Source organism: Pantoea sp. SM3 (assembly GCF_000963995.1).
Classification (GTDB): domain Bacteria; phylum Pseudomonadota; class Gammaproteobacteria; order Enterobacterales; family Enterobacteriaceae; genus Pantoea; species Pantoea rwandensis_B.
Genome location: NZ_JZRD01000012.1, coordinates 1 through 115,343, shown reverse-complemented (window position 1 = coordinate 115,343; position 115,343 = coordinate 1). Strand labels below are relative to the sequence as shown.

115 protein-coding genes and 1 pseudogene (1 of these 116 running past the window's edge) are annotated in these 115,343 nt (G+C 51.8%); 53 read left to right on the top strand and 63 right to left on the bottom strand.

Annotated features, from left to right (window positions below; translation table 11 throughout):
- Both VI01_RS07380 and VI01_RS07375 read right to left on the bottom strand, forming a co-directional pair.
- Nucleotides 1-150, bottom strand: the 5' end (the start) of a protein-coding gene (locus tag VI01_RS07380) for an SDR family NAD(P)-dependent oxidoreductase (protein WP_045814612.1). It extends 615 nt beyond the left edge of the window; the window shows 150 of its 765 coding nt (coding positions 1-150); it begins with the start codon at nt 148-150; its stop codon lies off the left edge, out of view.
- Between the two features lie 158 nt (nt 151-308).
- On the bottom strand, nt 309-1,442 hold the full coding sequence (locus VI01_RS07375; RefSeq protein WP_045814611.1) for a glutathione-independent formaldehyde dehydrogenase: 1,134 nt from the start codon (nt 1,440-1,442) through the stop codon (nt 309-311).
- 210 nt (nt 1,443-1,652) lie between these two features.
- Between VI01_RS07375 and VI01_RS24775 the strand changes: the two genes are divergently transcribed.
- The gene (locus VI01_RS24775) at nt 1,653-1,823 is read left to right on the top strand and encodes a general stress protein (RefSeq protein WP_075564085.1); all 171 of its coding nucleotides are present in this window, start codon (nt 1,653-1,655) and stop codon (nt 1,821-1,823) included.
- A gap of 335 nt (nt 1,824-2,158) precedes the next feature.
- The gene (locus tag VI01_RS07370) at nt 2,159-2,356 is read left to right on the top strand and encodes a hypothetical protein (RefSeq protein WP_045814610.1); all 198 of its coding nucleotides are present in this window, start codon (nt 2,159-2,161) and stop codon (nt 2,354-2,356) included.
- A gap of 487 nt (nt 2,357-2,843) precedes the next feature.
- Here VI01_RS07370 and VI01_RS07365 read toward each other — a convergent pair whose 3' ends face one another.
- The 3 genes from VI01_RS07365 to VI01_RS07355 all read right to left on the bottom strand — a co-directional run bounded on the left by VI01_RS07365 (nt 2,844) and on the right by VI01_RS07355 (nt 7,632).
- A complete protein-coding gene (locus VI01_RS07365) occupies nt 2,844-4,628 on the bottom strand; it encodes a thiamine pyrophosphate-requiring protein (RefSeq protein WP_045814609.1) in 1,785 nt (594 codons plus the stop codon).
- A 61-nt stretch (nt 4,629-4,689) separates the two neighbouring features.
- Nucleotides 4,690-7,056: a phosphoketolase gene (locus VI01_RS07360; RefSeq protein WP_045814608.1), complete on the bottom strand. Its 2,367-nt coding sequence runs from the start codon at nt 7,054-7,056 to the stop codon at nt 4,690-4,692.
- Nucleotides 7,057-7,227: 171 nt separating this feature from the next.
- The gene (locus VI01_RS07355) at nt 7,228-7,632 is read right to left on the bottom strand and encodes a cupin domain-containing protein (RefSeq protein ID WP_045814607.1); all 405 of its coding nucleotides are present in this window, start codon (nt 7,630-7,632) and stop codon (nt 7,228-7,230) included.
- A 504-nt stretch (nt 7,633-8,136) separates the two neighbouring features.
- On the opposite strand from VI01_RS07355, the gene VI01_RS25905 reads away from it, so the two are divergent.
- Nucleotides 8,137-8,349: a biofilm development regulator YmgB/AriR family protein gene (locus VI01_RS25905; RefSeq protein WP_045814606.1), complete on the top strand. Its 213-nt coding sequence runs from the start codon at nt 8,137-8,139 to the stop codon at nt 8,347-8,349.
- A 369-nt stretch (nt 8,350-8,718) separates the two neighbouring features.
- On the opposite strand, the gene VI01_RS07345 is transcribed toward VI01_RS25905, so the two are convergent.
- Nucleotides 8,719-9,240: a type 1 glutamine amidotransferase domain-containing protein gene (locus tag VI01_RS07345; RefSeq protein WP_045814605.1), complete on the bottom strand. Its 522-nt coding sequence runs from the start codon at nt 9,238-9,240 to the stop codon at nt 8,719-8,721.
- A gap of 341 nt (nt 9,241-9,581) precedes the next feature.
- On the opposite strand from VI01_RS07345, the gene chaB reads away from it, so the two are divergent.
- Complete coding sequence (gene chaB, locus VI01_RS07340) at nt 9,582-9,821, top strand: putative cation transport regulator ChaB (protein WP_045814604.1); 240 nt, start codon at nt 9,582-9,584, stop codon at nt 9,819-9,821.
- Between the two features lie 145 nt (nt 9,822-9,966).
- Entirely contained in the window at nt 9,967-10,350 is a 384-nt protein-coding gene (locus VI01_RS07335) for a VOC family protein (RefSeq protein ID WP_045814603.1), read from the top strand.
- 37 nt (nt 10,351-10,387) lie between these two features.
- Here VI01_RS07335 and VI01_RS07330 read toward each other — a convergent pair whose 3' ends face one another.
- The 5 genes from VI01_RS07330 to VI01_RS07310 all read right to left on the bottom strand — a co-directional run bounded on the left by VI01_RS07330 (nt 10,388) and on the right by VI01_RS07310 (nt 16,801).
- Nucleotides 10,388-12,676 carry a molybdopterin-dependent oxidoreductase gene (locus tag VI01_RS07330; RefSeq protein WP_045814602.1) on the bottom strand — a complete coding sequence of 763 codons (2,289 nt, stop codon included), beginning with the start codon at nt 12,674-12,676 and terminating at the stop codon, nt 10,388-10,390.
- Between the two features lie 35 nt (nt 12,677-12,711).
- Entirely contained in the window at nt 12,712-13,473 is a 762-nt protein-coding gene (locus VI01_RS07325) for an amino acid ABC transporter ATP-binding protein (protein ID WP_045814601.1), read from the bottom strand.
- Nucleotides 13,466-14,389, bottom strand: coding sequence for an amino acid ABC transporter permease (locus VI01_RS07320; RefSeq protein ID WP_045814600.1), 924 nt, complete (start codon nt 14,387-14,389; stop codon nt 13,466-13,468). The genes VI01_RS07325 and VI01_RS07320 overlap by 8 nt, the downstream gene beginning before the upstream one ends.
- Complete coding sequence (locus VI01_RS07315) at nt 14,386-15,282, bottom strand: ABC transporter substrate-binding protein (RefSeq protein WP_045814599.1); 897 nt, start codon at nt 15,280-15,282, stop codon at nt 14,386-14,388. Before VI01_RS07315 ends, VI01_RS07320 begins: the two co-directional genes overlap by 4 nt.
- Before the next feature lie 328 nt (nt 15,283-15,610).
- A complete protein-coding gene (locus VI01_RS07310) occupies nt 15,611-16,801 on the bottom strand; it encodes a glycoside hydrolase family 5 protein (protein WP_045814598.1) in 1,191 nt (396 codons plus the stop codon).
- 371 nt (nt 16,802-17,172) lie between these two features.
- Between VI01_RS07310 and VI01_RS07300 the strand changes: the two genes are divergently transcribed.
- The 3 genes from VI01_RS07300 (at nt 17,173) to VI01_RS07290 (ending at nt 21,633) form a co-directional block, all read left to right on the top strand.
- Nucleotides 17,173-19,311 carry a TonB-dependent siderophore receptor gene (locus tag VI01_RS07300; RefSeq protein WP_197079574.1) on the top strand — a complete coding sequence of 713 codons (2,139 nt, stop codon included), beginning with the start codon at nt 17,173-17,175 and terminating at the stop codon, nt 19,309-19,311.
- Between the two features lie 206 nt (nt 19,312-19,517).
- Nucleotides 19,518-20,441, top strand: a complete 924-nt coding sequence (gene iolE, locus VI01_RS07295; RefSeq protein ID WP_045814595.1) for a myo-inosose-2 dehydratase — start codon at nt 19,518-19,520, stop codon at nt 20,439-20,441.
- Between the two features lie 10 nt (nt 20,442-20,451).
- A complete protein-coding gene (locus tag VI01_RS07290; RefSeq protein WP_045814594.1) occupies nt 20,452-21,633 on the top strand; it encodes a Gfo/Idh/MocA family protein in 1,182 nt (393 codons plus the stop codon).
- Here VI01_RS07290 and VI01_RS07285 read toward each other — a convergent pair.
- From VI01_RS07285 to VI01_RS07275, 3 genes are all read right to left on the bottom strand, one after another.
- Nucleotides 21,630-22,544: an alpha/beta fold hydrolase gene (locus VI01_RS07285; protein WP_045814593.1), complete on the bottom strand. Its 915-nt coding sequence runs from the start codon at nt 22,542-22,544 to the stop codon at nt 21,630-21,632. The two genes, VI01_RS07290 and VI01_RS07285, sit on opposite strands and share 4 nt — an antisense overlap.
- A gap of 216 nt (nt 22,545-22,760) precedes the next feature.
- Complete coding sequence (locus tag VI01_RS07280) at nt 22,761-23,204, bottom strand: GNAT family N-acetyltransferase (RefSeq protein WP_231638477.1); 444 nt, start codon at nt 23,202-23,204, stop codon at nt 22,761-22,763.
- Nucleotides 23,188-23,733 (bottom strand): GNAT family N-acetyltransferase, encoded by a 546-nt coding sequence (locus VI01_RS07275; RefSeq protein WP_045814592.1) that lies wholly within the window; start codon nt 23,731-23,733, stop codon nt 23,188-23,190. Before VI01_RS07275 ends, VI01_RS07280 begins: the two co-directional genes overlap by 17 nt.
- Nucleotides 23,734-23,852: 119 nt before the next feature.
- Here VI01_RS07275 and VI01_RS07270 point away from each other — a divergent pair, with 119 nt between their 5' ends.
- A complete protein-coding gene (locus tag VI01_RS07270) occupies nt 23,853-24,767 on the top strand; it encodes a DMT family transporter (protein WP_045814591.1) in 915 nt (304 codons plus the stop codon).
- A 5-nt stretch (nt 24,768-24,772) separates the two neighbouring features.
- Here the strand turns inward: VI01_RS07270 and VI01_RS07265 are convergent, their stop codons facing one another.
- Complete coding sequence (locus VI01_RS07265; protein ID WP_045814590.1) at nt 24,773-25,660, bottom strand: MurR/RpiR family transcriptional regulator; 888 nt, start codon at nt 25,658-25,660, stop codon at nt 24,773-24,775.
- A gap of 417 nt (nt 25,661-26,077) precedes the next feature.
- Between VI01_RS07265 and VI01_RS07260 the strand changes: the two genes are divergently transcribed.
- The 4 genes from VI01_RS07260 (at nt 26,078) to VI01_RS07250 (ending at nt 30,928) form a co-directional block, all read left to right on the top strand.
- Nucleotides 26,078-28,207, top strand: a complete 2,130-nt coding sequence (locus tag VI01_RS07260; protein WP_045814589.1) for a TonB-dependent siderophore receptor — start codon at nt 26,078-26,080, stop codon at nt 28,205-28,207.
- Nucleotides 28,208-28,256: 49 nt separating this feature from the next.
- Entirely contained in the window at nt 28,257-29,357 is a 1,101-nt protein-coding gene (locus VI01_RS07255) for an ABC transporter substrate-binding protein (RefSeq protein ID WP_045814588.1), read from the top strand.
- 237 nt (nt 29,358-29,594) lie between these two features.
- Nucleotides 29,595-29,765, top strand: coding sequence for a general stress protein (locus VI01_RS24770; protein ID WP_072050596.1), 171 nt, complete (start codon nt 29,595-29,597; stop codon nt 29,763-29,765).
- A 269-nt stretch (nt 29,766-30,034) separates the two neighbouring features.
- Nucleotides 30,035-30,928: an SDR family oxidoreductase gene (locus VI01_RS07250; protein ID WP_045814587.1), complete on the top strand. Its 894-nt coding sequence runs from the start codon at nt 30,035-30,037 to the stop codon at nt 30,926-30,928.
- A gap of 43 nt (nt 30,929-30,971) precedes the next feature.
- On the opposite strand, the gene VI01_RS07245 is transcribed toward VI01_RS07250, so the two are convergent.
- Complete coding sequence (locus VI01_RS07245) at nt 30,972-31,838, bottom strand: DMT family transporter (protein WP_369801867.1); 867 nt, start codon at nt 31,836-31,838, stop codon at nt 30,972-30,974.
- A gap of 215 nt (nt 31,839-32,053) precedes the next feature.
- Nucleotides 32,054-32,959, bottom strand: a complete 906-nt coding sequence (locus VI01_RS07240; RefSeq protein WP_045814585.1) for a LysR family transcriptional regulator — start codon at nt 32,957-32,959, stop codon at nt 32,054-32,056.
- A 131-nt stretch (nt 32,960-33,090) separates the two neighbouring features.
- On the opposite strand from VI01_RS07240, the gene VI01_RS07235 reads away from it, so the two are divergent.
- Both VI01_RS07235 and VI01_RS07230 read left to right on the top strand, forming a co-directional pair.
- A complete protein-coding gene (locus tag VI01_RS07235) occupies nt 33,091-33,840 on the top strand; it encodes an SDR family oxidoreductase (protein ID WP_045814584.1) in 750 nt (249 codons plus the stop codon).
- 270 nt (nt 33,841-34,110) lie between these two features.
- Entirely contained in the window at nt 34,111-34,653 is a 543-nt protein-coding gene (locus VI01_RS07230; RefSeq protein ID WP_052696977.1) for a hypothetical protein, read from the top strand.
- A 29-nt stretch (nt 34,654-34,682) separates the two neighbouring features.
- Here VI01_RS07230 and VI01_RS07225 read toward each other — a convergent pair whose 3' ends face one another.
- The 8 genes from VI01_RS07225 to VI01_RS07190 all read right to left on the bottom strand — a co-directional run bounded on the left by VI01_RS07225 (nt 34,683) and on the right by VI01_RS07190 (nt 40,876).
- Nucleotides 34,683-35,315, bottom strand: coding sequence for a serine-tRNA(Ala) deacylase AlaX (locus VI01_RS07225; RefSeq protein WP_045814583.1), 633 nt, complete (start codon nt 35,313-35,315; stop codon nt 34,683-34,685).
- A gap of 14 nt (nt 35,316-35,329) precedes the next feature.
- The gene (locus VI01_RS07220) at nt 35,330-36,250 is read right to left on the bottom strand and encodes a pyridoxal-phosphate dependent enzyme (protein ID WP_045814582.1); all 921 of its coding nucleotides are present in this window, start codon (nt 36,248-36,250) and stop codon (nt 35,330-35,332) included.
- Nucleotides 36,237-36,935, bottom strand: coding sequence for a transcriptional regulator (locus VI01_RS07215; protein WP_045814581.1), 699 nt, complete (start codon nt 36,933-36,935; stop codon nt 36,237-36,239). The genes VI01_RS07220 and VI01_RS07215 overlap by 14 nt, the downstream gene beginning before the upstream one ends.
- A 91-nt stretch (nt 36,936-37,026) precedes the next feature.
- Nucleotides 37,027-37,806, bottom strand: coding sequence for a MipA/OmpV family protein (locus VI01_RS07210; protein ID WP_045814580.1), 780 nt, complete (start codon nt 37,804-37,806; stop codon nt 37,027-37,029).
- Nucleotides 37,807-37,895: 89 nt separating this feature from the next.
- Nucleotides 37,896-39,164, bottom strand: a complete 1,269-nt coding sequence (locus VI01_RS07205; RefSeq protein WP_052696976.1) for a HAMP domain-containing sensor histidine kinase — start codon at nt 39,162-39,164, stop codon at nt 37,896-37,898.
- On the bottom strand, nt 39,161-39,862 hold the full coding sequence (locus tag VI01_RS07200; protein ID WP_045814579.1) for a winged helix-turn-helix domain-containing protein: 702 nt from the start codon (nt 39,860-39,862) through the stop codon (nt 39,161-39,163). The genes VI01_RS07205 and VI01_RS07200 overlap by 4 nt, the downstream gene beginning before the upstream one ends.
- 67 nt (nt 39,863-39,929) lie before the next feature.
- Nucleotides 39,930-40,289 carry an NUDIX hydrolase gene (locus VI01_RS07195; protein ID WP_045814578.1) on the bottom strand — a complete coding sequence of 120 codons (360 nt, stop codon included), beginning with the start codon at nt 40,287-40,289 and terminating at the stop codon, nt 39,930-39,932.
- Entirely contained in the window at nt 40,286-40,876 is a 591-nt protein-coding gene (locus VI01_RS07190; RefSeq protein WP_045814577.1) for an NUDIX domain-containing protein, read from the bottom strand. The genes VI01_RS07195 and VI01_RS07190 overlap by 4 nt, the downstream gene beginning before the upstream one ends.
- A gap of 82 nt (nt 40,877-40,958) precedes the next feature.
- Between VI01_RS07190 and VI01_RS07185 the strand changes: the two genes are divergently transcribed.
- From VI01_RS07185 to VI01_RS07165, 5 genes are all read left to right on the top strand, one after another.
- The gene (locus tag VI01_RS07185; protein WP_045814648.1) at nt 40,959-41,708 is read left to right on the top strand and encodes a DeoR/GlpR family DNA-binding transcription regulator; all 750 of its coding nucleotides are present in this window, start codon (nt 40,959-40,961) and stop codon (nt 41,706-41,708) included.
- A 154-nt stretch (nt 41,709-41,862) separates the two neighbouring features.
- The gene (locus tag VI01_RS07180) at nt 41,863-42,753 is read left to right on the top strand and encodes an oxidoreductase (RefSeq protein ID WP_045814576.1); all 891 of its coding nucleotides are present in this window, start codon (nt 41,863-41,865) and stop codon (nt 42,751-42,753) included.
- A 169-nt stretch (nt 42,754-42,922) separates the two neighbouring features.
- Complete coding sequence (locus VI01_RS07175) at nt 42,923-43,894, top strand: ABC transporter substrate-binding protein (protein WP_231638476.1); 972 nt, start codon at nt 42,923-42,925, stop codon at nt 43,892-43,894.
- Nucleotide 43,895: 1 nt separating this feature from the next.
- Nucleotides 43,896-44,918: an iron ABC transporter permease gene (locus VI01_RS07170; RefSeq protein WP_045814574.1), complete on the top strand. Its 1,023-nt coding sequence runs from the start codon at nt 43,896-43,898 to the stop codon at nt 44,916-44,918.
- A gap of 3 nt (nt 44,919-44,921) precedes the next feature.
- Nucleotides 44,922-45,677 carry an ABC transporter ATP-binding protein gene (locus VI01_RS07165; RefSeq protein WP_045814573.1) on the top strand — a complete coding sequence of 252 codons (756 nt, stop codon included), beginning with the start codon at nt 44,922-44,924 and terminating at the stop codon, nt 45,675-45,677.
- A 253-nt stretch (nt 45,678-45,930) separates the two neighbouring features.
- Here VI01_RS07165 and VI01_RS07160 read toward each other — a convergent pair whose 3' ends face one another.
- From VI01_RS07160 to VI01_RS07145, 4 genes are read right to left on the bottom strand one after another with little or no spacing between them, the layout of a single operon-like run.
- Nucleotides 45,931-47,100, bottom strand: coding sequence for a dihydrodipicolinate synthase family protein (locus VI01_RS07160; RefSeq protein WP_045814572.1), 1,170 nt, complete (start codon nt 47,098-47,100; stop codon nt 45,931-45,933).
- A 16-nt stretch (nt 47,101-47,116) separates the two neighbouring features.
- The gene (locus VI01_RS07155; protein WP_045814571.1) at nt 47,117-48,358 is read right to left on the bottom strand and encodes an MFS transporter; all 1,242 of its coding nucleotides are present in this window, start codon (nt 48,356-48,358) and stop codon (nt 47,117-47,119) included.
- 59 nt (nt 48,359-48,417) lie between these two features.
- On the bottom strand, nt 48,418-49,251 hold the full coding sequence (locus tag VI01_RS07150; protein ID WP_045814570.1) for a sugar phosphate isomerase/epimerase: 834 nt from the start codon (nt 49,249-49,251) through the stop codon (nt 48,418-48,420).
- A 10-nt stretch (nt 49,252-49,261) separates the two neighbouring features.
- Nucleotides 49,262-50,413 (bottom strand): Gfo/Idh/MocA family protein, encoded by a 1,152-nt coding sequence (locus VI01_RS07145; protein WP_045814569.1) that lies wholly within the window; start codon nt 50,411-50,413, stop codon nt 49,262-49,264.
- A gap of 247 nt (nt 50,414-50,660) precedes the next feature.
- Between VI01_RS07145 and VI01_RS07140 the strand changes: the two genes are divergently transcribed.
- On the top strand, nt 50,661-51,299 hold the full coding sequence (locus VI01_RS07140; RefSeq protein ID WP_045814647.1) for a TetR/AcrR family transcriptional regulator: 639 nt from the start codon (nt 50,661-50,663) through the stop codon (nt 51,297-51,299).
- A 489-nt stretch (nt 51,300-51,788) separates the two neighbouring features.
- Here the strand turns inward: VI01_RS07140 and VI01_RS07135 are convergent, their stop codons facing one another.
- The 8 genes from VI01_RS07135 to VI01_RS07105 all read right to left on the bottom strand — a co-directional run bounded on the left by VI01_RS07135 (nt 51,789) and on the right by VI01_RS07105 (nt 58,835).
- Nucleotides 51,789-52,751: a DUF6402 family protein gene (locus VI01_RS07135; protein WP_045814568.1), complete on the bottom strand. Its 963-nt coding sequence runs from the start codon at nt 52,749-52,751 to the stop codon at nt 51,789-51,791.
- A gap of 13 nt (nt 52,752-52,764) precedes the next feature.
- Nucleotides 52,765-53,313 (bottom strand): PAAR domain-containing protein, encoded by a 549-nt coding sequence (locus tag VI01_RS24765; protein ID WP_075564084.1) that lies wholly within the window; start codon nt 53,311-53,313, stop codon nt 52,765-52,767.
- Nucleotides 53,310-53,696: a hypothetical protein gene (locus tag VI01_RS07130; protein WP_045814567.1), complete on the bottom strand. Its 387-nt coding sequence runs from the start codon at nt 53,694-53,696 to the stop codon at nt 53,310-53,312. The genes VI01_RS24765 and VI01_RS07130 overlap by 4 nt, the downstream gene beginning before the upstream one ends.
- Nucleotides 53,697-54,036: 340 nt before the next feature.
- Nucleotides 54,037-54,807: a 3-hydroxybutyrate dehydrogenase gene (locus VI01_RS07125; RefSeq protein WP_045814566.1), complete on the bottom strand. Its 771-nt coding sequence runs from the start codon at nt 54,805-54,807 to the stop codon at nt 54,037-54,039.
- A gap of 14 nt (nt 54,808-54,821) precedes the next feature.
- Nucleotides 54,822-56,213: a GntP family permease gene (locus tag VI01_RS07120; protein WP_045814565.1), complete on the bottom strand. Its 1,392-nt coding sequence runs from the start codon at nt 56,211-56,213 to the stop codon at nt 54,822-54,824.
- Nucleotides 56,214-56,279: 66 nt separating this feature from the next.
- Nucleotides 56,280-57,464, bottom strand: a complete 1,185-nt coding sequence (locus tag VI01_RS07115; RefSeq protein WP_045814564.1) for an acetyl-CoA C-acetyltransferase — start codon at nt 57,462-57,464, stop codon at nt 56,280-56,282.
- Complete coding sequence (locus VI01_RS07110; RefSeq protein ID WP_045814563.1) at nt 57,461-58,129, bottom strand: CoA transferase subunit B; 669 nt, start codon at nt 58,127-58,129, stop codon at nt 57,461-57,463. Before VI01_RS07110 ends, VI01_RS07115 begins: the two co-directional genes overlap by 4 nt.
- Complete coding sequence (locus VI01_RS07105; RefSeq protein ID WP_045814562.1) at nt 58,116-58,835, bottom strand: CoA transferase subunit A; 720 nt, start codon at nt 58,833-58,835, stop codon at nt 58,116-58,118. Before VI01_RS07105 ends, VI01_RS07110 begins: the two co-directional genes overlap by 14 nt.
- A 146-nt stretch (nt 58,836-58,981) precedes the next feature.
- Between VI01_RS07105 and VI01_RS07100 the strand changes: the two genes are divergently transcribed.
- From VI01_RS07100 to VI01_RS07070, 7 genes are all read left to right on the top strand, one after another.
- Nucleotides 58,982-59,881, top strand: a complete 900-nt coding sequence (locus tag VI01_RS07100) for a LysR family transcriptional regulator (protein WP_045814561.1) — start codon at nt 58,982-58,984, stop codon at nt 59,879-59,881.
- Nucleotides 59,882-60,530: 649 nt separating this feature from the next.
- A complete protein-coding gene (locus VI01_RS25710; protein ID WP_231638474.1) occupies nt 60,531-61,229 on the top strand; it encodes a LuxR family transcriptional regulator in 699 nt (232 codons plus the stop codon).
- A gap of 18 nt (nt 61,230-61,247) precedes the next feature.
- Nucleotides 61,248-61,790: a fimbrial protein gene (locus VI01_RS07090; protein ID WP_045814560.1), complete on the top strand. Its 543-nt coding sequence runs from the start codon at nt 61,248-61,250 to the stop codon at nt 61,788-61,790.
- A gap of 60 nt (nt 61,791-61,850) precedes the next feature.
- A complete protein-coding gene (locus VI01_RS07085) occupies nt 61,851-62,588 on the top strand; it encodes a fimbria/pilus periplasmic chaperone (protein WP_045814559.1) in 738 nt (245 codons plus the stop codon).
- Nucleotides 62,560-65,121: a fimbrial outer membrane usher protein gene (locus VI01_RS07080; protein WP_052696973.1), complete on the top strand. Its 2,562-nt coding sequence runs from the start codon at nt 62,560-62,562 to the stop codon at nt 65,119-65,121. The genes VI01_RS07085 and VI01_RS07080 overlap by 29 nt, the downstream gene beginning before the upstream one ends.
- A gap of 36 nt (nt 65,122-65,157) precedes the next feature.
- On the top strand, nt 65,158-66,444 hold the full coding sequence (stbD, locus tag VI01_RS07075) for a fimbrial usher protein StbD (RefSeq protein ID WP_045814645.1): 1,287 nt from the start codon (nt 65,158-65,160) through the stop codon (nt 66,442-66,444).
- The gene (locus VI01_RS07070) at nt 66,410-67,138 is read left to right on the top strand and encodes a fimbrial assembly chaperone (protein WP_045814557.1); all 729 of its coding nucleotides are present in this window, start codon (nt 66,410-66,412) and stop codon (nt 67,136-67,138) included. The genes stbD and VI01_RS07070 overlap by 35 nt, the downstream gene beginning before the upstream one ends.
- Nucleotides 67,139-67,821: 683 nt before the next feature.
- Here the strand turns inward: VI01_RS07070 and VI01_RS07065 are convergent.
- On the bottom strand, nt 67,822-68,295 hold the full coding sequence (locus tag VI01_RS07065; RefSeq protein ID WP_045814556.1) for a DUF1203 domain-containing protein: 474 nt from the start codon (nt 68,293-68,295) through the stop codon (nt 67,822-67,824).
- Between the two features lie 199 nt (nt 68,296-68,494).
- Between VI01_RS07065 and VI01_RS07060 the strand changes: the two genes are divergently transcribed.
- The 7 genes from VI01_RS07060 (at nt 68,495) to VI01_RS07030 (ending at nt 80,331) form a co-directional block, all read left to right on the top strand.
- Nucleotides 68,495-68,737 (top strand): hypothetical protein, encoded by a 243-nt coding sequence (locus VI01_RS07060; protein ID WP_045814555.1) that lies wholly within the window; start codon nt 68,495-68,497, stop codon nt 68,735-68,737.
- A 334-nt stretch (nt 68,738-69,071) separates the two neighbouring features.
- Nucleotides 69,072-70,511, top strand: a complete 1,440-nt coding sequence (proP, locus tag VI01_RS07055) for a glycine betaine/L-proline transporter ProP (RefSeq protein ID WP_045814554.1) — start codon at nt 69,072-69,074, stop codon at nt 70,509-70,511.
- 248 nt (nt 70,512-70,759) lie between these two features.
- The gene (treZ, locus tag VI01_RS07050) at nt 70,760-72,544 is read left to right on the top strand and encodes a malto-oligosyltrehalose trehalohydrolase (protein ID WP_045814553.1); all 1,785 of its coding nucleotides are present in this window, start codon (nt 70,760-70,762) and stop codon (nt 72,542-72,544) included.
- On the top strand, nt 72,541-75,036 hold the full coding sequence (treY, locus tag VI01_RS07045) for a malto-oligosyltrehalose synthase (RefSeq protein WP_045814552.1): 2,496 nt from the start codon (nt 72,541-72,543) through the stop codon (nt 75,034-75,036). Before treZ ends, treY begins: the two co-directional genes overlap by 4 nt.
- A 41-nt stretch (nt 75,037-75,077) precedes the next feature.
- The gene (gene glgX, locus VI01_RS07040; RefSeq protein ID WP_045814551.1) at nt 75,078-77,153 is read left to right on the top strand and encodes a glycogen debranching protein GlgX; all 2,076 of its coding nucleotides are present in this window, start codon (nt 75,078-75,080) and stop codon (nt 77,151-77,153) included.
- Between the two features lie 255 nt (nt 77,154-77,408).
- The gene (locus VI01_RS07035) at nt 77,409-79,046 is read left to right on the top strand and encodes a methyl-accepting chemotaxis protein (RefSeq protein ID WP_045814550.1); all 1,638 of its coding nucleotides are present in this window, start codon (nt 77,409-77,411) and stop codon (nt 79,044-79,046) included.
- 88 nt (nt 79,047-79,134) lie between these two features.
- Nucleotides 79,135-80,331 (top strand): MFS transporter, encoded by a 1,197-nt coding sequence (locus tag VI01_RS07030; protein WP_045814549.1) that lies wholly within the window; start codon nt 79,135-79,137, stop codon nt 80,329-80,331.
- A 155-nt stretch (nt 80,332-80,486) separates the two neighbouring features.
- On the opposite strand, the gene VI01_RS07025 is transcribed toward VI01_RS07030, so the two are convergent.
- From VI01_RS07025 to fliD, 4 genes are all read right to left on the bottom strand, one after another.
- Nucleotides 80,487-80,822, bottom strand: coding sequence for an SRPBCC domain-containing protein (locus tag VI01_RS07025; RefSeq protein ID WP_045814548.1), 336 nt, complete (start codon nt 80,820-80,822; stop codon nt 80,487-80,489).
- On the bottom strand, nt 80,819-81,133 hold the full coding sequence (locus VI01_RS07020) for a helix-turn-helix transcriptional regulator (protein ID WP_045814547.1): 315 nt from the start codon (nt 81,131-81,133) through the stop codon (nt 80,819-80,821). Before VI01_RS07020 ends, VI01_RS07025 begins: the two co-directional genes overlap by 4 nt.
- A gap of 25 nt (nt 81,134-81,158) precedes the next feature.
- Nucleotides 81,159-81,767: an ATP-dependent Clp protease proteolytic subunit gene (locus VI01_RS07015; RefSeq protein ID WP_045814546.1), complete on the bottom strand. Its 609-nt coding sequence runs from the start codon at nt 81,765-81,767 to the stop codon at nt 81,159-81,161.
- Nucleotides 81,768-81,911: 144 nt separating this feature from the next.
- Nucleotides 81,912-83,330, bottom strand: coding sequence for a flagellar filament capping protein FliD (fliD, locus tag VI01_RS07010; protein WP_045814545.1), 1,419 nt, complete (start codon nt 83,328-83,330; stop codon nt 81,912-81,914).
- Nucleotides 83,331-83,777: 447 nt separating this feature from the next.
- Here fliD and licT point away from each other — a divergent pair, with 447 nt between their 5' ends.
- Nucleotides 83,778-84,641, top strand: a complete 864-nt coding sequence (licT, locus tag VI01_RS07005) for a BglG family transcription antiterminator LicT (RefSeq protein WP_045814544.1) — start codon at nt 83,778-83,780, stop codon at nt 84,639-84,641.
- 30 nt (nt 84,642-84,671) lie between these two features.
- Here the strand turns inward: licT and VI01_RS07000 are convergent, their stop codons facing one another.
- The 4 genes from VI01_RS07000 to VI01_RS06985 form a co-directional block, all read right to left on the bottom strand.
- On the bottom strand, nt 84,672-86,066 hold the full coding sequence (locus VI01_RS07000; RefSeq protein WP_045814543.1) for a glycoside hydrolase family 1 protein: 1,395 nt from the start codon (nt 86,064-86,066) through the stop codon (nt 84,672-84,674).
- A 15-nt stretch (nt 86,067-86,081) separates the two neighbouring features.
- A complete protein-coding gene (bglF, locus tag VI01_RS06995; protein WP_045814542.1) occupies nt 86,082-87,944 on the bottom strand; it encodes a PTS beta-glucoside transporter subunit IIABC in 1,863 nt (620 codons plus the stop codon).
- Between the two features lie 205 nt (nt 87,945-88,149).
- A complete protein-coding gene (locus VI01_RS06990; protein WP_045814541.1) occupies nt 88,150-88,872 on the bottom strand; it encodes a YoaK family protein in 723 nt (240 codons plus the stop codon).
- A gap of 133 nt (nt 88,873-89,005) precedes the next feature.
- Nucleotides 89,006-89,608, bottom strand: coding sequence for a LuxR C-terminal-related transcriptional regulator (locus VI01_RS06985; RefSeq protein WP_045814540.1), 603 nt, complete (start codon nt 89,606-89,608; stop codon nt 89,006-89,008).
- 199 nt (nt 89,609-89,807) lie between these two features.
- Here VI01_RS06985 and VI01_RS24755 point away from each other — a divergent pair, with 199 nt between their 5' ends.
- Nucleotides 89,808-89,993 carry a general stress protein gene (locus VI01_RS24755; RefSeq protein ID WP_072016973.1) on the top strand — a complete coding sequence of 62 codons (186 nt, stop codon included), beginning with the start codon at nt 89,808-89,810 and terminating at the stop codon, nt 89,991-89,993.
- A gap of 41 nt (nt 89,994-90,034) precedes the next feature.
- On the opposite strand, the gene lepB is transcribed toward VI01_RS24755, so the two are convergent.
- Complete coding sequence (gene lepB / locus VI01_RS06980) at nt 90,035-90,970, bottom strand: signal peptidase I (protein WP_045814539.1); 936 nt, start codon at nt 90,968-90,970, stop codon at nt 90,035-90,037.
- Between the two features lie 211 nt (nt 90,971-91,181).
- On the opposite strand from lepB, the gene VI01_RS06975 reads away from it, so the two are divergent.
- Nucleotides 91,182-91,433, top strand: coding sequence for a hypothetical protein (locus VI01_RS06975; protein ID WP_045814538.1), 252 nt, complete (start codon nt 91,182-91,184; stop codon nt 91,431-91,433).
- A gap of 71 nt (nt 91,434-91,504) precedes the next feature.
- Here VI01_RS06975 and VI01_RS25820 read toward each other — a convergent pair whose 3' ends face one another.
- On the bottom strand, nt 91,505-91,630 hold the full coding sequence (locus VI01_RS25820) for a hypothetical protein (protein WP_255352476.1): 126 nt from the start codon (nt 91,628-91,630) through the stop codon (nt 91,505-91,507).
- A 388-nt stretch (nt 91,631-92,018) separates the two neighbouring features.
- On the opposite strand from VI01_RS25820, the gene VI01_RS06970 reads away from it, so the two are divergent.
- Nucleotides 92,019-92,411: a YgiW/YdeI family stress tolerance OB fold protein gene (locus VI01_RS06970; RefSeq protein WP_045814537.1), complete on the top strand. Its 393-nt coding sequence runs from the start codon at nt 92,019-92,021 to the stop codon at nt 92,409-92,411.
- 116 nt (nt 92,412-92,527) lie between these two features.
- Here the strand turns inward: VI01_RS06970 and VI01_RS06965 are convergent, their stop codons facing one another.
- Nucleotides 92,528-92,728: a hypothetical protein gene (locus VI01_RS06965; protein WP_045814536.1), complete on the bottom strand. Its 201-nt coding sequence runs from the start codon at nt 92,726-92,728 to the stop codon at nt 92,528-92,530.
- 240 nt (nt 92,729-92,968) lie between these two features.
- Here VI01_RS06965 and VI01_RS06960 point away from each other — a divergent pair, with 240 nt between their 5' ends.
- Nucleotides 92,969-93,166 carry a hypothetical protein gene (locus VI01_RS06960; RefSeq protein WP_045814535.1) on the top strand — a complete coding sequence of 66 codons (198 nt, stop codon included), beginning with the start codon at nt 92,969-92,971 and terminating at the stop codon, nt 93,164-93,166.
- Nucleotides 93,167-93,955 (top strand): hypothetical protein, encoded by a 789-nt coding sequence (locus VI01_RS06955; RefSeq protein WP_045814534.1) that lies wholly within the window; start codon nt 93,167-93,169, stop codon nt 93,953-93,955.
- Here VI01_RS06955 and VI01_RS06950 read toward each other — a convergent pair.
- A complete protein-coding gene (locus tag VI01_RS06950) occupies nt 93,947-95,713 on the bottom strand; it encodes a sensor domain-containing phosphodiesterase (RefSeq protein WP_156149341.1) in 1,767 nt (588 codons plus the stop codon). The two genes, VI01_RS06955 and VI01_RS06950, sit on opposite strands and share 9 nt — an antisense overlap.
- A gap of 770 nt (nt 95,714-96,483) precedes the next feature.
- Between VI01_RS06950 and VI01_RS06945 the strand changes: the two genes are divergently transcribed.
- The 3 genes from VI01_RS06945 to msrA all read left to right on the top strand — a co-directional run bounded on the left by VI01_RS06945 (nt 96,484) and on the right by msrA (nt 98,154).
- On the top strand, nt 96,484-96,729 hold the full coding sequence (locus tag VI01_RS06945) for a ParD-like family protein (protein WP_045814532.1): 246 nt from the start codon (nt 96,484-96,486) through the stop codon (nt 96,727-96,729).
- Nucleotides 96,726-97,514, top strand: a complete 789-nt coding sequence (gene map, locus VI01_RS06940) for a type I methionyl aminopeptidase (protein WP_045814531.1) — start codon at nt 96,726-96,728, stop codon at nt 97,512-97,514. The genes VI01_RS06945 and map overlap by 4 nt, the downstream gene beginning before the upstream one ends.
- 103 nt (nt 97,515-97,617) lie before the next feature.
- The gene (gene msrA / locus VI01_RS06935) at nt 97,618-98,154 is read left to right on the top strand and encodes a peptide-methionine (S)-S-oxide reductase MsrA (RefSeq protein WP_082082041.1); all 537 of its coding nucleotides are present in this window, start codon (nt 97,618-97,620) and stop codon (nt 98,152-98,154) included.
- Here the strand turns inward: msrA and VI01_RS25705 are convergent.
- The 3 genes and pseudogenes from VI01_RS25705 to VI01_RS06925 form a co-directional block, all read right to left on the bottom strand.
- A pseudogene (locus tag VI01_RS25705) lies at nt 98,151-98,294 on the bottom strand (LysR family transcriptional regulator); the annotation flags it as partial. The gene msrA and the pseudogene VI01_RS25705 overlap by 4 nt on opposite strands.
- Nucleotides 98,295-98,365: 71 nt before the next feature.
- Complete coding sequence (locus VI01_RS06930) at nt 98,366-98,773, bottom strand: hypothetical protein (RefSeq protein WP_045814529.1); 408 nt, start codon at nt 98,771-98,773, stop codon at nt 98,366-98,368.
- A 78-nt stretch (nt 98,774-98,851) separates the two neighbouring features.
- Complete coding sequence (locus VI01_RS06925) at nt 98,852-99,460, bottom strand: LysE family translocator (protein ID WP_045814644.1); 609 nt, start codon at nt 99,458-99,460, stop codon at nt 98,852-98,854.
- 114 nt (nt 99,461-99,574) lie between these two features.
- Here VI01_RS06925 and VI01_RS06920 point away from each other — a divergent pair, with 114 nt between their 5' ends.
- Complete coding sequence (locus tag VI01_RS06920) at nt 99,575-100,471, top strand: LysR substrate-binding domain-containing protein (RefSeq protein WP_045814528.1); 897 nt, start codon at nt 99,575-99,577, stop codon at nt 100,469-100,471.
- A 31-nt stretch (nt 100,472-100,502) separates the two neighbouring features.
- On the opposite strand, the gene VI01_RS06915 is transcribed toward VI01_RS06920, so the two are convergent.
- Complete coding sequence (locus tag VI01_RS06915) at nt 100,503-102,068, bottom strand: methyl-accepting chemotaxis protein (protein ID WP_045814527.1); 1,566 nt, start codon at nt 102,066-102,068, stop codon at nt 100,503-100,505.
- Nucleotides 102,069-102,478: 410 nt separating this feature from the next.
- Nucleotides 102,479-102,985, bottom strand: coding sequence for a DUF892 family protein (locus VI01_RS06910; protein WP_045814526.1), 507 nt, complete (start codon nt 102,983-102,985; stop codon nt 102,479-102,481).
- A 453-nt stretch (nt 102,986-103,438) separates the two neighbouring features.
- On the opposite strand from VI01_RS06910, the gene VI01_RS06905 reads away from it, so the two are divergent.
- Entirely contained in the window at nt 103,439-103,642 is a 204-nt protein-coding gene (locus tag VI01_RS06905) for a general stress protein (RefSeq protein ID WP_034822638.1), read from the top strand.
- A gap of 449 nt (nt 103,643-104,091) precedes the next feature.
- Here VI01_RS06905 and VI01_RS06900 read toward each other — a convergent pair whose 3' ends face one another.
- Genes VI01_RS06900 through VI01_RS06890 form a run of 3 tightly spaced genes read right to left on the bottom strand, consistent with a single transcriptional unit; the run spans nt 104,092 to nt 107,918 of the window.
- Nucleotides 104,092-105,402, bottom strand: coding sequence for a c-type cytochrome (locus VI01_RS06900; RefSeq protein ID WP_045814525.1), 1,311 nt, complete (start codon nt 105,400-105,402; stop codon nt 104,092-104,094).
- A gap of 1 nt (nt 105,403) precedes the next feature.
- Complete coding sequence (locus VI01_RS06895; RefSeq protein ID WP_045814524.1) at nt 105,404-107,176, bottom strand: GMC family oxidoreductase; 1,773 nt, start codon at nt 107,174-107,176, stop codon at nt 105,404-105,406.
- A 22-nt stretch (nt 107,177-107,198) separates the two neighbouring features.
- Nucleotides 107,199-107,918 carry a gluconate 2-dehydrogenase subunit 3 family protein gene (locus VI01_RS06890; protein ID WP_045814523.1) on the bottom strand — a complete coding sequence of 240 codons (720 nt, stop codon included), beginning with the start codon at nt 107,916-107,918 and terminating at the stop codon, nt 107,199-107,201.
- 424 nt (nt 107,919-108,342) lie between these two features.
- On the opposite strand from VI01_RS06890, the gene VI01_RS06885 reads away from it, so the two are divergent.
- From VI01_RS06885 to VI01_RS06865, 5 genes are all read left to right on the top strand, one after another.
- Nucleotides 108,343-109,362: a LacI family DNA-binding transcriptional regulator gene (locus tag VI01_RS06885; RefSeq protein WP_045814522.1), complete on the top strand. Its 1,020-nt coding sequence runs from the start codon at nt 108,343-108,345 to the stop codon at nt 109,360-109,362.
- A gap of 145 nt (nt 109,363-109,507) precedes the next feature.
- On the top strand, nt 109,508-109,891 hold the full coding sequence (locus VI01_RS06880; protein ID WP_045814521.1) for a hypothetical protein: 384 nt from the start codon (nt 109,508-109,510) through the stop codon (nt 109,889-109,891).
- Nucleotides 109,892-109,990: 99 nt separating this feature from the next.
- Nucleotides 109,991-110,248: a hypothetical protein gene (locus VI01_RS25700; protein ID WP_045814520.1), complete on the top strand. Its 258-nt coding sequence runs from the start codon at nt 109,991-109,993 to the stop codon at nt 110,246-110,248.
- On the top strand, nt 110,245-110,610 hold the full coding sequence (locus VI01_RS25695; RefSeq protein WP_231638473.1) for an inorganic phosphate transporter: 366 nt from the start codon (nt 110,245-110,247) through the stop codon (nt 110,608-110,610). Before VI01_RS25700 ends, VI01_RS25695 begins: the two co-directional genes overlap by 4 nt.
- Nucleotides 110,611-110,648: 38 nt before the next feature.
- Nucleotides 110,649-110,915: a DksA/TraR family C4-type zinc finger protein gene (locus VI01_RS06865; RefSeq protein WP_045814518.1), complete on the top strand. Its 267-nt coding sequence runs from the start codon at nt 110,649-110,651 to the stop codon at nt 110,913-110,915.
- Here the strand turns inward: VI01_RS06865 and VI01_RS06860 are convergent.
- From VI01_RS06860 to VI01_RS06845, 5 genes are all read right to left on the bottom strand, one after another.
- On the bottom strand, nt 110,912-111,403 hold the full coding sequence (locus tag VI01_RS06860) for a hypothetical protein (protein ID WP_045814517.1): 492 nt from the start codon (nt 111,401-111,403) through the stop codon (nt 110,912-110,914). The genes VI01_RS06865 and VI01_RS06860 overlap by 4 nt on opposite strands.
- Before the next feature lie 520 nt (nt 111,404-111,923).
- Nucleotides 111,924-112,145 carry a hypothetical protein gene (locus VI01_RS06855; protein ID WP_052696972.1) on the bottom strand — a complete coding sequence of 74 codons (222 nt, stop codon included), beginning with the start codon at nt 112,143-112,145 and terminating at the stop codon, nt 111,924-111,926.
- Entirely contained in the window at nt 112,145-112,438 is a 294-nt protein-coding gene (locus tag VI01_RS25900; RefSeq protein WP_369801868.1) for a tlde1 domain-containing protein, read from the bottom strand. Before VI01_RS25900 ends, VI01_RS06855 begins: the two co-directional genes overlap by 1 nt.
- Nucleotides 112,330-112,629: a hypothetical protein gene (locus tag VI01_RS25895; protein ID WP_369801866.1), complete on the bottom strand. Its 300-nt coding sequence runs from the start codon at nt 112,627-112,629 to the stop codon at nt 112,330-112,332. Before VI01_RS25895 ends, VI01_RS25900 begins: the two co-directional genes overlap by 109 nt.
- A 376-nt stretch (nt 112,630-113,005) precedes the next feature.
- Nucleotides 113,006-113,443, bottom strand: a complete 438-nt coding sequence (locus tag VI01_RS06845) for a VOC family protein (protein ID WP_045814516.1) — start codon at nt 113,441-113,443, stop codon at nt 113,006-113,008.
- A gap of 1,178 nt (nt 113,444-114,621) precedes the next feature.
- Between VI01_RS06845 and VI01_RS06840 the strand changes: the two genes are divergently transcribed.
- Together VI01_RS06840 and VI01_RS06835 are read left to right on the top strand one after the other, a co-directional pair.
- Entirely contained in the window at nt 114,622-114,930 is a 309-nt protein-coding gene (locus VI01_RS06840) for a hypothetical protein (protein WP_045814515.1), read from the top strand.
- A gap of 231 nt (nt 114,931-115,161) precedes the next feature.
- On the top strand, nt 115,162-115,343 hold a 182-nt coding region (locus VI01_RS06835; RefSeq protein ID WP_045814514.1), incomplete at its 3' end, for a biofilm development regulator YmgB/AriR family protein.

Below are 115,343 nucleotides of genomic sequence, written 5' to 3'. Positions count from 1 at the left end.
TAGTGTATTGAGTACGTTATCGAGTTTTTCACGGGTTCTCCCCACCAGCACCACTGAAGCCCCTTCACCGGCAAAACGCTTTGCGGCAGCAGCACCAATGCCGGAACCTGCGCCGGTAATCACGACAACTTTTTCTGAAAATCTCGACATACTCAGTCCTCACTTTTTTAAATATGTGGAGACTAAGCCTGGCAGCCATGAACGGGAGTTCAAGCGAAGCAGCGCCAGTGAGAGGGTTGGTAGGCGAAAAGAAGCATGTCAGCCCTGCGGTTCATTGGCAAGGCTGACATGTTTTGGCTGACAACCTCTTAAGGCTTCAGGATGACCTTAGTCCATCCCGGCTCCCTTTTATCAAAGTTGCTGTAGCCTTCAGGCGCTTCAGCCAGACTTAACCGGTGGGAGACGATTTGTCCCGGGCTGGCTTTTCCCTGATGAATCAGGCGCGCAAGCTGGCGGTTATAGGCTTTAACGTTGGCCTGGCCCGTTCTTATAGACTGCCCCTTGAACCAGAAGCTGCCAAAATCGAAAGGCATTTTTCCTTCCTGCGCCAGAGCACTTTTTGCCCCCGGATCCTGAGGAACAAACACCCCGACGACACCGATGCCCCCTGTTGCCTTGGTGGAGGCCACAAGACTGTTCATGGTGGCGCTGTTGTCTTCATGACCATGCTTGTTACAGCACTGATACCCTACACATTCACAGCCGCAGTCCGTGCCTCTGCCGTCCGTCATTTCAAGAATCCTCTGCACCGCTTCATCACCGGCGGCATTCACAGGCGTTGCACCGAGCTGTTCAGCCAGCGCCAGACGATCGCTGTGGGTGTCAATAACGAAGACCTGAGAGGCCCCCTTTATGACTGCGGAGTGGGCAGCCATTAACCCCACAGGTCCCGCGCCGTATATGGCGACGGATTCCCCTGCCCGCAGTCCTGCCAGTTCCGTTGCGTGCCATCCTGTCGGAAAAATATCAGAGAGCATGACGTAGTCTTCCTCTTTATCAAATGCGTCCTCAGGCAGTACCAGACAGTTGAAGTCTGCAAACGGCACCCGTAATAACTCCGCCTGACCACCGTCCCAGGGCCCCATTTCTGCAAAGCCATACGCGGCACCCGCACTGCCGGGGTTTGCCGTCAGACAGAACCCCGTCAGGCCCCTCTCACAATTTTCACAAAACCCACAACCCACATTGAAGGGCATACAGACACGATCCCCTACCTTGATGCGCTCAACGCCATTCCCCACCTCAATCACTTCGCCCAGATTTTCATGACCGAAAATACGGCCCTGTTCAAAGCTGGTCCGCCCTTCATACATATGTAAATCAGAGCCGCAGATATTGGTGGTTGTGATGCGAATAAGCGCATCCGTGGCACGTTCAATTTTCGCATCAGGCACATTTTTAACGGAGACATCAAAAGGCCCATTATAAACAATCGCTTTCATCTTTAGGTTCCTGTAAATAACCGAAGCACACTGACGCTTCGTTTTAATTTGGATGACCAGAGAATTAAATATGGCACATTAAAGTACAGCGCACAGAAATATAACCGTCGCGCTTGCATGTCCGCGAGGATATATTAATATTAATAACGCAACACGCACATGACGTGTATATGCCGTCATGTTATTTATTACTCATGAAGAGGCAGTATTATGACTCAACATAGAGGCGGTTCAGGCAACTTTGCAGAAGATAAAGAAAGAGCTTCTGAAGCAGGAAAAAAAGGCGGACAGCATAGTGGCGGTAATTTTAAAAATGACCGTAACAAAGCGTCCGAAGCCGGTAAAAAAGGTGGTCAAAACAGCCACCGCGGTTCTTCCTGAGTTGCAGTGAAGATAATCCTCAGGGGGGCACTATACCCCTTAGTGTGAATGTACAGCAGGGAGTATCCCTCCCTGCTTGCTCTGACTGAAGTTTCATAATGAATATCAATGTTCTGTATTCCTCGCGTATAATTTGGTCGGTTGACTAAGCGGTGCGACTGCTGAAATCGCACCGTTTTTTTATTTCTAAACGCAGTGATAATCTTGATTAACGGTTTCGCTTGTAGTGTGGATTACTTTGAAAGAACGCGTTTTTTAATTTTTATCTTTCCCAGAAAGATCTACAGCTTCATTTATCTGCCATTATCCCCCTCTTCCCTCCGCGGAGTCTGATTATGTTTCGATTTTTATCTTCTTTGTTCAGCAGTCCGGAATCCCTTTTACAGGTTATGAGTCAACAGGATATGCGAGAGTCTTTTGAAGAGGGAGTTCGAATAATTATTGATGAAGATGGCAACGCGTCAGTTAATCCTTTAAGTCCAAAAGTGCAAAGAGATTTTAAAGAGCACGTTGAAAATTTAAAGGATATTTAAAGTAAACTGTACTCTTTGATGTATAGATGACCTGCGGATACTGATATATCTGACAGGACATAACGCACCATTTAAAAGTAGAGCCCACGACCGACAGGGATGTTTGTTTTCCGTATCTCAATTCAAAGCCGAAATTTCCCCTCGCAGTTTCGCAAACTCATCATGGTGGACCAAATTGAAAGTCTGTGTTGTTTGATTTGGCCAATAACAGCGCACTGACGATGTATGTCAGGAGCTCTTAATCTGTCTGACCGCTTGGCTCCTCAGTGAGCACTTAACTACACTCAGTACTCATCAAGTTAAAACGAGGAGAGCAATATGACCGACCGTCCCGTTAAAGGTGATAATCCCGATTACAATCCGCGAAAAACACCCGAAAAACAGCCCAAAGATGACGAAAGAAATGCGCCAGAGTCAGGCGATAAACAGCCTGATTGATGACGCACTCAGGGTGTTCAGAAAACAATTTTCTGAACACCTTTTTTTGTTAATTATGCTTTTTACTGAATAACTGGCTGGCCTTATCCCGGATAACCTGTGATGTCCCCCGATCGCCTTTCACCATTGATGACATGAATGCCTTAGCCTGCTTAAGCGTGATATGTGGCGGTAAGGGTGCGACTTCAGGATCCGTTTTCACTTCAAGTAGCACCGGCCGGTCAGCGCTCAGCGCACGCTGCCATGCACTTGCCAGTTGCTCAGGGTTATCAACATAAATCCCCACCAGCCCAAGCGATTCGGCAAACGCCGCATATTTCACGTCGGGCAGTTGCTGCGTGGCTTCAAAACGCGGATTGCCTTCCATCACGCGCTGCTCCCATGTCACCTGATTCAAATCCTGATTATTGAAAACGCAGACGATCAGCCGGCCATCAGTCCACTGCTGCCAGTACTTCTGAATGGTGATCAGTTCCGCCATATTATTCATCTGCATTGCGCCGTCACCGACCAGCGCGACAACCGGACGTTCAGGATGAGCAAACTTGGCCGCAATCGCATAAGGCACTGCCGCCCCCATACAGGCCAGCCCGCCGGAGAGCGTCGCCCGTTGTCCCTGCTTAACGCGGTAATCTCGCGCAAACCAGTTAGCGCAGGAACCGGAATCCGACGTGACGATGGCGTTGTCAGGCAGCTGCGGAGACATTTCCCAGACCACGCGCTGAGGGTTAACTGGGCTAGCAGGCGCCAGCGCACGCTCCTCCATCTGCTTCCACCAGTCCTGCACCTGCACAGCAATCTGTTCCTGCCAGCTGCGATCCTGTTTTTGTTCGATCAGTGGAAGCAGCGCACGCAGGGTTTCAGCGGCATCACCGTGCAGATTGACCTCACAGGGGTAACGCAGGCCGAGCATAGCGGGATCGATATCTATCTGCACGGCACGCGCCTGCCCCTCTTCAGGCAGAAACTCTGTCCACGGGAAACCACTGCCAATCATCAGCAACGTATCGCAGTTCTGCATCATTTCCCAGGAAGGTTTGGTGCCCAGAAGACCAATGGAGCCCGTCACAAACGGGGCATCGTCCGGGAGTACGTCTTTCCCCAGCAGGGCCTTAGCCACACCCGCGCCCAGCTGATTCGCCGCCTGCACCACCTCTACCGCAGCACCACGTGCACCCGAACCGATGAGGATCGCCACTTTTTTTCCGGCGTTCAGGACGTCTGCCGCACGCTGCAGGTCGGCCTCATAAGGGATAATTTTAGGACGCTGGTAGCCAGTGCCAGAATGGGTGAACCCGTGCAAATGAGGAGGCGCCTGCCACTCCTCATCCTGGATATCTTTGGGGATAATCAGCACAGCGACCCCGTTTTGTGCCTGAGCGATGCGCACGCCGCGATCGACAAGATGCCGGACCTGAGCCGGTGCGGCAGCTTCCTGTACAAAACTGGCCACATCCGCAAACACGCAATCGAGATTCATCTCCTGCTGATAACTGGCGCCTCGCGCGGTCGACTCAGCCTGACCAGCAATCGCCAGCACAGGCGCATGGTCCATTTTGGCATCATAGAGCCCGGTCAGAAGATGTGTCGCGCCCGGCCCTCCGGTTGATAAGCACACGCCAAGTTCGCCCGTAAATTTGGCATGACCTGCCGCCATAAAGGCCGCCATCTCTTCGTGACGAACCTGAATAAATTCGATTCCGTCGCCTTTCTCGGTAGCACGCTGTATTGCGCCCAGAACGCCATTGATGCCATCACCCGGATAGCCATAGATGCGGGTTACGCCCCACTCTTTCAGACGCTGGACAAAGAAATCACTGGTTTTTATGCTCATGGTTTCGTTTCCTTTCTGGGGTCAGGGGGTAAAAAGACGTATTGCCGGCTTCGCAGCGCTCTCAGTTGTTGCTGCCTTTGCCTGACCATGTCCATTCCCTGACTTCGGGCACGTCTTCTCCATGTTCGCGCACGTAGCGATGGTGTTCCGCAATCCGTTCCTGTAAGTCATCCAGCAACTCAGGGTGCCGTTCGGCCAGCCCCGGGACGTGAAGAATGGCCGACTGTGCCAGATGATAGCGGTCAAGCTCGTTCAGCACGGTCATGTCAAATGGTGTCGTGGTCGTGCCTTCCTCATTGAAGCCATGCACGTGGAAGTTACTGTGATTGTTTCGCTGGTAGGTCAGACGATGAATGAGGCTGGGATAACCGTGGAAGGCAAAGATGACTGGTTTATCACGCGTGAAGAGCGCATCAAACGCGGCTTCAGACTTACCGTGAGGATGCTGCTCCTGCGTCTGCAGGGCGAGCAAATCGACCACATTGACGACACGGATGCGCAAATCCGGCAAATAGCCGCGCAGCAGATCCACCGCTGCCATCGTCTCCATGGTGGGCACATCCCCGGCACAAGCCATTACCACGTCTGGTTCCCCTGCGTCACTCGCCCAGCCCCACTCACCCATCCCGGCTTCACAGTGGGCAATAGCGGCAGGCATATCGAGCCACTGCGGTGAGGGCTGTTTGCCGGCCACAATGACATTGATACGGTCCCAGGTATTCAGGCAATGGTCGCCGACCCACAACAGCGTGTTGGCATCAGGCGGCAGATAGATACGCACGATGTCAGCTTTTTTGTTGGCAACGTGATCGATAAATCCAGGATCCTGATGGCTGTAACCGTTATGGTCCTGGCGCCAGACGTGGGATGAGAGCAGGTAGTTCAGCGATGAAACGGGCTTTCGCCATCCCAGCTTACGGGTGACCTTGAGCCATTTGGCGTGCTGATTGAACATCGAGTCGACGATATGGATAAACGCTTCATAGCAGCTAAACAGCCCATGCCGCCCCGTCAGCAGATAGCCCTCCAGCCAGCCCTGACACTGATGCTCACTGAGAATTTCCATTACGCGCCCGTCTCGCGCCAGTTGCTCATCATAATCTTTGAGCGGCGCCATCCAGGTGCGGCTGGTGACATCAAATACCGGGGATAACCGGTTTGATGCCGTTTCGTCCGGGCCGAATAACCGGAAGTTATCCTGATTCTGCTTAAATATTTCACTGAGATAGCGGGCAAACTGGGCGGTGGCTTCCCCGGCCCTGCTGCCGGGGGATCCCGTATCAAAGGCAAATTCGCGAATATCCGGGGTGACCAGTTCTCGTCGGAGTCGGCCACCGTTGGCGTAAGGTGTCGCACCCATTCGTTTGCTGCCCTCAGGTGCCAGCGCCCGCAGTTCAGGCATCAGTTTACCGTTCTCGTCGAACAGCGTTTCCGGCTCATAGCTGCGCATCCATTTTTCCAGGACCGCCCGGTGTTCATCATTCTCGCGGCAGGCGGAAACCGGCACCTGATGCGCGCGCCAGAAATCCTCGACTTTCTTTCCGTCCACTTCTTTCGGCCCGGTCCAGCCTTTCGGACTGCGCAGCACTATCATCGGCCAGCGTGGCACCGCCTCTGACGCTATGCCGTTGCGGGCTTCCTGCTGATAATCCTGAATTTTGCTGAAGGCATTGTCGAGCGCTGCAGCCATTTGCTGATGCATATCCGCAGGTTCATGACCACTGACAAAGAGCGGTTCATATCCGTAACCGCTGAAGAGCTGCTCTAAATCCTCGTCGCTGCTGCGGCCGAGAAGAGTGGGGTTGGCAATCTTGTAGCCGTTGAGATGCAGGATCGGCAGTACCGCGCCATCTCGCTGGGCATTGAGGAACTTGATTCCGTGCCAGCTGGCAGCCAGTGGACCCGTCTCCGCTTCACCATCACCAATCACGCACGGCACAATCAATTCGGGATGGTCGAAGGCGGCGCCAAAAGCATGTGACAGGGAATAGCCCAGTTCGCCCCCTTCATTTATCGATCCTGGCGTTTCAGGTGCGGCGTGGCTGGGGATACCACCTGGAAAAGAGAACTGCCTGAACAGGCGCTGCATTCCTTCCGCATCGTCCGAGATATGCGGATAGATTTCGCTGTAGCTGCCCTCAAGCCAGGTGTTGGCCACCATGCCCGGCCCACCATGACCGGGTCCACAGACATACAGTAAATTGAGGTCGCGCTGGCGAATGATCCGGTTGAGGTGGGCATAAATAAAATTCAGTCCCGGTGTGGTACCCCAGTGGCCCAGCAGGCGAGGCTTGATATGTTCCGGTTTGAGAGGCTCGCGAAGAAGAGGATTGTCCATCAGATAGATTTGGCCAACCGAAAGGTAGTTAGCTGCACGCCAGTAGCGATCAAGCAACGCCAGCTCGTTGGTTGCGGTAACAGATTGCATATATCCTCCCGTGGCTTAGTGATTCACTAACCCTAATAGAGGATCAACGAAGTCGCGAGCCAGACGGCAGACGGCATCAGTATCGCTGGATTCTCACTGTTCTCACTCATGGTGAGTTATGTCCGTCATGCAACCGCAGCGTGCTTCAAGAGAGATTAACTGGCAATTACCTCAAAACTCAGGTTTTTCTCCGGGTAAAGACTCACTCAATTCCTGCCCTTCCACACCAGCATAGAAGATGATCAGCTCTGTGGTCTTATCCGTTGTGTAACCGCGATGTGCACTGTTAACGGTTTCATTTAAAGCTTCACCGGCATTAAAAGATTGTGTCTGGCCTGTTTCTTTATCTTCAATCGTTAACTGACCGGACAGAACGTATGCTGTGTTAGGCATAGGATGCGTGTGCCACGGCAAATCAGTATGTGGAGGCAGTGTCATGAGCATCACCGATATCTGCGGCTTACCGGCTGGATATTCCTCATAGGGCTGGCCATTCCAGGCGGCACCACTTTGCAATATGCAGTCGTGTACGGGTTCTGAAGCGGCGTCGTTTGATGTCTGAGTGTTATCTTTCATTACAGCTCCCTGTGGTTAACGTCACTACGATTGTAGTCGACACATGCCTACCTGCGATCAGCTTCTACATACCAGGCCATCGTCAATGAAGTCGTTATCGAAAAGCTTAGTGAGTGGCCGAGCCTGCATAAAAAGTTAAGTCAGTCTCCACATTATTTATTGAGCTTTTTGGTTGAGCTGTGCCCGGATGGTTTACACATGGCGTGAAGCGTCATGTCTCAGGCACTTATGCTGTCTCTCTATTCATAAAATAAAAGTAAGATAAAACAGAAGGCAGAGACCAGTTTTTAAATGAAACTTTCGGTCTGGAATCATTCGCTCAAGACCACTTGAGGGTGCAGTAAAGCAAATTACAGGGTAAGAAAAACGCAGTGCGGAGATTGATTCATTGGTAAAAAAATATAAAAAAACCCGACACAGAGTCGGGCGGTATAATCAGCACCTTCAATACGGAACCAGCATTGTTCCTAATTTCAGGATAGAGTTAAAAAGACAAACCCCCTAATGGATAGTCCCGATGAACAATACGCTACCGAAGCCGCAATTATAGGCAGCATCGTCAGGAAACTAGTGGCGACAACCGGACATGTGAATAACAGAGCCATCATTCTGGCTCTGGTAAATGAGCTTGAGAGTAATAATAATCCGATCCACCAGGATGTCCTGCGAAACTGCCTTCAGATTGTCGTGGGCCACACGCCAGATGAGAATAATTAGATGTGCTGCCGATGTTTAGTCTAAGTCGGGGGCAAGACAGCACACCCTTCAAGCAGATTGTGTCAGGATGCCCGTAGCCAGCACTGACAGTTGACACCCCGTTAAATCCTACGCCAGCAGGAAAGGGAATGTGTTCAATAAGAAAACTAAATGGATGCAGCACGATAGCCATAATATTTTTGCCACCCCACCACTCTTAAAGTTGGAATCCAGAAACCATGATGAAATTTTAAATAAAATAAGAATATCGTTTATTAAAGATGCTATCTCATAAGGAAATTTACGATTTTTTTAATTTTATTGATGGTAAACGGTCGCCATACTTGCGACCATTTACACCATTTCTTTCAGGTTAGTTGCTTAAAAAAATCAGGCCGCATTCAGGATCCGCAACGCTTCACGATTAAATGCAGGTAAATCATCGGGCGTGCGACTGGTGACCAGTTTATCGTCATCAACAACGACTTCTTTATCATAAAAGTCAGCTCCTGCATTACGCAGATCAATAGCGATTGCCTTAACGCAAGTCATCTTGCGGCCCCGCACGCCATTCGCGCTAATCAGCAGTTGCGGGCCATGACAAATGGCAAACACGGGTTTACCACTGGCAACAAACTCTTTAGTAAAGTTAACGAACCGGTCGTCGCCACGAAGTGAATCGGGGGAATGTCCGCCAGGCAACAGAAGCGCATCAAACTCAGCGGCATTGACGTGATCAATGTCCCTGTCGATAGTGACTTCCGCTTTGCCCTGTTTTCCTTTCACAGTTTTGCCTGCCTGCATCTCAATGGTAATGACTTCATGGCCCGCTTTTTCATAAGCTTGCGCGGGTGACGTGAACTCAGAATCTTCAAAGTCATCAGTAATCAAAACGGCTATTTTCTTACTCATTGCTCTCTCCTTTATGGAAACAAACGCACTGCGTTTGTGGCCTGGATACCCCGTAAATTCTGGACCTGATATATAAAAAAACAAGCCTAACGGCGACTGGCTTGTGTTAAAGGATGATATTTAGCGCAATTTGGAGACACCTAAAAATGCATAGGTGTCAGGAGAGCCGTTTCGATTCTATTTAACGGAATTGAAGGGGTTTAACTAAATATTAGAAATCAATTTATTAATGTAAAAAGGTATTTTTCCAACTTTAATCTTTTAATCACGGCTCCTGCAATGCACATTGAAAAATAGCATATCTGAACCAGGCTTAACTCTCTAATCATAGGAGGCCGTTCATGCCGTATAAATCACGCGATTCTCTGCCAGACAGCGTCAGGCATGTCCTTCCTGCACATGCTCAGGACATTTACTTTGAGGCTTTCAACAGTGCATGGGATGAGTACAAAGAGAAAAAAGACCGCAAGGATGACAGCTCCCGTGAGGAAGTATCACATAAAGTGGCCTGGGCTGCAGTCAAGCATAAGTACGAAAAAGGGAGTGACGGAAGATGGCATAAAAAAAATTCCGGTCCGTAGACCCACTTGGTGGCTCTCACCTTTGTTAGCGTTCAGGTTCATCAAGTCAGGATAAGGGTACATAGCAGTTTGGCTGGGGCTACTGACAGAATCTGTCACAGCCGCCTCGTACTATGCAGCCGTAAACCCACAAGGAGAAAAAACCATGTTTACTGCTGATATGACCATCCTTTATGTACCGAATGTCGTCAAAAGCGCTGACTTTTATGCATCGCTGTTTGATATCAAGCCGATAAACGTCACGCCCACTTTTGCGATGTTTGTTTTTGAGAACGGATTCAAGCTGGGTTTGTGGTCGAAATACACCGTTCAACCGCCGGTGAATACGCAACAGTTTTCGGCCAACGGTGAAATCACTTTTAAAGTGCAGCACAAAGCTGACGTCGATTTCCTCTACAACGAATGGGGCGCGTTCCGTGAGATCACCATTGTACAGTCACCGACCGAGATGGATTTTGGCTATACCTTCACGGCTATCGACCCTGATGGGCATCGTCTGCGCGTGATGTGGCTGCAGTTAGAAGATTAATATTCCGAGGCGGCCCGTTGGCCGCCCATGGGTCATGCTAACTTTGCGGTGGGATAAACGCCTGCACCGGCGTCAGTTCTCCAGCGTATTTACGCACCTGCACCACCGTTATTTGCCCACTGCAACCCTGTGTCAGCGATGAGGTGCCAATATCCAGCGTCAGCACATTCGGGTTGCCGTGGCGGCATAACGGCCGCAGCGCGGTGGGATCGACCGGATCGTACCAGGCACCCGTTGGCAACTGCACCACGCCCGGCATCACCGTATCGGTCACGCGCGCGCTGGCAAGTACGTGCCCACGCTGGTTATAAAGCTCAATAATCTCACCGTCTTGAATCCCCAGAGATGCCGCGTCATCCAGATTCAGGCTGCACACCTCACGCCCATCGCGTTTACCACTCAGGCTGTAATCGCCGAAATCAAGCTGGCTGTGCAAGCGCGTCGCAGGCTGATTGGCAATGAGCCAGAACGGATGGTCGGTATCTGGCTTTTGCTGCGGCTCTCGCCACACCGGATGTCCGGGACAGTTTTCATAATCGAAACTGGCGATCGTCGCCGAGTAGATTTCAATTTTTCCGCTCGGAGTGGGCAGTGGTGCCGCATCCGGATCGGCGCGGAAAGCATTCATCATCCGTCCACCGTCTTTAAGCTGCGGCAATTCCAGCACGCCCTGCTGCCAGAATTGTTCAAAGTCGGGGATGTCGACCTGATGTGTTGCCAGCTTTTGCTGCAATTGCGCGTAATGGTGTTTCAGCCAGCCACGCGTATCGCGACCTTCAGTAAACGCCTCTTCACGTCCCAGCCTGCGCGCCAGCTCGGCAAAAATGGTGTAATCATCTTTGGCTTCGCCGTGCGGTTGCGCGACCGGTTGCATAGCAAACAGATGGCGATCGGTTGGCGCACCGCCGATATCTTCTCGCTCCAGCGTCATGGTCGCGGGCAACACGATATCGGCATGGCGTGCACTGGCCGTCCAGGCAATCTCATGCACAATCAGTGTATCCAATTGGCAAAATGCCTGTCGCAACCGTGCCAGATCCTGATGATGGTGGAACGGATTGCCGCCCGCCCAGTAAGCCAGACGAATATGCGGATAGGTCAGGCGGCGGCCATTGTAGTCGAATGGTTTGCCGGGATTGAGCAACATGTCCGAAATTCGCGCCACCGGGATCAGACGATCGATGCCATTTTTGCCCTGCGGTAAAGCCGGGAAACTCACCAGGTTGTGATGCTTACCGTAATGACCCAACGCGCCCAACGCATAGGTGTAACCGCCGCCCGGTAAACCCGGTTGGCCCAGCGCCGCAGCCAGTACCAGCCCAAGCCACACCGGTTGTTCACCGTGCTCCGAACGTTGCAGTGCGTGCGCAACGGTGACCAGCACACGCTTACCGGGTAAGTGACGGGCAAAATCAGCGATAAACGCTGCGTTGACGCCGCAGATCTCTGCCGCCCAAGCGGCATCGCGTCGCGTGCCATCCTCTTCACCACGGAGATAAGCGACCATTTCCGGCCACCCCACGGTATAGCGACTGAGGAAGGCTTCATCCGTCAGTTTTTCATCAATCAATACCGAGAGCACACCGAGAATAAAAGCAGCATCGGTGCCCGGACGTAAGGCCAGCCACTCTCCTTTGGCTTCCTCCGGTAGATCGCTTTTCAGCGGGCTAACCGAGATAAAACGCGTGCCGCGCTGTGCCGCCTGCTGCATAAAGCCACGTTCGGTGTGCTCGCTTAATCCACCGCTTGCCACCTGAGAGTTTTTCAGTGCCAGGCCGCCGAAGGCGATGACGATTTCACTGTGCTGAGCAATCTCTTCCCAGCTCACGCCGCGTCGCGCAATCTCATTCATGTCGCCGACGATGTGTGGCAGCAGTACCGAAGCAGAGCCCGAACTGTAACTGTTCACTGAACGTACGTAACCGCCCAGTGTGGTATTGAGAAAACGGTGCACCTGGCTCTGTGCGTGATGAAAACGGCCAGCGCTCGACCAGCCGTAAGAACCGCCAAAAATCCCTTCCGGGCCGTAAGTGTCGCCCACGCGCTTCAGTTCACGCGCCACTAATTCGTAAGCCTGCTCCCAGCTCACGGCCACATATTCGTCATTACCCCGGCGCTGATCGGGGCCGGGGCCATCTTCCAGCCAGCCACGACGCACCATCGGGCGAGAGACGCGTGCCGGATGATTTAAAGCGGTGCGGAAATTTTGCAGCAGCGGGCTGGGGTCGGGATCGCCTTTAAAAGGTTCGATGGTAAGCTGATCGCCAGATTGCTGGGCATGAAATGCACCCCAGTGGGCGCTATGCATGACTGGTTTTTGCGTCATCACTGTTCCTGGCTGTCAAAAATGAAAAACGGTGCTTAAAGCACCGTTGCAATAAAGTTTCTTACGCGCCCGTTTTCCGGGTCGTCGAGGACTTGCTGAGTGGGTCCAGCCGCCACGATTTTGCCGTCTTCCATAAAGACAATGTTGTCGGCAACCTCGCGTGCGAAACCAATCTCGTGCGTCACAATCACCATGGTGATGCCGGAGTGCGCCAGTTGCTTAATCACCTGCAACACTTCGCCCACCAGTTCCGGGTCAAGCGCCGATGTCGGCTCATCAAACAGCATCACTCCCGGGTCCATCGCCAGCGCGCGGGCGATCGCTACGCGCTGTTGCTGTCCACCAGATAGATTCTGCGGCCACTCCTCTTCGCGCCCTGCCAGCCCCACCTGCTTGAGCAGTGACAGCGCTTTGCTGGTCGCCTGTTGGCGGTTCTGCTTTTTCACGCGCATCGGCGCATCCACGATGTTCTGCAAAACAGTGCGATGCGGGAACAGATTGAACTGCTGGAACACCATGCCAATTTGCGCACGCTGACGCGCAATCTCACCGCTGCTTAACTCATGCAGCGCCTGGCCTTTCTGCTTGTAGCCAATGATTTCGCCACCAATACGAATGGTGCCGCCATCCAGCTTTTCCAAATGGTTGATGCAGCGCAGCAAGGTGGACTTCCCCGAACCGGAAGGCCCAAGAATGACCGTGACAGAACCGGCGGGAATATCCAGATTCACTTCGTCGAGAATCGTGACCCCGGAGAAGCGTTTAGTGACTTTACGTAAGGCGATCGCTTCAGCCATTGCTTACGCTCCTTTCAGGTTTTTGCGCGCTAAAGCCCGGCAAGGATTTAAACAGGCTGCGTTTTTCACGACGCGTAACGCCACGACCAAAATAACGTTCAACGTAGAACTGACCAATCGACAGTACTGAGGTCATCAGCAGATACCACAGCGTTGCCACCAGTAGCAGCGGGATCACTTCATAGGTACGCTGATAGATGATCTGCGCGGAGAACAGTACGTCTTGCAGCGAAATCACCGACACGACGGCAGTGGTTTTCAACTGACCGATAATTTCGTTGCCGGCAGGTGGCATGATGGCGCGCATCGCCTGCGGCAACACGGTGTGACGGAAAATCTGCGCGGGGCGATAACCCAGCGCACGTGCGGCTTCCAGTTGTCCGTTACCCACGCTTTGGATACCGGCACGCACAATTTCTGCGGCATAAGCGGACTGATGCATCACCAGCGCGATCACTGCCGCACTGAATGGACTCACCAGGGCATTAGACTGGGTACTCCACAGCTCGCCTAATCCCGGAATAGAGAGTGAAATCGTCGGATAGAGCGCGGCAATGTTGTACCACAGGAAAAGCTGCACCAGCATTGGCACGCCCCGGAAGAACCAGGTGTAGAACCAACTCACGCCCACCAACACGGGGTTGGATGAGAGGCGCATCAGCGCCAGCACCGTACCAAAAGCAAAGCCCAGCACCACCGAAATCGCCGTCAGTTGCAGCGTCATTAATACGCCCTGCAGGATCGATTCACCGGTGAAGTTTTCCGCAATCACGCCCCATTCGAAGCGTGGATTGTTAATCATCGAGTGCGCCATTGCCACGACGCACAACAGCACCACCAGCGCACTCAGCCAGCGTCCGTAGTAACGTTTGCCGACAATTCGCAGATCGTCGGTGTGGTCACGTACATCACTCATTGAAAGATTTCCTGATTACGTTTGGATTCTTTGACAGCGCCAAATCCGATGCCCCAGTTGTCGAGGATCTTCTGGTAGCTACCATCTTTGATCAGCGAGTTAAGCGCCGCTTGCACCGCAGGCTCCAGCGCAGAATCTTTCGGGAAGGCCACAGAAACTGGCGCGTCATGCACAGTGATTTCGCCGCTCAGGGTGATGGGTTTAATCACCTTCGCCTGCCACAGCAGACCTTCGTACGGGCCGAGGAACATCGGTACGCGACCACTGACGACAGCCTGAACACCGGCTGGACGATCCGGGAATACGGATACTTTGATCGGTTTCTTACCCGCGGCTTCACAAGCTTTGCTGGCTTCTTCCAGACGTGTTACCTGCGTGGTACCTGAACCTGCGCCGACTTCCAGTCCGCACACGGCGTCCAGGGTTTTGAACGGTGCTACATTGGCATCTTTGCGCGAGATGATGCCCAACAGGCTGGCATCGTAATAGCTCACGAAATCGATAATTTTGGCGCGGGTCGCGGTGGCATTGATGTTCGAGAGCGCGACATCGTAGCGACCGGTTTTCAGGCCGGGAATGATGTTGTCGAAACCGCCAGTGTCACGCCACTGGACCTGGATCCCTAAGCGTTCGCCCACGGCGTTCATCACGTCAATTTCACGGCCGGCAAGGGTTTTATTGTCTTCTTTATAGAAGGTGGTCGGCGGTGTGTTTGGGTTGGTTCCTGCCACGATGTAGCCGCGCTTAACCACATCCGCCGGCAGCAGGCTTTTCAGCGCAGGATCGGCCTGAACATGGATTGAACTGTCAGTCGGCACGGATTGATCGGCGGCAAACGCGGTGTGCGCACTCAATGCAAGTGCAAGCAAGGTGATACCTTTGGCGAGTTTCACTGGAACCTTCTCCTGATATATATAAATGTTTCCCTGTTGGGAAAAGGCGTTGAGGTAGCGATGTATTTTTCTTCTTCCTCACCACTCGGTGGAAAGAAATTGTCATCCTCTGAACGTCCCGCAGCCATTCTCAGTAAGATGTGCAGCGATCACAAATGCGAAAAACGGATATCTATTGCCAGAATTCGGGAATAGAAGGTGACGCCCGTGGTTACGGGGATGGCCGCGCCAATGATGGCGCGGTGTCAGGTAAGGTATTCAGATTTAGTCAGGTATTCAACGGCCTGCTTTTGCAGCGGCTATCGACCATTTTCTTCTTAACAAGACATTATCGTTCTAAGTGTTTACGAATAGCTTCAAACTCTTTAGTCGCGTAGCGTGGAACGGTATCGGGTAGATTCTGCTCGGCGGCCTGCCAATATTGCCACGGCACTTTCTTGTCACCCAATTCGTAATCCATGCCATCCCAACTGTCTTCCCGGAAGCTGTAGAACGCCCAATGCGCCTGCTGCTGATCCAGCACCTTCAACACATCCTCCAGATATTGTGTGCACCCTGGTAAAGTGCGGACACAACCGAACTCCCCGACCACCATTTGATGGCGGGCCACACCGTGCGATTTCGCCCACTCAAACGGTAGCGCTAAATATTCTGCTACGCGTTGTGCATCCCACTGTTGCTGCGATCCCGCAAACGGCACTTTGCCCGGATAAGGCCAGGGCGTTTTCCGTTTGGCGTTTGGTGCACTGGTGGCGGAATATGGCTCATACATGTGCACGCTATATAACACACGTTTATCTTCGAGCGGCTGTGGCCAATACGTGAAGGCATCGGCGGCGGCGTACCAGCCACTGTCGACCATCACCGGCGTCTGCAGATCAACTTCGCGAATCGCCGCAATCACGGTTCGGTAAAACCCCGGTAAATCGCGCGCGGTGCCCTTCTGTTGCAGATACCAGCTTTTCATGGTCGCGGCTGGCGCATGTTCGTCCAGACCACCCATTTTCTCCGGCGCGGGTTCATTAATGATGTTGTATGCCGCCACTGCAGGGTGGTCTTTCAATGCAGCCGCAAGGTCGCGCCAATAACGGGCACTTTGCTGCCAGAAAGCCTTATCTTGCCACAGCCGGTCGTCAAACTCTCCGCCATTATTTTGTGACCAGCGCATGCCGGGTAAGGAAAGCGGCGTAATCACCACTTTCAACCCTGCTGCCTCAGCGTTATCCAGCACATTTCTTAAGGTTGCGACATCTTCCGCCACTAATTCCTGGTAGCGATCCGCACTGCCCAGCAGGAAATCACGTTGTCTGGTCGGCCATTTATCCCACGAGAGCCGCACCCAAGAGGCACCATAAGTGTGGAGAGCGTTGAAATAAGCGGTATTGGGTGGAATGCGATTAAAGCTGTTGCCGCCATGTTGAGGTTGCAGCCAGAAATCCATCTTATCGGCGGCTCTGGCAACAGGAATAGTGAACAAAATCAGCAGCAGGAATGTAAAGGTTTGTATGATCTGGCGCACACTTTCTCCTTGATTGATGAGAGTCCTGAGCACCCTTTTTGGTGCAGTCTCGAAGCTAAACGGATCTCCATGTAATTACTGTGCGTTATCACTGATTTTAGTCTGCTGATTTACAAGGAATTGATGACAGTTTGATGAACGCTTTTTCTGCGCAAAGTTTTTAAGCGCAAACTTCACTCCGGCTTTACGTTTCTTCACGCTTCCCCCGCATTTAACACCAATCATGGAGAAATAAAGGAGACGTACCTTTATCGCATATACAATGATAAGCATTCTCATTATCATGCGCATTTGCTTACATATGTTAATACTTCAGGGAGAAGATTTAAGTGAATGTAACTTTGTATGTCAGGAAGCGCCCGCTTGCACTGATGGTGGCAGCCCTGCTCACTTCACCGGCTTATGCCGCAGAACCCACGGAAAAACTGGCCGACGATGAATCGATGATCGTTACTGCGGAACAGGGTTTGAAGCAGCAACCTGGCGTTTCCACCATTACTGCTGAAGACATCAAGAAAAGCCCGCCGATTAACGACCTCTCCGACATCATCCGCAAAATGCCCGGCGTCAATCTGACCGGCAACGGCGCCAGCGGCAGCCGTGGCAATAACCGCCAGATTGATATTCGCGGCATGGGCCCGGAAAACACCTTAATTATGATCGATGGCGTGCCGGTGAGTTCACGTAACTCAGTGCGTTACAGCTGGCGTGGCGAGCGTGACTCGCGCGGTGATACCAACTGGGTGCCAGCGGAGATGGTCGAACGTATTGAAGTGATTCGCGGCCCAGCCGCCGCGCGTTACGGTTCCGGTGCGGCTGGCGGTGTGGTGAACATCATCACTAAGCGTCCGACCAATGACTGGCATGGATCGCTGTCACTGTTCACCAATCAGCCTGAAAACAGCAAAGAGGGTGACACGCGTCGCGCCAACTTTAACCTGAGTGGCCCACTGGCTGGCGATGCGTTAACCATGCGTCTGTATGGCAATATCAACCGCACCGATGCGGACGCTTATGATATCAATACCGCTCAAAACGGCTCTTATGCTGCGGGACGGGAAGGGGTACGTAATAAAGATATTAACGGTGTACTGTCATGGAAAATCACCCCTACTCAGATCGTTGATTTCTCTTACGGCTATAGCCGTCAGGGCAATATCTATGCGGGCGACACGCAGAACAGCAATGGAAATAGCAGTGCAGGTGGTTTAGTTGAATCTCTGTACGGCAGTGAAACAAACCGCTTATATCGTCAGAGCTATGGCGTCACTCATAACGGTATCTGGGATTGGGGCACATCCAAACTTAATTTCAACTACGAGAAGACCAATAACACTCGCTTGAAAGAAGGCACTGCCGGAAGCGTTGAAGGGATGATCAACAGTGATGTTTATTCGACCAGTCGTCTGGAAAGTTATCGTGCTGGCGGAGAAATAAACTTCCCACTGGAATTATTGGTGGACCAAACCGTGACGTTGGGAGCGGAATGGAACCGCGATGAGCTTAATGACCCTGCGTCAATGCAATCTGCAAGTACAAACCTTTACTTGCCAGGTAGTTCAGGCGATCCGTCTCAGCGCAGCAGTACTAACTCCGCCACGATAAGTTCAATTTATTTTGAAGATAATATTGCCGCCACTGACAGCACTGAAATTATTCCGGGTTTACGCTTTGATTATCATGATGCTTTTGGCGCTAACTGGAGTCCAAGCCTGAATATTTCGCAAGGATTGGGCGACTATTTTACGCTCAAAGCGGGTATTGCGAGGGCATTCAAGGCGCCTAACTTATATCAATCAACTCCTGGCTACCTGCTATCAACACGTGGCAATGGCTGCCCAATTGGCCTATCCCAATGTTATTTATTAGGGAATGACAATCTCGATCCTGAAGTGAGCGTCAATAAAGAAGTGGGACTAGAGTTTAACCACGCGGGTTATGTCGCGGGTATCACCTACTTCCGTAACGATTACAAAAACAAAATTGTATCCGGTACTGATGTTGTCTACACCAATGGTACTTACAACGTGCTTCAGTGGGAGAATGGAGGCAAAGCCATTGTAGAGGGGCTGGAAGGGAACCTGACTATTCCATTGATTGCGGACACACTCGAGTGGCGGTCTAATGCGACTTACATGTTCCGTTCAGAAAGTAAGAAGACCGGAAATCCTCTATCGGTCATTCCTGAATTTACTATCAACTCACAATTAGAGTGGCAAGCAACTGATAGCCTTAGCGCCAATATCAACTGGACGCAGTATGGCCGCCAAAAACCGCGCCAAAATGCAGAAACAGTTATTGAGGGAAGACCTGGAGGTCTTTCACAACGTGAAATCAAGCCATATTCCATCGTCGGCTTGAACCTCAATTACGACATCACTAAAAATTTGCGTGCTAATGCGGGTATTAACAACCTGTTTGATAAGCGCATTTATCGTGAAGATGAAGGTGCTTCAACTTACAACGAACCGGGCCGCGCCTATTACGCTGGCGTCACCCTGTCGTTCTGAGTCCTGATGGGTGGCCTTCTAAGGGCCACCTCTATTGACTTGCATTCCTATCTCCCTGTTAACCCATCAATTTCCATCCAAAATCACATCAATATTTTTTTGACGTTTAGCCTGAAAATTTTGATGGTTTTACGTCAAATAAGCGCTCGCCGCTGCGCATCGCATCCGCTAATTTCATCGCTATCTCCTCTACAGGATCAAAGCAAATGATAAAAGATGCGTTTTACCGCACAGGTCACCCCGCACCTCAATTCGGCGTCAGCCCTCTCTCCTGGGTCAATGAAGTTCTGCAATACCTCGGCGCAGGTACCTCGGCTGAACACTGTTTGAAGGAAGCGAAACAGGCCGGATTTCAGGGCGTCGAGCTGAGTCGCATATTCCCGCGCGAACCGGGCGCATTGAAGCAGCTGTTGGCACAACATCAACTGCAACTGGTATCGGGCTGGCATGACGGATTTCTTACCGAACGCAGCGTTGAGCAGGAACTGGATGCGGTGCACAACCATGCCGCCCTGCTGCAGGAAAATGGTGCCAACGTTATGGTGTATGGCGAATGCGGCTGGATGGCTGACAACGCGCTGGATGTGCCACTAAGCACCCGACGTTTGTTGCCGGAAAGTCAGGTCGCCGACTATGCCGATCGCCTTTCCCACTTTGCCGAAGCCCTGTTTGATCGATATGGTTTACGCCTCGCCTATCACCACCATCTCATGATGGTGGCCGAAACGCTGCCGGAAATTCGTGCGCTGTTTAGTGCCTGTTCGCCCGCCGTTGGCCTGTTACTGGATACCGGCCACGCCACCGCTGCCGGATTCTCCTATACGCAACTCATTGATGAATTCGCCGACCGCATTTGCCACATCCATCTGAAGGATGTGCGGCTGGATCGCCTGCAACAGGTGCGGGCTACCGGTATGACCTTCAACGAAGCGGTGCTTGCGGGGATGTTTACCGTGCCGGGCGACGGCGGCATTGACTATCGCCCGCTGGCAGAGTTTATCGCTCGCAGCGGCTATCAGGGTTGGATGGTGGTGGAAGCCGAGCAGGATCCGGCGAAAGCGCCCCCGTTAGAGACCGTTACCCGCGCACAACGTTTTGTTGCCCAACATATTTTACCTGCAAATGCTTAAGGAGCCGCTGATGGCTGGAAAAACACTGAATGTCGGTCTGATCGGTTCAGGCTTTATGGGCCAGGCGCACGCTGATGCATGGCGTCGTGCAGGCTTACTGTATCGCAACCTGGCGCTGCAGCCGGTTTTGCATACGCTGGCGGATGTGACACCTGCGCTGGCCGAGGAAGCAGCACGACGTTACGGCTTCCAGCACAGCACGGCGGACTGGCAGTCGCTGGTCAACCATCCTGAAATCGATATTGTTGATATCACCACGCCTAACAGCATGCATTTTGACATGGCACTCGCCGCCATTCGCGCCGGCAAACATGTCTACTGTGAAAAGCCCCTCACCGTTTCGTTGCAGGAGGCACAAATCCTGACGCAAGAAGCTGAGCGCGCTGGCGTGAAAACCATCATGGCGTTCAATAACATCAAAACCCCAGCGGCGCAGTTGGCGAAGCAGATGATCGACCGCGGTGACATTGGTACACCGACCCGCTTCCGTGGCTGGTTCGATCAGGGGTTCTTCAACGATCCCGAACTGCCATGGAGCTGGCGTTGCTCGCGCGAACAGGCCGGTTCTGGCTCGCTCGGTGACTTAGGCTCACACGTGGTGAGTGTGGCGCAATATTTGATGGGTCCGATCAAGAGCGTGGTGGGTCAGGAGCAGCTTTTCATTGAAACGCGCCCTGCGGCGGGCGGTGGCTCAGGCTATGGCGCACAAGCGGATAAGCAGGCGGCGCGTTTAAAAGTGGAAAACGACGATCAATTTCAGGCGCTGGTCACGTTCGAGAATCGCGCCGGTGGCGTGATTGAATCTTCACGCATTTCCGCAGGTAAAGTGTTTGGCATTGCCTGGGAAATCTCGGGCACTGAAGGCACCATCATCATGGACGGAGAGCGTTTTAACGAGCTGAAGATTGCACGTTATGGTGATGCCAGGCACGATCGTGGTTTCAAAACTATTTATGCCGGTTCTCAGGTCGAGCAATTTGGTGGCTTCTTTGGCTTCGATTTCGCAGGCGGTGGCCTGGGATATTTCGATGTGAAAGTCATCGAAATCTACGACCTGATTAAAGGCCTCAGCAGCGAAGCCGGTTGTTTCCCGGACTTCCGCTTTGGCCTGGAGAATCAGCAAATCATTGAAGCGATGGTGCGCTCCTCGGCCAGTGGTCAACGTGTGGAGATCGCCAGTCTGCGCAACTAACTTAAAAACTCGCGCAGTGCTTCAGCCAGCGCCTGCGGTTGCTCGTCCGGGATGAAGTGACCGCAGTGCGTGATTTTGATGCCTGAAACCTCAGCCGCAAACTCCTGAAGCGGAATCGCCATATCGGGGATCGAGCCCTGATCGGCGCTCACCGCCAGTAACGGCACCCTTAGCTTGCCGTTATCACGTAACAACGCACGGTTTTGTTCGGCTGAGACGCTCACTTCGCGATAGGCCGCCATACCTGCGCGTAATGCCCCGTTTTGTTGCAGCAAGCGCGTATATTCCGCCATATCCTCCTTATCAAAAACCATTGGGCTGACGGCTTTGCGTTTCAGGAACCACTCCAGATAGATCTCTTCGCGCCCGGCAATTAAGGCTTCCGGCAGATCCGGCAGCAGATGGAAACCAAAATGCCAGGTTTTCCAGGCCTTATCAGGCGTGGCGGGCAGCGCATCGGGTAAGGTGACGCCCGGGATACCTGCATCCAGCAGTGCCAGTTTCTTAATCTGTTTGGCATAGCGCAGGGCAAACGGCCAGGCCACCCATGCGCCAACATCATGTGCCGCAAGATAGTAGTGCTGGATGTTCAGTTGCCGCAGCAGGCCCTGTACTTTTTCCGCCAGAGAGGTGGTGTCATAGCCGCTATAAGGCTTGTCAGAGTCCCCCTGACCGGGGAGATCGGGCGCGATAATGGCGTAACGATCACCAAGCAGAGCCATCACCTTGCGCCACGCAAACCAGCTTTGCGGGAACCCGGCTAACAGCACCAGGGTTTCACCTTGTGGGTTGCCGCCGCTGACGTAGTGGATGCGAACACCGTCTACCGTGGCGTAATGATGGGAAAACCCAGGCAGGTTGGCGACGGGTTGTGACCAGCGCGATGTTATTTTTAATTCTGAGTCCTTCATCGGTGACTCCTAAAATGGAAATGATTACTTCCTAATTGGTTAAAATTTTAGTCGGATAGGTCTAAAACATCATCGTTCCTGGACTGGCATGGTTGGCCGCGTTCTCGTGTCGAGATTTGAGTTTGCGGTAAGGGAAAAACCATTTAGGAAATGATCGATTCCCAAATGGTACAGGATGGGGTTAAGGATTGGCAAGGGTGCTAATGAGATCCCAAATTAGGGCGCAATACGATACTGAATAAAATCCGTCTTCGCCGCGACCTGATCGTACAGCGCTCTTGCGCGGTAATTATTCTCACGCGTCATCCAATACACTTTCGAGCAGTTCAACGCCTCAGCGGCAGCATTCACCGCTGCGATTAACGCGCGACCCGTGCCTTGTTTACGCCCGTCAGGGCTGACGAACAGATCCTGCAGGTAACAATAGTCACCCATGGTCCAGGTGCTGCGATGGCAGATAAAATGCACTAGCCCGGTCAATTTGCCCTGCTCTTCCGCCACCAGGCAATGCATCGGCTCGCCCTCCGCAACCAATCGTTGAAATGTCGTATTGGTGACTTCTTCCGTGACCTCACTGACATAGAAGTCGAGATAGCCTAACCACAGCGATTTCCACTGTGCGTAATCATCTGCCGTGAGTTTTCTAATCTTCAGTTCCATTTCTTTCTCTCCATTGTTGGCGCGTGATGTTGAACATTAAACTGGCGGGTGGATCCTGCGGATTAAACACCCTTTCGAGGAAAGTCATCCCGACCTTTTCCAGTACGCGGCGCGATGCAGTGTGATTCTCGCGCACCAAGCCGACGATTTCTCTCAGCTTTAGGTCTTCAAAACCGTGGCGGATGGCACGATGCGCGAGTTCTGTAGCATAGCCTTTTCCCCAGGCATCCGGTTCAAAACGGTAACCCAGGTTGTTAGTTCTGCGCCCGTTGTATTCGCTGACAAATACGCCACCGAAACCAATCACATGCTGAGGATCGCTTTTCTCCATAATGGCCCAATCATCGAATCCATGAATGGCGCGATCTTTGATTCTGCGTAATAACACTTCTCGCGCATGATCAAGGTTTGGATAAGGCCCGCGCGGGTTAAATTGATGTGTTCGCGCATCGCCATAGATGCGAAAAAGCGCCTGCAAATCCGTGCGCTCAACCGGTCGATACAGCAGCCTTTCAGACTCCCAATGCATTCATTCCCTCGCCGTTTTTTTGTGATGCAGCGAAGTAACATAGCACCGCGACATCGCTTTGAGTGTTAAGAATTTTTGCTATGATGTCAGCCCATCTTTCTAATGATTAAATCTGAACCATGCGAACATCGGACTCGTTGCGACTTTTACTGCTGGCGGCTATCTGGGGAGCCAGTTTTCTTTTTATGCGTATTGCCGTTCCCGCGCTGGGTGCGGTGAATACGGCTTTTTTGCGCGTGTTATGTGGCGCATTAGGTTTAATCATCGTGATGGCGGTGCTACGCATTCCGCGCTGCTTCGAAGGCAAATTTGGCTGGGCGATGTTGCTGGGTGTGATTAACTCTGGATTACCTTTCCTGATGTATTGCCTCGCCGCTCGCGTGCTGCCCGCAGGTTATTCCGCGATACTCAACGCCACCGCGCCGTTGATGGGCGTCGTGATAGGCGCCGCATTCTTCAATGAACAACTGACCGTAAGTAAAGTGCTGAGCATGGTGGCCGGTTTTGTCGGCATTATGTTGATTAGTACCACTGGTGAAGGGGTGCTCTCACACGCGCTGGTGCTCGGCATCGCGGCTTGTCTGGTCGCCACCACCTGCTACGGTTTTGCCGGCTTTCTCGCTAAGCGCTGGATTGAATCGCGCGGCGGGCTTGATGCCACCAAAGTCGCGTTCGGCAGCCAGTTGGGTGCCTCTCTGTTCCTGCTGCCTTTCTTTGCCTTCAGCGCCCCGCAAACGCCTGCGGCGAACTGGCACATTCCTGAAGTCTGGGCCTGCATCCTGGCCGTCGGCTTTATTTGCACCGCGCTAGCTTACATCATCTACTTCCGCTTACTGGCCGATATTGGCCCCCTGCGCACCCTCACCGTCACCTTCCTGATTCCGCCTTTTGGTATCCTGTGGGGCTGGTTAGTGCTGGACGAACAGATCAATCAGGGCTTTGTCGGCGGTGCATTGCTGATTGTGCTGGCAGTGTGGCTTGTCACGCGCAGCGGAATGGTCAAAGCCGCCACGCCGAGTACCTCTGACAAATAATCACGCTATTTTTTGCCGGTGGGCTTCAGTGAGCGATTGAGATCCTGAATGCGTTTCATGGTTTTTACCGTGCGCGATGACGTTGCTGAAGCCACCGACAAAATCAACATCTCCAGACACACCAGCACGGTGCCATGCAATGGCATACGACCATTCTCCCCACCGCGCGGCACATTGATAATCACATCCGCTTCTTTGGCAAAGGCAGAATCTAAGGCATTGGTCAGCAAAATCACCGGCATCCCCAGTCGCTTCGCCTCTTTCAGGGTGGTCAGCCCTTCTTTATGAGCAGATTTTTGCGCCATCATGATCAGCACATCACCACGCTGTAAGGTGATCAACTGTTCGGCGAGGGCAATGCCCGAACGATTGAGCGTGACGGCAGGAATGCCAATACGCGTGAACAAACGGGCGCTGTAATCCGCCAGAATTCCTGAAGCATTAATGCCAAACAGCGCAACCTGTCGCGCGTCGATCAGCATCGCGACAGCCTGCGCGACCGCTTGCCGGTTGTGGGGTTCCGAGAGGGCATCGCAGGCGCGTTTATGGCCGCCCAACACGAAATCGATGCCCGAATTGATGTCACACGACAGCTCGCTGACGGTGGCGCTCATCTTCTCTTCTGAATTCATCGCCGGGCCAAACCAGGCTTTCAGCGTGGTTTTCAAATCACGCAAACCAGCAAATCCCAATGCCTGGACGGCACGCACCACGGTGGCATCTGAGGTGTGAGTCGCATCCGCTATTTCCATTGCGGTGGCATCTAATATTGCCTCACGATTATCGTGGATATATCGCGCGACGGATTGAAGGCTGGACGATAATGACGGGGCGCGTGCGCGATAGCGTTCACCTAATACATCAACCCGATTTTTAATTTTATTTACGGCCATCTTTTTACCTGTTTGTCATCAGGGCGTGATTCCGTCCCCCATTTAGGCACTGCATTGTAGTGAAATTTCCTGTTTAATCCAGCTCTCTGATAGTTAACGCGCCTTTAGGCTGGGTCGTTACACCACAACACGACATCAGATTATATGACTGTTTTTAATGTATTTATTACAGATAAGCTTAAAAAGAAAATGGCGATCATGGACTGCATTCATGCTGTAGTATCCACGTCATTTTTTCCATTTACTACTACACTCTTTCATGTTTGAATGATTCTCAATAACATCACGCCATCTCAGTTTAGGTCGCATGATCCACAGAGAATGCTTATTTCATGCACTTTTCTCTGCTGGAAAAATTTAATCCTAGCTTCGTTTCATGGACGAGATTAATTCCGCACCAACACCAGGTTTATTTAAATGAATAACAACAAAAATTTCGCTTTTAAAACCACATGTCATCCGGCCATTATCGCCGCAATATACGGTGTCAGCGTTTTCACTGCAGCAGGCAGTCTGGCAGCGGAAAGCAACAATACCCTCACGGTTTCGGCGCAGGAAAGTAGTCCACAAGGCTACAACGCCACCAGCAGCTCCGTTGCCAGCAAAACCGCCACGCCGCGTCTGAACGAAGCGCAATCGGTGAGCGTGGTGACTCAGCAACAGCTTGAAGACTATCAGGCTGCCAGTCTCGCTGATGCGATGCGCTTTGTCAGTGGAGTCACGGAGGGCAATACCCTGGCAGGCACCGAAGATGGTTTTGTGCGTCGTGGATTTGGCAGCAACTCCGATGGTTCGATCTATCGTGACGGCATTCGCAGCAGCCAGGGATTAAATTTTGATGCCACCACCGAACGTGTCGAAGTGCTGAAAGGCTCGGCTTCCCTGCTTTACGGTATCCAGAATCCGGGCGGTGTAATTAACGTGGTCAGCAAAAAACCGCAATATGACTGGCACACCAAAGTCAGTGGCCGTGCCTCCAGCGAAGGTGGCGGCGCCGGAACCGTCGATGTCACCGGCCCGCTGGGCAACGGCTTTGCCTTTCGCCTGATTGCCGAAAAGCAGAATCAGGATTACTGGCGCAATTTTGGCAGCGAAAAGCATACGCTGATTGCGCCTTCGTTACAGTGGTACGGCGAAAAAGCCAGCTTCCTCGTGAGCTATGAAGATTATCAATACGATATTCCGTACGATCGCGGCACCGCCTTTATCAATGGTAAGCCGCTGGATATTGGCTACAAGGATCGTCTCGACGACAAGGCCAACCACGCCTGGGGCCACAACAAAACCCTCAATGCGCATTATGACTGGCAGTTCAATGATGACTGGAGCACGCGCGTCACTTTTGGCTGGAATCAGCGCCAATACGACAACAACGAAGTGCGCGTCACCGCCATCAATCCCACCACCGGTGTCGTCACGCGTCGGGCGGATGCTAATCGCGGCTTTAACCACAAAACAAAATACGTTTCATGGGATCTGCTCGGTTCGCAACAGCTGTTGGGTATGACACACGATGTGGTGATCGGAACTGACTACGAAATGAACCAGACTTACCGTGCGCATCAGTATCAGGGAAAATCAAATACCGGGTTTAACTTTACCGATCCGCAATACGACATCCTGTCGCCGGTCACCAATAGCACCACGGAAAACACCGCCAACGCCAATAACCTGAACCGTATTCATAGCCGTTCGGTTTACGCTAAAGACAGTATTTCACTGACGGAACAGTGGATTGCCGTGCTTGGCGGTCGCTATCAACATTACGAGCAGCGCGCATCCAAAGGCTTCGATCCCGTAGTGGAAACACTGAACAGCGAAGGCAATAAATTCCTGCCACAGGCGGGCCTGATATATAAAATCACCCCTGATGTCTCGCTTTACACCAGCGTCAGCAAATCCTTTACCCCCTCCACCGATGTGGACGATGACGGCAATGTCGGTAAACTGGAACAGGGCACGACCTGGGAAGTTGGCAGTAAATGGCAGATATCACCCAAGCTGTTTGCCAGCGTCGCGCTTTACCGCATAGATGAGCGTGACATGTCACTCAGCATTAACGGTACAACGCGTGCGATTGATAAAGCGCGTTCCAGCGGCGCAGAGTTTGAGCTGAACGGCGAAGTGCTGCCGGGCTGGGATCTCAGCGCTAGCTACAGTTACGATAAGGCTGAAATCGTCGATGATGGCGTAAATTCTGCTAACAATGGCAATCGACTGCAAAATGCACCGCGTCATTCGGGCGCACTCTATCTCAGCCACAGTCTCAGTATTAACGGCATTCCCGGTGATTTCCGCGTCGGTGGCGGTGCGCGCTATGTCGGCTCGCGAGCCGGCGATCCTGAGAACAGCTTCACGATGCCGGATTACGTGGTGGCGGATAGCTTTATCGCCTGGAACAATCGGCTGTTTGGTGAAAAGACACAGCTTAAGCTGAATCTGAACAACCTCTTCAATAAACACTATTACACCTCCAGCGGCGGCAATCTGCGCGTGCGTGAAGGGGAAACCCGCAACCTGATGGTCGAGGCCAGCGTTGAGTTCTGATTCTGTTGTTAAAGCGGGTGCCCGGCGCGCCCCTTCCCTGTGGGGGCCAATGCTGATTGTTCTGGCCTGCTTCTTACTGGCACTCAGCAGCGCCGCGCTGGCAAAAACCGTCACGGATATTGACGGAAATCAGGTAGATATTCCTGACCATCCGCAGCGCATTGTCTTGGGTGAAAGCCGCATGCTGTATACGCTGGCGCTGCTGGAGCCGGGCAATCCTTTTCAGCATATCGTTGCCTGGCCTCAGGATTTGAAAAAGTACGATAGCCAGACGTGGAACAGCTTTGCGCGCCATTTCCCGCAAATGTTAAACATCCCTTCCCTCGGTTCAGGCGGCCCGAATGCCATCAATCCTGAGCAGATCCTGGCGCTCAAACCGGATGTGGTGATCCTGCCGAGCCTGGCGCGCTACGATGATGCCGATCTGCGCCTGGTGAGCATGCTGAAAGCCGCCCATATTCCGGTGGTGAAAATCGATCTGCGCGTGCATCTTCTGAAGAATACCCGTCGCAGCGTTGAGATCTTTGGCGAGGTGCTGAATCAGCAAGCACGCGCGCAGGCCTTTAACCGTTTTTATGACGCACATATGCAGGTGATTCGTGATCGGCTGGCCAGCTATCACGGCGCGAAACCTTCGGTATTGTTGCAGTTGCACCTCGGCCGCCGGAATGAATGTTGTGTCACCGCAGTCAACGGCAGCCTTGGCGAACTGTTAAACGCCGCGGGCGGTGACAACATCGCGGCTAAAACGCAGCACGGGGTGTTTGGTCGCTTAAGTGAAGAAATGGTGATCGCGGCACAGCCGGATGACTACTTTGCCACTGGATTTGGCGATAACGAGGCGCAGGGATTGCTCAAGCTGGGGCCAGAAGTGTCGCTGCCTGCGGTGCAAAATAGCTTTGCCCGACTGACTGCGCAGCAAAACGGTTTGCGCGAGTTAGCTGCATTGCGCAACGGCCACTCCGCGGTCATCTGGATGAATTTTTACCTCAGCCCCTGGCACATCGCGGCAACGGAATTTATGGCAAAAACGCTCTATCCGCAGCTGTTCGCAGATATCGAACCCGAGCAAACCTTGAAGCAAATCTTCCATGATTTCCTGCCTATTCCTTACAGCGGAACCTATTTCGCCCGGATGCCTGCGCAATAAACGCTCTTACTGATAATCGAAGCGCTAATTGCGCTTCGATTATTTATATATAATTTTAAACCTCGCAATTCATCTGCTTAAGAAAATAAAAATCGCATCTGTCGATTCAAAATTAAAATACGCTGCCGCCGCGCTTGTTAATATCCCCAGTGGCACTAACCTTAATTTTGCAGTCTGGACATAACGTGTGATGTTACCCACGATTATGTAATCGCAATGCATGAATGAGGGCATTTTATGGCCGAGCATAGAGGCGGTTCAGGAAACTTCGCAGATGACAAACAAAAAGCGTCTGACGCGGGTAAAAAAGGTGGACAAAGCAGTAGCGGCGGGAATTTTAAAGACAACCCCGAGAAAGCTTCCGAAGCCGGTAAAAAAGGCGGTAAAAGCAGTAACAAAGGATCTTAATCCGCATCGGGTGTGCTAGTCGCCCCACCGACAAGGATGCCGGGATGTTCCACTGGCAAAAGAATAAGTGCAACGGCGATATATGATTGACGTCTTGCGCTTATTCTGGTCTTCGCTCCCCTTTGCAAATACTCCTTTTACTCATATCGCTATAGCAATAATAACGCTTCGCTTAACCCACGAAGTTTCAATTGGTCATTTTTTGACGTGACATATATCACATTTATGCCAGGCTTATTTTATCTTTAGCGAAGAACATGGAGATTACGATGAGTTCATTTACTAACAAAACGTTGCTTACCCATCAATATCCAACCCCTCCTTTTAAAAAACAATTGCAGGATTTTCCTGGGCTGGCCGCCAAAATGGAACCGCGACCTGACCATGGTGAAACCAGCTATCGTGGCACCGGTCGTTTAACCGGTCGTAAAGCGCTGATCACCGGCGGCGATTCTGGGATTGGCCGTGCGGTTGCCATTGCTTATGCGCGTGAAGGTGCCGACGTGGCGATAAATTATCTGCCCGACGAAGAACAGGACGCGGCGGAGGTGATCAAACTGATTGAAGCGGAAGGTCGCAAGGCGATTGCCATTCCGGGTGATATCCGTTCCGAATCCTTTTGCCAGCAACTGGTGAAGGAAGCGGCGACGAAACTGGACGGTCTGGATATTTTGGTCAACAACGCCGGTCGCCAGCAGTTCAATGAATCGATTCGCACCCTTTCAACGGAAGATTTTGATGCGACGTTTAAGACTAACGTTTATGCCATGTTTTGGATAACCAAAGCGGCGCTGGCGTATTTACCTGCAGGTTCATCGATTATTAACACCTCGTCAGTACAGGCATACGATCCCAGCGCGATCCTGCTGGATTACGCTCAGACCAAAGCGTCCATTGCGGCCTTTACTAAAGCCCTGGCAAAGCAACTGGGAAAAGACCAAATCCGCGTGAACGCCGTGGCGCCCGGCCCTTACTGGACTGCGCTTCAGGTATGTGGCGGCCAACCGCAGGAGAAAGTGGAGCAATTTGGCGCTTCTGCGCCACTGGGTCGCCCTGGTCAGCCCGCTGAAATTGCGCCGCTCTACGTGACGTTTGCGGAAACGACGAATAGCTTCACGTCGGGACAGGTTTGGTGTTCTGATGGCGGTACCGGCACGGTTTAACCCCGATGAAGGGCGCATCAAGATTGATGCGCCCTATTCGATCTTAGCCCAAAGTTTTAAGGCGCGGCGCGCGGAATACCAGCATGATGCCGAGCAGAATAGCCAACATTCCCACCATCCCCGACCACGGCAACGCATTACCTAACAGCAGGTAATCCAGCACCGCCGTAATGATCGGGACCAAATAAAATAAACTGGTGACGTTAACGATGCTTCCCGCACTCAGCAGCCGGTACAGCAGCAGCTGCGCCACCACTGAGATCATCACGCCGAGAAACAGTACGGAGATCCAGAAGTGCAACGTAAAGTCGATATGGAAAGCTTTGATCGGCAGTAACAACGCGCACAGCGCAAGGCTCACCGCGTATTGTAACGGCAGTACCTGTGCGGGATGCTGCGACACTTTTTTCTGCATGATGGCACCAAATGTCATACACAGCAGTGCACCCAACGCGAAGACAATGCCACTTAACGGCAATTGTGATGCTGCCAGACTGCGCCATACCAGTAGAACCAATCCCGCTAAGGCGATCATGAGTCCCAGTAATCGCATACCCTGCATTCGCCGTTCCACAATACAGAGGGTCAGGATCGGTTGTATGCCCATAATGGTGGCAATCAAACCGGGCGTCACACCCTCGGCCATCGCCTGGAAGTAACACACCGAATAGGCACCAATCAACATGAGTCCGGTGAACATCACCGTTTTTCGGCTGCCTGCATCGGGTAACCAGCGACGTCGAAATAGGCCCACCAGCAATAATGCAGCCAGCGCCACACTGAAGCGCACAATCAATAGCGCGATGGGTGAGGCATTGTCCAAACCAAGGCGTGAGAAGATGGCCGCACTGCCCCACAGCAGCACGAAGCCCGACGTCGCCGCTTGCGACGTCAAAGACGAAGAACGCATGAAAATGCTCCTAAAACAAACGTTGTAAATTTAAGCGTGAAGAATGTCGGTTCTTAGCGAACCACAACGCGTGCAGGAGGCGGTGGAGGACAGCAGATCGCATACAGGCCATGTTCGTATGACGGGGAAAGTGCGGCTGAAAGTGTCATTTACGCAGGCCTGTAGTCAAAATAGGGAGTTCAGGAACAAAAAGTTAGCAGATCGCCTCAGGCTTGTCATCCATTGAGTCTTGCAGGAAAGACTTCACGCAACCATTCGATAAACACCCGTAAACGCTGGGTCAGATGGCGGTTTTGCGGATACACCACGTGAAATGGATAGCTGGCGGGCCGCCAATCCTTCAGTATTTCCACCAGTGCACCTGACGCTAAATCTGTGGCTGCTGCGTATCGGAATGTTTGGATGATACCTAATCCTGCCACCGCCGCCGCCAGATGAGCATTGCTCTCATTAATCCCCATGCGATGCTCGATTTTCATTTCCTGTTTCTCATTACCCTGCAGAAAGCGCAGCGGGAAGGCGCGTCCGCTCTGCGGGGATAAATAGCTAATCCAGCGATGCCCATTTTTAAGCTCTTGCGGATAAGCTGGCACGCCGTAAGTTTTGAGATAAGCGGGTGCCGCGCAGGTGATCATCTCAGCATCACCAAGATGACGCGCCACCAGCGATGAATCACCCAGTGGGCCGCCACGAATGACGCAATCGACATTGTCGCTAATCAGATCCACAGCCCGGTCCGATACGCCAAGATCGAGGCGAATCTCAGGAAATCGCGCAACGAAATCCGGTAGCAGTGGGATGAGTACCTCACGCGCCGTTGAACCCCCAATATCAACGCGCAGATACCCGCGCGGCGTTCCATTTACCACATTAAAAGCCCCGTCGATATCTTCTAAGTCACGCACGATACGCAGCGCTTTGTCGTAATAATCTCGTCCTTCAGGCGTGACGGTGACGCGTCGCGTGGTGCGTTGTAACAGGCGCACGCCCAGATGCCCTTCTAACTCCTGCACCAATTTACTCAACGTCGCATTGGGCATATCCAGTGAATCGGCCGCACGGGTGAAGTTCCCCGCCTCAACCACGCGTGCAAACGCCTTTATCGCCAACAGCTGATCCATGATGATTATCCACACACAGGAATAGTGATTTCGATTTTACACCATTTATCGCCAAATCACGCAGGGTTACATTGCCTCCCATGCACTGCAACGCAGTCATTACACACTTAAATCCATTTGGGAGAACACTCATGAACACATCATTAAACGGTAAAATTGCCTTAGTCACCGGCGGCACCAGCGGGATTGGTTTAGCCTCTGCCCAGGCGCTGGCAGCACAGGGCGCTCGCGTGTTTATCACCGGTCGTCGCCAGCCAGAACTGGATGCTGCTGTTACGCTAATCGGTGCACAGGCAACCGGCATTCGCGCTGATGCTTCCGTGCTGAGCGATCTGGATGCTGTATATGCCCAGATTGCGCGCCAGTCGGGCCGGCTCGATATTCTATTCGCCAATGCTGGCGGCGGCGATATGTTGCCACTGGGTGCGATTACTGAAGAGCACTTCGACCGTATCTTTGGCACCAACGTGCGTGGTGTGCTGTTTACCGTGCAAAAGGCGCTGCCGTTGTTAAGTGACAAAGCCTCGGTCATTTTAACCGCGTCTACCACGTCGATTCAGGGCACAGCAGGCTTCAGTGTTTACAGCGCCAGTAAAGCCGCCGTGCGCAACTTTGCCCGTTCATGGGCGCTGGATGTGAAAGATCGCGGAATTCGTGTCAACGTGGTGAGCCCTGGCCCGGTGCGCACGCCGGGTTTGGGCGATTTAGTGCCCGAAGATCAGCGTCAGGGATTGTTCGATGCGTTAGCCGCCCAGGTGCCATTGGGTCGATTGGGTGAACCCGGTGAAATTGGTCAGGTGGTGGCGTTTCTTGCATCCGATGCCTCCAGCTTTGTTAATGCCACCGAACTGTTCGTGGATGGTGGCATGGCGCAGGTATGAGTTGAAACCTAAGGAAAGACGTCAAGGTTAGGCCCGTTTTCCTGTAGCGAAGTGCGTAATGGATGACGCACTTCATCAGTGCATCGCTCTGAATATAATTACTCCTCTCACCCTTTCGCATCCCGGCAAAAACACACATAATTCAGCGCTCGTGCAGAGCAAAAAAAAATTGAATACGCCATGATGGCTATCAGGCAGCAATGCCATGCTGTCTTTCAATATTGAGGTGTTAATCACTGATATTGTCTTAACCGGTAAGGAAATCGTGCAGTGAAGTTAAAGACTTATGCGTTTCTCATTCTGTCATTTTGCATCGTTTTCGGCGCTCAGGCTGCTACGCGAGTCGAGTTGCTGGCAGGGGCGAATAGTATCGATCTTAATCAGGATGGCGTCCCGGATTTACTGATCTCAGCCACCTTTGACAATAACACCTCACATCCCAGCCAGACCCTATCTGCGTTCATCAATAAAAACGGCAACGCATATATTTTACCGGTCCCGGATGATGACGGATTTACCTGGTCAGATTTCCGCCTGGCAGGTTCGTCTGACAAAATCATTGGCTTTGAATTGCATCAGATTCAGGGCGTTTATTACCTGATCCGCGCAATGAAGTTCTCATCAAATCAGGACAATGAAGATCTGACTGAAGCCGCAAAAATAAAATTCTCTCGCTATCGTGTGGCGGAGAGTAGCGAAGAGCCTGGCGCGCCGGTTTTTTATTGGCAACTGTCTGGCAGTTATACCACCGCACAAACCTATAACGATGTCGATCAGGCTTTCGCACAATTAAAAATAGATGAATTTAAGTAACGCAGTGCAGGCGTTAATGCGCCTGCTCATCAATCTCGCACTTCATACTGCACCGAGAGTTCGCCCTTCTTCGCTTTAACCCGGGTGATCACGATTTCACCCACTTCACTGGTGCGCGGCACATGCGTGCCACCGCAGGCATACGGCGTCAATTCGCCCCAACTGACCATTCTGCGTCCGGCGTCATCCCGCAGCACGCGTGCGAGATCCTGCGCCACCAGCGCATCGACACCTTCAGCGATTGCCGATTCATCAACGGTTTGCGGTTCGCCCTGCGGTTTAAAAACAATACGTCCATTGCCGGGACGATGATCACCTTTGTAGCCTAACCAGCCAAACTTCTCTCCGGCATACGCAATCAGATGCCCTGCCGAATGGTAACGTGTGTGCAGTTCACGCAGCGCCGCATCAATTCGGATATGCACGCGACCCAGCGCCACTTCACGGTCGATAATATGCAGTAACTCACCCTCTTCCTGAATGAGTTGTAACACCCTCGCCTCACCTATCGTGCCCTGGTCAGCAGGTTGCCCGCCGCCTTGCGGATGGAACAGCGTTGCCGCCAGTTGCACACGAAACCGGCCATCTTCCTGCGCTTCACACCGCACCACTTCCGCATCCATTTCCAGCAAATCGCTGAAATAGTAGGCTCTTTCCGTCATCTTAACTCCAATTATCACTTAAATGCTTGCAGCACGTTCAAGGTCGTAGTGGAACCGCCGCAGACGATAACCAACAGGTTTTCTACACCCGCTAACGGCAATTTTTGTCCGTAAAGCAGTGCCAGCGCTGCACCACATGCCGGTTCCACCAGGGTGCGATGGTCATTAAGAAATGCCAGGCAGGCATCAACGGCTTCCCTGTCACTGACGCGCGAGGCCAGCACGTCACGGGTTTTACTGACATCAAAGGCGCGCTGGCAGACCTGGCGTGCGCCTAATGACGTCGCAATGCCGCTGAGATGTTCCAAGGCAATTGGATGTCCCGCGGCCAACGCAGCGTGATAAGACGCCATACCCGTGGTTTCTGCGATGTAAATCGGCACATGATGTAATCCTTGCCGTGTTAACCCTTGATCAACCCCTGACAAAAGGCTGCCGCCGCCCACTGAAAGCACCACAGCATCAGGTCGCACCCCTTCTTCTACAACTTCATCGATCAGGTTCGCAATGCCCTGCCACAACAACGCATGATCAAAAGGATGGATAAATGCGTCCTGTTCGGACACCAACGACTGCGCCAGGTGATTAGCGTCCGCCCAGGTTTTACCGTGAACGATCACCTCCGCCCCTTCCAGTGTCAGCAGATGAAGCGCATGTTGAGACGTCGACTCCGGGACCACAACCACTGCAGGTACACCGAGTTGACGGCTCGCATAGGCCACCGCCAAACCTGCGTTTCCCCCCGATGAAGAGATAAATCGCTTTACTCCGCGCGCAGCATGCTGCTGACAGGCAAACCCGATACCGCGGATTTTGAAGGAACCGGAAGGCTGCATCGCTTCCATCTTCAGCCACACCCGGGTTTTATTGAGTTGACTGAGTGGCAAAGATTCCAGCAACGGCGTTTTAATGCTTAGCGACTCAGCTGTTTTCATTTTTGATTTCATCCAGATAGTTGTAGATGGTGTAACGCGTGACGCCGAGCGCCGCTGCGGCTTTCTCCACTCCACCTTTCATCAGAAACAGTCCCTTCTCCTGCATATGCTTCACCGCGAGCAGATTGGCCCGTTTGATGTCATTGCGATTGTTTCCGTGATGTAGTGCAGAAGTCGTGTTGATGATTTCGCTCATCAGATGTTCGATGGTGTCCGGGCTTTCCGCTGCCGGTTCGACTTCTGAGCCCTGCACCTCAGGTTGACACATTGCAGTCATGGATTGCAGCACGCGCAGCGCCTGCTCAATATCTGCGTTATCGACGTTGATGCAGAGTGCAGCAAAAGGCACACCGTATCGGTCACGATAAATCGCAGTGCTGCTACGAAGCGGCTTGCCCTCGCGGGTAAAGGTGGGGTAATCCAGTAATAAGGAAATGGCTTCATCTTTGCGCTCCATCGCGCTGATAAATGCCCTGTCGGTGCGTAATCCGGCTAATACCGAATCACCCCGCTTACGTCCCGTCACTTCTGCATTGGCGATCTCAGCAATCGAATATTCAGGCTGACGCAGATCGTGCAGCACGACTTCGGCATTACGCTGGATCACACTGCCGATGACCTTTACCGCGCCAGCCAGCATGCGCATTAAGTCGGCAACATATTGCTCGTCTGTAATTGAAGACATCAGGGCACCATTAGTTCTACATTTTGTAGAAAAATAGCATTTCAGACATCATTGATCAACTTTCTGTTGACCAATGATTCTATCCCTCTTGTTAAAACCGCCATGCCAGAAATAGAACACCGGTTAACTGGCTGGCTTGCTGAGTGACCGGACTATCGGCTGCGTCGTCCTGCAGTCGTTGTGCAGTGACGCGCGCGCCTAACAGCCAGGAGGGCGTCACGACATAATCCATGCCGACATCCCATCCAATCTTCTCAATTCCGGCATCCGCAGTGTAACGTGACAGGCCGCTGCGCTCGGACTGCACTGCCGTGACACCGTATTGAGTTTGTAAATAATTACTGTCCGCCCAACTCAACGTCGGGCCAGTGTAGAGCCGCAGATTATCCACGGGATGCCACTGCAGATGGGCATACGAGGCAAGTTTAAAACCCTGTTGGTTGCCGCCAATATCTTGAGTGGCAATGATGCTGCCTTTGAACCAGGAGTTTTCGTAAGTGGCTGAAGTGAAGGCACGCGGCGTAACATCAATATCACCCAGCCCGTGCAGGTGGTCATCATCGGATTCCTTACGGGGTGAAATGTCTGTCCCTGCGCCTAGCGCAAATGTCCAGTGTTCGGTTTTCACGACATCCCAGCCGAGGGCAACCAGATCATCGACCCCGCCGACAAAGAGCGGGCCGTAAGCCAGTTTGAACGCGGGGATGAACTCGGTTTTAGTGTCTTTGGCACCCGAGTAATTTGGTTTCTCGCCAACACCGCCTCCTATGTAGCCAGAAAACTCAGGGCTATCGTCTGCGGCCACAGCGGACATCGACGTTAAAGAGAGCAGGCAAAACAGCGTCACAGGTTGAGCCAGAGTGAAGCGCATCAAATTCATCCTTTGGTTGCAAGAGGGCGTAAGTTAAGCCCGCTGATTGCAACACTCCCTTGTAAATCCTGTTTTTATCCCTGGTAAAGTTATGTAACAGCGAGCGGAATTCGCACTTTAAAGCAGGCTCCGCCCCCGGCTCGATTCCTCAGCGTAATACTGCCCGCATGGTATAAGGCGATGGAGCGGACTAAGGCGAGGCCCAGCCCGGATCCGTTGCCCTTTCGGCTTAGCCGGAAGAACGGCTCAAACACCTGCGCATGATCTGCTTCAGGAATACCTGGCCCACGGTCTTTCACTTGTAGGATAAAGTGCCCCTCACCGTCGTCATTGAGTTCGACCCGAATATCACGTCCGGCGTAATGCAGCGCGTTTTCGATCAAATTGCGCAGGAGACGGCGCAGCAAGCGCGCATCGACTTCGGCAACAATATGTACGGCGGTCAATTCAACCTGAACACGCGCGCACTCTTCAGCAGCAATGGCGGTCACATCGACACGTTTAAGCTCACCGTTGATCACATTGGGCGATAACTCCAGGCGACTTAACGTCATAATTTCTTCTACCAGTGCATCCAATTCCGCCACGCTGCGTTGTAATTCACGTCCTGGCGCTGACTCATTTTGCTCTAACAGCGCTGCTGCCATCTGAATTCGCATCAAAGGCGAGCGGAGTTCGTGCGAAGCATTGGCCAAGATGGTTTTCTGCGATTGCACCAGTTGTTCGATCTGGGTGGCTGAACGGTTAAAGCTCTCCGCTAACTGCGCGACTTCGTCTCGTCCTGCGACAGGCATGCGTGTCCGAAGATCCCCTTTCCCCAACAATTCAACACTGCGCTGAAGTGATTCCAGCCGCGCCGTTAAACGCCGGATTACGGGGAAAGAGATCAGTGCAACGCTGGCCGCGAGCATCATCAACATCAGGATAAACACCCACGGCCGTTTCTGTCGGTCGCTACTGAATTGAATGACCAACACGCGTTTATCTTTAAGTTGCCAGACAAATCGCATGCCGTACCAGTCGTCAAACAATCCGCCATGGTCGACACGTTTGGGAAACGCCAGAGGAGGCGTCAGCGGGCGGCTCAATGGTGTGCCATCGGCGGCGAACAGCGCAAAGCGGGTATGCGCGCGTGCAATCCACTGGTCAATGGCGGCAGATTGCGCCGCAGGAGAAGCGGTTGCAGGGGGTAAATTTTTCTCAACTAACTCAGAAAAGGTCGCGAAGGCATCAAGATGACGGTTGTTATCATCACTCCACAACCAGAGTGCAATGGTGCATGCCACCACCAGCAACAGCGCACAGCTGAAGGCAGAAAAGATCTGCAAATGGATGGGTAAATCACTGAGACGCTTCATGCACCAGGCAACGCCGAAAATACGTAGCCGACACCGCGTACGGTGATAATCCGTTTTGGCGCACGGGGATCGTCTTCAATCATTTGCCGGATGCGGCCAATGTGCACGTCAATCGCACGGTCAAAACTCTCATAGCTTTCGCCGCGGACAGATTGCCAAATCTGTTCCCGATTCAAAACCCTGCCAGCATTCCGCGCTAACGAAACCAGCAGGTCGAACTGCAATGAGGTTAGCGAGCAGCTATTCTGATTTAACATCACCGTGCGTGCTGCAGTATCAATCTCCAGCGAGCCAGAACTAATCAACCCTGTTTCACGCACTCCGCTGCCCGGCTTGATACGTCGCAGCACCGCACGCATGCGCGCCAGTAATTCACGGGGCTCAAAAGGTTTTGGTAGGTAATCATCTGCACCGACTTCCAGGCCGATAATTCTGTCTGCGGGATCGCCTCGCCCTGTCACCATGATGATGGCGGGTTCATGCAGATACAGGCCGCGAATGTCGCGGCAAAGCGCCAGACCGTCAGCATCACCCAGCATCAGGTCTAACAGCACCACATCAAAAGGGTGCTGTTTCATTTTTAACTGCGCGTCCTGAGAGCTGGCACTGTGTTCAACCCTGAATTCATACTGCGCCAGATACGGCAGAATCATTCCCGCCAGCCTGAGGTCATCTTCTATCAACAGAACCGAGGTCATCGCTCATCACCCAAAGTAGGTACACCGATGAGTTACAGACAGCAGTGCCAGTCGATAAGTTTCCTGCTTATGCCTGTACCGCTGGAATCTCGTTAATATCGCTGAAGATACTCAACCCCAAAGCCTTGCCGACTTGCACATCCTGGTCCGCTCCCGTTGAAGCGCCAGGCATGCGTAAAATGGCATCACAGCTCTGAATAAGACGATGCGCAACGGGATAAAGAAATTCTTCACTGATTTCATCCCCGATCTGCTGTGAACCCGCCGCAGTGGCGAGCGGTAACGCCAGCCATTCACCTATTACCGGGGTATGGCCTTTTTGATAAACCTGCAATGCCATGCGATCGAGTTTCTGCATGTTTTGCTCGATCAGTTGCTGGTCACCGTGAGTGCCACTGCGCACCGGACCTGCGATCAGAATCATCATTGCACTTTCTCCTCAAATTGAATGTTTAATGCCAGGTGTTGCAGCAACATGATGGTTTTGGCATCTTCGATTTCACCGTTTCGGATCGCCTCCATGGCGCGTGCGAAAGGCCACTCCAGCACTTCGATATCTTCCCCCTCTTCCTCAAGGCCGCCGCCAGCATGCTTTCGGTCGCCATCGTGATATTCCGCGATAAAGAAAAACAACTTCTCCGTCACCGACCCCGGGCTCATATAGGCCTCCATCACTTTCTCAATATTTGTGACAGTGTAACCTGTTTCTTCTTCTGCCTCGGCAATGATGCGCGTTTCCGGCGAGGCGTTATCCAGCAAACCGGCTGCGGCCTCGATCAAAAAACCATCATGCCCATGGATAAAGATGGGAAAGCGAAATTGCCGCGTCAGGACGACTGTCTGTTTATGGCGGTTATAAAGTAGGATCACCGCGCCATTGCCACGATCGTAGGCTTCACGGCTTTGCTGTTGCCAACTGCCGTCGGCACGCTGTAAATCGAAGGTGTATTTTTTTAAGGTGTACCAGTTGTCGGATAACAACTGCTCACGAATATTGCGCACTTTATGCTGCATGTTTGGTCTCCCGATGGCTGACAAAACAGACGTTATCATGCATAATCGTGCACATACAAGCAAAAGCACGAACGAGAAAATTATGCTTTCCAGTCAACGTAAACAGCAGATATTGACGATTCTTGCCGATGAGCAGCAAGTGATGTCCAGCGAGCTAAGCCAGCGCTTTAACGTCTCTGAGGACTCGATTCGCCGCGACTTAAGGGAGTTAGCCAGTGAGGGATTACTGCAACGCGTGCACGGAGGTGCACTGCCGGTTTCTGCTGCTATTGCCCCTTTTGAAACACGCAAAAACGTGCAAATCAGTTCTAAGCGCCTGATCGCGCAAAAAGCGGTGCAACTGATTCAACCGGGTCAGGTGGTGATCATCGATGGCGGTACGACTACAGCAGAAATGGTGCAACTGCTGCCCAAAGAACTGGCCTTTACCGTGGTGACCCACAGTCCGAGTATTGCCGTCGCACTGGTTGATTTTCCTTTGGTTGAGGTGATTCTGATTGGCGGCCAACTGTACCGTCACTCGGTGGTCGCCGTGGGATCTGCGGTGATCGAAGCCATCGCGCGCATCAATGCAGACCTGTTTTTTATGGGTGTCACCGGTGTGCACAAAACAGCAGGGTTAACCACCGGTAATTATGAAGAAGCGGGTGTAAAGCGTGCCCTGGCAGCGCGTGCGGCGGAAACGGTGGTGATGGTCTCTAAAGAGAAACTCAACTCAGCATCGGCGTTCGCCATTGGCGATCTGTCACTAGCGAGTACACTGATTGTTGACGGCGAACCTGACGCGGAGATGCAGCACATGCTGCAACAGCAGCAAATCGCCTTGCTGTAAGTTGTCCCTGGCAGCCGAACATAAATCGGTTATTCCACAGCGTCTTTTTTTATCTGGCCGAAAGTTCGCTCATCATTCGGTCACAATGCCAGGCTGTAATAGTGAGTTTTCGCTGACCCTGAGGGCAGCACTGGCTAAACAGGAGAATTGCTGCATGTCTGAGTTTCCAACCATCGCCCTTGTCGGACCCGGCGCCATCGGCACCACTGTGGCTGCCGCGCTGCATGAAATGCATCGCACGCCAACACTGTGCGGACGTACGGCACATACACAATTGCTGTTGCGCCACGAAGACGGTGAGGTTGTGGTGCCTGGCCCGGTGCTGAGCAATCCTGAAGCGATCGCCAGGCCCTTTGATTTGGTGTTTGTGGCGGTCAAAACCACGCAGGTGGCGGAAATTGCCCCCTGGCTGGCGGTATTATGCGATGAGAATACGGTGGTGTGCGCGCTGCAAAATGGCGTGGAGCAAGTTGAACAGTTGTCACCGTTAGTCAATGGCGCAACGGTACTGCCTTCTGTGGTGTGGTTCCCGGCTCAGCGCGAGCCTGATGCATCGGTGTGGTTACGCGCGAGTCCACGCCTGACTGTGCCCGACGTCGCGCCAGCGCAGCGTATTGTGCAAGCGCTGCAAGACTCGCGCTGTGCGGTCGAATTGGAGGCAGATTTCCTCACCATCGCCTGGCGCAAACTGTTGCAAAACGCCGTCGCGGGTTTGATGGTGTTGGCCAATCGCCGTGCAGGGATGTTTCAGCGCGAAGATATCACCGCGCTGGGTCTGGCCTATCTACGGGAATGTCTGGCAGTGGCGCGTGCTGAAGGGGCCAACCTGAGCGACAACGTGCCGCAGGACATCATGGCTGGCTTTCATCGTGCCCCGGCAGATTTGGGCACCTCGATTCTGGCCGATCGTCAGGCTGATCGCCCGCTTGAGTGGGACATCCGCAATGGCGTGGTACAACGACGCGGCAAAGCTCAAGGCATTGCGACCCCGATCAGCGATGTGGTTGTACCTCTGCTGGCGGCAGGGAGTGATGGTCCAGGTTAACAATAGCGTGAAATCCGGCATGCGGATTTCACCTCAATAGCGCTAAGCATCGCCAATGGTTGCAGTATCGATTGACATGAGGCCGTTAGGATTGTCATCATGTTACGTTATAACATAACACTTACGGTAAACGATGCGCACTTTTTCAAACCGCCTTTTGGCACTCATAATGGTATTCAGCACTTCCACCGCACTGGCTTCCACCTATCCCCTCAGCATTGAAAACTGCGGTAAAACGGAAACCTTTTCACAACCGCCTGCACGCGTGGTGACCATTGGGCAACATGAAACCGAACTCCTTCTGGCACTTGGCCTGAGAAGTAAAATCGCTGGAACCGCCGTCTGGTTCGGCCCTTTACCGCCTGATTTAGCGCAGGCAGGCAGTGGTCTGAAGCGCCTTGCAGATAACTCGCCGGGATTTGAAGCGGTTGTCGCGCAAAAACCTGACCTGGTATTGGCGCAATATAGCTGGCATGTTGGGCCTCAAGGTGAAGTAGCAACCCGAGAACAATTCGAACAACTTGGCATCAGAACCTGGATTTCACCTGCTGATTGTCAGGGCAAAGCGGTAACGGCTTCCTCAAACGCTGACGGTGCACGCGCTACGCCTTATTCCATTGACGTGATGTATGATGAAATCACCGCGCTGGCCAACCTCTTCGACGTGGCTCAACGTGGTGAGGAATTAAAGAAGACGTTGTCTGCACGCGTCGTTCAGGCGCAACAACAGGCGGCACTACACGCCCGCAAGCCACTTAAGGTGGTGTATTGGTTCTCAAGCACACGCCTTAAAGGCGATCCGTGGATCGCAGGCAGCCAGGGTGCCCCGGGCTGGATCACTCAGACACTCGGCCTGCAAAACGTTATTGATTCCTCCGACGAATGGCCCGCCGTGAGTTGGGAACATATCGCACAATCTCAGCCCGATATCATTGTCATTGCCAGCATGGAGAGAAGGCTGTATCCAGCAGATGACGTCGCGGTAAAGCAAGCCTTTCTCAAAAGCGATCCCGTTACACGAGAAATGAACGCGGTTAAGCAGGGTCACATCGTGGTCGTGCCTGCTATGTCACTCAATCCGTCCCTGCGCAATATCGATGCGGTTGAGCTGATCGGTCAGCAGATGGCCACTTTCAAATAGTATGAGACGCACTTCCCACTTTAACATCGGCTTTATTGTCCTGGCGGGCCTGGTCAGCCTGCCAGTGATGATGATCTTCTCATCGAGCATTGGCGATATGCCCATCTCATTGATCGCTACCTTTCAGGCGATCACCAATGGATTGGGGATGACACATTATGATGTCCCTGCCGTTGAGGCCGGTATTGTCTGGCAATATCGCATGAGCCGGGCCTTCATGGCGGCCTGCAGCGGAGGTGGCTTAGCCCTTTGCGGCCTGGTGTTGCAATCGTTGTTAAGAAACCCGCTGGCGGAACCCTATCTGTTGGGTATCTCTGCGGGTGCTTCCACCGGGGCCGTAATGGTGATGCTGCTGGGTATTGGCAGCGGCGTGTTGACGGTTGGCAGCGGTGCCTTTGCCGGCGCTTGCCTGGCGTTTGGCTTGATTATTTTGCTCTCACGAGGGATGGGAGAAAACACCGGACGCATCATTTTGGCCGGTATTGCCGGAACACAGCTGTTCAATGCGCTCACGTCTTACATCGTCAGCACATCAGCCAATGCGGAGCAATCGCGTGGTGTGATGTTTTGGCTGTTAGGCAGTTTAAGTGGCGTACGCTGGCCAGATGCCATTCTCTGCGCCATCGTCATCATCAGCGGATTTGGGGTGATCATGTGCTATGCACGCACGCTGGACACCTTTTCATTTGGCGTCGATGTCTCCGTAACGCTGGGCACGCAGGTGGTGAAAGTACGGATTGTGTTGCTGTTGATCACGGCATTCATCACGGCGGTCATTGTCAGCTCGATAGGGGCGGTGGGGTTTGTCGGATTGGTCATTCCGCACGTGACCCGCATGCTGGTTGGACAGCGACACCTGATCACCCTTCCCGTGACATTCCTGTCGGGCTGCCATTTCATGATCCTTGCCGACTTGATGTCGAGAACGTTGATCGCACATCAGGTTTTACCCATTGGCGTGGTGACGGCATTGGTGGGCGCCCCTGCTTTTGCCTTCCTTCTCTATCAACGAAAGGGCAACTAAACGATGACGATATCGGTCTGTGACCTTAGCGTCCAACTTCAGGCGCGTCGTATCCTCACTGCGGTCTCCTTCGACGCGGCTCAGTCTGCAACCGTAGGTTTGCTTGGCCCGAACGGTTCAGGAAAATCTACGCTGCTGCGTGCACTGGCTGGGCTAATGCCTGATTCGGGCGCGAAGATAACCCTCGGCGAACTGAGGCTGAACCAACTTTCGCGCAATCAACTGGCGCGTAAACTGGCCTTTGTCCCGCAACATGCCGAGGCCGATGATGAACTCACGGTGATTGAGATTGTTCGTCTCGGGCGCACACCTCATCGTGGCGCATTCCAGTTCTGGACGGCAGAAGATGCCAGCGCCGTTCACGAGGCGGTGGCGTTAATGCAACTGGAAAATTTGGTCGACCGCTGCTGGCAACGATTATCCGGCGGTGAGCGCCAGCGTTGCCAAATCGCCCGCGCTCTGGCGCAAAAACCGGATGTTTTACTGCTGGATGAGCCCGTTAATCACCTGGACATCCAATTCCAGCTTGAATTGATGCGTCTTATCTCTTCGCTGCCAGTGACGGTGGTGATTGCACTTCACGACCTGAATCTGGCGGCAAAATATTGCCAACACCTTGTGGTACTCGATCAGGGTCGTGTGGTTTCGACGGGTAAGCCCAATGCAGTACTCACACCCGAACGCATACACACAACGTGGCGGGTTCAGGCGCAGATCACGACATCAGCACAGGGTGCGCTCAATATTCAGTACGTATGAGTCAGCGCCTAAAGCCCACTGCCACACAACCATCAGGAAACAGTATGTTCAGTAACAAAATATTCCTGCAATAATGGACTGCCACAATCGTGGTTGCAGTACATACACGCGCGTCACCTACGAGATTATTGGATAGCTGCTGCTATCAAGCCCGCCAATGGTGGGCTTTTTTTCGCTCTAGCCGTGTGAATCTTCTTTTTCCGTCAGAAATTCGGACGGCTTAAATAGCATCTCATCACATTAGGCCGATAGGTTAAATACCGTGCATTTTTGCCAGCAGCCACATGCGCTCCGCAGCCACATCTGCGTTATTGAGCAAACCCGCCTCGTCAGCCAGTCTGAATGCTTCAGAGTAGTGCGCCAGACTGCGCGCACTCTGCATGCCACCAAGTAAGGTGAAATGTTTCTGATGGCCATTCAACCACGCGAGGTACACGATGCCCGCCTTGTAATACTGCGTAGGCGCCGAGAACAAATGGCGCGCCAGCGGCACTGTCGGAGCCAGTATCCGTTCAAAGGTGGCACGATCACCCTGTGCTAATGCATGCAGCGCGCTGGTGGCGGCCGGTGCAATGCCGTCGAGAATGCCCAGTAGCGCATGCGAGAAGCCCTGCTCATCCCCGGCGATCAATTCGGGATAATTGAAATCATCGCCGGTATACATTTTAACGGATGCCGGCAGCTGGCGGCGCATCTCGATTTCTCGATCTTTATCCAGCAGAGAGATTTTTATCCCCTCCACTTTGGCCTCATTCTCGCGAATCACCGCCAGACAGACTTCCATCGCGCTATGAATTGTCGCGCCGCCCCAGTAGCCGCGTAGCGCAGGATCAAACATATCCCCCAGCCAGTGCAAAATAACCGGTTCACGCACCTGACGTAAAAGAGTGCTGTACACCTTGATGTAATCATCTGGCCCTTTGGCAATCGCGGCGAGCGCACGACTGGCCATTAAGATAATACGTCCACCACACCCCTCAATCGCCGCGATTTGCTGTTCATACGCGCCAATCACATCCTGTAAGGTCAGCTGGGAAAAATCGGTCAGATGATCGGTGCCCGCGCCGCTGGCTACCCGTGCACCAGGGTAAGCCTTCGCTTGCTCCACGCTGCGTTTGATCAGCTCCAGCGCGGTTGGCCAGTCCAGCCCCATGCCGCGTTGGGCGGTATCCATGGCTTCGGCAATGCCTAATCCGAGTGACATCAGATGATGCCGATATTCCAGCGTGCTATCCCAGTCAATCGCCATATCACTCTGCGGATTTTGCATCCGCTGCGGGTCGGCAACCACATGCGCAGCCGCATAGACGTCACGGTTAAATACCGGTTTGGCTGGCACGCTCCAGTGGCGCTCACCCTGCAGGGTGTAACTGTAAGGCTGACCGTTGCGATCCAGTAAACGCACTTTATTGCTCACAGACATGGTTCTGTTCCTTCTCTCAGTGTTTTGCCAGATGCCCGGACGGCATCACATTCTGCGAACTGTTGTGGCTTCCGATAGGCAGCCGACGCACACCCAGCAGCACCACGCTGCTGCAGATGATGACGCAGGCGGCGACCAGCCAGACCGGCTGTAAGCTGTAGTGTTGTGCGTAATAGCCTGCGACGATCGGCGAGATACCGCCCGCTGCCATCCCCATATTCATCACAAAGCCGATGGCCGAACCGCGCAGCGAAGGCGGCACCAGTTCAGCGGTGAGCGAGAGAACAATGGGGGTAATCGGATAGCCAAGGAAACCGAGGATCAGCACCAGCACTATCACCAGTGGGACGGAGAGATTGATTGCCATCGCTGCCATCACCAGCCCGCTAGTTAAGGTAATGGCCATCAGAATGGTGCGACGGCGTTTGAAATCGCCTTTATCACAGTAGCGCCCCAGCACAAAGCCGCCCAGTGCCCCGGTAATGCCGAGCAAGCTGGCGATGGTGCCTGCGGTACCAATCGACAGATTCTTCACCTGCATCAAATAACTGGGTGCCCACAACAGGACAATCCACCAGCCTGCCAGCAGCACGAAATAGAATGCGGCCATCAGCAACACGGGCGCATGGCGGAACAAGGTTTTTAAGGGTACTTTCACCGCTGTCTGGCGCGCTATCAGCTCGGCGGGTTTTCGGTCATTTTTCACCAACACCAAATACAACAACGCCACCAGCATGCCCATGGCACCCGCCACGTAAAACACCACACGCCAGCCAAAGATCGGACCGAGCATGGCGCCCATCCAGGTGCCAAGGAATCCGCCAATGGGATAGCCCATCCAATAGAGCGACATGACCGTGGTGCGCTGTTTTTCGCTGGTCACGTTGGCCACTTCGAGCGAGGCAGCAGGCCAGAAGATGCCCTCACCGATGCCCGTCATCACGCGGTAAAAAATCAGGCTGGTCATGCTGCCGGCGACACCGGTTAACAGTGTCGCCAGTGAAAACATCATCAGGCCAAGAATCAGCACCGGTTTACCGCTCAACTTGTCGGCGATAATGCCGGAAATGAACAAAAAGACGATGAAGCCAAAGAAGAAGGAGGAGAGCAGAATGCCACTCTCCGCTTTACCGAGACCGAACTCTCCGGCGATCAGCCCAATGGCTGATGACACCGTCATGCGATCCACCGAGTACATCATGTAGCCAAGGCCGCACAGCACGGTGACCAGAATCATTTTGCGGGTATCTGTATTCATCTTTTCCTCGACAATGTCTGTGACCGACGAAAACAGCTTTTCAGCTCTGTCAGATACGGTTAACCGTGCGCCAGATGGCGAGCCTTGCAGGTCTTAAGCACCTCATCTGGATCCTGAGTCCACCAGTTCAGGCGGGAGAAAATTTCCACTTCATGTAGTCCGCGATAACCCTGGGCTTCTACCGCTTCCCGCATGGCGCGGATATCGATAACGCCATCGCCCATCATGCCGCGATCTTCCAGCAGATCCCGCGTAGGCGTGAGCCAGTCGCAGATATGAAACGCCAGCAGCCGTTTCAGACCCGCACGCGCGATTTCCTGATAAAACTCAGCATCCCACCAGGTGTGATAGACATCGACGGCAATTCCCAATCCGTCGTCGCCCAGTTCATCGCAGAGATCGTTAGCCTGTTTCAGCGTGTTGATGCAGGCGCGATCCGCCGCGTACATCGGATGCAGTGGTTCAATCGCCAACGGCATACCACCTGCGCGGGCGTACTCCAGCAGAGCGCTGAGTCCTTCACGCACTTGCTGGCGCGCCCCCGGCAGATCTTTCGAACCTGGCGGCAAACCGCCGACCACCAGCACCAGGCACTCTGCACCTAATTCCAGCGCTTCATCCACCGCTCGCTGGTTGTCGGCCAGGGTCGCCTGGCGTGCTTGCTGATCAACGCCGGGAAACATCCCGCCACGGCAGTAGCCACTCACCCGCAGATCGTGGTGACGAATCAGCCGTGCCGCTTCAGCTAAACCGATGTTTGCCACCTGATCGCGCCACGGCGAGATGCCGCGAATCTCATGGCGCGCACAACCTTCAATGATTTGCCGCAAATCCCACTGCTGGCGCACGGTCGCCGTGTTCAGTGAAAGTTGCCCGGAATGAGGTCGATTCATGTTCGGCTCCTTAGCGTTCCAGTGATGGCACATCAACCCAGCGACGCTCTTTCCAGCTTTTCAGAGCCAGATCGACCAGTTGCAAACCCTTCGCCCCTTCCAGCAAATCCCAGCGGTATTCCCCTTCGCCCCAGACATGGCGTAAAAACAGCTCCCACTGCACTTTGAATGCATTGTCATAGGTCTGGGTATCCGGCACGCTAGCCCAGTCATCAAAGAAGTTATGTGTCTGACGGATATCCGGATTCCACACCGGCTTCGGCGTATTGACGCTAGCCTGCGTGAAGCAATCGCTAAGACCCGCTACGGCGGAACCGTTTACGCCATCCACCTGGAATGTCACCAGGTCATCACGGCGCACGCGCACGCACCAGGAGCTGTTGATCTGTACAATCGCGCCGTTGTGCAGTTCAAAGGTGGCATAAACCGCGTCGTCCGCCGTGGCGTCATAAGGTTTCTGCTGTTCATCCCAGCGTTGTGGAATGTGAGTGGCACCGATACAGCTCAGGCTTTTGATTTCACCGAACAGGTTGTCGATGACGTAGCGCCAGTGGCAAATCATATCGAGGATAATGCCGCCGCCATCCTCACTGCGGTAGTTCCAGGAAGGACGCTGGGCCGGTTGGCGATCGCCTTCAAACACCCAGTAACCAAATTCACCGCGCACCGATAACACGCGTCCAAAGAAACCGGACTCATTCAACAGGCGCAGCTTTTGTAAACCCGGCAGCCACAGCTTGTCCTGGACCACGCCGTGACACACTCCTTTTTCCCGCGCGAAGTGGTACAAATCCAGCGCATCATCCAGCCCCATCGCCACCGGCTTTTCCGAATAGACGTGCTTGCCTTTGCTGATGGCTTTCTTCAGTAGCGCCGGACGTGCTTGTGTGGTGGCTGCATCAAAAAAGATGATGTCCTGCGGGTTATTCAGTGCATCATCGATGTTGGTTCCCCACCGTTCGATACCAAACTCCCGCGCCAGCGCAGCGATTTTTTCCGCGTTGCGACCAATCAGAATCGGATCGGGCATCAATCGGTCGCCATTGGCCAGCGCAACGCCGCCCTGCTGTCGAATCTGCACAATCGAGCGGATGAGATGTTGATTTTTACCCATTCGCCCGGTCACGCCGTGCATGATGATGCCCACTGGAATTTGCGCCATGTATTCACCTCAAAGTCGTTTGTGATGGAAGTAACACGTTCAACATCTATTTCAACGCTCCGTCGTTTGCTGATTCATAATCAATCAACTAACTGGTTGATGACGTCACTATAGTGGGCAGAAAGAGACCTGACTTTGATCGAATTCACATAACCAACTAGTTAGTTGAAAATCTTTTGCCCTTGTTTTATGCGCAAAAAGAGGCACTATAATGCTCTGTAAAACAGTGATATGTGGGGATTCTGCTTTGGTTGATCGTGTTGCGAGTAACATTGAGGATGTCACGGATAAGCAGGTGCGGATACTGATGGCCGCGCGCGCAGAGTTCGCTGAGAAAGGATTCGACGGTGCGCGCGTCGATAGCATCGCCGAACGCGCCCATGCCAATAAGCAACTGATTTACTACTACTTCACCAACAAAGACATTCTGTTTACCCGCGTGCTGGAAGAAGCCTATCGTGACATTCGCGAGCAGGAAGCGGCGTTAAAACTCGATCATCTCCCCGCCGACCACGCTATTTTGCAACTGGTGGAATTCACCTGGCATTATTACCTGAAAAACCCCGAGTTCATTCGCCTGCTCAACAGCGAAAATCAGCTAAAAGCGCGGCATCTCAAAGATTCTGACATCACTGTGCAGATCAATCAGAGTTGGAGCAGTATCACCCAGCAATTGCTGCAGCGGGGACGCGCCGAAGGAAACGTGCGCGAGGATATCGATGTGATGCAACTCAACATCAATATCTCCGCGCTGGGCTTTTTCTATCTGATCAATCAGTCCACGCTGTCGATTATTTACCAGCAGGATCTCAGTGCCAAAGCGGCGCTGGATGAGCGCCTGCGAGTGATGAAAGAGTGTATTGCCGCGTGGATAAAGCCGCACTAAAAACGATGTCGAAACCTCTGTTTAAGAGGATTTTGTAGTAGGATGAGCAGCATTAAAAAACCATACTGTCAGAAAGGGATTGGGACATATGCCTCATAATGCAGTTCCATATGCAATTGCCATTTCATCAGGCTCAATAGCAGCGTTACTGGGTGCTGAAGTAGCCAGATTTAGTATCAAGCTCCGGCGCTTTAGATATGGATATCTATCCGTCTTTCTGATTGGTCAGATTTTACTTCCACCTTACACGTATGACCTAATCAATCCATATAGGGGGAATATGCCTGGATGGGGTGTATTTTTCACTCTTTGTTTTTCAGGCATCCTGTGTCTTAGCATGCTAACTTTCTATTTTTTTACTTCTTACTCCATTAAAGAATTAAGACTAAGATATTTGATAAGCCTTTTATTTGGATACTTAACCTGCGGGATAGTGATTTATAATTTCGGATAAAAACACAAAGCTTCCTATTTAAGGAGGCCAAATCTTCAATCCCAGGGTAAAGGATATACTCCACATAACCTCACCCAATACACATCAGAAAAAACGATAAAATCTCCTCCCCGCCCCGTTTTATCTCTGTACTTTAAAAAGTCAGAGTTAAACACGTAGGCACACTTCATTGTTTTTTTATTTAGAGTAATAGTTTTAATATTGAGTATACTGGTCACACTTTCTCCCCTGGTTAAAATTCCATCCTCAGTCCACACGCCAAGGGGTTGATCCCAGCCATTGTCATTATTGAAATCATAGAAATCTTTTACATAGACTCCTGCATATGATGGTTCAAAAAATACATTTTTTGATGAATCACTATAGGCTGTACCTATTACTCCCACCTTCAAACTGAAGGTCCCAAGAGAACCAAATACATCATCTAAGGTGTCCCACATTAGATGAAGAGTAAAATTATCTCCCACCCCAAGGTAATTATTTTGATAATTTTGCTCTAACTCCCTCGCAGACATAGAAGGCCGACCAAGAATATTCTTTCGCCCAAAGGTGTATGCACCAGTACCATCCCATCCGAGACGCTTAAGCCTTTTGGCCGTCATTTTTAGTGCCGCAGGTGATAGTGCTCTTTCATTGAGAAGTTTTGTCACAGCATTAGCTACCCTAGGGTATCCTATCAACCAAGACATCTTTATCGTCGTATCATCACAATGCTGATCTGGTATATACATACCTTCTGGCAACTCCCTTCCGTCCTTCCATGATTCAGGACATTTCCAGGCAGGGGAATTTAGCCATCGGGTCATAAACGAAGCAGAGCGCTTCCAACCCATTCGTGACATAGCTTTGGGGATTTGCTGTATGGTAATAGGTTCGATTGTAATTCTAGAATAGTTTTCTTTATCTAAGTAACGAGTTTTCTCTAACTTTCTTACAATGTATGTATCTTGAGTTACTGTACGGCTATTAAAACCTGCGTAGGGGTTTTTCACTCCCATAAAAGATCCCTTTTTATATTTTTAACCGAGGCGGGGTTATAGCGAGTGTTATTTTTCGAGACTCATCAGTTCTTACATGTGATGTACTGCCAATGGCCAAGTCTGCAATGGATGATACTGAACCTTGTTCTAATACATTATCACCGGACAAAACGACATAGTTTAAACTCCCATTACCATAGTTGTTAATATGAAATTTATGATAATAATCACCAGATGACTTATTTTTATCAACTTCATTAGCAATTACCTGAGTCGATTGTTGTTGAGGTGATTTTGAGCTTCCAGTCGTTCCTATATGATAATGAAAACCTTGTGTGTGAATAGCAGAAGCACCGCATGAAGATTTATGTCCCTGTAAGACTCTAGCCCGACCATCAACAGTGTAGCTTTGCTCACCCTCAACAAATACTGACCAGCAAAAACACTTAGGACACCAAAATTTATGACCGACTAATACAGCAGAAGCTTTATTTCCATAAGTAAACGTTGGTTCACCTTCAATTAAAACTCCACCATGAGTAGTTGTATCTCCCGTCCAGATACCAGGGAGCATACTCATAGCAATCCCTCTGCCTTCATTTTTACTATGTCAGACTCATCGAACTCATAAACACCTGATGTGTGATTGCTGAAAATCACCGTACCCAGGTTCTGCTGACCGGCATCAGTTATCATGTCGCCATTAGAAAGCATAGTTCCAGTAGCCGCTACGGTGAGGCTATTGCCATGCTCATCATGCTGCGCCAGTGTTGTTGATTCATCACGAAGAACTGTGGCTTGAGATCCATCTGGGTATTCAACGAAATTCCCTTCCAGAACAGCTGGGATGCCCTGGCATGTAATTCCACAGGTACTATTTAGTGTACCGCCCTGTTTAGTTTTACCGCCGCTTATCGCTATCAGTTTCACTTCAGCCGCTTTAACGTCCTTATCACGGTCCATATATAATCCTATGAATTGAATGAACTAATATCACACATAGTTTACATGGTTTATTATTTTTTTGGTTAACGCAATTTGACATAAGTGCGATATGTATCAAAGTTCAAATGCTTAATTGCCAAACATTATCTTCAAAGTGACACTGAATCTTTCCGTACCATCACGTTACAAGATCTATACGGGAAGAATGTTTACCTGGCACTTTAATCCTACTCACGTAACGTGGACACTGCCCTAAGCAATGCGCAAGCTATTTGGCATCCAGCATCAGGTCTTAAGTTCACAGCCGAATGCATTGGCGCTGATCCTACAGTGGCTGGCGAAGTAATAGCACCACGCATCACTGCGCCAGCCAGCCGCCATCCATATTCCAGGCTGCACCGCGCACCTGCGCACCGCCTTCGCTGCAAAGAAACAGCACCAACGCCCCCAACTGTTCTGGCGTGACAAACGCCTGAGCAGGTTGCTTCTCTGACAATAACGCCAGGCGCGCGGTTTCGGCATCTTCGCCTGCCGCAATGCGTTTGTCGATCTGCTGCTGCACCAGCGGCGTTAACACCCAGCCCGGACAGATGGCGTTGCAGGTGATCGGTGATTGTGCGTTCTCCAGCGCAATCACTTTTGTCAGCCCCACCACACCATGCTTCGCAGCAACATAGGCCGCTTTCTCTTTCGACGCTACCAGGCCATGCACGGAGGCGATATTGATGATGCGCCCCCAGTGACGTGCCTGCATGCCGGGCAAGACTGCGCGACTGGTGTGGAATACCGAGGAGAGATTGATAGCAATAATCGCATCCCATTTCTCAACCGGAAATGACTCCACCGGCGCGGTGTACTGAATACCGGCGTTGTTCACCAGAATGTCCACCGCACCATACTGCGCTTCCGCCCACGCTATCATCGCGGCGATTTGCTGCGGATCGGACATGTCAGCTGCGTGATAATCGACCTTTGCCCCGGTGGCAGCGATAAGCGCTTTCGCGTGTTCCACTTCGCCAAAGCCGTTGAGTATCACCGTGGCGCCGGCCAGTGCCAGTTGCTCAGCAATACCTAATCCAATTCCGCTGGTGGATCCGGTCACCAGTGCCACTTTTCCCGCTAATTGCATCGATTTATCCTCCTTCAGACAATGCCGGTGAGGTAAAACACCCCAATCACAAACAGCACTGCCAGACTTTTGATAATGGTGATGGCGAAGATGCCACCATAGGCTTCTTTATGGCTTAGACCGGTGATCGCTAACAGCGTGATGACGGCACCATTGTGTGGCAGCGTATCCATGCCGCCGCTGGCCATGGCCGCCACGCGGTGCAACACTTCCATCGGAATACCCGTGGCCTGTGCCGCCTGCACGAAGTGTTCAGCCATTGCCGCCAGCGCAATACTCATCCCGCCCGACGCCGAACCGGTGATCCCCGCCAGCACGGTAATGCTGATCGCTTCATTGAGCAGTGGGTTGGGAATCGCCTGTAGGACGCCAGACAACACCACAAAGCCCGGTAACGCGGCGATCACCGCACCAAAACCGTACTCGGAAGCGGTATTCATCGCCGCCAGCAATGCACCCGCCACCGCGGTGCGACTGCCTTCCGCCAGACGACCGCGAATATTGCGCCAGCCGAAGATCAATACCACCAGAATGCCGCTCAGCAATGCAGCCTGCACGGCCCAGATCGCAGTACTTTTGACGATATCAGTCACAATGGGCGTGGGATTACCCGGAAGCGTGACACTGCTGTGCGCACCGTACCAGGCAGGAATCCACCAGGTGAAACAGAGATTGAGTACCCCAACCAAAATCAGCGGCAGAATGGCAATCGCCGGATGCGGCAGTTGCACATTCTCAGCGGTTTCCGGCTCATTCTTCAGGTTGGTTCCGTACTGCTCGTTGTTCGCTTGCGCCTTACGGCGTTGCCGATCCAGCCACAGCAAGCCCACCACAATAATGAAGAGTGAACCGATCAACCCCAACCATGGCGCAGCCCAGGCGTTAGTGCCAAAGAAACTGCCGGGTATGATGTTCTGGATTTGTGGCGTGCCGGGCAGTGCATCCATGGTGAAGGAGAATGCACCCAGTGCCACCGTTGCCGGAATCAAGCGCTTAGGGATATTGCTCTGACGGAACAGTTCTGCGACAAACGGATAGACGGCGAACGCCACCACAAACAGCGATACGCCGCCGTACGTCAACAGTGCGCACACCAGCACAATCACCGGGATGGCATGGCGACGCCCCAGCAGCGTAATCGCCGCCGTGACAATTGAGCGTGAGAATCCAGATAGCTCAATCAATTTGCCAAAAATGGCGCCCAGCAGAAACACCGGGAAGTAGAGCTTCACAAAGCCCACCATCTTTTCCATAAACAGGCCGCTGAACACCGGTGCGACCGCAGCCGGCTCGGTTAACAGCACCGCTAACAGCGCGGCAATCGGGGCGAACAAAATTACGCTATAGCCGCGATAGGCGGCTAACATCAGCAACCCAAGCGCAGCGAGGGCAATAACGACACTCATGTTGCTTCCTTATTATTTTGTCGGGTTGAAGGTAAAAACATTGCCAAAAATGGGAACCGCTCCGCCTCAATCCGGGCGTTCAACTGCCAGAGCGACGCCCATGCCGCCACCCACACACAGCGTTGCCAGACCGCGCTTCAGCTCACGCTGCTGCAAGGCATGAATGAGCGTCACCAGAATGCGGCAGCCGGAGGCACCAATCGGATGGCCCAGCGCAATCGCACCGCCGTTGACATTGACGCGCTCCGGCTGCCAGTGGAGCGCTTTGCCCACCGCCAGTGCCTGCGCGGCAAACGCTTCGTTCGCTTCGATTAAATCCACTTGATCCAGCGTCCATGCCGCCTGCTGAAGGGCTTTGCGGCTGGCGGCCACCGGGCCAATGCCCATCACTGCCGGATCCACTCCTGCAATGCCGCTTCCGGTTAATCGCGCCAGCACCGGCAACCCTAATGCGGCAGCGCGCGATGCGGACATCAGCAGCACGGCGGCTGCACCATCATTCAGGCTGGAAGCATTGCCAGCGGTGACGCTGCCGTCCTTTTTAAACGCCGGATGCAGGCGCGCCAGTCGCTCAATTGAACTGTCCGCGCGCGGTTGTTCATCTTCACTGATCACCCGCGTTTCACCTTTGCCCTGTTCCACCGTGACAGGCGTGATTTCGGCACGAAAAACGCCTTGTTGCTGTGCCGCCATCGCTTTCTGCTGGGATTGCAAGGCAAAGGCATCCTGATCGGCACGGCTGATGCCATATTCTTCGGCCAGATTCTCGGCGGTGATCCCCATGTGATAATCGTTGAACGCATCCCACAGACCATCGTGGATCACGCTGTCCATCAGCTGACTGTGCCCCAGACGGCAGCCGCCACGCGCGTCCGGTAGCAAATAAGGCGACTGGCTCATGCTCTCCTGACCGCCCGCAATGATGATGTCAGCGGCACCGCTTTGAATCGCCTGCGCCGCCAGAATCACCGCTTTTAATCCCGAGCCACACACCATATTCAGCGTGCTGGCAGGGACGCTATAAGGCACACCCGCCGCTACGGCCGCCTGCCGCGCGGGGTTTTGCCCGCATCCGGCGGTGAGCACCTGCCCCATCATCACCTCATCGATCAGCGCGGGATCGAGCGCGGTCTGTTTCAGCAGGGCTGCGATCACCTGCTGGCCCAGCGACGCCGCGGTAAGAGACGCGAGAGCACCATGAAAACGGCCGATTGGCGTACGGGTGGCTGCGACAATCACACATTCGTTCATAGTGCCTCCTGGGATAAACGCATTTCACGAACATCATCAGCGATGCGTAATTGCCCGGCCGTCTTTGCACGGATTTCATCGATCGAGACGCCCGGCGCATACTCACGCAGCACAAAAGCGCCCTCTACAATTTCCAGCCAGCCCAGTTCAGTAATGACTTTTCGAATGCAACCGACGCCGGTGAGCGGCAAGGTGCATTCGGACAGCAGCTTTGATTCACCATGCTTAGAAGCGTGCGTCATCATCACGATGATGTTTTCCGCACCCGCCACCAGATCCATTGCACCGCCCATGCCCTTGACCATTTTTCCGGGGATCATCCACGACGCGATATTGCCGTTGACGTCCACTTCCAGCGCGCCCAGCACCGTCAGATCAACATGCCCCCCACGAATCATGGCGAAGGACTGTGCAGAATCGAAGATTGCCGCACCTTTGCGTGCGGTCACGGTTTGTTTGCCCGCGTTGATCATGTCGGCATCCAGTTCAGCTTCAGTGGGAAACGCCCCCATGCCCAATAAACCGTTTTCCGACTGCATCATCACGTCCATCCCCTCAGGTACGTAGTTGGCGACCAGCGTCGGCATACCAATACCAAGATTGACGTAATCGCCATCACGCAGCTCCTGAGCCACGCGCTGCGCCATTTGTTCACGCGTGAGCATGTGCACCTCCTTCACTCAGGGTGCGTTTCTCGATGCGTTTTTCGAAGTTGCCCTGAATCAGGCGATCAACATAAATGCCCGGCGTATGGATCGCGGCCGGGTCCAGCTCACCCGGCGCCACAATCTCTTCAACTTCAACCACGGTGACGCGGGCAGCCATCGCCATCAGTGGGTTGAAATTCTGCGCGGTGTGACGATAGATGACATTGCCATACCAATCCGCTTTCCAGCCTTTCACAATGGCGAAATCTCCGCGAATTGCCTGCTCAAGGATGTAATGCCGTCCATCAAACTCTCTGACTTCTTTGCCTTCCGCCACGGGCGTGCCGTAGCCGGTGGCGGTGTAAAATGCCGGTATACCGGCGCCGCCTGCGCGCACTTTTTCTGCCAGCGTGCCCTGCGGCGTGAGAATCACCTCCAGCTCACCACTGAGCATCTGCTGTTCAAACAGCGCGTTTTCGCCGACGTAAGAGGCGATCATGGTTTTAATCTGCTGATTTTCCAGCAGCAGGCCGAGGCCAAATCCATCCACACCACAGTTGTTCGAGACCACGGTCAGTCCCGTTATCCCCTGCTGGCGGATCTGGGCGATGAGATTTTCTGGAATACCACACAGACCAAATCCCCCCGCCAGCAGTGTCATGCCATCTTGCAATCCGGCCAGCGCCTGCTGATAACTGGTGACGCGTTTATCCAATCCTGCCATTGCTGTACATCTCCTCAGCTCACTGAATAAAGCCATCCTCGCGTCACAAAAATGATTTGTTAATTTTGTTTTTATTGGCTTTTCATTTATTTTTTTTATTAATATTCCGTTAATCGTTGTTTTACATAAAGTTAACAAATTAAAAAATGAAAATGACTATCAAGCAGTTACGTGCATTCTTAGCGGTCGCTCACACTTTGAGTTTTGCCCAAGCCAGCGAACGCCTGGCGATTTCGCAACCGGCGTTAAGCCTGGCGATCGGCGGACTTGAAGAAGCGTTGGGCGGACCGTTATTTATGCGTACCACGCGCCATGTTTCGTTGACCCCGGAAGGTGAGATCTTTTTCCCGATGGCGCGACGGCTGCTGGCGGATTGGGAGAATGCCGAAGAGGCGATGCATCTGCGCTTCACGCTGCAGCTGGGAAAAGTGTCGATTGCCGCCATGCCCTCGTTTGCTGGCAACCTGCTGCCTGCGGTGCTGAAGGCCTTTCGTCAGCGCTATCCTGGCGTCAATATCTCGGTGCATGACGTGATTAATGAGACAGTGCTGGAGATGGTGCAGGAGGGGCGCGTGGAGATGGGCGTCGCCTTTGAACCCGAACTGGCCGATGCGCTGCACTTCACCCCGCTGGGCAGCGACCGCTTTGTTGCCGTGGTGCCCGCTGATAGCCCGTTAGCGGATAAGCCACAGCTGAGCTGGCGTGAACTGCTGCATCTGGATTTCATTACGTTGCAACGCCCTTCAGCGGTGCGTCTGCTGCTTGAGCAGTCACTGGCTCAGGCAGGCAGAAGACTCGACGTTGCTTACGAGAGTCATCAATTGGTCACCGTGGGAAAAATGGTCGCCAATAGTTTGGGAGCTAGCGCCGTACCTGCACTCTGCATTCAGCAGATGCGAGAACTCGGCGCGGTTTGTGTACCGCTGGTCGCGCCACACATTGAGCGACGAGTGGGTATTTTGCGATTGAAACAGCACCAGCTTTCCCACGCTGCCTCCGCATTAGCGCAAACCATGCGTGACGAATGTCGCTGGCCCGACTTGTAATGTCGTTTAATTCACAACATAGCCTCAACCAGACAATATTTGTTTCGTTTTCCTGCCAGGAAAACAGGTCATTCATTATGATTGATATGAACACCCGCGATTAACAATTGATTTAAAAAAGCAAAATAATTCATCGATAAATCAAGGTTAAGGGTCAGAGCCTTCATCTTATTTGATTAATTACATTAACCAAAGCAGTCACCATTTTGCTAATGGCATGTCATAAAACACCCCCGACCGGACATTTTAGGATCAAATCCGCCCCGTTTTAGATGTAAGAATATTCTTAAGAGAAAAAATACCCCCTTCTGCAAGGTGAAATTCATTACTCAATTACCTCGCCGCATCACACTTCATAGATTAGAGGCAGTTTTCATTACATTAAACCCCCAATTAAAAACCCAAAAAACCACATATCACATTGAAGATAACCCGGTTAATCACTGACGAAGATTAAATTATTTAGCAATTAATGCTATCTGATTTTTGATCTTAACCACTGATATTCACCATTAATCCTGGAGGATTTAGAAAGTTCTTAACTCGATAGAGGTATGAAGCGATGACTGGCATGCCAAGTGGAGAAAAGACAATGACATTTTAAAAAAACGCCATCCCGTACAACCTAAGACTTTTCTGAGGACAGGAAATGACTGAATTTCTTAACTCGTTGAATAAGAACAACTATCCTGCCAGGATATCCGCAGCTCTTACAGGAGCGGATGAGTTTGTTATGAAAAATACAACACGAGAGGACTTACGCTGTGCCAGTTGTAAATATGGCTGCCAGCTGACGAACCGAAACAACGATATTCTTAATCGCTGCCCGATACAGAAAATTGCGATTTGGCCGGGGAACAACCATTACCTGATTAAAGGTGTGTTGTCATTAGTGGCCGGTCGCTATGAAAGTGTGTTTTGCCGGGGATGTATATTCGTTGATTTTTCGCGAGAAAACTTACGTTATCTCACCAATAAAAACTGGATTGATTATTTGAAATCCACCGGACTCACAATCATTTTAGTCTCCGATCGTCCACTGGCTGCTCTGGCTGCACATTGGATAAAGAGAGAGGGAATCCACTCGGTTATTTATTGTGAAGATCGGTTGGAGGATATCAAGAAGGTGATTAACAGTACCTATTATGGTTTAAAAGGAGGCACAACAAGGAGAGTTAACGCACTGTCGAATGAGGAAGTCACCTTTCTGGATTTAGCCTTAAAAGGGAATTCACTTTCTGCCATTTCGATAGCAATGAACCATGAGATGAAAAAGATCTACAACATCAAAGATTCGATTCGACGGAAGACCGGTACCAGCCTTAATCAGCTGATCTCGGGTCACTAAGTAAAAGGATTAAACGAAATGACGCAAACACATAAAACACTGCTTTCACTGGTTATGACCAGTGTACTGTTCTCGGCCTCTGCAGGTGCAGCTTCCGATAACACCATTAACTTCCAGGGTGAAGTCGCTGATGAAACCTGTTCCATATCGGTGAATGGCAATGCGGCCTCACCGGTGGTGCTGATGCCCACCGTGAGCAAATCCGATCTGTCGGCCAGTGGTAATGTTGCCGGACAGACGGCCTTCACAGTCGGTTTGACCGGATGCACCGCTAACTCCGCTTCATCGACAAAAATTTCAACAGTATTTGTCGGTAATAACGTGACGGCCAATGGCAACCTGGCCAACACCGGTACTGCGCAGAATGTTGAAGTCCAGCTGGTGGATAGCAAAGACGCCGTGATCAACCTGACGGGAGGCTATACCGGCGATGGCGACCTGACCCTTGCCGCTGATGAAACCGAATCTTCAGCAACCTATAACGCACAATATTATGCCAATGGCGTCGCGGCCGCGGGTACCGTGGCTGCTTCATTACAATACGCGGTGACTTACCAATAATAAATCCTCAGCGTGCGCCCGGCTATTCGGGCGTACGTAGATTTCCACGAGACCCTGCGTATGTATTTACGAAATATTTTTGGTGCTTTATTGCTTAGCACAATGTCAGCGACGGCGACTGCAAGCGTCACGCTGTTGGGCAGTCGGATTATTTATCCGGCGCCAGCCAGCTCCATCAATATTCAATTTAAAAATGACGATAACATTCCCTATGTTATTCAGACCTGGTTTGATGATGGCGATATGGATGCCGAACCACAGCAGATTAATCGCGTACCCTTTATTACCACTCCACCGGTATTTCGTATTCAGCCGAAATCAGGGCAGGTCGCGCGTATTGTCCTGAGCCAGTCAGAGAAACTGCCGCAGGACAGAGAGTCCGTTTACTGGTTTAACATGCTGCAAATTCCGCCCACATCACAGGCTGCCGCAGATAAAAATGCCATGACGGTGATGCTGCGCAATCGGGTGAAATTTTTTTATCGCCCTGCGGCTATAGGCAAACCGGGAAATATTTTAAACGGCATAAAAGTCCGTACTCTTTCTGATCCTCATAGAGGCAGCGGACTGCAGATCGATAATGCGCAGCCCTGGCATGCTTCATTCGTCGCTATTTCGATACGCATGATGGGGAAAAACGTTGAGTGCGAACCCGTGATGGTTGCCCCCTTTTCCACACATACCTGCTGGTTCAGTCATACCAAACAACGCTTACAGGGTGTAGGCAGCGTCAAACTCGACGCGATTAACGATCAGGGAGCCAGAATAAGTGAAAGTTACCCCATCAACTCCCAGTGAATTGAAACTCCCCTTATTCGTGCTGACCGTTTCATTCTATTGTTCAACGCCCGTCTATAGCGATGAATATTATTTTGACCCGTCACTGTTTAAAGGCTCGGCTTTCGGTCAAAACATCGCGCAATTTAACCAAAGCGAGTTGCCGGCGGGCCATTATCTGGTCGACGTTTATTTAAATAATAGACTCGTGTCATCCAGCGTGAAGCTGGAATTTTTGCCCTCCGCACAAGGGAAAGCGGTAGAGCCGTGCTTGCCCTTTGCGTTGATTAAGCAGATGCAGTTAAAAAACATCACGAGGCAAATAGCTCATCAATGCGCTCCCCTTAGCGACTGGACGCCGCAAGGCAACTGGGATTTTGATGCCGCCGCATTACGCCTGAATATCACCTTGCCCCTGTCAGCGCTTAACCGCACGCCACGTGGCTATATTCCACCCGAACAGTGGGATGCCGGGATGACGGCGTTGTTCCTGCGCCATAACACCAATTACACCTGGACAGAAAACAGTGCTGCCGCCTACCGCTATCAATACCTGTGGAGCGGGCTCACCGCAGGCACCAACATCGCCACCTGGCAGTTGCGTCATCAGGGCAATCTTCGCTACCTCAGCAGCAGTCTGGCTGGCAGCAGCTATCGCTACAACAAGGTGCGAACCTGGGTGCAACGGCCGTTAGCGTCGATCAATAGCCAGATCTCCCTTGGCGATAGTTACACTGACAGTTCGTTGTTTGGCAGTCTGCCATTTAATGGCCTGAAACTTGCCACTGACGAACGTATGTGGCCGCAAGGCAGGCGCGGTTACGCTCCTGAAATCCGCGGCATCGCCACCACTAACGCCCGTGTGGTCGTGAAACAGTTGAACAAAGTGATCTATGAGACGGTGGTGCCGCCTGGCCCGTTTATCATTGATGATCTCAACAACACTCGCAGCCAGGGAGATTTTGAGGTTGAGGTGATTGAAGCCAACGGTAAAATCGCCACCTTCACGGTGCCCTACTCCTCGGTTCCCGATTCGGTGCGTCCGGGCAACTGGCATTACTCGCTGGCCCTGGGCCGTGTCCGCCAATATTACGCCGTTAATAATGTTTTCTTTGAAGGCGTGATGCAGCACGGCGTGAGCAATAGTTTGACGGCAACGTTCGGTTCACGGTTGGCGGAAGATTACCAGGCGTTGCTTCTGGGCGGTGTCTGGGCAACCGGCGCCGGTGCATTAGGTCTCAACACCACGTTTTCCCAGGCAAAGGCAGAAAATGACCAGCGCACCTCGGGCTGGCGTGCAGAGTTGAGCTACAGCAAAACCTTTCAAACTGGCACCAACCTGGTACTCGCCGCCTATCGATATTCGACTCGTGGATTTCGCGACCTGCAGGATGTCTTAGGGGTTCGGCGCCAGCAACAAGCGGACATCAGCTACTATTCAGACTCGCTCAATCAGCGTAATCGCTTATCGGCGACACTCAGCCAGTCAATGGATGCGTATGGCCTGGTCAGTTTAAGCGCCAGCACGGCCGACTATTACAACAACCAGTCACGCATCACCCAGTTGCAGTTCGGCTATAGCAATAGCTGGCGCAATATCAGTTACGGTATCAACGTGGCGCGTCAACGCACCTGGTGGAATACCCAACAATTCAACGTGAGCGTCAACGATAACCTCGACAGCAGCCGCCAGCAGCGATACAGCGAAAATACCCTGTCAGTGAATATTTCAGTGCCGCTTAACTGGGGCGCGGGGCTTTCGTCTGTGGCCTACAACTACAACCAGTCAAAACAGAGCCAGTCTTCGATGGTGTCACTGACCGGTTCAGCAGGCGAACAGCGCGATTTCTCCTATTCGCTCTACGGGGGAACTGAGCATTACCGCAATGGCGTCAACGGAGAAGCGAGCTCTTTTGGGGGCAACCTGCAGCAAAACACCCGTTTTGGCGCAGTCCGCGCCAATTACGGCCAGGGTGATCACTATCGCCAGGTCGGTTTGGGTACGTCTGGCACTTTACTGCTGCATCGTGGCGGTCTCACCGCTGGGCCTTACACCAGCGATACGTTCGCGTTGATCCATGCAGAGGGCGCACAAGGTGCGGCGGTACAAAATGGGCAAGGTGCAATTATCGACCGCAACGGATATGCGCTGTTGCCTTCACTCACTGCTTATCGTGAAAACACGGTCAGCCTTGATACGTTGCACATGCGCGCCGATGCCGAGTTAAACGGCGGAAGCCAGCGTGTGGTTCCTTACGCTGGTGCCGTGAGTCAGGTTAGTTTTGCCACCTTACGCGGCACCGCAGTGTTGATTTCACTGAATACCACCGAGGGGATGGCACCGCCGATGGGCGCCGAAGTGCGTGATGCCTCCAACACCGTGATTGGCGTTGTCGGTCAGGGAAGCCAACTTTACGCGCGCGTTCCGCATGACTCCGGCAGTCTGCAAATCAGCTGGGATGGCAAAACTCAACGCTGCGCCGTCAATTATCAAATCACCGGAAAGGCGCAACAGGCGCTTATCCTTCTCAATGGTATTTGCAGGACGCTATAACAAGTGAAAATTAACTCCCTCCTGGTTGTGCTGCTGATGCTGCCCCTGACGTCATGGGCTAATTGCATCAAAGTCACCAGTGCTTCATCACTCTCTGCCGCCGCTAAAGCTGCGGGCTATACCGCAGCCTCCTGGACAGGTGCCTGTGACACCTGCTCTGGCAACGTAGGATTGCCTTCAGTAATCAGTATTAACAGCGGCACCTCATTTCAGCCCGCAGGGGCATTGCTGGCGAGTTCAGTGGGCTCGTTTCTCAGCGCCGCCAGCAACACCGCTTACAGCCCCAATCAAATCCTCTACCGCTGTGCGGTGGCGGATGCAGGCAGTCTGTATGAGATGTACGCTACCAACGGCGACAGCGCCTATGCCGGCATGTACGCCAGCAGCGAGGTCAGCGGGGCTTATTACGACGTGGCGAAAAACGTGGCGGTGCGCATGACCAATCTGACCACCGGCGAGTACTACAGTCGTTACTGGAAGTCACGCCAGTTTACCGCTGACAGTTGGTACTCCGACGGCACCTACATTTACATTCCGGCCAGTGCGTTTAGCAACGTGCTGTACGAGATGTTCAAAATCAGTTCAACCAGCTATTACGCCAATGGCGATAACCGCTATAGCGATCTGTGGACGCAGCCGCGCGGCTACATTGCGTTTAAAGGCCCAGGTCTGGACACCAACAGTCTGGCGGTAGGCCAGGACAGCGCCAGCTATTGGTACGGATTTTACGGCAACTGGCCCGCCGCCTGGAGCACTTATCGCAACGTGACCTATGTGCGTGGCGCGCTGTGTGAAGTACAAAACTACCCTTCTGTGGTGCTGTTGCCGACCATCAGCGTGAATGCGCTCAAGGCGGGCGGCAGCAGCCAGGTACCGTTTTCCATCTCATTGCAGTGCGAAACGGGCGCGCGATCCAGCACCAGTACCTCCACCAGCACTGCCGCCAATGTCGCGATGGGCTTGCTGGTGAATCAGCCCAATGCGGTGACACAGGCGACACAGTTAGGTTTGACCACCAGCGGCGGCGGATTAACCTGGCTGCTGGATAATCAATATGGCAGCAGCGGCGTGGCCTCGGGTGTGGGCATTAAAATTTATAACGCCAGTGGTTCTGCCATTAATTTATTGCCCAACCTCGCCAGCACCGGCAGCGGGAATACGCGCGGCTGGTATGCCTATACCGATCTCACCTCGCTGGTCTCTTCCGGCAGCAGCAATATTTACAGCGGTGATTTTTTGGCTTCGCTCGAAGCCTTAAGTGGACAAACAGTGACAGCAGGGACAGTCAATGCGCAGTTGCAAGTGGTGGTCAGTTTTCAGTAACACATTGGCGTTGAGCAGCCTGTTATTCGCCGTTCACGCCATAGCCGTGGTGAATGTGGATAGAACACGCATCATTTTTAATGCCGATGAGAGCAGCCAGACGCTAAATGTAAAAAACGGTGCGGATACCCCCTCCGTGGTGCAGATCTGGAGCGATGACGGTGATTTGATGCAGTCTCCGGAATTGAGTACTGCGCCCATTTTTGCCATGCCGCCAATGATGAAACTCGCACCTGATGAGCAGCGTGCAATTCGTCTGGTGCTCACTTCACGCCAGTCACTGCCGGAGGATCGTGAGAGCCTTTACTGGCTGAATATTTATCAGATTCCCGCGCTGAGCAGGCAAACCGGCAGCGCCGAACAAAAAATCCTGTTGCCGTTGCGATTGCGGCTTAAGGTTTTTATCCGACCGGCGGCGCTAGGTGCGCCTCAGCCTGAAGATGTGCAGAAGCTGCGATTTGTCGTGCACGATCGTCAGCTAACACTAGAAAATCCAACCGCGTGGTATATGAGCTTACGCTTACAGATTACCAATAAGCTCAAAGTGGATGATGTGCTGGTGGCGCCTTTTACAAAGCAAACCCTATTATCAGCACACGCCTTACTTCCCAGCGAGACGGTCCAGTATGAAGTTATTGACGATAGGGGCAATCCAGTGAGTTTCACTACCCGCACATTTGAACAGGACCATTAATCAAGGGTAATAATTCTGTCCGCAGACTCTATCGTGCTTTTTCGGTGCGCAACAATGATGCGCGTGATGTTGAGTGCCCGAATTGCCCGATTCACACTTGCTTCGTTTATCATTCGACACGATCGGGGAAATCTAGCGGTAAAGCTGTAGATAAAAACATTAGTACGAAAAGGGGTATATTTACGACTACATGCCAAAGGTTTGGCCGTGCTCATCAAGCCATCATACATAGTGGTCATCAATCAACGTGTCAGATCAAATTTACGCGCGATATATTTATTTAACTTAAGACCTAGCGCAATAAATGTTGTTAACGATGTTATCGTGACAATCATCTTAGAAAGTTCATATTGCGGCGTGTAATCAATAAAGCCAGGAACAATGCAGGCCCCACTCAAAAACCAATTCCCAATCATAATAAGCACAGATAAAATAAAGCATTTTGTTAATAAATACATAGTTCACCTATCAGCACCCACTCAAGGCTAATGAGTGGGCAAATAACAGCTATCGATAACAGGAATCGTCCAATTCGCTGGAATTAACGAAAAAACCTGCTTCGCTCCATCAGGATGCTCAGCAGGTCGGCACTGCGGGATGAGTGGTAAGATGCTATTGGCTGTCGGCTACACCACACCAGCGTACCAGGAACAGTGCTTTGGTGCAGGCCGTAAGAGAGTGAGTTAACCTTGCTGCTGATGAATTGCCGTCAGATAACAGCCGAATCGCGCACTATGGGCGTGGACATAAACGGTTTCAGGCCGCTGCAGCAACGCTAAAACTGTTTGCTCCACTGCATCGCCCGTCGCCAACTCTGCGGCGATAATACAGTGCTCATGATTGAAAGCCCGCAATGAGAGTTGACGCTTAACGAGATACTCCGGGATCTCGTTATGGAATAGACCAGATTGAGTGCAGCCTTCATGAATGAAAATAGCGTGCTTCCCCTGGTAGGGTGAATGCGCTGGTAGATAAGTGTGATTGAGTAAGATTGCGTTCTCGCCCGAGGGAACATCCTTCAAACCAATACGGTCTGGCAAAGCCGAGTTGTGGCTAGCTAACACTCTGCGTGCGTTGTACTGCGCCAGATATTCATCATCCTGTCCGTATAAATGGGCGAAATCGCTGCTATTCAATCCGCTGATAATGTAATTCATACTGCCTCCTGCTCTTAACATGGGTTCATCAGCAGTAAACGTTATCGAGCCCTTCCTTGCTCGCTGGAAACGGTCAGAGAATTATTGATTACACTCGCAACTGCATTAACCGCCTTAGCTCAATCAGCCTGTGTTTGCTAAAGTAGTCGACATCAATCATGAAAACGCTGCATTTGCATGTTTACACGGGAATTTGACCATGCCAGATTACATCTTCTATAAAAAAGATGAGGTCGTTGCGACACTGGAACGCTCCGATGTTGAGAGCGCCGTCTTACTCATTTCACAAGGCTATAAAAAGTTAGATGATGAGGTCGAAGCAGCCACGCCAGAAGCGGCGTTAAAGCGGTTAGCGGATGTCCAAAACCAAGACAATATTACTCATCATGCTTTCGTTACAGGGTCAGTATTTACCTCCATCGTGAATGCGCTGTTCAAATGATTTTCCTTCAGCTGCGTTGTGCAGCTGAATCTTATGCGATATGAATAACCGCAGCATAATTGACTCACTAGCATAGTGTCACCGCATAATATAGCGCAATATAAAACCCAACCCCTCCATCACGACACAATCAATTATTTCACCCTGAGATCACTTTGACAGAATATACCTTCATCGCTACGCTTTTATGCAAGGATATATGTCTCAAACTTGCACATCTTAAAAAATTTTCCTAAGGTGTCCGCCTTTCAGCCTCTTATAGCTTTCATTTCCATTGGTGAATTATTCGGCTGCGAAAGCTATAAGATCGCTCTAATTATACTCATGGAGGTTTATGAGCACCGGAACGATTTCTAAACAATCTGACTTAACCGTAGATGATATTACGGTTATTGATAATAAATTACTCAAACGCGCTGTGAGCGCTGCTGCGCTAGGCAATACCATGGAATGGTTCGATTTTGGCGTATATAGCTATCTTGCCGTGATTATTGGCCAGGTCTTTTTTCCTGGTGCCAGTAACACTGCGCAGTTAATCGCCTCTTTCGGTACCTTTGCCGCCGCGTTTTTAGTTCGTCCGATCGGAGGCATGGTATTTGGGCCGTTGGGCGATCGCTTTGGGCGGCAGAAAGTGCTCGCTTTCACCATGATCATGATGTCGATCGGCACCTTCTGCATCGGCCTGATTCCCAGCTATGCCAGTATTGGTATTGCCGCGCCGATCCTGTTGCTGGTAGCGCGTCTGGTGCAGGGTTTCTCCACCGGCGGCGAATACGGTGGCGCAGCGACCTTTATCGCGGAATACTCCACCGATAAGCGCCGTGGTTTTATGGGCAGCTTCCTGGAATTCGGCACACTGGCGGGTTATCTGCTCGGTGCCAGCCTTGTCACCGGCATGATTGCACTATTACCTCATCAGGCCATGATGGATTGGGGCTGGCGTATTCCGTTTTTCCTCGCCGCACCTTTAGGCTTATTTGGTCTCTATATTCGCCTGAAACTGGAAGAGACGCCGGCATTTAAAGAGCATATGGATAAGCGCGAAGAGCTTGAGCACAATAAGCCACAAATGAGCTTGTTGCAGATGCTGCGTGTACAGAGTAAACCGTTATTGAAATGTATTGGTTTGGTACTGTTATTTAACGTGTCCAATTATATGTTAACTGCCTATATGCCTAGCTATTTAACCGGCGTATTGGGTATGAGTGAATTATCCGGGCTGATGCTGGTGATGGTCATTATGTTTATTATGATGCCATTAACGTTGATGTGGGGACATTTAACCGACCGCATGGGCCGTAAGCCGGTCATTGGCTTAGGGGCATTGGGATTAATCCTGCTGGCTATTCCCAGCTATATGCTGATTGGCTCAGGTAATATGATGCTGGTATTTGCCGGCCTGGCCATATTAGGTTTATTACATACCTGTTTTAGCGGCACCATGCCCGCCACGCTACCGGCACTGTTTGTCACCGACATTCGCTATAGCGCATTAGCCATTGGCTTTAACTTGTCCGTGTCACTGTTTGGCGGCACCACACCGTTGATTACCGCATGGCTGGTTGACACCACACACAATGCAATGATGCCCGCTTATTACATGATGGGAGCCGGGATTGTCGGCCTGATAACGGTATTAACGCTGAGTGAAACCGCACGTAAACCGCTTAAAGGTTCATCACCCGCTGTCGCCACCAAAGCGGAAGCCCATAAGCTGATTGATAAATTTCGTCAGCAGCGCGGTCGTAAAGTCCAGCAACATAAACCGGCGTAAACGTCAGGGCGACCATCAGGTCGCCTTTTTTTCATCTTTATCTCTCCCCCGATTAGCGAAGCGCAGGGCGTCGATAATTTCTTAAACCCATCTGTTCGCGCCAGAAAACCGCAAAATATCGACTATGATCTGTTCTCAGTCATTTCGTGTCGTCCCGCTGTAAATCGTACTCAGCCAGCATCTTTAAACGGAACGTAGACCGCTTAATGTCGTCCATTGCCCTTGCGAGGGTTAAACGAGGCAATTGAATGGAATTCAGATCATTTGAAAAATCCTGGGGAGCTGAGATTCAGGCAGATGGCAGTGTGCTATTTCGCTTGTGGGCACCGGGTCAGCAACAGATTACCTTGCGTCTCGCCGATGGCGATCACCCTATGTCAGCCTCCGACGACGGCTGGTATCAACGGCAACTGAGTGGCATACAACCCGGTGCGACCTACCATTTTGTCCTGGCGGATGGCACGGAGGTGCCCGATCCTGCCGCGCGCGCACAGCAATCCGAGGTGAATGGCCCTTCAGTGGTGATCGACCCTCGTCACTATGCGTGGCAACACACCGATTGGCGCGGACACGCCTGGCAAGAAACGGTGGTGTACGAACTGCATATCGGGACTTTCACACCCGAAGGTACCTTTCAGGCCGCTATTGCCCGCTTGCCCTACTTGCAAACGCTCGGTATCACCATGATCGAGGTGCTGCCGGTATCGCAGTTTGGTGGTAATCGCGGTTGGGGTTACGACGGCGTGCTGTTGTATGCGCCGCATTCCGCTTACGGCTCGCCGGATGATTTCAAAGCCTTCGTAGATGCCGCACATGGACACGGCCTGTCGGTGGTGCTCGACATTGTGCTCAATCACTTTGGCCCTGAAGGGAATTATCTGCCTCTGCTGGCCCCTGATTTCTTCCACAAAGAACGCATGACACCCTGGGGCGCAGGCATCGCTTATAATGTTGATGCCGCACGTCGTTACATCGTTGAAGCGCCACTGTACTGGTTGCAGGAGTATCACCTCGATGGCCTGCGCTTTGATGCCATCGATCAGATCGAAGATACCTCCAGCCAACATGCGTTGATCGAGATCGCTGAACGCATTCGTCGTGAGATAACGGACCGCCCTATCCACCTCACCACTGAAGATTCACGCAATGTCACCTTCCTGCATCCACGCGACAAGCAGGGCCATGCACCGCTGTTTACCGGTGAATGGAATGACGATTTCCACAATGCCATCCATGTATTTGCCACCGGTGAAACCCATGCCTACTACCAGGATTTCGCCGACGTACCTGAAAAGCAGATCGCGCGCATTTTGACGGAAGGTTTTGCCTATCAGGGAGAAATCTCGCCGCAGAGTGGTCAACGGCGCGGCGTACCCAGTGCGGCCCAACCCCCGGTTGCCTTCGTCGACTTCATTCAAAACCACGATCAAGTTGGCAACCGTGCGCAGGGTGATCGCTTGATTACGCTGGCCGGCACCGATCGCACCAAAGTGCTGCTGGCCACGCTGTTATTGTCACCGCATATCCCTCTGATGTTTATGGGCGAGGAGTATGGCGAAACCAACCCATTCCTGTTCTTCACCGATTTCCACGGCGATCTGGCCAAAGCAGTTCGTGAAGGACGCGCGCGCGAGTTTACCGGCCATGCGGGGCATGACGACAGCGTGCCCGATCCCAATGCGGAAGAGACTTTCAATCGGTCAAAACTCGACTGGAGCAAGCTGGAGAGTGAAAAAGGCAAAGCCTGGCTGGCATTCACCCGGCAATTGCTGGCATTGCGTCAGCGCCACATTGTGCCGCTGCTGGATAAAGCGGGCGGTCACAGTGGCAAGGTGCTGAAAACGGCCAAAGGTTTTATCGCGGTGAGCTGGCAGTTCCCGCAGGGCGAGCTCTCATTGGCGCTGAATATCAGTAAGCAGGCACAACCCTTACCGACCATGGCAGGCAAAACCCTTTTTGCCTGGCCGCAGGAGAATGATGTGTTGCCGCAACATGCCATTGTGGTGCGTCTGGCACAGGGAGAAAAAGCATGACGATTCCTTCAGCAACCTACCGTCTTCAGTTCCGCAACGGCATGACCTTCGATCGCGCCATTACCCTGCTGCCTTATTTGCAGCGGCTCGGTGTCAGCCATCTTTACGCCTCGCCAATCTTCACTGCCACCACCGATTCCACGCACGGCTATGATGTCACCGATGCCAATGAGATCGATCCCGCTCTGGGCGGACGTGACGGCTTTAACCGACTGTCGGCGGCGTTACAGCAGGCAGGCCTCGGCTTAATTCTGGATATCGTGCCAAACCATATGGCGGCATCACTGGAAAATACCTGGTGGCGCGATGTGATTGAGCATGGCGAAAACAGCCAGTATGCGCGCTATTTCGATATCGATTGGTCGCGTCGCCTGACGCTCCCCTTCCTCGGCGAAGATTTTGAACGCGTTCTGCAAAACGACGAATTGAGCATTCAACCTCATCCGCAAACCGGCCATCCGGCGCTGGCTTACTACGACAGCTTTTATCCCCTGACGCCCGCCAGCTGGCAAGGTCGCGCCGACGAGGTGCTGGCCATCAACGATCGCGCAGCCATTGCCGAGTTGCATCAGCAGCAGCCCTGGCAGTTGATCAACTGGCGTGACGCACGAAAAGATCTCTCCTACCGACGCTTTTTTGAAATCACCGGGCTGGTCGGCGTACGGGTCGAAGATGAAGCCGTGTTCAACGCCTCACACGCATTGATTCTGGAGCTGGTTCACAACGGCGCTGTGAGTGGTTTGCGTGTCGATCACGTTGATGGTCTGGCCGATCCACAAGGTTATCTTCAGCGTTTGCGCCAGGCCGCAGGTGCAGATTGCTACATCACGGTTGAGAAGATTCTGGCGGAAGAGGAGCAGATTCCGGCTGAATGGCCCATTTCCGGCACCACCGGCTATGAGTTTATCGCTGCGCTTTCACATGCGTTGATCGACGATAGCCAGATTGATGCGTTGCACCTGGCCTATGAAGCCGTCACCGAAGAAAGGAATGATGTCAGTGCTGGTCTGCGCGCCGCCCGTGAATTGATGGTTGATCGCAACTTCGCCGGTGAATTTTCACGTCTGCTGGCCATCGCGACCGGGGTGGCACATTTAGAACAGCGCAATTTTGGGGAAGCAGAACTGCATGTTGCCCTGCGCGAGCTACTCATTGCCTTCCCGGTTTACCGCACCTATGGTCGCCCGGCAGGCATGCCGCTGGCCGGTGAAGCACTTCTCCAGCAAGTGCTGGAAACGGTGAAGTTTAGTGCGTCCCCGTCTGCACTCAGTTTCCTGCAGGCCATATTACTCGGTGCGGTCTCGGAACAAAGCGAACCGGATGCCGCTGATTTCCGCACGCGCTTCCAGCAGCTCACCGGCCCGTTGATGGCGAAATCGGTGGAAGACACCCTGTTCTTCCGCAATCACGCCATCCTTGCCATCAACGAAGTCGGCGCGGAACCGCTGCCGCATCCCTTCTCGGTGGAACACTTCCACCAGCAGATGCAAAACCGGTTGCATCATCAACCCGACGCACTTTCGACCACGTCAACGCACGATACCAAACGTGGGGAAGATGCCCGGGCCCGACTCTATTCGCTGAGCGAAGCACCCGCACGCTGGGCAGAGAACGTCACGCGCTGGCGGGAGCTGAATCAAACCAGGGTACTCACACTGAACCAAGGCCCGGCCCCGGAACCCGCGGTTGAATGGATGCTGTATCAAGCGCTGGCTGGTGCGTGGCCTGCCACCTTACATCCAGATGATCACGAAGGATTGCGTGCCCTTGAGACACGTTTTTTACCTTTTGTGGAGAAAGCACTGCGTGAAGCCAAGTTGCGTACCGACTGGTCAGAAGGCGATGAAGCCTACGAACAGGCGGTGCTGGGATACGCACAGCATCTGTTATCCGCAGAAAACCAGGCATTCCTGACGGACTTCTTTGCGGCCATTCAACCTTTCGTCGATGCCGGCCTGATCAACAGTCTCGCCCAGACGGTGATTAAACTCACCGCGCCAGGCGTTCCGGATATTTATCAGGGCAGCGAAGCGCTGGATTTCAGTCTTGTCGACCCTGATAACCGCCGCGAGCCCGATTATGCCGTGCTGGAGGCGCAACTGGGCGAGCACGGCCATCCTGATTTCACTCAGCCCTCAGACTGGCGCAGCGGCAAACTGAAACAGCAGATGATTGCGCGCTTATTGCACCTGCGTCTGGATAAGCCGCAACTGTTTCGTTTCGGCGATTACCAACCGCTGTTTGCCACAGGCGCGCATCCCGAGCATCTGATTGCCTATGCACGGCAGGATAGTGAAAACAGCCTGATCGTCGTGACGCCCCGCCTGATGCTGGAAAGCACGACCTGGGCTGAGACGTCCATTCCCCTGCCTGAGTCGCTGGCCCATCGGCACTATCGCAACCTGTTTAGTGGTGAAACCTTCGCGCTTAACGAACAACTTTCTTTAGATAACTTACCGCCTTACGCGCCACTGGTGCTGATTGCCAGTTAATAATAAGCCTGTATTTCTGTTCATCGGATGGAGAGGAATGAATGTCTAACGCAAAGCCTTTAGAAATTATCGCGGGTTCGGGTCAAACGCTTGGCGCAAATTATGACGGCGAGGGGGTCAATTTTGCCCTGTTTTCAGCGTTCGCCGAGCGTGTGGAATTGTGTCTTTACGACGAGAGCGGTCAGCACGAAATCGCGCGTTTTGACCTGCCGGAAAATACCCATGAAGTCTGGCATGGCTACATTCCCGGCCTGCAGCCCGGCGCACTTTACGGCTATCGGGTGCATGGCCCGTTTGAGCCAGAAAACGGCCACCGATTTAACGCCAACAAACTGTTGCTCGACCCGTATGCGCGTGAGCTGCGGGGTGATATCCAGTGGAACGATGCGCATTTTGCCTATGACCTGCTGCATGAAGATAAAGACCTGACTTTCGATGAACGTGACAGCGCGCCCTTTACGCCAAAATGCCGGGTGATCGATCCCAATGAATTTGACTGGCAGGACCGCAATCGTCCGGTTATCCCGTGGTCACAGACCGTCATCTATGAGACACACGTTAAGGGCTTCAGCCAGTTGAACCCGGCAGTGCCCCCTGAAATGCGCGGCACTTACGATGGCATGAGCAACAAAGCCACCGTCGAATACATCAAAAGTCTCGGTGTCACGTCGGTTGAGTTGCTACCGGTGCACTGGTTCCCGGACGATCAGCATTTACTCGATAAAGGACTGAAAAACTTCTGGGGCTATAACTCACTGGCGTTTTTTGCCCCGGCCTCGCGCTACTTTGGTCCGCGTGGCATTCAGGGCTTCCGTGATATGGTCCGCGCCTTCCACGATGCCGGTATCGAGGTGATCCTCGATGTGGTTTACAACCACACGGCTGAAGGCAATGAACTGGGTCCGACGCTGTCGTTCAAAGGCATTGATAACTTCTCCTATTACCGCACTTTGCCGGATCAGCATCGCTACTACATTAACGATACCGGTACCGGTAATACGGTCAACACCTCGCATCCGCGCGTATTGCAGATGATCATGGATTCTCTGCGCTATTGGGCGGAATCGATGCATATCGACGGTTTTCGCTTTGATTTGGGCACCATTCTCGGGCGCGAACCGGAGGGTTTCGACCAGCGTGGCGGCTTTTTTGATGCCATGACGCAGGACCCGGTGCTGTCGAAATTGAAACTGATTGGCGAACCCTGGGATATCGGCCCGGGCGGCTATCAGGTCGGGGGCTTCCCGCCAGGCTGGGCAGAATGGAACGATAAATATCGCGATACGGTGCGCGAGTATTGGAAAGGCGACAACGTCTCTACCGACTTTGCCGCGCGTCTGTTCGGCTCCGGCGATCTCTATGATCAACGTGGCCGTCGTCCATGGGCCAGCATCAATTTTCTCACCGCGCATGATGGCTTCACGCTAAATGATTTGGTGTCGTACAATGAGAAGCACAACGACGCGAACGGTGAAGATAACAATGACGGCCATAACGATAATCGTTCGTACAATTACGGTGCAGAAGGTCCGACTGATGATGAAGGCATCAACGCTGTGCGTGAGCGGCAAAAGCGTAACTTCCTCGCGACGCTGCTGTTCTCACACGGCACCCCGATGCTGCTGGCCGGTGACGAGTTTGGCCGCAGTCAGATGGGCAACAACAACGGTTACTGTCAGGACAGTGAAATTTCCTGGCTGCATTGGGAAAATCTGCCAGAATCCGCTGATGCCTTACGCGAATTCACCCGTCATTTGCTGGCGTTAAGGGCGAAACAGCCGTTGCTGCGCCGTGAAAACTGGCGCGACGGCATGGATATTAAGTGGTTTAACGCCGGAGGCGGCTTCCAGCAGGAAGATCAATGGGAGGAGGGCAGCACGCTTGGCGTCTATATTGGTCGTCCCGATCTGCAAACCGAAGAGGGCATCTGGCACGATGTGCTGATGCTGTTCAATCCGTTTGAAGGCAATGTGCCCTTCCGCATCCCGCAATTTGGCGAAGGCGGTTGGGTGCTGGAACTCACCACCTCCGATACGGCTAACAAGGGGTTGGTGATCACCAAAGAGAAGGATTTCGAACTGGAAGGCCGCAGCATGGCGCTGTTTAGAAGGCCTTAAGATCCATCTGGTGCCGCTGTGAAGTCCTCACAGCGGCACGATGATGAGGTTAGCAATTTTAACTACTTTTCACTGGTTCTATTTAATAGTGCCGAACCGGTTAGAAATGTTGCACTTTCACCGCGGATTTTCCGATCCCCATCACTCCTCGCTAAAAAATAATTAACTAAATCTCGCAATCTGCCGATGGTTATTAATCTGCCCTATTCCCTGATTTTCCTGAACCAGGGGTGCTTTTAGATTAAGGATAATTAGATGAACATCTCCCAGCGTCTCCTGCTGACCCTTTCCATGTTGTTTGGCGCCATCATCCTGCAGGCCATTCTTGCGCTCTCGCTATTGTCAGGATTTCAGGACCGATTTGAATTTGTGCAAACCAACGCCATTCCTTCGATTAAAAACATTGGCAAACTGATCGACCAAAGTAACCAGTTAGCCATTACGCTGTACAAACACCAAAGCCAACTGCATGACAGCAACATGCCCGCGGTTGAGAAACAAATCGATGAGCAAATCAATGGACTGAAAGCGCTGACCGATGACTACATGGCGAATGATATTTCGAATGAAGAGGACAAGCGCCTGACGAATGTCGCTTTGGATAACATTCAGCGCGTTGCGTCGCAGTTACCTGCTTTCCTCGCGGCTTCACGTGCTCACCAGAATGAAGTGAGCCTGGGTTTGCTGGAAGGTAACAGTGGTGTAGGCGCCGCCATTCGTCAGTTAATCAGTGATTACCAGACCCAACTGGCACTTAACATTCGTGCAGGCGACGTTTTGCGCGCCACCAATCAAAGCACCTTCCATTTTGTCTTCTGGACCACCGTTGCGGGTGTAGCGGCAACCGTGGTGATCTTCGGTCTGTTCTCCCTATTTACCGTGATGCGTATTCGTCGCAGTTTAAGCGCGGTGGGCCAGGTGATGATGGCTGCCAGTGATAATCTCGACCTGACTCTGAGCGCCGATGAAAGTCGCCGCGATGAAGTAGGCAATATGGCGCACGCGTTCAATATTCTGATGCAGCGCGTGTCAGAGGCGCTCTCTTCAGTGCGTAAAGCGTCGCAGTCGGTGAGCAGCGCGTCGGTGCAGATCTCGGCTGGCAACGAAGATCTCTCTTCGCGCACCGAACAACAAGCGGCATCGCTGGAACAAACAGCAGCCAGTATGACGGAGCTGAGTGAGACCGTGCGTCAGACAGCGGACAACACCCGCCAGGCGAGCCAGTTAGCGGCCAACGCCAGCGATCTATCAGAGAAGAGCGGTACATCGCTCACCACCATGTTATCGACGATGGATGACATCCGTGGCAGCTCGCGCAAAGTCACGGAGATCGTCTCTATTATTGAAGGTATCGCCTTCCAGACCAACATTCTGGCGCTCAACGCAGCCGTTGAGGCAGCTCGTGCCGGGGAGCACGGTAAAGGCTTTGCTGTGGTCGCGGGTGAAGTGCGCAGCCTGTCACAGCGTTCAAGCAATGCGGCACGCGAGATCAAAGTATTGATTGAAGCGTCGCACCGATTGACCGAATCGGGTGCCACACAAGCTGCCGATGTAGGCCGCAATATGGAAGTCATGAACGAGGCCATTCATCAGGTCAGTCAGTTGGTCGGTGAAATTGCTGCGGCGGCTGTTGAGCAGAGCCAAGGCATTGTGCAGGTTCAACAGGCCGTGAATCAGATGGATGATGTCACCCAGCAAAACGCCGCGCTGGTCGAGCAAGCCGCGTCAGCCTCGCAGTCACTGCAGGAACAAGCGGGAAACCTGAATCAACTGGTGGGCAAATTCCATGTCAGCGATGCGATGGATGTGCCACAGCCTGTTCTGCGTAAAATCGCTCAGCCAAAACCTCAGCGTTTAACCGTGGTGAACGACGCCGATTGGCAGAGTTTTTAAGCCCTGCGCCTTCCTGCGCCGCGCGCGCAGGAAGGCTTTCTGTTACCCTTGGCCGCAGGCAATGCCTCCAGGCACTTAAGGGACAGTGATGAATTTACAGCAACAGCTACGCGGCAAATGGGCGATTTACGGCCTGATGTTTTTACCCGGTTTCACCTGGGCTTCATGGGTTAGTCGCACGCCCTTTATGCGCGATATTTTGCATGCCTCCACCGAGATGATGGGCCTTATCCTGTTCGGCTTTTCCTGTGGTTCCATGCTGTGCGTGTTGCTGGCAGGAAAATTAATCGCGCAATGTGGCACCAGCCGTGTCATGCGCTATGGCTTTGTGCTGCTGCTGAGTGGCGTCGCCGTCATGTTAGCTGCCCTACTGCTGCATAACGCTTACGGGGTGTTCGCCAGCCTGGTGTTACTGGGCGGAGGGACAGCGCTAATCGATGTGGTAATAAACGTTGAAGGCGCAGCCTTTGAGCGGCTGATCGGCAAGTCAATTATGACCACCATTCACGGCTTCTTAAGCTTTGGTACGCTGATTGGTGCTCTGTCAGGTCTTGCGATGACGGCAGCGGATATCAGCATTAGCTGGCACTTTGCCGCCGTGGTGCTGGTGAACCTGCTGATCGTCGCCACTGCACTGCGTCATTTACCCGCCACCAGCGACAGCGAACGACATGATCAGGCTCACAGCGGGGGGTTTCTGGCGCAAGTTGGACGAGAGCTGCGCGACCGCCAACTGCTCATCCTTGGGGTGGTGATTTTGGCCATGGCGCTGGCGGAAGGCTCTGCCAATGACTGGCTGCCGTTACTGATGATCGATGGTCATCATCTCAATCACACGCAAAGCACCCTGGTGTACGCAGGTTTCACCGCGGGGATGACGGTGGGACGTTTCCTTGGCGGATATGTCGTGGATCGCGTGGGCCGTGTGCTGGTATTACGTGCCAGCGCATTCTCAGCTGCCCTGGGTCTGGCGATGGTCATTTTCTCCAACAACCAATGGCTGGCGGCAGCGGCGGTGTTGTTCTGGGGAATTGGCGCATCGCTTGGCTTCCCACTGACCGTCTCCGCTGCGGGCGACGGCCAAAACAGCGCGGTTCGCGTGACCATCGCCGCCACGCTTGGCTATCTGGCCTTTCTGGTGGGACCGCCAGGCCTGGGCTTTATTGGTGAACACGCGGGTCTGCGCATGGCGATGTTGCCGGTACTGATCATGGTGCTGCTGGCGTTGGTGTGTGCAGGTGCGGCGGGTTCCCGAGACCTCAAAAAGGCTGAACAATCCGTTTAAATCAGGCGGCCCTCAGGCCGCCTTCTGCCGCTGACACTAAGCTTACTTGTGCAAACCTAAATAGCGCACCTTAAAGTTCTGCTGGAGTCGCTCGCGCATTTGGAAGAGTTGAGCAACTTAAAACCGATGCTGCTCTCAATGATTAACCCGTTCTGTTAGGCAGCCAGCATGAACGGACTGAATCCATCGTTAGCCGCTTGCAGACGTGGATCGCTCAGGCGATGCACAATGGTCAACAAGGTGCCACCGGCGTCATCCGGCGCGATCACGAAGGACACTTCGCTCTCAAGGTAGGGGGGCGTGTCATCACGCATACGATAACGGATCGCTCTGCCAGGTTCACAGGCAAGGGGTTCAGCGTCAGCTAATACCGCATCGGGCAGCCAGGCTTCCCGGTATTCGGCGATACTGATGGCGCGCCACACTTTCTCCGGTGGCGCGTCCAGTTGATACTCCTCAACACGTTCGATCGCTGTCTCGGCTTCACTCATTGGTCCATATCCTTCAGCAAACTTTTCAGGGCATCAATGCGTGTCGGCCAAAACGCACGATACCTGGCTAACCAGTTGACCAGAAACGTCATGCCAACCGGATCGACTTCATAGTTCACAAAGCGCCCTTGCCGCTCTTCACGCACCAGCCCCGCACCCCGTAACACCGCGAGATGCTGAGACATCGCCGATTGGCTGATCTCCATCCCGTCGCGCAACGCCGTGGCATTCATGCGCCCCACCGACAGCTTTTCAAATATGGCACGACGGGTCGGATCCGCCAGTGCTTTGAATATCGCATTTTCAATCATGTCGATGACATTAGCACTGGCTTATTTAAGCAGCAAGATAATCTGCCGCAATTTCCTGCTCGGTGATGATCACTTTGTTCACCAAACCGTATTCCAGCGCCTGCTCCGCACTCAACCAGAAATCGCGCTGGGTATCCTGCTCGATTTTTTCGATTGGCTGCCCAGTGGCGTCAGCGAAGATGAGGTTAAGACGGTTTTTCATACGCACGATCTCATTGCTGTAGATTTGCATATTGCTGGCGGGGCCTTGCATGCCACCTGAGGGCTGATGCAGCAGGAAACGCGTGTTGGGCAACGCGTAACGATGCTCCTTTTTGGCCGCTGCATAGATGAGCGCGCCGGCGCTGGCGACGCAACCCGAACCGATCATGATGACCTCCGGCGCGATAAATCGGATGGCATCAAAGATCATGTCGCCGGATTCCGCATGTCCGCCAGGAGAGTTGATAAATACGGTAATCGGCTGGTGATTAATCGCTGCCAGGATGTGTAAATGCTGTACCACCTCTTTCGCCATCTTTTCATCCACGGTGCCGGTAATGAAGATCTTACGGGCGTTGATCAGATGTTCCATCAACGATGAGCTAAGGGACGGTGCTGCAGCTTCAGCAGACGTTGAGTTAATGTCAAGCATGGTACCACTCCGCAAAAAATGGGGATAGCACACACATTAGCACTTACTTATCTATTGAGCGAGTATGATTCAATGCAAATAGACGACGATATTCATCATTCGGGCACGGAAAAGTGCCCTGAAAAGCCCGCAGCGCGGGAATAATTATTTTTTGCTGTTGCTGCTGGTCATATTATCAAACTGCTGTGTGAGATAGTTGCTGGTGCTATTCAGAACGCTAACCACTTTATCCAGATTGGTGAACTGGGTTTTGTAACGCGCAATCTTGTCATCAATGCGTTTACTGGTGGTGTTGTACTGATCGGTCAGCTGGTTCAGTTTTTTACTGATGCTATCCGTCGCCCCCTGAATCACGCCTTTACTGCTCAGAAACGCGGTAAAAGTGGTATCCAGTACCGTGGTGACGCCGGTTTTCTTACCATCACCGGTATACATATCGCGAATGGCGTCAGGCCTGACTTTCAGTGCATTGGAAAGTTTGTCCGCATCCAGCTTCAATTTTCCATCGGTGGGATCGGTCGTAATACCCGCCTGGCTGAGCGTTTTGTAGACTCCCGAACCGGACGAGTTGGCAAGAATGCTCTTCAACTGGGTCTGGATGTTACGCAGCGTGCCGTCACCCAGCAGTGCACCGTTTTTGCTGTCCGGTTCTTTACCCGCATCCACCGCTGTGTAGCGGGTAAGATTGCCCATCGTATCTTGCAGTGAATTGTAGGCATTCACCCAATCGGTGATGGCACTTTTCGCCTTGCTGGTGTCTGCACTGACGGTCAGTGTCTGAGTGCCGGTCGTCTGATCGTTGAGCTTGAGCGTAATCCCTTCCACGGCGTCTTCAATGGTGTTACTGCTGCTTTGAATCGCCACATTGTTGACGGTCAGGCTGGCATTTTGCGCTTCCACACTCTGAATAAGGTGACTGTTGGTTTGATCGGACTTATCAAACCCAATAAAACTATGCAGCGTATCATCACCCGTGACGCTAAGAGATGTCACCGCATGGTCTGTCCCTGTCGCCTTAGAAGTCAAGGACAGGCGATACTCGGTTCCCGATACTTTAATCAAACTGGCGCTGATACCCACATCGGACTTATTAATGGTGTCACGCAGCGCTGTCAGGGAAGTCTGATCTTTGGTTAACGTAATGCTCTTCTCTTTGCCATCAGCAGTGACAAATTTCAGGGTACGCGATGCCGCATCGCTGCCAATAGCCGCTTTGACATCGGTTTTCGCATCGCTGGTCAGCGTTTGTGATTGCGCCAGGTGATCCACGCTGATGGTGTATTTCCCTGCCAGCGCGCTGCCATTGGTATCCGCGCTAAATGCACTCGAACTGGAAGTGGTACTGGTCGCCGTATAGAGACTCGCATCTTTTAATTTGGTGTTAGCCGTCTGAAAAGCCTGAATCGCGGTTTTAAGTGTGCCGTAAGCAGAAAGCTTCGCGGTGGCGGCAGACTGTTGCTTTGAAATCGGTGTCAGTGACTGTTTTTCAGCGGCGGTCAGCTTATCCAAAATGGTACTCAAACCCAGTCCTGAACCCACACCTAAAGTTGAAATCCCGGCCATGTACGTAACTCCTGTTATTTTGACGTTACGGTACTATCGGCGACTTAAGGCAAACCTTTAATGAAAACCAGATCATTTCTTTACGCTATCCTTACGAATATCCTTATCTGGCGCCCGGAATTGGTGCAAAACGCCCATCCAGCGCCCGTTCCAGAGGATCAGCGATGCCGATTGTTTCTTTACGTTTCGCTTTCGCATAGGCTTTTGTGCATCATCAACCGGCGCGTTTTGGCAAAAACCGAGATAGCGACGGAAGGGTCTCCCGTGTGACGAGTCTCCAGCGGCGCAAAAACATGACGTAACTCACATATCACCGCTCTCTCGCTTGTCGGAATCACGCAGCCGCTTATGATCTCGCCAGATTGTTACTGCGTGCAAACGCAGGCAAAACCTGACACGCCGCCCTCCCGGTGGGTCAGGTTTTTTCTTTTTCAGGGCAGATAAAACATGAAAATCGCGAAGATCCTCAATAACAACGTCGTGGTCGTACTGGGCGATAACGGCAAAGAACAGGTCGTCATGGGGCGCGGGCTGGCTTTTCATAAGCGCGTGGGTGATGCGTTGGATACGCAACAGATTGAGAAAGTCTTCGCTTTGCAAAGTGACACTCTGACAGGCAGGCTCAGCGAACTGCTTTCCGACATCCCGCTGGAAGTCATCACCACCAGCGAGTTAATCATCGCCAATGCACGTCAACAGCTGGGTCAGCCGCTGCATGAGAGCCTTTCGATTGCGCTTTGCGACCACTGTCATTTCGCCATTGAGCGCCATCAGCAGGGCATGCCGATTCGCAATGTACTGAAGTGGGAGATCAAAACGCTCTATCCAAAAGAGTTCGCGATTGGCATGGAAGCACTGGCATTGATAGACAAACGTCTTAATGTGGCTTTGCCTGACGATGAAGCGGGCTTTATCGCCCTGCATTTGGTCAATGCACAATTGGGCAGTGATTTTGCCGATGTCTCTCACGTGACGCAATTTATGCAGGAGATTTTGCACATCGTGAAGTACCGGTTGCAGCTGGATTACCGCACCGACAGCCTGAGCTACAACCGCTTCGTCAACCACCTGAAGTTTTTTGCCCAGCGCATGCTCGGGAAACGCGGCGTATGCAGTGAAGATGAGTCATTGCACGATGTGGTGCGCGATAAATATCCCATTGCCTATCAATGCGCGCTGAAGATCGACAGCCACATCCAGCAAAAATACCGCTATGCCCTGTCTGCTGAAGAGCGCATGTTTCTCACCATCCATATTGAGCGGGTGCGCAAAGAGACCTTAGCGTTGCAGGAAGATGCCGACGAGGCGTGAAAACGGGCGCCTGCGCGCCCGTTAACGAGGTTATTTCAAGGCCGCGCCGTGGCTGCGAATGACGTCCTGATACCAGAAAAAGCTCTTTTTACGCGAACGCTCCAGCGTACCGTTGCCTGCATCATCGCGATCAACATGGATAAAACCGTAACGTTTAGAGAACTCGGCTTTGGAGGCGCTGACCAGGTCAATCGGTCCCCAGCAGGTGTAGCCCATCACTTCCACGCCATCCTCAATGGCTTCCCGCACCTGGACTAAGTGATCATTCAGATACTGGATACGGTAATCGTCATTAATACTGCCATCGGCCTCAACCACATCTTTGGCACCCAACCCGTTTTCCACAATAAACAGTGGCTTCTGATAGCGGTCATACAAGATGTTAAGCAGGATACGCAGCCCTTCTGGATCAATCTGCCAGCCCCATTCTGAACTGGCCAGATGCGGATTAGGCACCATCGACAAGATATTGCCCTGCGCTTTCTGGTTCTCTTCTTCATTCGTGGTGACGCAACCGGTCATGTAATAACTGAAGGAGATGTAATCCACGGTGTTCTGCAGGTCACGTTTGTCTTCATCGGTGATGGAGACCGTGATTCCGCGATCGGCGAAGAAGCGTTTCATGTATGCCGGATAGGCGCCGCGCACCTGCACATCACCAAAGAATAACCACTCACGATTCTGCTGCAGAGTTTCCAGCACATCGGCCGGACGGCAGCTAAGCGGATAGAGCAGCGCACCCAGCAGCATGTTGCCGATCTTACCGTCCTGCACAATCTCATGGCAGGCTCGCACGGCGCGCCCGCTCGCCACCAACTGATGGTGAATGGCCTGATAAATCGCCTGTTGATCGCTCTCTTCCGGCAAGCCGACGCCGGTAAAGGGCGCGTGTAACGACATGTTGATTTCATTGAACGTCAGCCACAGCTTCACTTTATGCTGGAAGCGAGTGAACACCGCGCGCGCATAGCGTTCGAAACAATCAATAGTGATGCGATTGCCCCAGCCGCCGTATTTTTTAATCAAGCCATACGGCATTTCGTAATGTGACAATGTCACTAATGGCGTAATGTTGTACTTTGCCATCTCATCAAATAAACGATCGTAAAAGGCCAGCCCCTCTTCGTTGGGTTGTGCTTCGTCGCCCTGCGGGAAGATACGCGTCCAGGCAATCGAGGTGCGCAGCACGGTAAAGCCCATCTCCGCGAACAGCTTGATGTCTTCCGGGAAGCGATGATAGAAATCAATCGCCGTGTCTTTGATGCCAAAATCGTCGCCGCTGCGTTCAACGCGCGCGCCGAAAATCCCTTTAGGTTGCAGATCCGAGGTCGATAACCCTTTACCGCCCTCCTGCCAGGCACCTTCCACCTGATTGGCGGCAACGGCGCCACCCCATAAAAATGCATCCGGGAAACGTGTAGTCATTTACTTGCTCCTTGGTTATTTCAGCACGGCCAGCAGCGGCGAGCCTTCACTCACCGCGCTGTTATTCAGGGTTAACACATCAATAAAATCATCACTGTTACTCACCAGCACCGGTGTTGTGAGGTCAAACCCAGCGCTTTTGATCGCCTCAATATCAAACTCCAGCAGCACGTCACCTATTTTCACCGGCTGATCGTTTTGCACCTGAGGATGGAAATATTGCCCATCGAGTTTTACGGTATCGAGTCCAACATGGATCAGCACTTCCGCGCCTTGATCTGACGTCAGTCCAATGGCATGTCCGGTGCGGAACATCGAAGAAACCACGCCATTGACCGGCGACACCACGCGGCCCACTTGCGGCAGAATGGCCGCGCCTTTGCCGAGTAAACCGCTCGCGAAGGTCTCATCTTTGACTTTTTCCAGTGATAACACTTCCCCCGCCATCGGGCTGACGACGCTTTCACGACGCGTCAATGTTGCGGGTGCGGCTACGGGTTCAGCCACAGCGGGCGGTGGCGCGGACTGCTGCAACCCAAACACATAGGTCATGACACAGGCAAAAATCAGCGCCACCAGGGCACCGGCAAAGGATGCCAGCACACTGGCATCGAGACCTGTTGAGGGCACAACCTGGATGAAGGTGAAAATGCTGGGAAAACCAAAGGAGTAAATGGTGGTGTGCCAGAAGCCCAGAATGGCGGCACCCAGCGCGCCACAGATACAGCCGAAAATAAACGGACGACGACGCGGCAGCGTGACGCCATACACCGCCGGTTCAGTGATGCCAAAAATACTGGCGGTGAACGCCGAACCCGCCATCGCTTTGAGTTTGATATCACGTGTGCGCAGGAAGATCCCTAACGTCGCGCCCGCCTGCCCTAATACCGCCGGCATCAGTAATGGCAGTAAGGTGTCGTGACCAAAGTTAGTCAGATTGTTGAGCATGATCGGCACCAGGCCCCAGTGCAGGCCGAAAATCACACAGATTTGCCAGATCGCGCCCATCACCGCCCCCGCCATCATCGGACTGAGGCTGTAAATCCACAGATAGCCTTCCGCCAGCAAGCGGCTGAGCCAGGTCGCGGCTGGGCCAATGGCCAGAAAGGTGAGCGGCACGGTGATTAACAAGCACACCAGCGGCGTCGTAAAGTTGCGCACCGCGCCAGGTGAACGCGGATGTACCCAACGCTCAATCAGGCTTGAGACCCACGCAGCAAAGATAATCGGGATCACCGAGGAGCTGTAATTGAGGATTTCCAGCGGGATGCCCACAAAGGTCAGTGGCTTTCCTGCCTGCTGCTGTTGCATCGCTTCCAGAATTAATGGATGCACCAGCGCTGCGGCAATCGCCATGCTGACAAAGGGGTTACCGCCAAATTTTTTCCCGGCGCTATAGCCGAGCAGAATCGGCAAGAAATAGAACAGGCCATCGCTGGCGACAAACAACACTTTGTAGCTGCCGCTGCTCGCGTCCATCACACCGAGCACCAGCGCTAACGCCAGCAGTCCCTTGATGATGCCTGTCGCAATCATCACACCAATAAACGGTGTAAAAATGCCGGAAACCAGATCGATAAAACGGGCAAACAGGTTTTGTGGCGTAGTGTCTTCCACGTTGTCGGCAGGATCGAGTGCATAGCGTGCCGTTAACGCGCGATAGACCTCCGCAACCTGGTTGCCGATGACGACCTGATATTGTCCACCGCTTTCTACCACCATAATGACGCCAGGATTATTTTTTAACTCGGCGGTATGCGCTTTTTGACGCTCTTTTAATTTGAAGCGCAGGCGCGTTGCGCAATGCATCACGCTGATAATGTTCTCTTTTCCCCCCACGCCTGCCACAATGTCATCTGCCAGTTCCTGATATTGCATCTTCCTTTCTCCTGCAAAACGCCCCGAATTTCGCGCAAAAAAAAACCTGAGGCGCGCCCTCTGCTATCGAGAAAGGGCGCGCCTCAGGTTTTGCCTGCCGAACAGTAACAATCCTAAACGCCGATTATATTGCGGAGCATTGCCAAAAAGTAGCAAGCAGTTTTCTAAAAACACGCTGAGAAATGTGAGGGACGTCAATTATTGTTCAGGAGTGCAGTAGATGCCCGGCACGTTGTAATGCAGACAAAGCGAGTGCAGAAAGCATCACGCCAATCACAATTAACAGTTTATAGCTCAACGCGTTGAGCAGCAGAATACCCAGCACACCGCCGAACAGGAATGCCATCACCGTGAAGAAGTGCAGTTTTAAACGTTCGATATAGAGCGGCGCATCTTTCGGGGACTCTTTACGGCGTAGCACATCAAACAGCATGGCCAGTTCAATGCCAATATCGGTGGCGGTACCGGAGACATGGGTGGTGCGCACGCGTGCGTTGGAAATTCTTGTCACCACGGCGTTTTGTAATCCCATCAAAAAACTCAAACTGAGAACCAGCAGTACTCCCGATTCACTAAAGCTGAACCAACTCTCAATGACGCCTAGCGCTAATAATGCCACGCCTTCCAGCAGGATATTGATGGCATAAATCCCGCGAATTTGTCGTCTGCGGCCTGAGTTGATGATCAGGGTCGAAACTGAAGAACCGGCGATAAAAAGCAGCACGATCAGCAGGAAGAACAATCCAACGTGCAGATTCGCTTTCGCCAAATGGTCGGACAGTGACGAGACGTTGCCCGTCATGTTGGCTGAGAAAAAACCGACGGTTTCAAATGCAGCAGTGTTCAGCGCACCTGCCACGGCCGCCAGCGTACAGGCGAGTCGGGTATCCGTATTAAAAGTGCGCGTGTTTTCGGAAGTGATCAGCATGGCTATTCCCGGCCCTGGCAAAGGGGAATATCTTCCTCCTGCGAGCCGGAATTCTCAAGCCTCAGGCAAAAGACGCCATTTACTGACCGGGCGTAACAGGTGTCATAAGAGAGGGACAACGTCAGTAGAAGTATTAATCGACAGGGGTTCGATTAAACCCGTATTGCGTAAGCCGATGATGAAACTCAACATTATTCTCACAATTCAGTTTAGCGCAAATCGATCGCTTATAGTGACTGATGGTTTTGTTATTCAGTCTGACACGCAAGGCAATGTCCTGCTGACTGCTGTACCGGGCAAGCCATTTCAGCATGTGAAATTCTTGCAGCGAGAGCGAAGGCACACGGATTCGTGTTGAGGTATGAGGCCTCTTCTCAGCGAGTGTATTGACGTTTTGAACAATACTGGCTAATGAGGCTTTTTTTGTCAGAAATAAAACCGAATGAAATTCATGGGCAAGAAAATTAAGCAGCGCGGCATCTTTAATGTCAGTCAATACCAACACGCGGATACAAGGATAAAGTGCCTGCAACAGGCGTAAAAACGTATAGGAAGATTCAATATCATCCGCTTCGGTTTTTAACTCAATAATCATCACTTCGATTGATTGATCGATTAATATTTTTTTTGCATCACATAAAGAGGTGCAGGATAAGAATTGGTAACCAGCACGTATCAATAGCTTTTCTAAGCCAAGCGCGGCCCAGAAATTGGCTTCAACATTTAATATTTTCATGTTTATTACTTAAACAATTTAAAAAATCATTTAATCGTGATTAGTGGCTATTTTAAATCGGATAACATTTCTTTTTTTGTGCGATAAAGACTACAAAATATCAATTATCCCGTGCTGGCGAAGCCGCAATCGCGCACTAAAATTATGGAGTGACTAGCTAGTCCTTATCTCTCACGGAACATTGATATGAGGTCTTCCTATGAAACAACAGAGCTACAGAGGCGGTGCAGGGAATTTTGCTAACGATCCGGCACGGGCAAGAGAAGCTGGCAAAGCGGGAGGCAAAGCCAGTGGAGGCAACTTCAGAAACGATCCTGAACGCGCCGTTGAAGCGGGTCGGAAAGGAGGCAAGATAAGTCGCCGTCCTCCAACAAAGTCTGAGTAAAGCGCTTTAGGATTTGTTCTGCCAGGGACTGGCATTTCCTCTTAATGGATCCGCCCGATGCGAGCTAACCGCAACCCTGTCGGCCACTGCCCTTCCTGTTTTTCCATGCTGAATCCAATCGCCACCGCTTTGCCCACCAGATTAGGCTCAGGGACAAAACCCCAATAGCGGCTGTCATAGCTGTTGTTACGATTATCACCCATCATAAAATAGCTATCCGCCGGCACCACCCACTCTCCGGGCTGCTGACCGGGTTGATGGAAAAACGTCGATGCTGAAACAGTAAATTCAGGTTTCTGCAAAATGCGATGCGTCACCCCCGCCAGCGTTTCAGTGCGCATCAGTAAACGCTGTTCAGCAGGCTTTTCCTCGCCAATGGGCCTGGCATAGAAACCCGGATGCGCTCCGGCAGTCTCGACGAACTCGCCCGCTTTGAGCGCACTATAGTCAATGGCTAGCGCACGCGCACAAGATGGATTGTGCTGGCACAAAGGGAAAACAGTGAGCTGTTGTGTGGCTGGATTGAATATCACTTTGTCGCCGGGCAAACCGATGACTCTTTTAATGAACAACTGCGTTTCGTCCTGAGGAAACGTAAATATCGCAATGTCACCGCGTTGAGGGTGTCCGGTGGAAAGCAGCGTTTTCTGATTGAATGGATTTCGCAGCCCGTATGAATACTTGTCTGCCAGCACCCAGTCGCCGGTGAGTAGGGTTGGCATCATGGAGCCAGAAGGAATGCGAAAAGGCTCCCAGCCAAAAGCCCGAACCAGTAACACGATGATAAGCAACGGAAAGAGCGATGCGGGCGTATCCAGCCAGCCCGGAAGACGTTTGGATAGGCTCTGCTGCATGAGCGAGGACTTTGCTTTTTTCTTCTCAACGTTGACGCGAGAGACAACGCAAAGCCTATATGCCCAACTCAGGCCGCTAAAAATCACAGCAATGGCCAGAATCAGGGCGAAGATGTTCATCATAAGAAGGTTCCAGCGCTACAGCGTCATCAATGCGGGTCGTTAATATGCGCCGTGAATATAAACTAAACAATAAGCTATTGCTCTCCCATCTGTGCTTTACGGCTCGCTTATTCAAACTGAAAAGCAGAGGCTTGAGTTATAAGCATTTCAATGCGATATTCATTTCAATACCGTGGCTTGCTTAATCAACATACTTTAATAGGGAGCGATGATGTCAGCTGAAGAGAGAATAAAGGAACTTGAGGAAACCGTGCAGCGGTTAAAAATTGAAACCGATGTATTGCGCGAACTGATGATTAAACAGGTTGCGTTGAATAACATTAGCTTCAAAGGTAAGTACGATGAAGTCATTATTAACATGGCTAAAGAGTATGAAGAGCGCGGACTTGAGGTAGATCGTAATCGTGCTATGCATGAAGCGATGCGGCAATACATCAAAGATGATACATCATCCAATGATTGAACCTTTGTTCTGTAACAAAACTTACCTTCAGATAGAACGAAAGAGCCGCAGCAGCGGCTCTGTATTGAGAATCAGATAATGGGTTTTTGATCATCAGGTAAGCCACGATCGTCAGTTTCATCGTCTTCTTCATCGGGTAAAGGCAAATCGTCGCCAGGCAGTGGCTTAACATCATCTGGATCTGGACGTTCTGACATACATACCTCCATTCACCCTGATTGGGTATAGGTAGTTTAGTTAGGTGATGATTAAAGCGATGCACTAAATAACCGATTCTGTGAAACAAGCGTAAAATATTTTTTAAAAACTAACCGCGACTAGTAAAGTGAGTTTTCTAAACTACATGCTTCGTTTATCACTGGCCCTCAGTTTGAAAAACGAAATCTAATCAATCACTCGTTTTAAAATCTTAGTGCACAATGTCCCTCACATTAAAACGAGGTATTTTCTTTCAAGCTACTGCTTATCCACAGTTTTCGCCATTTAATGAGTATTTAAAAATGAAATTATTAATCTGCGGCTGCGTTTACTCTCCCTCATTTGTGCCATGCTTAAGTATTAGACATTCATCTCAGGAGATGAGATATGCATAAAGCTGCATGGGTTGCATTAATGTTGTCATTGAGTTTCGGGGCTCACGCTGAAAAGGGAGGTTTTGAGCCAGGTAAAACGCCACCGCCACAAAATAAGGAGGATGCAGGTTATAAAGGCTCTGAAGATACGGCAGAAACCCCAGTGACGCTGATAAAAGACTTTCGTCAGGGTGGGTATGTCACGCTTGAAGGCTACATCACCCATAAGATTAAAGGCGATACCTATCAATTCCGAGACAGTTCCGGCACGGTAAATATCTATGCACCGCTCACTACTTTTAAGGGAAAAACCTTCAATGCTGAGGATAAAGTGCGAGTCAGCGGTAAAGTCTTTGGTAAAGGAGAAAATGCTCATCTAAAAGTCTCAAGAATAGATGAACCTTGATCCGATCATAGGCACACCTCAGCCATGCCATACTGGCTGAGGTAACTCCCTCTCACATTATTTAATACTCTGTGGGTTATTGCTGTACGCAAACATCCAATCCCGTTTCAAACATGTTATTTGTCCTGAAAAGGATCATCTTTGTGATCTTTACTGTCATCGCGTGTACGAGGGATCTCTCCATGATCTTTCGGATTATCTTTGGCAGGATGATCTGCTTCTTCAAGAGCATTTACTGCATAAAGGTCCGCCTCAGGTAGCTTTTTATGCGTATTACCTTCCCTTTTACGTTGCTCATTTTCGTTATGATTTTTCATAAATTACCTCATAAATAGTTTCTTAATAACTATAGTCTACTATTTGTAATACAAATCAATTTTTATCAGGAATTAACATCAGGTAATAATACCCCCCCCAGATTACGGCCTCGCTTAAATATATTAAATGACCGGATTAATCTGTAAAGTTCAAAAACATCCCCTTTGATGATGAGAGAAGCCAGAACAACAACTGGCTTTGTGCCATACTGTTTTCATCCCAGAGAAATGGAAATTAACATGTTTAGCTTTATTAGCTCCCTCTTTAACAGCCCAGAGTCATTGCTCCAGGTCATGAGTCAGGATGATATGAAAGAATCTATTCAGGAAGGTGACAGAATCATTATTGATGAAGATGGTAACGCTTCGGTTAATCCTTTAAGCCCAAAAGTGCAACGCGATTTTTCCCATCATGTCAAAACGTTGAAGGGTATTTAAATGGGAACGGCAATATTTATGGTGCTGATGGTGTGTGGTTATTGGTATACCAGCCGCGACATGTCGAGTCGCTTAAAAATAAAACGGTCATTTGGCTGGGATGTCTATTTTCTCATTGCGCTTTATGGCTGTATTTTCGTCTTGCAGGGTGTGCTTGCAACGGGGATCGTTTGGCTGATCTTACTCGCCGCTTCAGCACTCAACAACACGTTTGCACTTAGCAGTCTCGTACACGCCCGCTGGCATGTGGATTTTATGACATGGAGCTTTCTGGGTATTCAGGCACCGGTAGTGATTATGCTCGCCTTTGCCCTGCTGTTTTGTGTGTATCGTTCTAACTGGGCTGGTAGCGCGCGATTAACCGCCAGCAGCCGCCGCGACCTCTATCAGCGATTGTCGCGTTCGAACGGCATTGAGCAGATGTTGTTGCAGTGTATGGAAGAAGGTGAGTTAGCCTGGGTCACGCTAAAATCCCGACGCATCTACATTGGCATGATTCATGCCGCCACTTTCGAATATGCCAGCACGGCTAACATTGTATTAATACCGATGCTCAGCGGTTATCGCGATGCGCGCACGCTCAACCTCGCTGTTGAACACAATTACAGCCGCTGGTACCACGAACACGATATTGATTTTATGTCAAAACCCAAATCGGCTTTAGAGTTTCGCAAAGTCATTATGGTTGATCAAATCGAGAGTCTGTCGCTGTTTGACCCCGCCAGCGCCAGTGCACTGGCAATGGGTGAAGCAGGAACCGATGACGTCAGGACAGAGGTATCACCCTAACTTCCAGCGCAACCAATTATCCAGTTCGCTTTCAGGTAATGGGCGGGAATGAAAGAACCCCTGCGCCTGATCGCAACCGAATTCTTTTAACGCTTCAAGCGTCTCAAGATTTTCCACGCCTTCAGCTAACACCACGTAATCCAGCTCTTTAAGCATGGCGATGATACTGCGAGTGATGACGCGTGACGCGGTGTCCGTGGCAAGTCCGCCGACAATCGAACGGTCGAGTTTGACCACATCCAGAGGCATTTTTCGCAGATAACTGATATTGCTATAGCCGGTGCCGAAATCGTCCAGTGCAATACCGAAACCGCGCAGTTTCAACATTTCCAGGCCACTGATTGCTGCCGCGCTTTCGATGATGCGCTCGGTTTCCAGGCACTCAATGCCGAGCAGATTCGTCGGCAGGCGTGCCTTGATCATCTTACTTTCGAGTCTGTCGGCAAAACTTTCCTGACTAAAATCACGCACGCTAACATTCACCGTGACAGGCAACTGGATACCTTGTCCGTTGAGCCGCTTCAAACGCTCAATGGTTTTATCAATGACCCATTCGGTGATCTCTTGCAGCAGTGTGGTTTGTTCCGCGAGCGGGATGAAGACTGAAGGAGAAAGCTCGCCTCGGGTGGGATGGCGCCATCGAATCAGCGCTTCAAGCCCAATCGGCAAACCGCTGCTCAGACAGATTTTCGGCTGGAACACCAGATACAAGCCATGATTGTGCCGTACAGCAGTGGCCAAATCGTTGACGAGAGTAAAGTCATCCGTACGCCGCTCATCGTTTTTCTCACTGAAGCTCATACACGGGATCCCGCGACAAATGGCTTCATGCAAGGCACTAACGGCTCGACGCAGCGCTTCCTGAGTGGAAATTTCTGACGGCGAAAAGAGGGTTTCACCGGTATGCGTCGCCAAATCGACCGATAAACCTTCGCCAATCTCGGCGCGTACGCCTTCCATGCGTCGCGCAACCCACTCGGCGCACAATGGACTTTCTTGTTGGGTTAATAGCGCGAACCGCCCGGTTGCCACGGTGTAGAGCAGTTCATTTTTGCCGGGACGCAAACGTAGCGGCAGTAACGTTGCCATATCTTTGAGCAGCCCTTCGACTGGCGCCATGCCCAACGAACGCGCCAACTCATAGGCTCGCGGCATATCGATGCAGTCAATCAACACCAGTCGATACCGTGTGTTATCACCCGCATTACGCAAGGATTGCAGGTCTCGAATCAGTTGCTGTCGGTTAGGCAATCCTGTCACCAGATCGGTAAAACCGACAGAATGCCAGGCTTCCAGAAAGGAAATCACCAGTTGTGATAGCAATGTCATCGTCGCCAGCTTTTCAGCGCTAAAGGTGTGTGGTTTGCTATCAACCACGCACAGCGTGCCTAAAACCAGCCCTTCCTGGCTCTTCAGTGGCACGCCCGCATAAAAGCGAACAAAAGGTTCGCCAATAACAAAAGGATTGACGGAAAAACAGGCGTCCAGTTGGGTATCGGGCACCACTAGCGGTTGATCCCCTTCTACCACGTACTGACACAAAGAATCGGCACGCAACGTTTCACCGACGTTAAAGTTGTGAGCAGCTTTGATGTATTGGAAATCATCGTCAAGAACAGAGATGAAACTGCTGGGAACATCCAGCGTTTTACTGACCAAATCAGTGAATTTGCTCAGTACATCGTCACGGCAGATATCCGGCGTCCGAAGTGCCTGGAGCGTGATGCAGCCTGGCTTAAATTCGTTAGTTATGCTCATTTGCACTCGCCCATTCCATTGGTACGGATTGCAATGCTGAACTCAAAAGAATAACTTCATTATCATTAAGGAGAATATCCGCCATTTTGCGTCTATTTTGCTCATTATTTACCGGTGAATATCACCATACTATGCCCGCCATCACGTTTTGTCATGCTGAAATATCTTTACAAAAAGCTTACATGAAAACTGAGTAAAGGGATCTTTCACCTGATTCAAGCGAAGCGTTAATTGAAAACAAGGATTACGTCTGCCCAGACATCTTATCAATGGCACGCTCATTAATAGGGTTTGATAATTAGCGTATTAAATTCAGTCTGTTGCCAGAACTTCAACAAGAACTGAAAACCATAAAATAAGCGATACGTCACGGAAAATATATTTCTGCCGTATCGCTAAGTTGCTGCCGATTTTCTCTTAATGATGCGACTCGATTATTCGTTTAATCCCTCTACGGTGGATTATCTTATTTTAGCTAAGGTTTCAAATCCCGAACATTCAGCACCCTGCTCTGGGGAAATCCAGAGATATTACTCTGCAACGAATGTTAAGCCGCTTTGCGGGGTATTTTCCTTTAGTCTATCTTTACCTCTGCCCTCTTTTCCTCCACACATCACGCCATCATGTCACGCCGTAGCAGGCTTAGACGGCTAAAAGGTAGGGATGCTGTTCATGGTCACGGCAAACTTCCCAATATTTCCCCTTCCATCTTATCCGGACGCAGCGTAACCTATATGCAAAACGTCTATGTTTCATATACGGATCGCATAATGGGTATCGTAAAAATTTCTGATCTGATGCATGAGAATCTGCGTATCGCGAGCACGGCGTTAAGCCGTTCCATCAATGCGCAGGCAGAACACTGGATGAAGATTGGCATGCTGGCTGAGCTTTATCCTGACCTCAACCTTCAGGAACTGACACGCCTGTTGATGCGTGTCGAACGTGACGGCGGCGCAGATTTAGCGCAGCTGCTTGACCAGCCTAGATTAACCACGCAGGGAATCGCGCAATGACCATCAAACTTCATACTGCTGAAGAAATCGAACTGGCACGCGCTGCCGGACACGCCGCGGCAAAAGTGCTGGAAATCATCACCCCTTACGTCAAACCCGGCGTGACCACAGATGAACTGGACGCCATTTGCCATGACTATATTGGCAATGAACTGAAGGTTGTTCCCGCCAATATTGGCTATCACGGCTATACGCGCACCACCTGTACGTCGGTAAACCACGTGGTGTGCCATGGCATTCCGGGGGAGAAAAAGCTCAAGAATGGCGATATCGTCAACATTGACGTCGGCATCATCAAAGATGGCTGGTACGGTGATACCAGCCGCATGTATTACGTGGGTGAGCCGTCGGTGCGCGCTAAACGTCTGGTCGATATCACCTACGAATCCATGGTGGCGGGCATTAAAGTCGTCAAACCCGGTGCAACTTTGGGTGATATCGGCGCCGCGATCCAACAGGTGGCGGAGAAAGCCGGATTTTCAGTGGTGCGTGAATATTGCGGTCACGGTGTCGGTGAGATTTATCACGGCGAGCCTCAGATTCTGCACTACGGTACGCCGGGCACAGGGATTGCGCTGCAGGCAGGCATGATCTTCACCATCGAGCCCATGATCAATGCCGGTAAAGCAGGCACCAGTGTTTTATCTGATGGCTGGACGGTGGTGACAAAAGATCGCTCGCTGTCGGCGCAGTGGGAACACACCATTGCTGTGACCGAGACCGGCTTCGATTTGCTCACGCCATGGCCCGAAGGCACAGGGGATTACGCAGCAATAGAAGCCTGAGTGCGGCTCACCGCGCTGACAGTCATTCAGGATGCGCCAATGCAGTGGCGTTACTTTTCACCGCCGTGTAAGGTAACGTCACTTTTTTTATCCGGAACTTAGACTGATGCGTGAACAAGCCATTTTTGCCGGCGGCTGCTTTTGGTGTACTGAAGCGATTTTCCAATCCATCCATGGTGTATTAAGCGTGGAAAGTGGTTTTATCGGCGGCCATGTCTCGTCACCCACTTATGATCAGGTTTACAGCGACACCACGGGTCACGCCGAGGCGGTGAAAATCGAGTTCGATCCCGCTCTCGTCAGTTACGACGATCTGCTCGACATCCACTTTGCCACGCATGATGCCACGCAGGAAAACATCAAAGACGGCGTGGTGCGTTCACGTTATCGTTCCGCACTGTTTCCGACCAGCGATGCACAACGTATTGCCGCTGAACAAGGGATAGCGCGTGCCGCTGCCGAACTCAGCAAGCCGCTGGTGACAAAGCTGGAACCGTTAGCTGAGTGGTACGCAGCCGAAGACTATCATCAAAACTTCTGGGAGAAAGAAGGACAGGAAAACGCCTTCTGTATGATGAATATCCCGGCAAAATTGCAGAAACTGCGCAATAAATTTCCGAAACAGGCATCAGACGCTTAACGCGCCATCTCATCGATAACCTGAGTGATGCGCTGAATCACCCTCTGCGCCGCCCGCGATAACTGTCGGGATGGCGCAGTACAAAGGGCCAACGTCAGCGGACGCATCACGCTGTTTTTCAGCGGCACAAAGCACAGTTGCTGCTCAACTCAAACCCGCAGACATAGTGCTCCTGATGGCCGCTGGCATTGGCATCACTCCGCTTTTTAACTTATTGAGTGCGCCACATGCGGTACTGTCCCCAGAAGCCCACTTCTGTGGCGTACTCCTGTGGCGTGCCGTCAGCCACAATATCCAGCGACTTACGCATCCCCATGCTCATCACTGAACAGTCATTACTGACGCGCAACTTGTGCAGACCATTTTCCAGATACGCAGTGACAAACTGGTTTTGACGCAACATCGCGACATCCTGACCATCCACGTTCACCACGAATTTGCAGGATCCGCCGCTGGCACTACCAATAAACTGCTTAAGGCGCGTAACGGTAACCGGTGTCTGCTTCTTGCTGGCATCCGGTGTGACCATTTGCTGATTGATGATGGTATCGGCTGATCCATAAGGTCTGGCGCACCCTGCCAGGGTTAAAACCGCTAACGCTATCAATGCTTTTTTCATTAATTTTCCCTTTAAGCTGCTCCATGCAGCAATTCGCTATGCGTTATCGGCGTTGTGGGTAAAATCTTCAATACCACGTTATAACAACAGCTGCCTCAGGTTGTAGAACGCGCCCGCCAGCGCGATCAGCAATAATATCAGCATTGATACCCGCTCCATGCGTAGCTGTTGTGCACCCGGCAGCCAGCGTTTTACGGTGATGATGTAAAACGCCAGCACCGCAAAATCGAAGGCCATCCACACCAGCGCCAGAGTGATCAGGCTGCTGCTAAGATCGGGCGTAATGGCGATAAACTGTGGAAACAGCGCGGCAAAGAACAGAATATCTTTTGGATTAGAGATGCCCACCACAAAGCCTTTCAGCAATCCACCCTGTGCTGCGGGCCGATGGGCGGTTGCACTTGTCGCAGCACGTAAGCCTTGCCATGCAATCACGCCCATAAACAGGGAACCCAGCAACCCGGCGACTTGCAAACTCCGAGGATTGATCGAAACCAATCCCGTCAACATCAGCGCAGCCAGCGCGATCAACACCAGTGATGCCGCGTTAGTGCCCACCACGGTGGCAAAAGCGCGGCGATAACCGTGACGTGCGGCCGTGCCCGTAACCAGCGCCACCACCGGGCCTGGCGTCATTAACAGCAATAAAATCGCCAGCATATATGCCAGCAGCAGTGAGAGGTTCATGGCACCGACCTGTAAACGCATGAGAAGGTCGTCAGTATTGCCTTTCGTTTGTTCGTTGAAAAACGCTTTAAAATAACGTTGAATGTGAGTTTTACTCAACATTGAGTTTGCCTTATGACGCTTCCTCCACTTTATGCGTTGCGCGCCTTTGCCAGTGCGGCGCAGTTGGGGTCTTTTAGCCAGGCCGCCGCCGCACTCAACGTCACTCCTGGCGCGATTAGCCGTCACATCCGTACCCTGGAAGAGTGGTTCGATTGCCAACTGTTTATCCGTAAAGGGCCCAGGATCGAAATCAGCGCTGCGGGTAGCGTATTCGCGGCACAATTACAGGTCGGATTTGCCTCTTTAGAGCAAGCTTGCACCGCCTTCGCGCAGCAGGGTCATCAACTCCGTCTCAAGGCCCCTTCGACACTGACCATGCGTTGGTTGCTGGATGTACTCCAAACATATCGTGAGCAAAACTCAACACCAGAAGTGCAGATTACCAGCGTTTGGATGGACACCGACAAAGTCGATTTTGCCCGTGAACCTTTTGACTGCGCCATCTTGTTGGGTGACGGTCATTTTGGTGCAGACACCGAGTGCCATTTGCTGTTTCAGGAGTGGTTAATTCCGATTTGCGCCCCCGCGCTGAAACGACAAGCACAAACGCAACTGGCAAGCTGTGAATTGATTCACCCTTCACACGATCGCCGCGACTGGCTGCGATGGTCACAGGGGGTAGCTGATGCACCGATTATCAATCTGTGGCAAGGCAAACTGTTCGATACTCTGGAACAGGGCACGATGGCGGCGATCAGCGGACACGGCGTTTCAATAGGTGACCTGCTGCTCAGCCAGCAGGCGATCAACAACGGCTTACTGGTGCTGCCATTTAACCAGCCGGTGGCGACAGGTGACGGTTATTATCTGGTGTGGCCGAAAACCCGGCAGGAAGCGCCCAACATCAAGCTATTGCTTCAATGGTTGCTTGATCAGGCGCCCGTCTTAAATAGTGAGAATCTAGCGTAGTGGCGACCTTAAGGCCGCCTGTCACTTGTTGTTATGCGCTCTGACGCAAGGTAAACACACTGACGCTGTTCACCATATTTGTCGCTTGCTCGCTGAGCATGGCGGAAGCGGCCAGGGATTGCTCCACCAGCGAGGCATTTTGTTGTGTCGTGATGTCGATTTGGCTGATGGCGGTGTTGATCTGACTGATGCCATCGGCCTGTTCGGTACTGGCCTGGTTAATCTGTGACAGCACTTCCTTCATGTTCACCACGTTGTTCATCATTTCCGACATCAGTTTGTTGGCATCCGCCACCATGTCACGGCCATCAACGATGCGCGTGGATGACTCCTCAATCAGATGACGAATCTCATGCGATGAGGTGGCGGTTTTCTGCGCCAGCGCACGCACTTCCTGCGCAACCACCGCAAAACCGCGACCGTGTTCCCCTGCTCGTGCCGCCTCAACAGCCGCATTGAGCGCCAGGATATTGGTCTGGAAAGCAATCGAATCTATCAGATTGATAATGTCTGCCATGCGGCCTGCGGAATCATGGATCTCAGCCATTTTGGTCGACACATTGTTCATCATGGTGGCATTCTGCCCCACGGCGCTTTCCGCCTTTTCAGACAGATCGGCAGCAAAGTGGGTGTTATTGCGCGTGTTGCTAATGGTGGCGGTAAATTCTTCAACCGATGCTGCCGTTTGCTCAACCGAACTGGCTTGTTCTTCAGTGCGCGCGGCCAAATCATGTGTACCCGACATAATTTCGCTGGCACCTCCTGAAATTTGCTCTGCGCTGATACGAATATGACTGACAATGGTCGACATTTTATCCTGCATCTGCTGAATAGCGTTTATTAACTGGCCCATTTCGTCTTTACGTTTTTCATAGAAATTCGTACTGAGATCGCCATCAGCAACGCGGCCTAAAAACGCAATCACATTTTTTAATGGCACCGTAATGGATTGGATAATAATCCAGCCAATCAATGCAGAAAGAATCACCGCCGCAATAAAGATCACCACCATTGAAATTTTAGTGGTGTGGTAGGAATCCATAAAATGTGTGTAGGATCCGTTCATCTGCTGCTCTTGCAGTGCAATAAAACGCTTCACTTCACCCGTGTATTCCTTTTGTTTACTCGCCAATGCTGTCAGATAATAATCCAGCGCTTTATTAGGGTCCTGACTCGCGAGTTGCATAAATTCATTGCGGCCCTCTAAATAAGCTTTGCGTTTATCATCCAAGATTTTGAGATAAGCAATGGAATCGTCATCTGTTGCCAGTGCATCCAGTTGACGATAAATCTCCGTAATTTGCCCGGTCGCCCCCTGAAGCTCATTCATGATGGTGCTGCGGCGCTCCGCATTGATTGGGCTGAGCAGCAAAGCCTGTCGCTGAATAGTGGTGTTAATCTCATCGATCAACTGATTGCCCAACGCAATGGTTGGGTAATCATCTTTCATCATGCCGTTGACGCCGGATTGTGCCATAAACAGCGAATTTAAACCCAGTACCGCAACCAAAAGCAGCATACCGATATTGATGAGTGAAGAAATAATGAGTTTGCTGCGCAATTTAATATTACGTGAAAATCCTTGAACTATGTCCATTTAGAAACCTCAATGATTTTTATTAGTGAGTCATGAAATCCAGGTGTTATTAAAACAAAGAAATGGAGACGCTCCGCGTTCTCATCGGCAGCATCCCTGCTGTTATCGTCAGCATGCTCACTAACCTTAATGCTTTTACTTAAATATAACTTACTCGTGAAAGACAATTCACTTCCTGTGGAATAGCGAAAATAGACAATTTGATCAGTTATATTAAATTGTTGGCAACAATAGTAACCTGAGTGATCAATGTGCTTTACTTATTAAACTGGCTTTGGGCAGGTTGATCTTAGGTTTGGATAAACGTAACGGCTTTTTAATGCAGCTTATGCAATTGCTGTTAACGTGCAATCATTAATAAGGCAAAATATTTTCTCTGCGGGCAGCCAGCAGGCCACCCAGAGAAAACGCTATACCACGCTTGATGCTTCACTTACCGCGAGCAAGTCTATCGATTCATTGGCCGCTTCAGGCAAGTCTGCAAGCAGCCTGTCAGCCATTTGCCCTTCCTGTTGCAAGATGCGCTGAAAAATACCCACGCCTTCACTGTCACCAGCCTGTCTGGCGGCAGCAATTAACGTGGTATAAGTGGCAAGTTTATAACTACAAAAGACATAGACGCTGACGGCCATCCGCGCGCCCTGCTCAACACGCAGCATATCGCTTGCGGCCTGCCCCACCACAGACAGGCGACCTAATGCCTCTTTTAATGCCGACCAACCCTCGTCATGGCATTTCAGAACGTCTTTCACTTGCAACTGCTGTGCGCGTGATTGCGCAAGATAATGCGCGATGTGACTCCCGATTGCAGAATCACTGTCGAGACGCTCCATCGCCTGTTTTAATAACATTTCACCGTGTTTCTCCATCGCGTGTGCATCACGTAGCCAATCCAGATAAACAGATTCCCTCGTCATTCATTCACTCCTGGTTGATGTGCTGTTAATGAACTACCTTTGGGGATGGTATGCAGTTGCTTAGCAAGCTAACCGATTCAACACCTTCGCTCATGGAATTATCTGGAAATAAGCGAAGCGTTAATTAACGACCTAACAATCACCTTAATTAAACGTAGCAAGTAAGCCCCCTGGCGCAAGCCGCTCAACTCAAAACTGAGAGGGATGATTAATATCACCACCTTACCGCTTCGCTTATATTTAACCGCACGCCACGCTTTACTCAACATCTAAAGTGCGCTAACAATCATCATTCATGTGAGTTTCATCTGCTTATAAACAAAAATCGACTTATCCTTAAACAATCAGTCTGCAAAATAATAAAACTTAAGATTAATTCTGACTTGATTATGGTAAAAACAACGCTACATTTATTTTTGCTTTATGTTGGTACAAATATAATGAGGAGAACGCATGACGGACCCTAACAAGCATCCTGAAGAGGAAGAGAAAAAGACGCAACGTCGTGGGGGCACAGGGAACTTCGCCGAGGACAAGGAGCGTGCCGCTGAAGCAGGCCGCAAAGGCGGTCAGGTAAGTGGCGGCAATTTTAAAAACGATCCGAACCGCGCCGTTGAAGCAGGCCGGAAGGGAGGAAAGATCAGCCGCCGGAAATAACACTATCATTAATTCAACACAGGGTTACGCTCGCTAGCCTTTATCACAACACTCTCCTGACGTGTATTAGCGCTTCGCTTAAATGCAAAAATTCGCTACGTCAGGAGGGTTATTTTCGCTGCTAACTACAAAAAATCGATCATTTCTTGATCAATCGCGCGGCATTTGCCGCTTCGCTTATACGGCATTTTTCCCTTATATATTAATGATCAATTTAGATTTTAAAATAAATAACTAAACACGAATTAACCAACATATTTGTACACGGAAATTTAAGTTGTACACCTTAGTAAAAATTAAAATCGGACGTGATTAAGTTAATTACAAAACTTGAATTTGACATGCCTCAGATGCAATTACCCTGTTGTTAATGGCTGTCCTGCTCAACATCAGGCAACAAAAAGGGCTGCTATTCTTTGAGAAATAGCAGCCCTGGTGAGTGAGTTAACTTAACGTGCTGGCATTTGCGCGGGTAACTTCAATTGCGCACGTGCTTTTGCCACTTCATCCGTTGTCACCGGTTTAGCCGCATTGCCCCAACTGTTACGCAGGTAAGTCGCCACTGCGGCCACCTGCTCGTCCGAGAGTTTCCACGCAAACGAAGGCATGGCACCACTGGTTGGATTTTCCGCTGTCACCGCGCCGCGCCCGCCCTGCAACACCGTCGTGATGATGGAAGAGGCATCATCCGCTAGCAGGCCAGGGTTATTTGCCAGGCTGGCGGCAAGGTTGGGGATCCCTTTGCCGTCGCTGTTATGGCAGGCAGTGCAGTTGGCTGAATAGACATTTTTACCCATCTTCATTTGCCCATTATCCATCGGTAACGGTTGCGGCAACGTCGTGGTCGATGCCGGCACTTGCTTGAGATACACCGTAATTGCGCGCAAATCAGCGTCGGTTAAGTGTTGTGTGGAGTTAGTCACAGCTTCCGCCATCGGGCCTGAAGCGACCGCCACATGGTTACTGCCGAGCTTGAGGTAATCCACCACCTGCTGCTCAGACCAACTTCCGATACCGGTGTGCGGGTTTGGTGTGATATCGGGGGCATGCCATTCACCCAGATTGCCGCCTTGCAGATAATCACTGCTGTCACCGCCAATCAGATTCTTCGCGGTATGGCAGGCAGCACAGTGTTCTGGCCCTTCCACCAAATAAGCGCCTCGGTTCCATTCAGCACTTTTACTGCTGTCTATCTGGAAACCTGCGTTGCGGAAAAACAGCAGGTTCCAGCCCATCATCGCCAGACGAATGTTATACGGGAAGCCCAGGTTGGTTTCCGGCACCTGATAGTGAATCGGCTTTACCGAGCGCAGGTACATCCAGAGATCATGCATGTCCTGATCCGTCAGCTTCACATAAGCGTTGTAGGGCATCGCAGGATAAAGGTGCTCCCCTTCTTTACCCTTACCGTGACGCACTGCGCGGAAGAAATCACGCTCCGTCCAGCTACCGATGCCGGTTTCGCTATCCGGCGTGATGTTGCTGGCATAAATGCCGCCGAAGGGGGTGCTGATCGAGTAGCCCCCGGCCAGCGGCAGTTTGCTTTCCGGCATGGTATGACAAGCCGTGCAGTCACTGGCAATCGCCACATAACGTCCACGTTCAATCGCGGCACTGTCTGCCGCAGTTGGCGGTTGGCTGGTGAGTACGTTGTTGCTGGCGACATCATCCGCAGAGGTGTCGCCGTTCATCCACAGCATGCCCGCTGCCACGGCCGCAGCGATCACCGCTACGCCCGCAATCAGTTTGGTTTTCTTCATCTCACACCTTCACCAACGGACCTGGGTTCTTCAGGTACTGTTCAATAATGGCTTTCGCCGTCCACAGACTCAGCGCCCCAATGGTGCCTGTTGGGTTATAACCGGCGTTGTTTGGGAAAGAGGAAGCCCCCAGTACAAACACGTTGTGTGCATCCCAGCACTGTTGGTAGCGGTTAAGCACCGAGGTTTTTGGATCGCTGCCCATGACCGCTCCGCCAATGGTGTGGTCGCTGGCAAAGTTGTACGGTGAGTACGCGCCCGAGGCAGAGTTAGTGCCAATGACGATTTCAGCGCCCATGGCCTTACCGATCTCCACACTCTTCTCTTCGATAAATTTCGCCGAGCGGCGGTCATTGTCGTTGTAGTCAAAAGTGACACGCAACAATGCATTGCCGTTGTCATCTTTGTACTCAGGATCGAGGTCAAGATAGTAATCTTCGTGCGAGAAGCTGGTGCCCTGGCCGAAGATAAAGGTCGTGTTTTGGAACGCGTGGGTATAAGCCTTCTTCCAATCTTTACCCCAGCGTGGCGAGCCCGGTGGCAGTGCATCGGCATTGCCGATAGGACGCGCGCCACGCGCCACCACCAGAATCCCTGCGCCACCGATAAAGCCCAGACCGGTATGGTCAAAGTTATCGCCGTTCCAGTCGTCCACCTGCGAAGAGAGGGCTCCGGCACCGATATACTGATTCAGATTTTCATCTTTGAAGTGGATCGCTGCACCCGATACCGTCTGGAAGCTATAGGCACGCCCTACCACGCCGGTTTTGGTCACCGGGTTGTAAGGCACGCCAATTTTGGACAGCAGCAGCAGGCGCACGTTTTGCATCTGGAAGGCGGACAAGATCACGATGTCTGCAGGCTGTACCCACTCTTTCTTGTTCTTATCGAGGTAGGTCACGCCGGTGGCGGTTTTACCATCCTCCGCTTTATTGACGCGAACCACCGCGGAGTCCGTTAACACCGTGAAGTTCTCACGTTGCATTAACGCTGGGATGACACAGGCGTTAGGACTGGATTTTGAGAAGTTACCGCAGCCGTAATAGAGGCAGTAACCGCAATAGGTGCAAGGCCCCATACGCACACCCAGTGGGTTAACGTAAGCGCGTGACGCCTGGCCAGCGGGAACCATGAAGGGTTTCAAGCCGATCTTCTTCGCGCCTTCGGCAAAAATATCCGTCAGACGCATACTCTCCAGTGCAGGCAAAGGGTATTCGCTTGAACGGTTACCCTCGTAAGGGTTGCCGCCTTCAATGACTTCGCCGTTCAGCTTACCGGCCTTGCCTGACACGCCGGCGATCTTTTCAAAGCGATCGTAAAACGGTTCCAGCTCGTCGTAAGTCACTCCCCAGTCTTGCAGAATCACCCCTTTGGCAATCTGCTGCTTTCCGTAACGCTTCACTGTCTGGCTGTAAGGTTCGAAATCGAACGGCGTAAAACGCCATGCCATCCCAGCCCAGTGAGTGCCCGAGCCTCCCACGTTGTAACCCAGTTCATTCAGGTTCCACTCGCGCGTTGGCAGGGCGGTTTGCGTGTTGTTATTACGGAAAGTGGTGGTTTCGACGGCGGGCGGCAGCAGCATACTGCGGCGCGTATCCCAACGCAGTTCATCGGTATCGACCGAGGGGGGAAAATCTGTCGCGGTTTCAAACCACGGGCCACGTTCAATGGCAACGACATTCAGACCTGCGCGGGTCAGCTCTTCGGCGATCAAAGAGCCGCACCACCCCAGGCCGACGATGGCGACATCAGCTTTTGGACGGACGTTATTCATAGTTTATTGCTCAGCAAACAAATTAAAGGGTGTTATCAATCAGGCTGGTAGGAATGATGTTGAGCTTCTGTCCTTTTTTCGGCAGCAGATCGCGGAAGTCGTAGCGAGCGCCAGGGAAGCCAATCATTTTCCAACTGGTCATGTCTTTGTTGCCGCCATAAATCGGGTCAGACAGGAAGCCTTCACGCACGTTCTGCAGCAGCAGTTCAAAGAACACTTTGGTTTCAACTTCCTCACCGAGATCGAGGCTGTTCTGTTCCATTGCGGTCAGCACCTGATCCTGCTGATCACCACTGAGTGAGAGGAAGTCTTTGCCATATTGTTGCTGGAGGGCTTTATCCAGCGCAGCAATGCCCAGACGATAGCGTTGTGCAGGCGTCAGCGGAGATTGCGGCCCCTGCTCAGCGGTGCCTTTGACGAATTTGCCTAAACGGTAGATCGCCACTGCGTTGCCGTAATCGCCCGCGAGTTGCCGATCGATAAAAATGGCGCACCCTGCCTCTTTGCCACTCAGGCTGGTTTCATCGGCTGGAATAAACCGTTCAGCGATGGCGCCTACCGTGTCAAATTCATGCTGAGTGAGATATTGCAGCCCCCCTTTTCTCGGCGGTGCGGGCGGCGTTTGGATTTTGCCGGGTTCCCAGGGCTGGCCACCCGTCACCACATCGGCTTGTGCCAATGTCGGGATCGTGGAAGCCACTCCCAATGCGGTGATGGAAGTGAGAAATTCTCTGCGTTTCATGTTTTCCCTGCTTTCACATTGCAAACCAGGTCAAATAACAGACGTATTTGTGCCTGGCATTGAGCCATATAAATAAGGTTTATTGGATAAATACTGACGTTGCCCTGTGGGCTTTTATTAGATAAATACTGAGGTAAGTTTTTACATTCAAATTACGTAATTAATTAAATATTAACAACGCAGCAAAGAGTAATGACTCCCCCTTCGCTTTGAAAGGTTTTTTTTGATGGTTTCCCATCATTGAAGTTTTTAATAAGCCGCGCTGGAAGATGTAGAGTATGGTTTCGCACCGCAACATTTAACATCTTGCCAGTCACGAGATGTTGCGCATAATACGGCGAAAATAGACGCCCAGTTGTGACCTGAAGCGCACTCTGCGTTGTTGAAATATTGGACATGAATTTTACTGGGGCATTGAAGCATCATGAAAAAACTCACCCTGATTAAAGTGGCTGAACTGGCCGGGGTTGGGATCGCAACGGTTGACCGCGTACTGAATGAGCGTGGCGGCGTTCGTCCTGAAACGGTGCGCAAAGTCTTGCGTGCCGCACGTCAGGCTGGGTTGCAGCGTTTACTGCCGGATGATACACAGCACCCCTGGCAGATTGAGGTATTCCTGAGCAGTAATGGCACCTGGTTTTTTCAGCAATTAGCCGATGAATTTGCCAACATTGCCGATCGACTGGGTTATCGTAAAATAAAATTATTTCGTACATTGGTGACGGAAAATCCACCGGAAAAACTGGCGGAAAAGATAAAAAAAAGCGGTGAGTTGCGCGACGGTATTATTGTTTATGGGCATGACTATCCCGTTATTCATGACGCCTTATCCTGGTGTAAAGATAAAGGTGTCCCGGTGGTTTCGCTGGTTTCAGATTTACCCAATTCACATCGATTCTGTCATGTTGGAATAAATCAATATCAGGCAGGACGTACCGCAGGCTTATTAATGAGCCAGACTATGCCTCACAAGGGGGATGTGATCATGGTTAGCGGGCGTTTTGATTTCAGCGCACATATCCAACGTATTTCAGGTTTTCGTGATGCCATCACCCAACGTGCTCCCTGGTTACAGTTGCGTGAAGTATTAGCGGGGGAAGATGAACGGCACAAAATCCGTTCGCTGCTGAATCACACGTTACAGCAATCAAGCAATGTGGTCGGTTTGTATAACTCTGGCGACAACAACAGCGATATCAGTGCTGTATTGCAGCAACACCAGTTGCTCGGCCGCTGCTGCTACATCACACACGAATTGTATGATGTGACGAAAGACCTGCTGCAAACTGGCGCGCTCTCCTACACGCTGGATCAGAATGCCCGCCAGCATGCCGTGCTGGCCACTGACCTGTTGATAAGACATCTGGAACAGGGATTTGAACCCGATCTGTATCGGGACGGCCGCGTTGAACTGCGAATTGTGACAGCAGAGAATATGGATTAGCCAGGGAGGCTGTGTGCCTGTGAGCCAGGGAGCCAGTGAACCAGTGAGCCAGTGAGCCAGTGAGCCAGTGAGCCAGTGAGCCAGTGAGCAAGTGAGCAAGTGAGCAAGTGAGCAAGTGAGCCTGCGATAATGACGCAAAATAAGGATGGAGAGAAAAGAGAATAAGCGAACCGCAACAATTAAATATTCACTTGCGCAGCATGATTATTCTGCACATAGCGGAGATAGCGGTTTACACTGGCACACCACGATTCAGGAAGAAGAGGTCATTGTGCTGTCGAAGATCCCCGATTATGAAACCGATCGCGAAGGCTATCTGGAGTTCATGACCCGCAGCAATGCGCTGCGCATGGAGCTACTGATCTTGTCGGAAAAGTTTGTTGAGGTGCACGGCTCCTATGAAGCAGGCATGGCGGAACTGGGAGAATGGCTACTGAACTATGCGGATAACGCCATGATTCAGAAGTTAAGTTCTGGACCCATCAGCAAAGAATGGTTGTTTGATGAGTTGAAAAGACGTCATAAGTAGCTGTCAGGCTCAACTGCTGCAATTCAGCATCGCACCCGCACCGGCTCAGCCTGATGATGTATTAGCGACTTATCTGCGCACTGACCAACGCGATACCAAGTGATCGCCGCGCTAGCTCAGGTCAGTAGCAACATTGGCGCCACTCTGAAGCAATATGGCGCGTTACAGACAATCCCTGCCGATCAAAAACCAGCCGTGCGTAATGAGATGTATCTGGCAGCTGAAACCATTAAACGCCCGCAAGCCGACCGCTCACTAATTTTACCGTCTGCCACGCAGCAAAATCTGCAGGTGCTGAAGACCGCACTCAATAGCGCAACGCAGTTTATTCCGACCTGGGTCAAACACTGGCTTTGAGATCAGGCACCATGGTGGGCTGGCGTCGCATTGTCACCACGTTGGGTGAAAAGATTGGTAAGAGCCAGTTTAACTACGCGCAAGGCATAAGTGCGCAGATGGTGGCGATGGGCACCAATGGCGCAGCGGATGCCTTTGGTTTGCCGTTCTCAACCACCCACGTGCTCTCCTCATGGATTGCTGGCACCATGGTCGCCAATCGCAGCGGCTTACAGTTCAGCACACTGCGACTCAATCTGCTGCAACGGGTGCCGTATGAAGCCGCAGAAGGCGAGCAGATTTCACTGCCTTCCCGCATTCATCATAAAAATTATGCCCGTCATCCGGTGCCAGAGAGCATGATCGTGCCCGATAGCTACTGAACTATACTTTGACCAGTTGATGATCATCAGGAGGGGTTATGGCAGGCGGCTGGTCTGAAGATGGTGCAGTGCAAAAGCAAATTGATGCGACCGTAGATGATGCGATTGCGCGTGCCAGAAGTCACCTCAACCAGGGTGAAAGTGCAGAGTATTGCGACGAGTGCGGGGAGCCAATTCCCGCAGCGCGTCGCAGCGCATTGCCTGGGGTGCGTTACTGCGTGAAGTGCCAGAGTGCGTTAGATAAGCAAGAAGCCAGCCACAGCGGGTACAACCGCCGTGGCAGCAAGGATAGCCAGTTGCGTTAGCGCACAATATTATTCACTAACAGCGCCGTCACCTCAGAACTATGTCGCGTTTTATCCAGCGATTTAGTGAAGGTTACAGTAGCGTACTTTCCTGCTAACTCCCTTGCCATTGCCTGAGCAGTACTCAGGGGATGAATTACATCCATTTGTGTACCCGCCACCGCAACAGGGATTTGGGCATCCTTGATCATCCGGGCATCATAGCCAGGATGACAGCTGGCGATATGCCGCAATAAATGCAGCGTTGGTTCAGCCGGCAGAGCAAACGTCTTCATGAGTGAATGGGCATTATCCGGTGATTGTTGCTCAATCGACTGATAGGTTGCTGATTCAGCAAAAGCACGCTGACGCTCCTCCTTCCCGTAGAGTTGCCAGTAATCAGCCAGCACGCTGTAAACATTCATATTCAGCGGGCTGCGTTGCTGATGCCACGCTGGTCGATTTAACGAGAGAGATTTAGCACGGTTCGGTTGTCGGCTGGCTGGCATCCGACCCGGTATTCAAAAGGTTACCGTCATCACAGACCGCAGCCTGGCAACAATTTCAGAACGACCTGATAAATGTTGAACCCAGCGAAAGCATAGCCTGTGTGGAGTCGTTCTTCAGAGCCCTCACCTCTCAGCGCTGGGTGCTCCCTCTTTTTCATCACTGGCTGGAACTCAAGAGTGAGAAATCCTTCGGCTGGCGTGACGTCAACACGCTTGGCTGGCCTGATTTCAGCCAGCTGTGGCTGGATTAGTGCGTTGATGGGATTGAGAAAGGGCTATTGCCATCCCCGTTTTTCAGAGCAATATCATCTTCGCAGGCGATGTTCTGAACTGATGAAAGCATGGCAGTAGAATGAGTCCGCTACCGAACATCCGTTCTTCGCAGATTTAATTGCCAGCTTGATTGTCAGCTTTGTGGTGTGGCTTCAACGGGTCGATGCAACGCTCTCCTTGATCAAGGGGACGTTGTTATAGAAGTCCGCCAGGTGGTAATTAATCACGGACATCCTAAATCAGGATGTTATCGTTTTTTAATCACGAGCCTGATTAAGATTACAGATAGTACAACAGAAATAGCAATGTTCACTGCCATCATAAAATCGATAACCGATTCTGAGCCTGTTATATTTAGGTCATGCGCCAGGCTGTAGAACACTGTAGTGGGGATTAGAACAGCGATCCCTTTAGAAATAGCCACACAACAACCGATAAAGAACAAGCCGAGCAAAAGAAATTTCATCATTAGTACACCTTCACCGTCCCGTAAGCCATCAGGCTACTGCCCGGAATCTTTAAGGTTGGGCCATCGCGTAAAAGCCTGTCGCGCATATAATTGAACTGAACAGGATGTGCTAACGTAATACAGCCTTCACTGATGCTTAATGGGCCAATGGGATGCAAACGAAACTGGCCTCGCTTTACACCGTTTATAAACGTGATGTCATCAATTTTTCCGTCATCACGATAGAGTGCAAAGCATGTTGATCGGTCCGTACCATAAACTTCCTTGAGAAAACGCTCTCTAAATGGCCCCAGCCTGCCACCTGTTGGCCGCTCAACAATATAGTAGCGCCCACGCCAAGTGGGCCGATATCAGCAACGGCAGTCATATCGGGATTATTTCGCCCCTTATCTTGACCGGAAAATGCAGGAAAGCTCCCTATTCCAGGGCAGTTTAAGTTGGTCATCTCACGACGATTTAACAACAGATAACAGCTGAATGGCATAACGCTTCCCTTTGTCAAATACGACCATTCTAGATCCAATCAATAGTCAGGTGTTTAGGAATATGGCTTAAAGTTAAGCAAGGGTGCTTTATCGGACAGCGATATTTTTTGCTTAAGTGGAGCGTTTTTAATTATTATAATCAAACGGTTACACCAGTTGGCCCCACCAGACAAACCTGAGACACGCCTTCGCGATTCAACGGAATTTACTGTTGCTGCCAGTTCTCCTAGTCGGGTAGGCAGGCAGACGCCCCCGCTACACCGGCAAACCGAAGAGGCCAGAAAAATTTCTAAGATGAATGAAAGCTAAGTGCCAGAAGCGGACTTCGAAACATCACTGTTTAATAAGAAAGTAACAGGTCATAACGTATGTCCTTCATTGCCGACCTTCCATCAATTCAAGCGTCTGCCCGTCGGGGCTTTGTACATATATAACTCTGGTTCCCTTCATGGGTCCTGACGAGACTGTCTGAGGTGTCCCTGGCGTCTTCCAGCCATAGTCCGATATTTTGCTCAGGAGCGTATCAAGATTCTCGACCATAAACGCAAGATGCGCGTAGCCCGGGATGTAGGGGGCTGAAGGCGCTTCTGGCTGTTCAATATTATTGTATTGCAGTAATTCAATTTTCATACCAGCCAGTTCAAGCAAAGCCATTCGTACATCAGCTCCCCTGGCGCCTGTTACTTCATCAATAATAGGGCCAGACATTTTCCCTTCGCGTAATACTTCTCCTCCAAGAATATGGGTCCAGAAGAATAATGAATCTTCAATATTTTTGACTGAAAAACCAACATGAATAACACTTAAGATCATGAGATTACCTGCTGACTTTTAAAGTTGAGTATCTAAATAATTAAAATTCCTGCTTTATTTCTTAGCGATTAGTGCGCTGGGATTTATTCAGAAAAGAAACGTAAGTATATGCGGTCTGAGTAATGTAGTTACGATTCATCCACAGCAACAGCTATACTGGATACCTACACCTTGTTGATAGATACGCGACTGCGTTACAAGTGTTTATATATTTTAGAGAAACTGCGAATGTCCGCTTCTCGCTCTTATCAGACGAACAAGCCCTTTTGAATATGCCTTTTGGTTGAGAAACATGTTTTAGGTTAAGAGGATATCTTTTTCATTCCTGCAGTTATGCCGTCGAGACCGACGATAGCAGAGAATCTTCAGCTTCATATCCGCGCGGCAGACCGGTACTGTGCTACTTGAAGATGCGACGAGCTTTAACGATCATCCGTATCGAGATTCAGGAACAACCAGAGTAAGTCAGATATTTATAGTTAAAGTAAGGCAGACGACTGGCTCAGACAACTCCATGAGCAGGGCCATATCAGAGCGGCCCGTTTCTATGCCTAAATAATTTTATACATCGGTAGGTGGATATAAACCCCTGCGACTCACCTTTGCAGATTAACTGAATTTCAGGAAACTGCCGGCATCGGATAAACAGGGTGTCAGATACGACCAGTACCACTGAGAACAGACAGATTTATATTTAAGCACAGCGCCAGTGTGTAAGCGGCTGCATTTTTACGCTTCGGTCATTATCCAGCCCCCGCAGAAAATAACCGAAGGTATTGAATGCATGTTGATATTATTCGTAGAGAACTCATTGGAAAAAAAACATTCCGAACATGCCATGGCTTTGCTGCACCTGAACAGGATCAAGCAGTCTGCTGGCGGGCACGCCTTTCCGGAATCGAATGCGCAGCGCATGCACCGTGCTTCTGATAGTACGCGTTACTTGCTCTGACCCGGGTACAGGTTAGAGTGAGAGATATTTTCTCAGGATGGAAGACGCAACTTCAATATATCAGAAAAATATCAGCCACTTATAATAAAACGGAAAGATTCAATTTATTTACCCTTATTAATCCATAGCCGATAACTATGCATCTCATTTAAATTCCGCCCCGCCATTTGCTATAATAATAAGGTGGTTAAATTTATTCTCATTCATTTTTAAGCGAGGTGTAAACGTGTTGTACAGCGAAGACATGACCGGTCACGCAGTTATTGGTGAAGCAGCAGTCAATCTTGCCGTGCGTGAAGAGGAAATATCCGTTGATGCTCTCCTGACTGAGCTGAACATTATGCTTAAAGCAGAGAAAACCAGCAGCCGCAGCCGGCGCATCAGCGATGCCATCAGCTGGCTGCGCAACTTCCGGACCGTCGGTGCGCGCGGGGGCGCCGGTAAGAAATGGATGCTGTCTGATGCAGACAGCCACAGTGCCGGCGGCGAGGCCCCCATTCGCCTGCAGGCTGATGATGAAGATGAAATGAGATAACCACAACCTTCAGGAGCGGGCGCTTAGCGTCCGCATTCATCTGACTTCGTAAGATGACAGCCTGCGCGCGCCATCATTAACGAAGCGCACCCCAGCGCCTTTTAACCTATAATTTCTCTGTCATCGGGTACGTTCTGCAGATGCAGAGCTCCCGGCCACACAATAACAATCCGCAACACCACTTTTACCGCCGTCATCCGCTCAGGATGCTCCGGCAGGGACCTTCACAGCATGAAAAATACCAACTCAGTGACCACAATCCGCGCCCGCCTGCAGAACAGCGGCGACGCGCTGGCGGCTGAAAGACAGAAGCTTGAAGAGGCAATACAGGCGATTCTGGCCTCAGGCGGACAGCTGACCAACAAAACGCTCATCATCCACGTCATTCACGACCTTGAGCAGGAGCGTGACGC

Coding starts and splice junctions, on each gene's coding strand:
- lepB (WP_045814539.1), bottom strand. CDS start 90,970: ATGATGAACATCTTCGCCCTGATTCTGGCCATTGCTGTGATTTTTAGC.
- VI01_RS07285 (WP_045814593.1), bottom strand. CDS start 22,544: ATGAAGGACTCAGAATTAAAAATAACATCGCGCTGGTCACAACCCGTC.
- VI01_RS06990 (WP_045814541.1), bottom strand. CDS start 88,872: ATGCTGATCACTTCCGAAAACACGCGCACTTTTAATACGGATACCCGA.
- VI01_RS25895 (WP_369801866.1), bottom strand. CDS start 112,629: ATGCCATTCAGCTGTTATCTGTTGTTAAATCGTCGTGAGATGACCAAC.
- VI01_RS06855 (WP_052696972.1), bottom strand. CDS start 112,145: ATGATGAAATTTCTTTTGCTCGGCTTGTTCTTTATCGGTTGTTGTGTG.
- VI01_RS24775 (WP_075564085.1), top strand. CDS start 1,653: ATGACTCAACATAGAGGCGGTTCAGGCAACTTTGCAGAAGATAAAGAA.
- VI01_RS07185 (WP_045814648.1), top strand. CDS start 40,959: ATGCTTTCCAGTCAACGTAAACAGCAGATATTGACGATTCTTGCCGAT.
- VI01_RS06920 (WP_045814528.1), top strand. CDS start 99,575: ATGACGCTTCCTCCACTTTATGCGTTGCGCGCCTTTGCCAGTGCGGCG.
- fliD (WP_045814545.1), bottom strand. CDS start 83,330: ATGGCCGGGATTTCAACTTTAGGTGTGGGTTCAGGACTGGGTTTGAGT.
- VI01_RS25710 (WP_231638474.1), top strand. CDS start 60,531: ATGACTGAATTTCTTAACTCGTTGAATAAGAACAACTATCCTGCCAGG.
- VI01_RS07070 (WP_045814557.1), top strand. CDS start 66,410: ATGCGCAGTTGCAAGTGGTGGTCAGTTTTCAGTAACACATTGGCGTTG.
- VI01_RS07215 (WP_045814581.1), bottom strand. CDS start 36,935: ATGTCTTCAATTACAGACGAGCAATATGTTGCCGACTTAATGCGCATG.
- VI01_RS07210 (WP_045814580.1), bottom strand. CDS start 37,806: ATGCGCTTCACTCTGGCTCAACCTGTGACGCTGTTTTGCCTGCTCTCT.
- VI01_RS07265 (WP_045814590.1), bottom strand. CDS start 25,660: ATGGCCGTAAATAAAATTAAAAATCGGGTTGATGTATTAGGTGAACGC.
- VI01_RS07020 (WP_045814547.1), bottom strand. CDS start 81,133: ATGATTGAAAATGCGATATTCAAAGCACTGGCGGATCCGACCCGTCGT.
- VI01_RS24755 (WP_072016973.1), top strand. CDS start 89,808: ATGAAACAACAGAGCTACAGAGGCGGTGCAGGGAATTTTGCTAACGAT.
- VI01_RS06895 (WP_045814524.1), bottom strand. CDS start 107,176: ATGAATAACGTCCGTCCAAAAGCTGATGTCGCCATCGTCGGCCTGGGG.
- VI01_RS07085 (WP_045814559.1), top strand. CDS start 61,851: ATGTATTTACGAAATATTTTTGGTGCTTTATTGCTTAGCACAATGTCA.
- VI01_RS06900 (WP_045814525.1), bottom strand. CDS start 105,402: ATGAAGAAAACCAAACTGATTGCGGGCGTAGCGGTGATCGCTGCGGCC.
- stbD (WP_045814645.1), top strand. CDS start 65,158: ATGCTGCCCCTGACGTCATGGGCTAATTGCATCAAAGTCACCAGTGCT.
- VI01_RS07065 (WP_045814556.1), bottom strand. CDS start 68,295: ATGAATTACATTATCAGCGGATTGAATAGCAGCGATTTCGCCCATTTA.
- VI01_RS06915 (WP_045814527.1), bottom strand. CDS start 102,068: ATGGACATAGTTCAAGGATTTTCACGTAATATTAAATTGCGCAGCAAA.
- VI01_RS07205 (WP_052696976.1), bottom strand. CDS start 39,164: ATGAAGCGTCTCAGTGATTTACCCATCCATTTGCAGATCTTTTCTGCC.
- treZ (WP_045814553.1), top strand. CDS start 70,760: ATGGAATTCAGATCATTTGAAAAATCCTGGGGAGCTGAGATTCAGGCA.
- VI01_RS07245 (WP_369801867.1), bottom strand. CDS start 31,838: ATGCGTTCTTCGTCTTTGACGTCGCAAGCGGCGACGTCGGGCTTCGTG.
- VI01_RS06985 (WP_045814540.1), bottom strand. CDS start 89,608: ATGAAAATATTAAATGTTGAAGCCAATTTCTGGGCCGCGCTTGGCTTA.
- VI01_RS07370 (WP_045814610.1), top strand. CDS start 2,159: ATGTTTCGATTTTTATCTTCTTTGTTCAGCAGTCCGGAATCCCTTTTA.
- VI01_RS06955 (WP_045814534.1), top strand. CDS start 93,167: ATGGGAACGGCAATATTTATGGTGCTGATGGTGTGTGGTTATTGGTAT.
- VI01_RS06945 (WP_045814532.1), top strand. CDS start 96,484: ATGGGTATCGTAAAAATTTCTGATCTGATGCATGAGAATCTGCGTATC.
- VI01_RS07025 (WP_045814548.1), bottom strand. CDS start 80,822: ATGAGTGAAGCCGAGACAGCGATCGAACGTGTTGAGGAGTATCAACTG.
- VI01_RS07110 (WP_045814563.1), bottom strand. CDS start 58,129: ATGCTCACGCGTGAACAAATGGCGCAGCGCGTGGCTCAGGAGCTGCGT.
- VI01_RS07235 (WP_045814584.1), top strand. CDS start 33,091: ATGAACACATCATTAAACGGTAAAATTGCCTTAGTCACCGGCGGCACC.
- VI01_RS07290 (WP_045814594.1), top strand. CDS start 20,452: ATGGCTGGAAAAACACTGAATGTCGGTCTGATCGGTTCAGGCTTTATG.
- VI01_RS24765 (WP_075564084.1), bottom strand. CDS start 53,313: ATGAGTATGCTCCCTGGTATCTGGACGGGAGATACAACTACTCATGGT.
- VI01_RS06890 (WP_045814523.1), bottom strand. CDS start 107,918: ATGAAACGCAGAGAATTTCTCACTTCCATCACCGCATTGGGAGTGGCT.
- VI01_RS07015 (WP_045814546.1), bottom strand. CDS start 81,767: ATGCTTGACATTAACTCAACGTCTGCTGAAGCTGCAGCACCGTCCCTT.
- VI01_RS07155 (WP_045814571.1), bottom strand. CDS start 48,358: ATGAATACAGATACCCGCAAAATGATTCTGGTCACCGTGCTGTGCGGC.
- VI01_RS07000 (WP_045814543.1), bottom strand. CDS start 86,066: ATGACTACACGTTTCCCGGATGCATTTTTATGGGGTGGCGCCGTTGCC.
- VI01_RS07115 (WP_045814564.1), bottom strand. CDS start 57,464: ATGAACGAATGTGTGATTGTCGCAGCCACCCGTACGCCAATCGGCCGT.
- VI01_RS07320 (WP_045814600.1), bottom strand. CDS start 14,389: ATGAGTGATGTACGTGACCACACCGACGATCTGCGAATTGTCGGCAAA.
- VI01_RS07170 (WP_045814574.1), top strand. CDS start 43,896: ATGAGACGCACTTCCCACTTTAACATCGGCTTTATTGTCCTGGCGGGC.
- VI01_RS07190 (WP_045814577.1), bottom strand. CDS start 40,876: ATGCAGCATAAAGTGCGCAATATTCGTGAGCAGTTGTTATCCGACAAC.
- VI01_RS07200 (WP_045814579.1), bottom strand. CDS start 39,862: ATGACCTCGGTTCTGTTGATAGAAGATGACCTCAGGCTGGCGGGAATG.
- VI01_RS07225 (WP_045814583.1), bottom strand. CDS start 35,315: ATGACGGAAAGAGCCTACTATTTCAGCGATTTGCTGGAAATGGATGCG.
- iolE (WP_045814595.1), top strand. CDS start 19,518: ATGATAAAAGATGCGTTTTACCGCACAGGTCACCCCGCACCTCAATTC.
- VI01_RS06860 (WP_045814517.1), bottom strand. CDS start 111,403: ATGCCAGCCAGCCGACAACCGAACCGTGCTAAATCTCTCTCGTTAAAT.
- VI01_RS25905 (WP_045814606.1), top strand. CDS start 8,137: ATGGATAGTCCCGATGAACAATACGCTACCGAAGCCGCAATTATAGGC.
- VI01_RS07325 (WP_045814601.1), bottom strand. CDS start 13,473: ATGGCTGAAGCGATCGCCTTACGTAAAGTCACTAAACGCTTCTCCGGG.
- licT (WP_045814544.1), top strand. CDS start 83,778: ATGAAAATCGCGAAGATCCTCAATAACAACGTCGTGGTCGTACTGGGC.
- VI01_RS07365 (WP_045814609.1), bottom strand. CDS start 4,628: ATGAGCATAAAAACCAGTGATTTCTTTGTCCAGCGTCTGAAAGAGTGG.
- VI01_RS07165 (WP_045814573.1), top strand. CDS start 44,922: ATGACGATATCGGTCTGTGACCTTAGCGTCCAACTTCAGGCGCGTCGT.
- map (WP_045814531.1), top strand. CDS start 96,726: ATGACCATCAAACTTCATACTGCTGAAGAAATCGAACTGGCACGCGCT.
- VI01_RS07150 (WP_045814570.1), bottom strand. CDS start 49,251: ATGAATCGACCTCATTCCGGGCAACTTTCACTGAACACGGCGACCGTG.
- VI01_RS07375 (WP_045814611.1), bottom strand. CDS start 1,442: ATGAAAGCGATTGTTTATAATGGGCCTTTTGATGTCTCCGTTAAAAAT.
- chaB (WP_045814604.1), top strand. CDS start 9,582: ATGCCGTATAAATCACGCGATTCTCTGCCAGACAGCGTCAGGCATGTC.
- VI01_RS07195 (WP_045814578.1), bottom strand. CDS start 40,289: ATGATGATTCTGATCGCAGGTCCGGTGCGCAGTGGCACTCACGGTGAC.
- VI01_RS07060 (WP_045814555.1), top strand. CDS start 68,495: ATGCCAGATTACATCTTCTATAAAAAAGATGAGGTCGTTGCGACACTG.
- VI01_RS07275 (WP_045814592.1), bottom strand. CDS start 23,733: ATGCATTGGGAGTCTGAAAGGCTGCTGTATCGACCGGTTGAGCGCACG.
- VI01_RS06865 (WP_045814518.1), top strand. CDS start 110,649: ATGGCAGGCGGCTGGTCTGAAGATGGTGCAGTGCAAAAGCAAATTGAT.
- glgX (WP_045814551.1), top strand. CDS start 75,078: ATGTCTAACGCAAAGCCTTTAGAAATTATCGCGGGTTCGGGTCAAACG.
- VI01_RS07030 (WP_045814549.1), top strand. CDS start 79,135: ATGAATTTACAGCAACAGCTACGCGGCAAATGGGCGATTTACGGCCTG.
- VI01_RS07175 (WP_231638476.1), top strand. CDS start 42,923: ATGGTATTCAGCACTTCCACCGCACTGGCTTCCACCTATCCCCTCAGC.
- VI01_RS07330 (WP_045814602.1), bottom strand. CDS start 12,676: ATGACGCAAAAACCAGTCATGCATAGCGCCCACTGGGGTGCATTTCAT.
- VI01_RS06885 (WP_045814522.1), top strand. CDS start 108,343: ATGAAAAAACTCACCCTGATTAAAGTGGCTGAACTGGCCGGGGTTGGG.
- VI01_RS06880 (WP_045814521.1), top strand. CDS start 109,508: ATGGAGAGAAAAGAGAATAAGCGAACCGCAACAATTAAATATTCACTT.
- VI01_RS06960 (WP_045814535.1), top strand. CDS start 92,969: ATGTTTAGCTTTATTAGCTCCCTCTTTAACAGCCCAGAGTCATTGCTC.
- VI01_RS07160 (WP_045814572.1), bottom strand. CDS start 47,100: ATGTCTGTGAGCAATAAAGTGCGTTTACTGGATCGCAACGGTCAGCCT.
- VI01_RS07240 (WP_045814585.1), bottom strand. CDS start 32,959: ATGGATCAGCTGTTGGCGATAAAGGCGTTTGCACGCGTGGTTGAGGCG.
- VI01_RS07120 (WP_045814565.1), bottom strand. CDS start 56,213: ATGAGTGTCGTTATTGCCCTCGCTGCGCTTGGGTTGCTGATGTTAGCC.
- VI01_RS06845 (WP_045814516.1), bottom strand. CDS start 113,443: ATGATCTTAAGTGTTATTCATGTTGGTTTTTCAGTCAAAAATATTGAA.
- VI01_RS07130 (WP_045814567.1), bottom strand. CDS start 53,696: ATGGACCGTGATAAGGACGTTAAAGCGGCTGAAGTGAAACTGATAGCG.
- VI01_RS06950 (WP_156149341.1), bottom strand. CDS start 95,713: ATGAGCATAACTAACGAATTTAAGCCAGGCTGCATCACGCTCCAGGCA.
- VI01_RS25820 (WP_255352476.1), bottom strand. CDS start 91,630: ATGTCAGAACGTCCAGATCCAGATGATGTTAAGCCACTGCCTGGCGAC.
- VI01_RS06975 (WP_045814538.1), top strand. CDS start 91,182: ATGTCAGCTGAAGAGAGAATAAAGGAACTTGAGGAAACCGTGCAGCGG.
- treY (WP_045814552.1), top strand. CDS start 72,541: ATGACGATTCCTTCAGCAACCTACCGTCTTCAGTTCCGCAACGGCATG.
- VI01_RS06965 (WP_045814536.1), bottom strand. CDS start 92,728: ATGAAAAATCATAACGAAAATGAGCAACGTAAAAGGGAAGGTAATACG.
- VI01_RS07270 (WP_045814591.1), top strand. CDS start 23,853: ATGCGAACATCGGACTCGTTGCGACTTTTACTGCTGGCGGCTATCTGG.
- VI01_RS24770 (WP_072050596.1), top strand. CDS start 29,595: ATGGCCGAGCATAGAGGCGGTTCAGGAAACTTCGCAGATGACAAACAA.
- VI01_RS07180 (WP_045814576.1), top strand. CDS start 41,863: ATGTCTGAGTTTCCAACCATCGCCCTTGTCGGACCCGGCGCCATCGGC.
- VI01_RS06930 (WP_045814529.1), bottom strand. CDS start 98,773: ATGAAAAAAGCATTGATAGCGTTAGCGGTTTTAACCCTGGCAGGGTGC.
- VI01_RS07255 (WP_045814588.1), top strand. CDS start 28,257: ATGCTGATTGTTCTGGCCTGCTTCTTACTGGCACTCAGCAGCGCCGCG.
- VI01_RS07105 (WP_045814562.1), bottom strand. CDS start 58,835: ATGGCAGGATTGGATAAACGCGTCACCAGTTATCAGCAGGCGCTGGCC.
- VI01_RS06910 (WP_045814526.1), bottom strand. CDS start 102,985: ATGACGAGGGAATCTGTTTATCTGGATTGGCTACGTGATGCACACGCG.
- VI01_RS07250 (WP_045814587.1), top strand. CDS start 30,035: ATGAGTTCATTTACTAACAAAACGTTGCTTACCCATCAATATCCAACC.
- VI01_RS07125 (WP_045814566.1), bottom strand. CDS start 54,807: ATGCAATTAGCGGGAAAAGTGGCACTGGTGACCGGATCCACCAGCGGA.
- VI01_RS07145 (WP_045814569.1), bottom strand. CDS start 50,413: ATGGCGCAAATTCCAGTGGGCATCATCATGCACGGCGTGACCGGGCGA.
- proP (WP_045814554.1), top strand. CDS start 69,072: ATGAGCACCGGAACGATTTCTAAACAATCTGACTTAACCGTAGATGAT.
- bglF (WP_045814542.1), bottom strand. CDS start 87,944: ATGCAATATCAGGAACTGGCAGATGACATTGTGGCAGGCGTGGGGGGA.
- VI01_RS07035 (WP_045814550.1), top strand. CDS start 77,409: ATGAACATCTCCCAGCGTCTCCTGCTGACCCTTTCCATGTTGTTTGGC.
- VI01_RS07360 (WP_045814608.1), bottom strand. CDS start 7,056: ATGCAATCTGTTACCGCAACCAACGAGCTGGCGTTGCTTGATCGCTAC.
- VI01_RS07100 (WP_045814561.1), top strand. CDS start 58,982: ATGAAAATGACTATCAAGCAGTTACGTGCATTCTTAGCGGTCGCTCAC.
- VI01_RS07345 (WP_045814605.1), bottom strand. CDS start 9,240: ATGAGTAAGAAAATAGCCGTTTTGATTACTGATGACTTTGAAGATTCT.
- VI01_RS06925 (WP_045814644.1), bottom strand. CDS start 99,460: ATGAACCTCTCACTGCTGCTGGCATATATGCTGGCGATTTTATTGCTG.
- VI01_RS07335 (WP_045814603.1), top strand. CDS start 9,967: ATGTTTACTGCTGATATGACCATCCTTTATGTACCGAATGTCGTCAAA.
- VI01_RS07300 (WP_197079574.1), top strand. CDS start 17,173: ATGGTGGCAGCCCTGCTCACTTCACCGGCTTATGCCGCAGAACCCACG.
- VI01_RS07135 (WP_045814568.1), bottom strand. CDS start 52,751: ATGGGAGTGAAAAACCCCTACGCAGGTTTTAATAGCCGTACAGTAACT.
- VI01_RS06970 (WP_045814537.1), top strand. CDS start 92,019: ATGCATAAAGCTGCATGGGTTGCATTAATGTTGTCATTGAGTTTCGGG.
- VI01_RS07280 (WP_231638477.1), bottom strand. CDS start 23,204: ATGGAACTGAAGATTAGAAAACTCACGGCAGATGATTACGCACAGTGG.
- VI01_RS07220 (WP_045814582.1), bottom strand. CDS start 36,250: ATGAAAACAGCTGAGTCGCTAAGCATTAAAACGCCGTTGCTGGAATCT.
- VI01_RS07090 (WP_045814560.1), top strand. CDS start 61,248: ATGACGCAAACACATAAAACACTGCTTTCACTGGTTATGACCAGTGTA.
- VI01_RS07260 (WP_045814589.1), top strand. CDS start 26,078: ATGAATAACAACAAAAATTTCGCTTTTAAAACCACATGTCATCCGGCC.
- VI01_RS07355 (WP_045814607.1), bottom strand. CDS start 7,632: ATGAAAGATAACACTCAGACATCAAACGACGCCGCTTCAGAACCCGTA.
- VI01_RS06905 (WP_034822638.1), top strand. CDS start 103,439: ATGACGGACCCTAACAAGCATCCTGAAGAGGAAGAGAAAAAGACGCAA.